The organism is Catenuloplanes indicus (assembly GCF_030813715.1).
Lineage (GTDB): Bacteria > Actinomycetota > Actinomycetes > Mycobacteriales > Micromonosporaceae > Catenuloplanes > Catenuloplanes indicus.
Map to the genome: position 1 here is coordinate 104,247 of NZ_JAUSUZ010000001.1, position 113,677 is coordinate 217,923.

Sequence of the window (113,677 nt, forward strand, 5' to 3'; positions counted from 1 at the left end):
CGACCGCGGTCCGGTTCGGCGGCGAGAGCCGCGACCGGCGGCTCGCCGCGATCCGGCTGGTCGGCGCGGACGCGGAGATGACCCGGCGGATCGCGGCCGGCGAGACGCTCACCGGCGCGCTGCTCGGCCTGCTCACCGGCACGATCGGGTACGCGGTGGTGGCGTGGGCCGGCGGTGGTGCGGTACCGGCCGGCATGAGCTACTACGCCGCCGACGCCCGCCCGCACCCCGCGCTCGCGATCCTCACCGTGTTGCTGGTGCCGTCCGCGGCCGTGCTGGTCACGCTCGTCACGCTGCGCCGCGTCGTGGTCGAGCCGCTCGGCGTGGTCCGGCACAGCGCCGACCGCCGGCGGCGGCTGTGGTGGCGGCTCATCCTCCCGGCCGTCGGCCTCGCACTGCTCTGGCCGATCCGCGACGGCATCGGCGACGACGACGTCGGCTTCGAGGTGCCGGTCTTCGCCGGCCTGGTCGCGCTGCTGCTCGGCGTCGCGCTGCTGCTGCCCTGGTGGGTCGAGGCGACCGTGCGCCGGCTCGGCGGCGGCAGCGTCGCCTGGGAACTCGCCGTCCGCCGCCTTCAGCTGGACAGCGGCACCGCGGTCCGCGCGGTCTCCGGCCTCGCGGTCTCCGTCGCCGGCGCGATCGCGCTGCAGGGCCTGATGCTCGCGTTCCAGGCGCAGAACACGCTCGACTTCGGCCGCAGCACCGCCGACTTCCAGGCCTCGGTCTGGCCCAGCGACCTCGACACCGACCGCTGGCTGCCCGCGCTGCGCGCCGCTCCCGGCGTCACCGCCGTCACCACCGAGACCACCGTGGCCGGCACCGACGTCACCAACGACGAGGTCGTCCGGCTCACCATCGGAGACTGCACCATGCTCCGGCAGTACGCCACCATCGAGACCTGCACGGACGGCGACACGTTCATCGCCGCCGGCGCACCCGCGGCGCCCGGCGCGGTCTACGCGCTCGACGGCGGCGACGCGCCGTGGACGCTGCCCGCCGACGCGGTCACGGTCACGCCGATCGGCAACGAGCTGCTCGGCATCGCGCCACAGGTGCTGGTCACCCCGGCCGTGCTCGCCGGGACGCGGTACGAGCCGTACCGGCTGGAGTACTACGCCGCACTCGAACCGGCCGCACCGGATGCGATCGAACACCTGCGCAACGCCGCCGCCACGGTCGACCCGGCCGCGCGGGTGAGCCTGATCAGCGACAGCGCGATCACCCCGATCCTGGCCGGCGTCCGCCAGGCCATGTTCGTGCTCGCCACCGCACTGCTGCTGCTGATCGGCGCCAGCATGGTCGTCAACATCGGCGAGCAGCTCACCGTACGCCGCCGGCCGCTGGCGATCCTGGTCGCGTTCGGCACCCGCCGCCGCACCCTGGCCGCGTCGATCCTGTACCAGGTCGCCGTCCCGGTCCTGCTCGGCATGACCCTGGCCGTGCTCACCGGCACCGGGCTCGGCGCGATCCTGCAGACCGCGGCCTCCGCCCCGATCAGTTTCGACTGGCCCGGCATTACGCTCACCACCGGCGCCGCCGTCCTCGTCATCCTCCTCACCACGACCGCCAGCCTCCCCGTCCTCTGGCGCCTCACCAAGCCGGACGGCTTACGCACCGAATAGCGGCGACCCCGGTCAGCGCTCACAGCCGAGCGGAGTCGCCACCCGCGTGGTGGGCCGCGATCACGCTCGCGGTCGCGGTCGGCGGCTCTGCCAGAACGCGCGGCATGGACGTTCGGGATCCGGAGCGTGCTGTTCGGATGATGGGCGAGGTCCTCGAACCGCTCTCCGATCGTGACCGGCCGGGCGCGGCACGGATTCCTGCCGCTGGACCTGGTGGTGGATGTCCGTGAGTTGCTCCTGCGGGCTGTCACGCGTCTCAACCGGGGTGTGGCGCCATAGTGGATGATCGGCGGCGTGACGGGGAGAGCGCGAACGTATCGGTGGAGTCAGCCGGTGGCGCTGTGGCTGATCGTCGCCGTGATCGAGTTCCGGCGGCCGGCGTATCACACCGATGAATGGCTTTTCGCCTGGCCGATCCGGGTGATCGAGGTGATCGCCTGGCTGGTGGCGGTGGTGGTGACGGTCGTGCTGCTGGTGCGGCGCAGGCGGCGGATCGCCGGTGGTGTCGCGGTGCTGGTGCTGGCACCGGCGGTGCTGCACTTCACCAGCTGGGCGCTGTGGCATCCGGAGTCCTACTACGCGACGCACCGCTACGCGTTCGCGGCCGCCGCGGAGGGCGTGCGCACCGGCGAGATCGGCTGGGTCGACGGGCCGGGTGAGCGGCTGCCGTTCCATCTGCGTGACCTCGCCATCGACGGCGAGGTCACGATGCTCGGGCGGCAGGTCCTGCTGCTTCGGCAGGCGCGGCGGCCGTACCCGGGCGTGCCGGAAGGGTTTCTGTTCCACGAGGGCCGGCCGGCGGCCGGGACCCGGTTCCTGATCGACGGCCACTACTACGACTTCCCGGCCACGCGCGCGCTGGGGGACGGCTGGTGGTATCTGCGGCCGTACGCGCTCGGTCCGCGGGCCGTGGCGTAAAACCCGGTGCGGGACCGCGCCGTACCGGCCTACCCTCGCGGAGGAAGCGACCCGCACGGAGAAGGAGATCGATCATGACGGCTACCGGTGGCATCCCCGGTCCCCTGTGTGATCTCTCTGCCGGAAAGGCACTTCGTGTTACGTCTCTTCGAGAACCCGACCGATCCCTTCACGCATGACGACCGGCCGCTCGCACGGAGCGTGCGCCGGTTCCTGATCGATGAACTGCGGCCGCTGCGACCGGTCGCCGCGGTCGCGGTGACCAGCACGATCCTGTGCGCGGTGCTGGAGGTGTGGCTGATCGCGTACGCCGGGCGGCTCGTCGATCTGCTCGCGGCCGGCCGCCCGGACACGTTCTGGGACGCGCGCGGCGCCGAACTCATCGCGGTCGCGGTGCTGACGCTGCTGGTCCGGCCGGCGCTGAACCTGGCCAGTGAGGCGCTGGACGACATCGCGTTCCGGGCCAACGCCCGGCCGCTGGCCCGCTGGCGGATGCACCGGCACGTGTCCCGGCAGTCGATCGGCTGGTTCCGCGGCGACTTCGCCGGGCGGATCGCCAGCTGGGTCCGCGACGGCGGCGACGCCGCCGCGACCGCGGCGTACTCGGTCATCCACACGCTGGTGTACGTGACCGCCTACGTCGCCGGGTCGGTGTGGGTGATGGCCGCGATCGACGTGCGGCTGCTGCTCCCGCTCGGCGCGTGGCTCTCGGCGTACGCGCTGCTCACGGTGGTGCTGGTGCCGCGCTACCGGCGGGCGTCGGAGCGGCTGCAGGAGGCGGAGTCGGCACTGACCGGGCTGCTCGTCGACGCGTACGCGAACGCGGACACGCTCGCGCTGCTCGGCGAGCCGGCGGCGCGCGTGGCGAACGACCGGGCGATCTTCCGCCGGGCGCGGCGGGCGCACCTGGACCTGCAGCGCGTCGAGGTGACGATCAACGGCACGATGATGGCGCTGGGCAGCGCGCTGCTGGTCGGGCTGGTCGGCTACGGGATCGCGCTGTGGCGTACCGGTGCGGCGCCCCTGGGTCTGGTCGCGGCCGCGCTCGCGCTCAGCTTCCGCATCACGTCGATGGCGGAATGGCTGCTGGACGCGGTGTCGTCGCTGTTCGGCGCCGTGGGCGCGCTCCGCCGTGCGCTGCGGACCGTCGCGCAGCCGCTGGCGGTGCGGGACAGACCGGGGGCCACCCCGCTGCGGGTACGTGGCGGAGCGATCACGTTCGCGCGGGTCAGCCATCACTACGGTCGCGGCGCCGGCGGGCTCGACCGGCTGGACCTGCACGTGCGGGCCGGGGAGCGGGTCGGGATCGTGGGCCGGTCCGGTGCGGGCAAGTCCACGCTGGCGGGTCTGCTGCTGCGGTTCCACGACGCCGAGCGCGGCACGATCACGATCGACGGCACCGACATCACCACGGTCACCCAGGAGAGCCTGCGCTCCCGGATCGCCATGGTCGCGCAGGAGGCCACGCTGCTGCACCGCTCGATCCGGGAGAACATCGCCGGTCCGGGCCCCGCCGATCCGGCCGCGGTGTGGAAGGCCGTGGAACGCGCGTCGGCCGGGTTCGTGGCGGACCTGCCCGGCGGGCTGGACGCGCTGGCCGGCGAGCGCGGCGTGAAACTGTCCGGCGGGCAGCGGCAGCGGATCGCGCTGGCCCGCGCGTTCTACCGGGACGCGCCGATCCTGGTGCTGGACGAGGCCACGTCCGCGCTCGACTCCGAGGCCGAGGCCGCGATCCACGACACGCTCGACGAGGTGCTGCACGGCCGTACCGTGATCGCCATCGCCCATCGGTTGTCCACGATCGCGCGGATGGACCGGATCGTGGTGCTGGACGCCGGCCGGATCGTCGAGGCGGGCACGCACGCGGACCTGCTGCGCCACGGCGGTCTCTACGCGCGGCTGTGGGCCCGGCAGTCCGACGGTTTCCTCGGCACCGACGACAATGGCGGGCGTGCGCGCGTCGAGGCTGATGAACCTGGTACTGCTGTTGCAGGCGCGGGGGACGCTGACCGCCGCCCAGATCGCCGCTGAGCTCGGCGTCTCCGAGCGGACCGTGTACCGGGACGTGACCGCGCTCAGCGGCGTGGGCGTCCCGGTCTACGCGGAGCAGGGCCGGGCCGGCGGCTACCGGCTGGTCGACGGCTACCGGACGCGGCTGACCGGGATGAGCCCGACCGAGGCCGAGGCGGTGTTCCTGCTCGGCCTGCCCGGCCCGGCCCGCGACCTCGGGCTCGGCGACCTGGTCACCGCCGCGCACCTGAAGGTCGTCGCCGCGCTGCCCGCGTCCGCCCGCGCGGTGCAGCGCTTCCACCTGGACGTGCCCGGCTGGTTCGGCGACCGGACGGTGCCGCCGGTGCTGGCCGACCTGGCCGCGGCGGTCTGGACCGACCGCGCGGTCGAGATCCGCTACCGTGGCGCCGCACGCCGGCTCCTCCCGTACGGTGTGATTCTGAAGGCCGGTGTCTGGTACCTGCTCGGCCGCGTCGGCGACGACCTGCGCGTCTACCGCGTCGACCGGATCGACGCGCTCGCCGTGACCGAGCAGGCGTTCACCCGGCCGCCGGACTTCGACCTGGCCGCCGCCTGGGCGGTGCGCGCGGACGCGTTCGTGCGCGGCATGCTCACCGGCACGATCGAGGTGCGCCTGCACCCGGACGGCGTCCGCGCGCTCCGCTGGGCGGTCGAACCGCAGGCAGTCGCGGGCATGCGGGTGACCGGCGTCGACGCGCACGGCTGGACCCGCGCGCACCTGCCGGTCGAGTCGGTCGACGTCGCCTACGACCAGATGCTGTGCCTCGGCCCGCTCGTCGAGGTCCTCGCCCCGGCCGTGCTCCGGGACCGGATGCGGGAGGCGGCGACGCTCACGGCCGCGCTCTACCGCTGAGCGCCAGCGCCTCGCCGAACGCGTCCGCGCCGTCCGTGACCGGCTGCGCCGCCGCGAAGATGCCCATCTCCCGGCCCCGCGCCGCGGACCCGGCCACGAACTCCCGCGTCACGTCCGCGACCGCCGGGTCGACCGCGTACGGCTGGCCGGTCGCCTGCGCCAGATCCCAGCCGTGGATCGCCAGGTCGCTGATCAGCATCGACACGGTCATCCGCGCGGGCATCGCCATTCCGCCCATCGCGATCGTCCCGTCCCACGCGGACGGCTGCGACCACGCCTCCAGCGCGGCCCGCCGGTCGTCGTCGAAGCCGTCACCGGGCCCGTCCGCGGTCATCAGGTCCCGGCCCCACAGCTCCGCCGGCACCGGCAGCCGCCGCCCGGCCAGGCTGAGCGCGGCCGCGACCTGCAGCAGGTGGTTGGTCAGCGCGCGTACGTCCCAGTCCGTGCACGGGGTCGGCATTCCCAGCTGCTCCGGCGCGACCCCGTGCACCACCGCGGCCGTACCCGCGAACGCCCTGCGCAACACCTCGTGAAGTTGCATATGTGCAGGCTAGACGCGAGCGGGACGCACGTTCGGCGAACGCCGGGAGCAGGGTCGTACGGCAGACTGCCCTCGTGTCCCACCACGTGCGGACGGCTGGCTCGCACCTCGGCGGGGATGCCGCGCTATGCGCCGATGGTGATGCCACCGTCCACGGGAATCACGGTGCCCGTCAGGTACGCGCTTGCCCGGCCGGCGAGGAACACGGCGATCCCCGCCATGTCATCGTCGCGGCCGATCCGGCCCAGCGGAGCCATTGCCGCGATCGCGTCGCCGCGCTGGTCGAGGATCTCGGCGGTCATCGAGGACCGGAACGGTCCCGGCGCCACCGCGTTCACGGTGACGTGCTGCGGTCCCAGTTCCCTGGCCAGGACCCTCGTGAGGTGGTGCAGTCCGGCCTTGCTGCTGGAGTAGGAGTAGTTGGGCCGGTGCGGAACGTGGATGGCCCCGATGCTGCCGATGTTGATGACCCGCGCCGGATCGTCGGCGGAGCCCGCCTTGCGCAGCGCCGGCAACAGCTCCTGGACCAGCCAGAACGGCGACTTCAGGTTCACGTCGACGACCGTGTCCCAGGCCTCGTCCGGGAACGTCTCCAGCGGCGCGTCCACCAGCGCGCCCGCGTTGTTGACCAGGATGTCGAGCCGCTCCGCGCCGGCCGCGACGAGACCGGCCAGCCGCCGGCACTCATCATGGCGCGACACGTCAGCGACGACGGCCCGCACCGCGCCGAACGCGGACAGGTGTTCCTGCGCCTGAGCGCACGCTTCGGCGTTGCGTGAGCTGATGATCACGCTCGCGCCGGCCTGCAGAAGGCCCCGCGCGATCATCATCCCGATGCCCTTGGTGCCACCGGTGACGAGCGCGCGCTTTCCGGTCAGATCGAAGAGTTCCATGAGGTGCCTTTCTCGTTGATGGGTCGTCACTGCCATCGCGGCAGACCCGCGTCGCGCGTGCGGCTGCGGGCGCCGTGGGATCGCCGTCCAGCGCGGCGATCCGGTTCATGTCCTCGGCATCGATCCGGAAGTCGAGGACGGCGATGTCCCCCCTGATGCGAGCGGGCGTGACGGATGTGGGCAGGGAAACGTTCCCCAGCCGGACGTGCCAGCGCAGGAGCGGGCCTGCCGTTAGCCGGCGTCGAGCGCGGTCCGTACCGCCTCGGCGGTTCTCGACGCGGGAATCCGGTAGACGCCGAGACCGGCGTGCGGGATGTCGTTGCCCATGCATCCACCGAAGCGTGTGTCGCGGTCGGGTGGGAGTCACGCCTCTTCCGGGTAACGCCAGTACCTCCCAGCGCCCCGCCGCGCGACCTACGCGGATCACGTGAGCGGGGCCGTACGCGGACCGCCAGCACTCGGCACCGGAGAACTCGTCGTAGCGGGTGACCGCCAGAGCCGCCGCAGCATCGGACAGACCGGCCCGGTCGGAGAGCACCAGCCGGGCGCGCGTCGACCGGTGTCGCATATCGGCAGCTGGGCGGGTGCCGTATCTGGATCTGTACGGGTGGCTCATACCTAGTGTGACCCCGGCTCGCGTGGCGGGACGACCAAGGACGGAGGGCCATGATGACGGATCACCGCGACGATCAGGACTTCTGGTACCCGGACAAGCTGACCGGGCGGCGGGTGCGGCTGCGGGCCAAACCCGGGGAGGCCGTGGTCACCGTGAACCGTGGTGACGGGCCGGACCGGCTGGTCGGTAACCCGGCCGTGCGGTCGCTCAGCCGCGGGGCGAACACGCGGCGCGGCTTCGCGGCCGTGCACGTCGCGCCCGGGCTGGCCGCGGCGGACCTGACCGGTGCGGACGGGATCACGGACTCGATTCCGGTGCTGGTGGACGAGGACGGCCTCGACCGGTACTTCCTGCCGGGCGAGCTCACGGTGCAGTTCCGCGACGGGATCAGTGACGCGGCCGCGGAGGAGGTGATCGCCGGCCTGGGCAGCCGGATCGTGGTCCGGCAGCGCACGCGGGGCTACTACACGCTCCGGGTGCCGGACGGGCAGGAGCTGTTCGCCACGATCCGCGCGTTCGCGGACCGGCCGGAGGTCGCGTTCGCGGAGCCGAGCGAGGCCGGTTTCGACGACGCGCTGCACATTCCGGCGGACGCCGACTTCGGGCTGCTGTGGGGGATGCGTAACACCGGGCAGACCGTCAACGGCGTGGCCGGCACGTCCGGCATCGACATCGGTGCGACCGTGGCGTGGGACGTGCTGCGCGGGGACCCGGACGTCATCGTCACCGTGATCGACACCGGTGCCGACCTGGATCACCCGGACCTGGCCGCAAACGTACTGGCGCGCGGTGCCGAGGACTGGGACTTCGCGGACGCGGCCGACCCGAGCCCGGACGACACCGACGTGCACGGCACGCACGTGGCCGGTACCGCCGCGGGCGTGGAGGACGCGGGCGGCGTGGTCGGCGTCGCGCCACGCTGCCGGATCATGCCGCTGCGGATCGACCTGACCGCCGGCATGAACCAGAACCGGGCCGACGCGATCAACTACGTGGTCGCGCAGGCCGGTGCGTTCCCGGACCGCCGCTACGTGATCAACTGCAGCTGGCGGACCAGCGGTGACCACGCCGGTGTGCGCACCGCGATCCAGAACGCGGCCGGGAGCAACGTGGTCGTGGTCTTCGCGGCCGGCAACGCGAACGCGAACACGGACGTCACGCCGCAGTACCCGGGCGTCTATCCCGAGGTGATCTCGGTGGCCGCGCTGGACCAGGACGGGGCCCGGGCCACGTTCTCGAACTTCGGGTCCACGGTGGACGTGGCCGCGCCCGGCGTCAACATCTGGTCCAGCATGCCGGACGACACGCACGGGTTCCTGGACGGTACGTCGATGGCCGCGCCGCACGTCGCCGGGCTGGCCGCGCTGGTCTGGTCCGCGGTGCCGGAGCTGTCCAGCGACGAGGTCCGCACGGTCGTCGAGGACACCTGCGACAGCGTCGACGCGCTCAACCCCGGCTTCGCCGGCCAGCTCGGCCGTGGCCGGATCAACGCCGGCCGTGCGGTCGGCCTGGCCCAGATCATGGCCGCGTACGCCGGTTCCCTTCCCGCAATGACCTGAATCCCTGGTGAGGTGTGATGAGCACGCTGGAGCAGATGCGTAAATCCCCGGCCGTGGCGGACTTCTGTGAGCCGCTGCCGCGTCTGATCGACGCGGGCACGGCCGACCTGTCCCGCGGCTTCCGCCGGCTCGGCGAGCTGGCCGGGACCGGGCAGAAGGAGCCGGTCACGCTGGGCTTCCACATCGAGGGCGACACCGCGCGGTACTGGCGGCTGCGGGTCGGCCCGGACGGGCCCAGGCTGACCGAGGAGCCGCCCGACGACGTGAAGGCCCCGCGGCCGGACGTCGAGGTGTTCACCGGCGAGCAGACCTGGCGGGAGATCGCCGAGGGCACGCTCGCCCCGATAACCGCGATCATCGCCGGCCGGATGCGTTTCCGCGGCGACGTGGCGGCGGCCCGCCGGGTCGTACGACTGCTTCGGCCCTGACATCGTGAAGGAGTGACCAGTGGCATCCCAGACCGGAAAAGTCGCCTGCATCCAGATCTTCTCCGACGACGTCGCGTGGACGCAGATCGTCGACCCGGGCGGGGTCGGTGAGGTCTTCGTCCTGTGGTCGGACATCACCAATCCCAGCCCGCCGCTGAACGACCGGATCACCCGCAGCAACTGGATCTCCCTGCTGCGGCAGGCGATGGCCGACGACCTCGACGTGACGGTCGTCGGCGACAACGCCACCTCGGCGCTGACCACCAGCGTCCAGCTCGGCACGTTCACGCTCTGAAGCGCCCGGCCGGTCAGCGGTAGCCCGTGACGTCCGCCGGCCGGCCGGGGTCCTGCACCTCGGTGAGGTAGCGCCACGCGTCCGGTCGGCTGCCGTCCAGGTCGGTGAAGCCGTACACCTGGGCGAGACCGCCGCTGGACAGCGACGCGCCGTTCCAGCGCGCGCGGTCCGGGTCGGCGGCGATCGCGGCGACGGCCCGGCCGGTGAACCGCGGCGTCTCGGAGATCGCGAAGTGCGGTTCCGTGGTGAGCGCGTCCCGCCACGTACCCTCGGTGACCTTGAAGTGGTCCAGCATGATCTCCGAGCGCATCCATCCCGGGGTGAGCGCCACCGCGGTCGCGCCGAGCGGGCCGAGCTCCTGCGACTGCGCGTACGCCATCCGCAGCACCGACGTCTTGGCCAGGTCGTAGAAGAACGACACGCGGTAGTGGTCCCGGTTGTAGTCCGTGGTGCCGTCGGTCATCTCCACCACCAGCCCGCCGGGGGAGCGCAGCAGCAGCGGCAGCGCGGCGTGGCTGGTGATGATGTGCGTGTCGATCGCGAGCCGGAGGATGCGCAGCCCGTCGTCCAGCGAGTGCTCCCACAGCCGGTCCGTCCAGCTGAACAGCAGCTCACCACCCCAGATGTCGTTGACCAGCAGGTCCAGCCGGCCCTGCTCGGCCTCGATCCGGGCGACGACCGCGCGCACCTGGTCCGGCACCAGGTGGTCGGCCCGGATCGCGATGCCGGTGCCGCCGGCCGCGGTGACCAGCTCCGCGGTCTCCTCGATGGTCTCCGGCCGGTCCATCTCCGAGCGGGCCGCGCGCGTGCTGCGGCCGGTCAGGTAGACCGTGGCGCCGGCCGCGCCCAGCTCGACCGCGATTCCGCGGCCGGCGCCCCGCGTCGCGCCGGCGACCAGCGCGACCTTTCCGTCAAGCGTGTGTCCCATGCGCTCACGGTCGCAGGAAAACCTGACAACCGATGTCAGCCGACCTCACCGCATCGCGGCGGCGAGGTCGGCGGCGATCCCGAAGGCCGGTGCCGCCCGCGCGGTCTGGCCGGGGTCCAGCGCGACGTGCTCGATGCGGGCCAGCAGCGCCGACGCGGTCTCCCGCTCATCGAGCGTCGCCGCCAGTTCGGCGCGGTACACCAGGCCTCCACGTGGGTGACCGGGTCGTCGTCGGCCTGCGGGCGGGCCAGCACGCTGTCGAGGATGCGGGCTGCCTGGCCGATGTCGCCCTTGGAGGCGGCCAGCACCACCGTGTTCGCCAGCGCTCTGCCGAGCCGGCCGGCCGGCTCGGGCGCCGGTGCCGTGGCGGTGTGCTCCGAAGACGCGGATCCAGTTGCCGCCCGGGTCGACGACGCTGAACCCGCCCGTCCCGCCGGCGTTCCTCCGCGCCCGGGGCCGGGTCATCCGTGGTGTGCCGGTCACCAGGACCCTGCCGTACGCGGCGCGCATGCCGGCCGCGAACGCCCGGTGCAGTTCCGCGATGTCCGGGTGAGCACGATGCAGGAGCCGTAGGACCGCTCCGGGTCGAACCCGGCGATCTCGAAGAACTGCAGCCGCAGGTCCTCGCGTTGCAGTCCCACGCACGGGTTGGGCCGGCTCCTTCCTAGGCGCTGCGCACGGCCGGACGCACATGGGAACAGCCGGTCATCGCCGGTGCCCGGCCGATCGGCCGATGCGAAGCACCGGGCGGGAGAAACCTAGAAGGACGACCAGAGCCAGCCGAGGTACGTGCGGAGCTCGGCCGGCGAGGCGAGCCAGCCGCGGGCGGTGTAGGTGATGATCCGGTGCACCTCGCCGGGCAGCAGCTCGTACGCGGTCGCGCCGGTCTCCGGCACCGGCGAGTCCGGTGACACCGCGACCGGCACCGGCCAGATCGGCACCCGCAGGCCGCGCCGGTCGAGTGCCTTCAGCACGGTCAGGTAGGCGCGCAGCAGGTGGTACGGCGATACGACCAGCCCGAAACTGCGGACGTGCAGCTCCGCGACCTGGGCGGCGATCCACCCGGCCTGCAGCGCCGTGTTCGGCGCCGGTTCGGCCTGCACGTGCACGCCGGCGGTCCGCCGCAGCCCGAGACCGCGCAGGTAGTCGAGGCTCAGCGGGTCGTACGTGGTCTCGGCCGGGTTGCCGTTGGCCACCAGCAGCAGACGCAGGTCCGGGCGGGTCTCCCAGAGCCGGATCGCGTGCGTGATCCGCCACTCCTCGCCCTGCCCGCTCGGCACGATCAGCGCGTCCGCGCGTTCCGCCTCCGCCTGCGGCAGGCTGAGCACCGCGGTCAGCGCGCGCATCACGTCCAGCATCGATCCGGCCGGGAACTCGCCGAGGTCGTCGTCCCGCACGATCCGGGGCGTGGTGGTGTTGCCGAGATGCACCTGTTCTCCTGATCTGTGCAAGCCATGCTCGCACAGGAGAACGGATGATCATGGGGGAGGTCACGTCACCGGCCGGTGCACCTGCGCCGGCGGCCCGGACGTCACCGTGCTCGCGTCGCGTCACGGTGGACCGGCGATGCCCGGTGCGGCACGTGCCGTTCGGCAGCGTCGCCCGGGAAAGTCGCGACGGCCGCCCGAGTCCGTGACGCATATCCTCTGCCCGGTGATGATCCTCGCGCTCGGTGCGCTCACCGTCAGTGCGCTCGACTGGCGGCTGCTCGTCGCCGTACCGGTCCTGTCCTACCTCGCCGGTTGCCGCCGGGCGCTCGGTGTTTCCGCGCTGGCCGGGCTCGGCGGCGTGCTCGTGCTCGGCACCGCGGTCCAGGCCGCGCGCGGCGCGGACGTCTACAGCTGGCTGGTGTGGATCGCCGGGGTGATCGTGTGCGGGCTGTTCCCGGCGCTGCTCGGCTCGTTCCGGCGGCTGCGGGCCGCGCTGGAACGCTCCGGCTGGGAGCAGGCCGCGCAGCTGGAACGCGAACAGCAGGCGGTCGCCGCGCAGGCGCGGCTGCGCGAGCGCGCGCGGATCGCGCAGGACATGCACGACTCGCTCGGCCACGAACTGGCCCTGATCGCGCTGCGCGCGGGTGCGTTCGAACTGGCCGCCACGCTGACACCGCAGCAGCGGACGGCCGCGTCGCAGCTGCGGGCCAGCGTGACGGACGCGGCCGAACGGCTCGCCGACATCGTCGGGCTGCTCCGCGACGACGCCGACGAGGTGCCGCTGCACCCGGCCGGCGAGCGCATCGAGGACCTGATCGCCCGCGCGGCCGCCGCCGGGATCCCGGTCACCCCGGACGTACCCGGGGAGCCCGGTTCCCCGGTTTTCCAGCGGGTGGCGCCGATGCAGTACCGGGCGGCGGCGCGAGTGGTGCAGGAAGGGCTGACCAACGCGGCCAAGCACGCGCCGGGTGCGCCGGTGACGGTGCGGCTCGCCGACGGCGGCGACGAGGTCACGGTGGTGGTCCGCAACGGCGCCGCGGCCACGGCGGCGCCGCCGGCGCGCGGCGGGCACGGGCTCACCGGGCTGCGGGAACGCGTCGGGCTCGCCGGTGGCGCGCTGCGGGCCGGGCCGCTGCCGGACGGCGGGTTCGAGGTGGAGGCGCGGCTGCCGGTGAGCGCCGGGGCGGCGCTGGAACCGTTTCCCGCGGAGCCCGCCGGGCTCCGGCAGGCCCGCCGCCGGGCCCGGCGCGGGCTGACGCTCGCGGTCGCGCTGCCGCTGGTGTCGATCGTGGTGCTGACCGGCGCGCTGATGGGCGTCTACGCCTACGACAGTCTCACCTCGCACCTGTCCCCGGACCGGTTCCGCGCCCTGCAGGCCGGCGCGGCCCGGGACGACGTCGCCGGCCTGATCCCGGCCCGGCAGGTGCCGGAACGCCGCGACGAGTCCGGGCCACCCCCGCCGCCCGGCAGCAGCTGCGAGTACTACCGGTCGGCCGCGGGCTTCGTGCCGGCGCCGTTCGACGTGTACCGTCTGTGCTTCCGCGACGGCCGGCTCGTGGCCAAGGACGCGTTCGCCCCGCCGACCTGAGAGGACCCTCCACCGCCGTGATCCGCGTGCTGCTGGCCGACGACGAGACGATGATCCGCGCGGGCGTCGCCGCGATCCTCGCCACCGAACCGTCGATCGAGGTGGTCGCCGAGGCCGGGAACGGGCGCGAGGCCGTCGACCTGGCCCGCCGGCACCGCCCGGACGTGGCGCTGCTGGACATCCGCATGCCGGTGCTGGACGGCCTGGACGCGGTCGCGGAGATCCGGCGCGCGGTCCCGTCCGTCGCGGTCATCATGCTGACCACGTTCTCCGAGGACGAGTACATCGCCCGGGCGCTGGACGCCGGTGCCGCCGGTTTCGTGCTCAAGACCGGCGACCCCCGCGAACTCGTCACCGGCGTGCGCGCGGTCGCGGACGGCGGCGCGTACCTGTCCCCGAAGGTCGCCCGGCGCGTCATCACCCGCTTCGACGGCAGCGACACCGGCGGCCACCTGACCCGCGGTGTGGCCGCCCGGGAGCGGCTGGCCGCGCTCACCGACCGGGAACGCGACGTGCTGCGGCTGCTCGGGTCCGGGCTGTCCAACGCGGAGATCGCCGCCGAGCTGCACCTGGTCGAGGGCACGGTGAAGACGCACGTCAGCGCGATCCTGTCGCGTCTGGGCCTGCGCAACCGGGTACAGGCCGCGCTGCTGGCCTATCAGGCCGGCCTGACCGGCTGACGCAGCACCGCGCGGGCGGCCTTGCCGGTGCCGGTGAACCCGGCGAGCCACCGTCGCAGCTCACCGTCCGGCACCGGGACCGCCACGTCCGCCAGCAGTTCGGTCGAACCGAACACCCCCCGCGCGGGTACGGTCGAGCGCCGGCAGCAGCGCGGCCAGGATCGCCGCGACGTCGGCGCCCCGGCCGGCCTCGGCGACCACGCGCAGCGACGACGCCCACCGGTGCAGCGGCGTCACCGGCGCCAGCCAGGCCGTCGCGGCGCCCAGGCCGGCGGCCGGGAGGCGGTGCGGGACCAGATCCATCAGGGCGTCCACTCCGGACACGTCGGGACCTGTGCGTCCAGGTGCGGGGGCGGCCGCGACCGCGGTGCGGAAGGCCGTGGCGCGCTCGTCGATCAGACGCAGAAGATCAGCGAAATCCATCGGAGCTGTCTACCATCGACCGTCCTTCGGGGCACGCGAGTTTCGCCGGCTGCCGTGGCGCACGCGGCGGCAGCACTCGCTCGAGGAAGGTCCGCACGCTGCGATGGCCGGTAAGCCTCGTCACCCTGGGCTCAGCACGCAGAACTCGTTGCCCTCCGGGTCGGCCAGCACCGCCCACGGCACGTCGCGCTGGCCGATGTCCGCCGGTGTCGCGCCGACCCGGATCAGCCGGGCCACCAGTTCCCGCTGATGGTCCAGGGAGGTGGTGGCCAGGTCGAGGTGCACGCGGTAGTCCACGGTCTCCGGGTCCGGCACCGTGACGACGTCGACGTAGAGCACCGCCGGGTCGGGGTAGGTGAACCCGGCCGGTTCGACGTTGGTCACGCCCGGGCCTTCGCTGGAGGTGTCCCAGCCGAGCGCGTCCGCCCAGAACCGGCCGAGGGCCGAGTCGTCCCGGGCCTTGATGTTCACCTGCACCAGACGCAGCGGCATGCCGCACACCCTAACGCTGCCACCCGGCCGCACTGGCCGCGTACACCGCCCGGCGCGCCCGGTTGAGATTCCCCAGCGGCCGGAACCGCGCCGGGCAGTTCCACGGGCTGAACGCCATCGCGTGCACCCGCTCGTCGTCGAGCGCCTCCGGCCCCGGCACGGTCAGCGTCGCCACCGGCGTCCACGGCGCGTCCCACTCCACCGCGCCGTCCTCGATCGGCGTCCGCTCCTCGGACACGAACCGCTGCACGCTCAGCGTGAACCGCACCGGCCCCCGCGCCAGCCGCGCCCGGAACTCCACCCCCAACCCGTCGAAGCCCGCCACGGGTACGGCGGGCGCCGGGTCGAGCGGACTCAGCCGGAACCGCACCGGCCCCGCGTCACCCCAGAGGACCGCGCCCCGGCTCCAGTACGACTCCAGCGCCAGGCTCTCGCTGCGCCGGCTGGCCCGCCGCAGATTCCCGGCGATCCGCAGCGTCTCCCGCACCCCGACCGCGGCCACCATCCGCGGCAGGGCCAGCGCGCGCGGCCCGGCCCCGATCTCCGCCACGGCCACGAACTGCTGCGCGTCCCGTACGTGCGACACCGGATAGCTGGTCATCAGCAGGTCGTGCACGCCACCGCCGGGCAGCGCGACCTTCAGCGCCGCGCCGCGCAGATCCGGTTCGGTGTCCGCCCGGGCCACCCCGGCGGCGTTGGACAGCCGTACCGTGGTGGCCAGCCGCGCCCCGGCGACGAACGCACCGGCGTGCCACGCCGCCGGCAGATCCGCGGCGAACGCCAGCTCGGCACCGGTCACCCCCACGACGGTCTTCGTGTGCAGCGTCCGGTGCGCCGCGGCCGAGCCCGCCGTCCGCGCATGCCTGGCCTGCACGTCGCGCATCCGCCGCGCGTACCCCTGGAACAGTCGCTCCTCGGCCTCGGCCGAGCCGCCGTCGTAGATCTCGCGCCACCCCTGGCTCTTCACCATAGTGGTCGATCATGCAGCGTGCAGCCGTACCGTGATCAGGCGGGGCGGTGATCAGAGGTCGTCGGGGAACGCCGGGCGGTTACGCCGCGGCGAAACGTGACGCACCATGCGAGGATCGCCGCGTGCAGGAGCTGAACTACGTCGAGGGCGACGCCACCGATCCCGTCGGCGACGGTCCGCGGATCATCGCGCATGTCTGTAACGACATCGGTGCCTGGGGCAGGGGAATCGTCCGGGTGATCTCCCGGCGCTGGCCGGAGCCGGAGCGGGAGTTCCGCCGGTGGCACGGCGAGCCGACGTTCCGCCTCGGCGCGGTGCAGCTGGTGCCGGTGGCCCCGGAGCTCTGGGTGGCCAACATGGTCGGCCAGCACGGCATCGCCACCCGTCGTGGCCTGCGTACGGAGTCCGGCTACGAGGCCGATGCCGGGCCGCCGGTCCGCTACGAGGCGATCCGGGAATGCCTGACCACGCTGGCGGCCCACGCCCGTACCGAGCACGCCTCGGTGCACATGCCACGCATCGGCTGCGGTCTGGCCGGCGGCACGTGGGCCGAGATCGAACCGCGTATCCGCGAGACGCTGTGCGCGCAGGACGTGCCCACGGTCGTCTACGACCTGAAGGCGTGAGGCCCGCCGCACCCTCGATCCCCGGAACGCATGCCGCTCGTCGTGGCCTGCCCGGACCGGGAGACGCGCGCCGCCCCGCGCCGTAGAGGAACGCAGAGGGTGGCGGGGCGGCGCGCTCCGGTCCTACGCGGCCGTCTCCGGCGCGCTGCTGCCGGTGTACTCGGGCAGGTCGGCGACGAGCTTGGTCAGCTCGGCGTCGTTGGCGTAGCGCCGCCGGTGCAGCTCGGCGATCCTGGCGCCCATCTCGGGGTCCGGGTCGTCGGTGATGTCGAACGAGTGGAACTTCTCCACCAGGGGAAGGCCGACCCGGTCGGTGTTGGAGTGTGCCGGGTGGGTCAGGTACTCCCAGTAGCCGTCCAGGTCCTCGATGACGAACACCGCGCCCCAGTCGAACTCGCCGCCGAAGTCCGGCCCGACCACGAACGACGTCACCGACGGGATCACCCGGCCCTGGTTGCGCAGGCTCTCCAGCGCGGTCTCCAGCTGCTCCGGCGGGACGCCTTCCTTGATCTTGATGCGGTTGCCGTGGTAGATCATCTTCTTCTCCTCGGTCATGCGGATCGGGTGGTTTCCCAGCGCCCGAGGTGGCGGGCGGTGAGGCTTGCCGCGGCGCCGCCGAGCAGGGCGACACCGGAGTACGTGAACGTCGCGGCGATGCCGAACCGGTCGACCGCGGGCTGCATGACCAGCGGTGACAGGAACTGGCCGAGGAAGATCGCCGTGACCAGGCCGCCGAGCACGCGTCCGCGCCGGGCCGGTGCGGCGGTCTCGGCGAGGCGCGTGTTGAGGTTCGGCACCACGAGGCCGACGCCGCCACCGCCGATGAGCACGCCCGCGGCGATCTGCGCCGGCGTGTGCGCGGTTCCGGCGACCGTCCAGCCGGCACCGAGCAGCGCGACACCGAGCGCGGTGATCGTGGCCGGTGCCCGGCGCCGCCGCAGCCGCGGGAAGGCCAGCGCGCCGGCGACACCGGTCAGCGTGCTGCCGGCGATCACCACGCCGGTCACGGCCGTGCCGGCGCCGATCGTGGTGAGCCAGAACGGCAGCTGCGTGGGGGGCCATGTAGAAGATGACCGTGGCGCCGGCCGCCAGGACGTACACCCCGATGATCTCCCGGCTCACGCCGGTCGCCGCGGTGGGGGGAGCCGTGCACCGCGCCGGTACGCCGGGCCGGCTCGCCCAGGAAGAGCGCGGCGGCCGGCAGGATCAGCGCGGCCGCGGCGTAGAGCGCCAGCGAGGCGATGAGCAGCGGCCGCCGTCCGACGCGGTCGGCGAGCAGCCCCGCGGCCGGCGCGGTCACCGCGATGGCCAGCGACGTCACGGTCAGGGTGAGGCGGACCAGGACCTCGGCCGCCTGGGTCCCGGCGTACGCGGCGGTCATGGCGGGCAGGCCGGGAGCGATGATCGCCGCCCCCATGATGGTCAGACTGGCCGAGGCCAGGACGGTGGCGCGCGCGGCGGTCGCCGGCGGCCGCGTCGAGATGGTCGTCATGGGTTCGTCCCCGCGGGCCGCACCGGCGCCTCAGGAGGCCGGGGCTTCGGCGGTCCGGCGCAGTAGCTCCAGCCAGGACACGATCGAGGCGTTCAGGGCCTGGCGCAGGTTGTCGGTGTCGGCGCGGACCGGGTTGCCGTCCCAGGACTCCGCGGTGCCGACGACGGTGGCGTCACCGTCGGCGGTGAAGGTCCACTCGTCAAGCCGACCGGTACCGCGACGCGCTCGCCGAGGTCGAGCACCTGCCCGGCGAGGACGCGTGGGAGCGGCGGATGCGCGAGGTGAGCTATCTGGCCCAGATCTGGTGGGTGCCGTTCCTGCTCGCCCGCAAGGACCGGATGAGCATGGCGCACGGCCTCGAGGTCCGGGTGCCGTTCGCCGACCATCGACTGCTGGAGTACCTCTACCACGTACCGTGGGCGATGAAGTTCTTCGACGGGAAGGAGAAGAGCCTGCTTCGTGCGGCCGTCGCGGACCTGCTGCCCGATTCGGTGCTGCAGCGGCGGAAGAGTCCTTATCCGTCCACTCAGGACGCGCGGTACGAGCGGATGCTGCGGGCACGCGCCGGCGAGATCCTCGCCGACCCGGCGGCGCCGAGCGCCGGGCTGCTCAACGTGCCGGCGTTGACGGAGCTGTTCCGGTCGCCGCTGGAGAGCAGCGGGTTCGGGCCACGGCGGCGCTGCGCCGAGCTGGTGGCCGGACTCGACGACTGGCTGCGCCGCTATCCGGTGCGGTTGCGGCTGCCCTGACCGGTGCGCCGCCTCACCCGCGGTCGGCGGAGATCTCCCGGGCCCAGGGCAGCAGCAGCCGTTCCAGGCCGGCGACCAGATAGAACAGGCCCGCGCTGAGCAGGGCGAGCAACACCAGGGCCACGAACGCCAGCGGCGTGTCGAACTGCGCGGACGCCTTGACGATGACGCTACCGAGACCGGAGTTCGGGTTGTTGGTCTCGGCCACGACGGCCCCGATCACCGCGAGCGGCACGGAGAGCTTGAGCCCGACGAAGATCTGCGGCAGTGCCCACGGCAACCGCACCTTGACGTACGCCTGCCAGCGTGACGCGGCCAGTGACTCGATGAGCTCGCCCAGCTCGGCCGGTGTCGAGGCGAGGCCGGACATGGTCGTCACCAGCATCGGGAAGAAACAGATCAGGACGACCAGCACGACCTTCGGCTCGATGTCGAATCCGAGCCACACCACCAGCAACGGGGCCAGCCCCACCTTCGGTACGGCGTTGAGCGCCACGAGTACCGGCATGACCGCACGCTCGACACCGCGGAACGCGGCCAGCAGCACGGCCACGGCGAACCCGCCCGACATGGCGATGCCGAAGCCGGTCAGCGTCACCTCGACGGTCTCCAGCGAACGCTCCAGCAGGTACTGCCCGCGCCCCGCCGCTCGCAGCGACTCGACGAGGTCCGGTGGCCCGGGCAGGAAGAGCGGACTGACCTCGAACAACACGGTAACCAGCCACCACAGGCCGACTGCCACGGCGATCCCGAGCAGCGGCAGCCCGATCGCTGGCACGCGCCACCGTGAACGGCCGCCGTTCACCCGTCACTCTCGGGAAGGAACCGGGTGTCGGCGACGTCGGCGGGGGTCAGCCCGGCAGGGATCAGGCCGAGTTCCTGCAACAGGGCGATGTTGCGCGCCATCCGGGCCTCGTCGAAGGTGCCCACCGCGACGCCGGCCGCCGGCAAGCTGTTCGGCTTGAGGATCGCCAGCTCCTGTGCCGCCTGGCCGGCGTCGGCCGTGTTGTCGATCCCGTGCAGGACCGTGCCGATCTCCTCCGGGTTGCTGACGCCGTACTTGACCCCCCGCATGATCGCCTGGTTGAACCGCCGGACCAGGTCCGGGTTCCGGTCGATGACGTCCCGGTGCGTCATGATCGTCATGCCGTACAGGTCGGCGATGAAGTCGCTGTACGGGAACATGACCACCGGGCGGCCGCCGGCCAGCTTCTCCAGGCCGGGCTTCGTCGGCAACTGCGTGGCCAGCGCCGCCACCCGGTTGCTCGCCAGCAGGTTCCCGCTGTTCTGCGTGGTCGCGTCGATCCAGGTGATGCTCTTCTCGTCGATGCCGGCCAGCCGGGCGAACGCCGGGAACAGTGCTCTCGGGGCCGCGCCGACCACCGCGCCCAACGTCTTGCCCCGCAGGTCGCGTGGTGAGGTGAAACCCATGTCCGCGAAGGCGGCCACCGCGTTGAGGGTGCGCTGGTGCACCACACCGACGATCCGTAGCGAGCGGTCCTCCGGCTTCGCGGCCTTGCCGGCCCGGATGATCGCGCCGGCGGCGTCGATCGAGGCGAACTGGGCCCGGCCGGCGAGCAGCTGGTTGTGGTTGTAGTCGCCGGCCTGGCCGTACTGGACGTCGACCTCGATCCCGGCGTCGGCGAAGTAGTTCTTGTGCACCGCGGCGTGGATGTACGCGTCCCGGCCGAGATTGCCGAAGGAGGTGAGGTACGTGACCCGGTCGAGCGTGCCGCCGCCGCTCCGGTCGTCGCGGGAACAGGCGGCGAGTGCCACGCCCGCGGCCGAAGCGGTCGCCGCGGCCATGAACGTCCTGCGCGAGAGCGTCATCGCAGCTTCCATCCCGTGTGAGGTGACGTGCAGGGCCGGTGAGCCGGCCGTGCGCCCGGGTCGGCAGCACCGTCCGGACGCCAGCGGACGGGGAACGACGATCACCTGGGAACCGAGCGACAGCACTTCCCCGGTGTGCTGGTCCGGCGGGCCGACGCTACAACGTCCACCGCCGCCGGAGGACATCGAAGCCGGTCTTTCACAGGTGGTGCGAGATGTCAGCCCGGCGACGCAACAGCCGCCCGGCGGCGTGCATGATGCCGATCCGCCGGCCCGTTCCCGGTGGTGGCTCAGGCCGGGCCGGTGCGGCCGCGCAGCCGCACCTCCCACAGGGTGGCGCACACCGCGTCGATGCCCTGCCGCAGGTGACGCCGGTACGTACTGAACGACATCCCGGCCCGCCGGGCCGCCGCCTCCTGGGTGGGCACGCCGGAGAAGTACGTGGCGGTCAGCGCCTCGTGGGCCTTGAGCAGCTTCGGGTCCCGGCCGGCCTCGTCGACCGCGTCCCGCAGCAGCGCGCGCAGCGCCGCCACCGGATCGGCCGCGTCCGCCACCGGCCGCGAGCGCAGCAGCTCGCTGAGGGCGAACGCGCGCGGCGAACGCCAGTTCTGCAAGGCCTCGCGCACCGACCGGGCGAAGCCGGCGCGGGTGACGGCCGGCTCCGCCGCCGGTACCTCGGTCTCGTCGAGGATGCGGTCGAGCCACATCTCGAACGGCACCTGCCGCCAGTCCGTGACGAACAGCCCGTACGTACGCTCGCCGACCCGTGGCCGTACACCGGCGTCGGTGAGCGCCCCGCGCAGCAGACGGCCCCACAGCTCGCAGTCGTGCAGCACGATCATTCCCTGGGCGAGGCCCCGGCTGCGCGCCGCGGTCGCCTGCACCCGGGAATGGTGCAGGTTCGTCACCGGCGACGGGACCTGGTACGCCTCCGGATGGATGATGAACCGGGTGATCGCGATGTGCTCGCCGGGCGCGGGCGGCACGGTGCCGGTGCAGTGCTCCCAGGCGGCCGCGACGACCGGGTCGATCGCGATGTCCTGAGGGTCCGGGGACGCGGGCAGCTCCAGGCGGGCGACGAAGGCCACGGCCTGACCGGTGCCGATCGACCGGTAGACGCTGAACCCCTCGGGCTGCCGGCCGGCCCAGTAGCGCACGAGCGCCGCGGACTCTGGTCCCTCCGTGACGGCGGCCATCCGTACGATGGTCTCCAGGTCCTCCGGCCGCAGCGGATCGTCCTCCACCTGGCCGGTGCGCGGCCACACGTACAGGTCGCGCACCTTCCTCAGGTCACGGAACAGGTAGAACAGCTGGCTCATGACGCCGAGCACCTGCCGTTCCGGCAGCTCCCGGATCTGGCGCAGGTACTCGGCCGACAGCGTGCGTTTCATGGCCTGGAACGCCTCCGGCGCCCGCCACCGCAGGTCCGCGACCACCGTCTCGCGGACCGCGTCGTGCGGGTAGCAGCCGTGCGGTGTGCTCTCCATGAACGGCAGGCCGCGCAGCCAGGCGAACAACGCGTGCGAGTCCAGCCCGGGCAGCGCGGCCTGCAACAGCCGCTCCGTGGTGTTGTACGCGTGCGCGGCGACCTCCAGCGCCCGCCGGTGCTCCGGCGACGGCACCTCCCCGATCAGGCCGGCGATCAACGTGCCCAGCGCCGGCGCCGACGGCGCCCACTCCTGAGCCGCACCCGGTCGCGCCGAATCGGCCGCCGCCGCCAGGGACAGCGCGAGCGGGTTCCCGCCGGCGAACCGCAGCACCGCCTCCGTGTTCTCCGGCCGGACGCCGTTGACCGCCAGCAGCCGCCTGGCCTGCTCCTCGGTCAACGGCCCCAGCTCGGCCGCGTGCAGCGCGCCCGCCCACCCCGGATCCGCGGTCCACTCGGTCGCCGGCGCCTGCCGGCCGGCCAGCAGCACCAGGGCGCCGTCGGCGATCCTGGGCAGGAAACGCTGCCACAGCCACGTCTCCAGCCACTGGCAGTGCTCGAACGAGTCGACCACCAGCACCGCGTCCGGCTGGTCGAGCAGCGCCTGCGCGGTCCGCTCGAACTCGGCCGGCGAGTTGCTGACGAACCGCCCGTCCAGCTCGACGATCAGCCGTCCGGCGTGCCGCGCCTCGTCGGCCAGATGCCGGACCGGACCGCGGAGTTCTTCCTCCCGGCCGGCGAGCGCGTCGACCGGGCGCTGGACGGCTATGACGACGACGCCCTGAGCCGGATGGAACGGCTGCTCGCCGACGTGGTCGAGGCCACGGCGGCGCGGAACTGCGGGCGGCCCAGCGGCCCGGCGCCGGCTGACTACCGGCTCTGCCGGGATCACCGCGGCGGTACGACGTCGGCTCATCGCGGCTGCAGCCCGTCGGCCGGCTCTCGGCTGCCGCCGACGACCTGGCCACCGCCATGGACCGCATCCGCGGGCCGGCCTTCGCCGATCACCCTGACCACGATCGAGTCGCCGGCCAGCGGCCCTGCCGCTCGGGCGTCAGACACGGGCGTCACGTCGTGACCGTGCAGGTCATCGCCGACGCAGCCGGCAGACTGCGCACCTGGACGCAGTTCGCAGGGCACCGCCGCCGGCGGCGGACGTGAAGCCGCGAACGGCCACGGTGACCCGCCGGCAGGTGTGACGCGGGCTCGCCTCGGGCCGGAGAGAGGCGTGGTGCTGCGCTGCCGCGGCGCCGGTGGCCGTTCAGCCGGGTGGGGTGTGGGTGCTGTAGACGGACACGTGGGTGTGCGCACCCGGGTCGAAGGGGTGGCCGGTGAGGTCACGGTAGCGGCCGGTGAGGGCGAGGCCGGCGGCTTCGGCGAGGAGGTCGAGTTCGGCGGGCAGGACGTAGCGCAGGCGGTTGGCGACGACGCGGGGTTGTCCGTCGGTGTGGGTGATGCGCAGGGTTTCGATGGTCTGGGCGGTGGTGTCGAGGCGGCCGACGGACATGGTGGGGCGTTCCGGGTCCCATTGGTCGACGTGGAGGGAGTGGCCGTGGTGCCAGCGGTCGGGGTCGGGGATGAATCCTTCGACGATGAGGCTGCCGCCGGGGGCCAGCCGGGCCGCGGCGGCGGTGATGCAGGCGCGCTGGTCGGTTTGGTCGGTGAGCAGGTACAGGGTGGAGAACGCGATGAGCACGCAGCCGAACGCGGCGGCGGTAGGTGGGTGGAGCATGTCGCCGAGGCGGGCGTCGACGCGGTCGGCGCCGGGCTTGGCCCGTAGCCGGTCGAGCATGGCGGGGGAGTTGTCGACGCCGACGACGCGCAGCCCTGCCGCGGCTAGGGGCAGGGCGAGGCGGCCGGTGCCGACGCCGAGTTCGAGTACGGACGCGGGCCGGGCGTGGCGGCGCAGGAACGTCACGACGGCGGGGATGTGGTCGCGGTCGTCGTAGAGGGTGTCGTAGTCGGTGGCCCAGGTCTGCCCGTAGGTGGCGCCCGGGAGAACGGCGGAACCGGTGGTGGTGGTGGTGGGTGAGGTCATCTCGTTGCTCGCCTTACTGCGGTCGCGGGGCGGCGGCGCATCACCGGGTGGCAGGGGCCGATCGGCGGTGCGCGGGGCCGCTGGGACGATGCCGGCGCGTGACGGAGGTGCGCCGGCCGGGCGTGGTCGAACGCCGCGTCCTATATGCGAAGCGAGATCAGTTCTGTACTCGTATGCCCCCGCCCGCCGGCCGTGAATGGGCCGGCGGGACGCCGTGCGGGTGCCGGGACGTGCTGGACGGCGGGTACGGGTAGGGCGACGGTGTCCGGCTGCGGCAGCGCGGCGTCCGGTGCCAGCTCGGCTACCGGGGCGCATTCGTGCGCCCCGGACGGATGCACTGAGCAGACGGCCTGATGAGGCGCGGCCGTGCCGGCGCCGGTGTGGCCGTGCCCGGTGACGGCCTGCGCGACGGTGTGGGTGGTTGTGCAGCAGGTGATCAGTGCGTGAGCCTGCCCGGCGAGCGCGCACAGCAGTAGCAGAATGAGGAGGCGTCCGGCGGCGGGTATCCGTGCGCGGTCGCGGGCGCGTGTCATCCCGTGCCGGGCCGGTGCCTTCGTCATGGTCGGCAGCGTAGCGACGTGCGGCCCGTGGGCGGCACCGACCGGTCGGACGGTTGTCAGCGTCCTTTCCGCTGGTCTTCGGCCTGCCCGGGACCGGGCGCCGGACCGCTGGCGGGCGTTTCGGTACCCGGCCGAGTCGCGGGGCCGGCTTGCTGCCCGGTTCTTGCGAGCGGATCAGTTGCGGCGGCTGCCGGCGCGGTGCGAGGCGTGCCGGCGGATGCGGGTGCCGGTGATGGGTGGAGGTGCCCGGCGCGGGCCAGGGCGGTGAGGCCGGCGGTGGTTCTGCCCGGGCGGTGAAGCGGACCGCGACGGCGGTGTCGGTGCCCGTGATGCAGCGGACGTCGATGGGCAGGCCGCGGCGGCCGGCCGGGCGCGCGTCAGGGCCGGGGTGCCAGGCGCACCCGGCGCAGCAGCTGGGCGTTGAGCGCGACCACGATCGTCGAGGCGCTCATCAGCACCCCCCCGACCGCCGGGCTCAGCGTGATCCCGGCCCAGGCCAGCACACCCGCGGCCAGCGGGATCGCCACGACGTTGTAACCGGCCGCCCACGCCAGGTTCTGGACCATCTTCCGGTACGAGGCCTGCGACAGGCGGATCACGCCGGTCACCGCGCGCGGGTCGGAGGAGGCCAGCACGACACCGGACGATTCGATCGCCACGTCGGTACCCGCGCCGATCGCCAGGCCGACATCGGCGCGCGTCAGCGCCGGCGCGTCGTTGACCCCGTCACCGACCATCGCCACCCGCAGCCCGCGCTCCTGCAGCCCGGCCACCGTCCGGTCCTTGTCGGCCGGCAGGACCTCGGCGAACACCTCGTCACCGGCGGTGAGGCCGAGGTCGGCCGCGACCGCCTCGGCGACCGGCCACGCATCACCGGTGATCATCACGATCTTGCCGATCCCGGCCTGGCGCAACTGCGCGATCGCCTCTCGCGCCTCCGGCCGCACCTCGTCCTCCAGTCCGAACGCGCCGATCACCGCGGGCGTCCCGGCGTCGTCGAGGCGCAGCAGGTGCAGCACCGCCGCACCGCGCTGCGACCACTGCCGCGCCGGTTCGCGCAGGTCGGCCGGCACCGTCGCGCCGAGCTCCCGCAGCAGGGCCGGCCCGCCGACGGCGTAGCCGTGACCGTCCACGACCGCCTGCACGCCACGCCCGGTCAGCGACCGGAACCCGGCCGCCTGCGCGCGCAGGCCACGCCGGCCGGCGGCCGTGGTCAGCGCCCGTGCCAGCGGGTGCTCGCTGTCGGCCTCGACCGCGCCCGCGATGTCCAGCACGTGCTCCTCGGTGAGTCCGGCCGCGGCGGCGACGCCGGTGACCGTGTGCGCGCCCTTGGTCAGAGTGCCGGTCTTGTCGAACAGCACCGCCTCGACCGTGCGCATCCGCTCCAGCGCGAGCCGGTCCTTGACCAGGATCCCGGCCCTGGCCGACACTGCCGTGGACAATGCGACCACCAGCGGGATCGCCAGCCCCAGCGCGTGCGGGCACGCGATCACCAGCACCGTCACCGTTCGCACCACCGCCTGGTCCAGGTCACCGAGCACCCACCACACCACGAAGGTCAGCACGGCCGCGGCGGTGGCGACGTAGAACAGCATCGCCGCGAACCGGTCCGCCAGCACCTGCGCCCGGCCGCGGGCCGACTGCGCCTGCGCGACGAGCCGGCCGATCCCGGCCAGCGCGGTCTGATCACCCACCGCCTCCACCCGGACCCGGATCGCCGAGTCGGTCGCGACCGTCCCGGCCACCACCCGCTCACCGGCGCCCCGCGACACCGGCCGGGACTCACCGGTGATCATCGACTCGTCCAGCGACGCCGCACCGGCCACGATCCGCCCGTCGGCCGGCACCCGCGCGCCCGAGCGCACCAGCACGGTGTCGCCGACCGCGAGCGCGGCGACCGGCACCCGCTCGGCACCACCGCCGGCGGTCAGCCGCTCGGCGTCGTCGGGCAGCAGCGCGGCCAGCGCGGCGAGCGCCCCCTGCGCCTGCCCGATCGCCTTCATCTCCTGCCAGTGCCCGAGCAGCATGATCGTCACCAGCGCCGCCAGCTCCCACCAGAAGTCCAGGCCGAACACCCCGAGACTGGTCGCCAGCGACGCCGCGTACGCCACGCTGATCGCCATCGCGATCAGCAGCATCATCCCCGGCGCCCGGTCCCTCACCTCGGCGACCGCACCGGCCAGGAACGGCCACCCGCCGTAGACGAACACCACGGTCCCCAGCACCGGGCCGGCCAACGACATACCGGGGAAATCGAGCGAGTAGCCGAACCAGTCCATGATCATATGGCTGGTCGCGACGATCGGGAGCGTCAGCACCAGACTGAGCCAGAACTTCCGCCGGAACGCCTCCGGATCGTGGCCGGCGTGCTCGTCGTGTCCACCGTGTCCCGCGCCGCCGTGCGCGGCCATGTCGTGACCGGCGTGCGAACCGGCCGGGTGGCCGTCGTGGTGGTGCGTGTCCGCGGCGTCCGCCGGCACGTGCGCGTGTGTGGTCACCGCGCTGTGCGCCGTGTGCCCGTCGTGGCTCTCGGCCGTCATGTCGGCCACCTCCAATGCGCTGAACGTATACCCCCGGGGGGTATCTGGCAAGTGTGGTGGTGGTCTCGCTGTCGCGCCGCTGTGCGGGGCTGCCGTCGGGCTCTGGCGGGGTGGCCGGCCGCGGCGGCGGTGTTTCGTGCGCTGCGGTCGTCGACCGCTCCGGAAATGAGCTGCAGCATGTTACTTCTCCGCAACACCCTGTAACACTTTGGCCATTGTCCGGCCGGGCCTGTGTCGTTAAAGTCCCACCCCTCGGCCTTACCGGGCGCAAGCGCAGCGACCGGATCTCCGAGTGGGGTCCCCGGCGGAAACCGGGACCGACAACTGAAGAAACACACCCCGACCCTGGAGGGGATCGCCATGGCAGACATCGTTCGTGCCGCCATCGTCCAGACCAACTGGACCGGCGACAAGGAAAGCATGATCAAGGCCCATGAGGAGTACGCCAGGCAGGCGGCAGCCCAGGGCGCCAAGGTCATCTGTTTCCAGGAGCTGTTCTACGGCCCGTACTTCTGCCAGGTGCAGGACGCCGAGTTCTACTCCTACGCGGAGGCGATCCCCGGCCCGACCACCGAGCGTTTCCAGGCCCTGGCCAAGGAACTCGGCATCGTCATGGTCCTGCCGATGTACGAGCAGGAGCAGCCCGGCGTCCTCTACAACACCGCCGCCGTGGTCGACGCCGACGGCAGTTACCTCGGTAAATACCGAAAGAACCACATTCCCCAGGTGAAGGGCTTCTGGGAGAAGTTCTACTTCCGTCCCGGAAACCTCGGTTACCCGGTCTTCGACACCGCGGTCGGCCGGATCGGCGTCTACATCTGTTACGACCGGCACTTCCCGGAGGGCTGGCGTGCGCTCGGCCTGGCCGGCGCGAAGATCGTCTTCAATCCGTCCGCCACGTCCCGCGGCCTCTCGTCGTACCTGTGGAAGCTGGAGCAACCGGCCAGTGCGGTGGCGAACGAGTACTTCATCGGCGCGATCAACCGCACCGGCATCGAGGAACTCGGCGACAACGACTTCTACGGCACGTCCTACTTCGTCGACCCGGAGGGCAGATTCGTCGGCGAGGTCGGCGACGCGCACCACCCCGAGCTGATCGTCCGCGACCTGGACCTCAGCCTGCTCGACACGGTCCGCGACCGCTGGCAGTTCTACCGAGACCGCCGCCCCGACTCCTACGACGGGCTGGTGCAGCCCTGATGGCGACGCTGATCACGGGCGGCACGGTCGTCTCACCGACCGGCACCCACCGCAACGACGTCCTGATCGACGGTGAGAAGATCGTCGCCCTGTTCGCGCCCGGCACCGGGCCGCAGGACGTGGCGGCCATCGACGCCACCGGCAAGTACGTCATCCCCGGCGGGGTGGACGCGCACACCCACATGGAGCTGCCGTTCGGCGGCACCCACGCGTCCGACACGTTCGACACCGGCACGCGGGCGGCGGCGTTCGGCGGCACCACCACGATCGTCGACTTCGCCGTGCAGCGCACCGGCGAGGTGGTGCAGGACGGGCTGGCCGCCTGGCACGCGAAGGCGGCGGGGGAGTGCCACGTCGACTACGCGTTCCACATGATCCTCGGCGGGGTCGACGACGACGCGCTCAAGGCGATGGACGTGCTCGTCGCCGACGAGGGCATCTCCAGCTTCAAGCTCTTCATGGCGTACCCGGGCGTCTTCTACAGCGACGACGGGCAGATCCTGCGCGCGATGCAGAAGGCGCGGGACAACGGCGCCATGATCATGATGCACGCGGAGAACGGCCCGGCCATCGACGTGCTGGTCCAGCAGGCCCTCGCGCGCGGCGAGACCGGCCCGATCCACCACGGCCTCACCCGGCCGGAGGCGCTCGAGGCCGAGGCCACCCACCGGGCGATCATGCTCGCGTCGGTGGCCGCCGACTGCCCGCTCTACATCGTGCACCTGTCGGCCAGCAAGGCGCTGGCGGCGGTCGCCGAGGCGCGCGACGCCGGGCGCAACGTCTTCGCCGAGACCTGTCCGCAGTACCTCTACCTGACGCTGGAGGACCAGCTCGGCGCGCCCGGCTTCGAGGGCGCCAAGTGGGTCTGCTCGACGCCGCTGCGCAGCAAGCACGAGAGTCACCGCACGGACCTGTGGCGGGGCCTGCGCACCAACGACCTGGCCATCGTCTCGACCGACCATTGCCCGTTCTGCTTCAAGGACCAGAAGGAGCTCGGGCGCGGCGACTTCTCCAGGATCCCGAACGGGATCGGCAGCGTCGAGCACCGCGTAGACCTGCTCTACCAGGGCGTCGCCGACGGCAAGCTGTCCCTGGAGCGCTGGGTGGAGACGATCGCGACCACGCCGGCCCGGATGTTCGGCCTCTACCCGCGCAAGGGCGTCATCGCGCCCGGCTCGGACGCCGACATCGTGCTCTACGACCCGGCCGGGCGCACCCGGATCAGCGTCGAGACGCACCACATGAACATGGACCACTCGGCGTGGGAGGGCTACGAGATCGCCGGCAAGGTCGACACGGTGATCTCCCGCGGCACGGTGATCGTCTCCGGCGGCACCTACCACGGCCGCAAGGGCCACGGCCGATACCTGCCCCGCGGCCTCTCGACCTATCTGGTCTGAGACCGGCCCGCCCGTACCCCAGGCGACCGTGGGCGGCGTGCCCGAGCCCAGCTGGAGCACGCCGGTCACGGTTCATCGCACCATACAGGAGTCTCCACCATGGACATCGGAGTCGTCTTTCAGTGTGATCCGCCCGCCCGCCAGGTCGTCGCGCTGGCCAAGCAGGCCGAGGCGGCCGGCTTCAGCCACGTGTGGACCTTCGACTCGCACCTGCTCTGGCAGGAACCCTACGTCATCCACTCGCAGATCCTCGCCGCCACCGGGAAGGTGATCGTCGGACCGATGGTCACCAACCCCGGCACCCGGGACTGGACCGTCACCGCGAGCACGTTCGCCACCCTCAACGAGATGTACGGCAACCGCACGATCTGCGGCATCGGCCGTGGCGACAGCGCGCTGCGCACCCTCGGCCTGAAGCCGAACACGCTCGCCGAGCTGCGCGAGTGCGTGAAGGTCATCCAGGACCTCGGCAACGGCCGGCACGCCACCTACCGCGGCAACGACGTGCACTTCCCCTGGGCCACCGGCGGCGCGCTGGAGGTCTGGGTCGCCGCCTACGGCCCGAAGGCGCTCGCGCTGACCGGCGAGGTCGCCGACGGCTACATCCTGCAGCTCGCCGACCCGGACATCGCCGCCTGGATGATCAAGAGCGTCCGCGACGCCGCCGAGAGGGCCGGCCGCGACCCGCTCGCCATCACGTTCTGCGTCGCCGCGCCGGCCTACGTCGGCGACGACCTCGCACACCAGCGGGACCAGACGCGCTGGTTCGGCGGCATGGTCGGCAACCACGTCGCCGACATCGTCGCCCGCTACGGCGAGTCCGGCGCGGTGCCGCAGGCGCTCACCGACTACATCAAGGAGCGCCAGGGGTACGACTACCGCGAGCACGGACGCGCGGGCAACAGCCACACCGCGTTCGTGCCGGACGAGATCGTCGACCGCTTCTGCGTGCTCGGCCCGGTCGAGGCGCACATCGAGAAGCTCAAGACGCTCCGCGAGCTCGGCGTCGACCAGTTCGCCCTGTACCTGCAGCACGACGACAAGGAGCACACCCTCGCCGCCTACGGCACCAGCGTCATCCCGGTCTTCGCTTCATGATCACTAAAGCCAGGCCCGCGCTGGCCGCGCTCGCCGGCGTCCTGGCCGGGGCGGCGCTGTGGGAGGGCTACAAAGCCGTCGGCAGCGAGCAGGGCACCGAGATCCTCGGCGTCCGGCTGCTGCCCCGGGCGAGCGACGCCGCGATGCCGCACATCGCCGACATCCTCGCCCGGTTCGGCAGCGCGGAGCTGACCGGTGGCGACCCGATCTGGCAGGTGGTGCTGGTCGCCTGCCTGTTCACCCTCCGCAACGTCGCGGTCGGGTTCCTGGCCGGCGGCGTGGTCGGCCTGCTGCTGGCGATCCTGATGCAGCGGTTCCGGGTCGCCGAGCGCGGCCTGCTGCCGTACGTGATCCTCTCCCAGACCGTCCCACTGATCGCCCTGGCCCCGGTCATCGCCGGGTGGGGCGGTCGGCTGTCGATCGGCGCCTACCCGTGGCAGCCGTGGATGAGCGTCTCGGTGATCGCCGCCTACCTGGCGTTCTTCCCGATCGCGGTGGGCGCGCTGCGCGGGCTGCAGAGCCCGGCGCCGATCGCCGAGGAGCTGATGAGGAGCTACGCGGCCGGCTGGTGGGCGACGCTGATCAAGCTGCGGCTGCCGGCCGGCACGCCCTATCTCTTCCCGGCGCTGCGCCTGGCCGGTGCGTCCGCCGTGGTCGGCGCGGTGGTCGGCGAGATCTCCACCGGCACCCGCGGCGGCATCGGCCGTCTGATCATCGAGTACTCCCGCGAGGCGACGAGCGACCCGGCCAAGGTCTACACCGCCATGATCGGCGCGGCCCTGCTGGGTCTCGTGGTCGCGGGCGTCGTCGCCCTCCTCGAGGTCCTCCTCGCCCGCCGTACCGCCCTGAGCCGCTGACCCGGCGTGCCGCGCGGCTGTTGCCGCGAGGTGAGCAGAGCGTCCCCCGACCGACCCGCCGCCTGGAGGCGTCGTCAGATGAGTGCCACCGACAGTCCCGCCGTCGAGCTCGCCGGCGTCCACAAGGTCTTCCACGCCGGGCGGCCCGGCGAGGTCACCGCGCTCACCGGCGTGGACCTGACGATCGCACGCGGCGAGTTCATCGCGCTCATCGGGCCGTCCGGCTGCGGCAAGTCGACCCTGCTGCGGCTGGTCGCCGACCTGATCACACCCAGCGGCGGTACGGTCACCGTGGCCGGCAAGCCCGCCGGCAAGGCCCGCCTCGACCAGGAGTACGGCATCGCGTTCCAGCAGGCCGGGCTCTTCGAGTGGCGGACCGTGCGGCGCAACGTCGAGCTGCCGCTGGAGCTGCGCGGCACGCCGAAGCGGGAACGCCGGGCCCGCGCCGAGGAGATGCTCGCGCTCGTCGGCCTGGCGGACTTCGCCCGGCACTACCCGGCCCAGCTCTCCGGCGGCATGCAGCAGCGGGTCGCGATCGCCCGCGCGCTGGCCGTCCACCCGCCGCTGCTGCTGATGGACGAGCCGTTCGGCGCGCTCGACGAGATGACCCGCGAGCGGCTGCAGGACGAGCTGCTGCGGATCTGCGCCGCGACCGGGACCAGCACGATCTTCGTCACCCACTCCGTCCCGGAGGCGGTCTACCTGGCCGACCGGGTGGTGGTGATGTCCGCCCGGCCCGGCCGGATCACCGACGTGGTGCCGATCGACCTGGGGGAGCGCGGCGAGGCCACCCGGCAGTCGCCCGGCTTCTTCGCCGGCATCACGACGGTGCGCGCGGCGCTGCGCGGCACACCGGTGGCGGTCGAGTCATGACCGGGCGGAGCGAGGTCATCGGATGGCTCGGCCGGGCGAGCGCAGCGGGGGAGGCGGCATGACCGTCACCGTGGATCCGGCCGTCGCGGCGGACCCCACCGCGCCCGTCGGCGGGAGAGCACGGCGCTCCCGGCGTACCGCCAAGGGGTTGATCGAAGCTCTTGGACCGCCGATCGTCGTGGCGGCCGCCGGGATCACCGCCTGGGAACTCACCGTCACGCTCGGCCGGGTGGCGCCCTACGTGCTGCCCGCGCCGTCCGCGATCGCCGAGCAGTTCCGGCTCAGCTTCGGCACGATCGTCACCACCGGCACCGCCAGCGGCACGAACGCGCTCGCCGGGCTGGTGCTCGGCACGGTCGTGGCGCTGCTCGCGGCGATGGCGGCCAGCCGGTTCCGCTTCCTCGGCGAGGTGTCCGTGCCGGTCGCGGCCGCGCTCAACGCGCTGCCGATCATCGCCCTCGCCCCGATCCTGAACAACATGTTCTCGGCCACCAGCAACATCCCGCGCCGGCTGGTGGTCGCGATCGTGGTGTTCTTCCCCGTCTTCATCACCACACTGCGCGGGCTGCGCGAGGTCGACCCCGTCCACCGGGACCTGATGGACTCCTACGCCGCGGGCGGCTGGACGTTTTCCCGGCTGGTCAGGCTGCCCGGCGCGCTGCCGTTCGTCTTCACCGGAATCCGCCAGGCGTCCTCCCTGGCGGTGATCGCGGCGGTGGTCAGCGAGTACTTCGGCGGTCTCCAGGACGGCCTGGGCTCGCGGATCACCTCGGCGGCGGCCAACACGGCGTACCCCCGGGCCTGGGCCTTCGTGGCCGGGGCGTGCGTGCTGGGACTGCTCTTCTATCTCATCGCCCTCGTGCTGGAGCGGCTGGCGACGCCGTGGCGCTCCCGTGGATCTTCGTGAACCCCCATTCGTTCGGAGGACAGGACCTTGTCTAAGACGATCTTCGGCCGGCGGCGTGCCGCCGGCCTGCTGATGAGCACCGTGCTCGCCGTCGCGCTGGCCGGCTGCGGGACCGCCGACGAGCAGACGGCCGGGCCGACCTCGTCCGGCGGCCTGACCACGGTCAAGCTGCAGTTGCAGTGGTTCGTGCAGGCGCAGTTCGCCGGCTTCCTGGCCGCGGCCGACCAGGGCTTCTACGCCGAGCAGGGGCTCGACGTGCAGATCCTGGAGGGTGGCGTGGACATCGTGCCGCAGACCGTGCTCGCCCAGGGGCAGGCCGACTACGCGGTCGCCTGGGTGCCGAAGGCGCTGGCCTCCCGGGAGCAGGGCGTCGGCATCACCGAGGTCGCCCAGATCTTCCAGCGGTCCGGCACCTATCAGGTCTCGTTCGCGAACAAGAACATCACGTCCCCGGCCGACCTGCGCGGCAAGAAGGTCGGCAACTGGGGCTTCGGCAACGAGTTCGAGCTGTTCGCCGCGATGACCAAGGCCGGGCTCGACCCGGGCAAGGACGTCACGCTGGTGCAGCAGCAGTTCGACATGCAGGCGCTGCTGACCGGGGACATCGACGCGGCCCAGGCGATGAGCTACAACGAGTACGCGCAGCTGCTGGAGGCCAAGGACCCGGCGACCGGTGAACTCTACAAGCCCGAGGCGTTCGCCGTGCTCGACTGGAACACGGTCGGCACCGCGATGCTGCAGGACGCGGTGTGGGCGAACACCGAGCGGCTGTCCGATCCGGCGTACCAGGAGACCACCGTCAAGTTCCTGGCCGGCACGCTCAAGGGCTGGGCGTTCTGCCGGGACAACCCGGAGAAGTGCCGCGACATCGTGGTCGCCAAGGGCTCGAAGCTCGGCGCCAGCCACCAGTTGTGGCAGATGAACGAGGTCAACAAGCTGATCTGGCCGTCGCCGAACGGTGCGGGCCTGCTCGACGAGGCCGCCTGGAACGCCACCGTCGACCTGTCGATGACCACGAAGAACCAGGACGGTCAGACCGTGCTCACCAAGAAGCCGGAAGGCACCGCGTACACCAACGAGTACGTGCAGAAGGCGATAGACCAGCTGACGGCGGCCGGCACCGACGTCGTCGGATCCGGCTTCACCCCGGCCACCGTCACCCTCACGGAGGGCGGCGCCTGACCGTACGCCTCGTCCCGTCCAGGTGCCCGGTGATCACCGGGCACCTGTTCTTCGGGGCGCCCGCCCGGTCAGGCCGCGGGACGTTCTACGCCCTCACCGAGCCGGACCGGCACCTCGCCGCCGGCCCTCCACCCGCTCCGGGGCTGGGTCAGTCGAGCGGAAGCTCCATCGTGTAGAAGCTCGGCTGCGCCTCCCGGTACTGCCCGCTCGTCGGCACCGCCGGGAAGGCGTCCGGGACCTGGCCCAGGCCGCGGAACTGGAACGGCCTCGTGGTCTGGCCCTTCGCCCGCAGGTTGACGGTGAAGTAGGCGATCGAGCCGTCGCCGTACAGCTCGGCGCCGAACGTGGCCTTGCGGGCCTCCGCGGTGTCGAACCGTTCCGGCACGATCGCGGCCAGGTCCACCGTGCCGGAGATCCGGCTCGGGGTCTGCTGTTGCGCGGTCAGGATCGCGGCCGCGACCTCGTCCGGCGTGACCGCCAGCTGGTCGGTGCCGGCCGTGATGCGTGCGGGACGATCCGCGTCCGTCCGTACCCATGTGCTGATCTGGCGGTCCTCCGGCACCGTGCCGGGCGGCAGCTGGCTCACGTCCAGCCGGGAGAACACGTCGGCGCCGACCCGGTAGGACTGGAACGCCATGGCCCGATCGTCGTCGGTGACCGTGATCGACAGTGTCGTGAACGTGGTGTCCGCGGCATGATCCCGCTGCACCCGCACGACGGCGCCCAGCTGCTCGTAGGTGATCGTGTACATCGGCGTACCGCTGGTCAGCGGCGCGAACGCGGCCATCACGACCGCCTTCGCGTCGGCCGTGGGCGACGGCGACGGAGCCACGCTCTCGGCGGCCTCGCCGGCGCACCCGGCGAGCGTGAACGACGCCGCGAGCACGGCGATGTATGTGCGCATGAGGATATTCACACCCGGGGGAGAGAGGAGAGGGGGAGGGCGCATCGGGCAGGAGCCCACGCAAGATCGTAACGGACCGGTGTCCAGTGGCCGTTGACCCACGGCGCGGTCTGTCGGCGCGCGATACCACCCCGGGCGAGGGCAGGGTGCTGGCCGTCGACGGCGCCCGGCGCATCCCGGCCGTGGCGGAGACGCGCGATCAGTCCTGTTCGCGCAGCAGCGTCCGGAGCAGCTCCTCCTCCTGCGGGTCCAGCCGGCTCACGAAGCGGCGCAGCACCGACGCGCGGTCGGGCCCGGCGGCCATCAGCCGGCTCATCCGGTCGGCGACCAGGCCGGCCGGGTCGGAGAGCGCGCCGTAGCGAAACGCCCGCCCGTCCCGTTCCCGGGTGACCGAGCCCTTCTCGTACAGCCGGGACAGGGTGGTGACGACCGTGCTGTAGGACAGGCTGCCGGCCGGGTCGAGCAGGTCACGGACCTCGCCGGGGGTCAGCGGGCCGGCCGCCTCGCCGAGGGCGGTGACGATCTCGGTCTCCAGCTGGCCGGGCCGCCGCCGCCCGCCCGAGGACGAGCCGGACGGCAGGGGCGCGGATGTGCTCACGGTGCGACTGTATCGATCTACCCTGAGTGTCGCGGTCCGGGATCAGGAGAACAGCGAGCGCCCCCAGAAGTCGTCGGCGGCGGGCAGACCGGGCGGGCAGGCGAAGATCGCGCTGGACACGTGCCGGATGTATTCGTTGAGCGCGTCCCGGCGGGCCAGCGCGGTCTGCACCGGGATGAACTGGCGGCGCGGGTCGCGCTGATAGGCGATGAAGAACAGGCCCGCGTCCAGGCGGCCGAGCCCGTCGGAGCCGTCCACGTAGTTGTAGCCGCGGCGCAGCAGCCGGGCACCGCCGTGCGCGCTGGGATGGGCGAGCCGCACGTGCGCGTCGGTGGCGATCACCGGCAGGCCGTCCGGGCCGGCGGCGGCCAGGTCGGGCTCGTCGAACTCGGCCGCGCCGGTCAGCGGTGCGCCGTCGCCCTTGGTGCGGCCGACGATCGCTTCCTGCTCGCGGAGGGACGTGCGGTCCCACGTTTCGATGATCATGCGGATCTTGCGGGTGACCAGGTAGGAACCGCCGGTCATCCAGTCCGGTCCGTCGCCTGCGTGGACCCACAGATGCTCGTCCAGCGCCGAGGCCTCCTCGGCCTTGAGGTTCGCGGTGCCGTCCTTGAAACCGAACAGGTTGCGCGGGGTCGGCTGCCCGGCCGAGGTCGACGACGTGCGCCCGAAGCCGAGCTGTGACCAGCGGACGCTGACCACGCCCATGCCGATCCGGGCGAGGTTGCGGATCGCGTGCACCGCGACCTGCGGGTCGTGGGCGCACGCCTGCACGCAGATGTCGCCGCCGGAGATCGCCGGGTCGAGCGCGTCCCCGGGGAACCGCGGCAGCTCGGCCAGCGCGTCCGGCCGCCGGTCCGCGATGCCGAACCGGTCCCGGCCGTCCGCGTCGCGGAACAGGCCGGGGCCGAAACCGATGGTCAGCGTCAGGCCGGAGGCGGGCAGGCCGATCGCCTCGCCGGTGTCGTCCGGCGGCGCCTCCGGGACGCCGCCGACCGCGCCGTGGGTGCCGGCGTCCCGCCCGGCGGTCATCCGGGCCGCCGCGGCCGTCCACGCCTCCAGCATCGACACCAGATCCTCGCGGGTACGGGTGATGACGTCGAACGCCACGAAATGCAGCCGATCCTGCGCGGGCGTGACGATCCCGGCCTGATGGGCGCCGTAGAAAGGCAGGGCTGCGCCGGGGTCCGTTGCCGGCTCGTCCCGTCGCCGCACCGTCACGGCGCCGGCGGCGGCGATGCCCGCGGCACCGGCGCCGGCCAGCCCGAGGATGTTGCGCCGTTTCACCACACGACCTTTCCGGGGGTACGGGTGCGGGCTACTTGCTCGCGACGAGCGCCGCGACCGTGCTGATCGGCTCCGCGAGCGCGTTGATGTCGTCGCTGAGCCGCTTGAGGTCCGCGTCGGTGAGCTCGGTGTGCAGCTTCCAGCCGTCGCCGGCCCGGTGGGCCTCGAGCGAGGCGACTACCGCGGCGAACCGGGTGTCGAGCATGGCGACCAGCGCCGGGTCCCTGGCCTCCAGGGCCGGGCGCAGCGCGGCGATCGCGGCCCTGGAGCCCTCGACGTTGGCGGCGAAATCCCACAGGTCGGTGTGCGAGTACCGGTCCTCCTCGCCGGTGATCTTGCCGGTGGCGACCTCGTCGAGCAGCTCCTTCGCGCCGTTGGCCAGCTGCAGCGGGGACAGCGTGGTGGTGTTCGCCAGGTCGACGATCCGGTGCACGTCCGCGACGAGCTTGTCCGCGGTCGGCCCGGACGCGCTGATGTCGCCGGTCTCCCAGAGGTCCTTTTCCAGCCGGTGGTACCCGGTGAACTCCTGGCCCGGCTCCAGGTCGTTCTCGCGGCCGTCGATGGCCGGATCGAGGTCGCCGAAGATCTCCGCGACCGGTTCGATGCGCTCCCAGTAGGTGCGGGCGACCGGGAACAGCGCCTTGGCACTCGCGACGTCGCCGGCCTTGACGGCGGCGGCGAATTCCGTGGTCTTCTCGATCAGCGCACCGGTCTGGCTCTTGACGTACCGCTGGTAGTCGGTGGTGGCCTGGGCGAGTTTCGCGTCGTCGGTCAGCGGTGCGGCCGAGCCGGTGGCGGTGAACGCGGCGCGGATGCCGCGGCCGGCCATGCCCGGCTTGCACGCGGTCTCGTAACTGCCGGCCGGCAGTTCGACGATGAGGTCGCGGGACAGGCCGGGCGCGATGTTCTCGACCTCGCCCATGATCCGGTCGCCGGCCGCGTACACGTAGAACTCGGTGACCTTGCTGCCCTTGTTGGCGACCGTGAAGGTGACGGTCCCGGCCGCTGTCTCGGCCGCGCCGACGTCGCAGGCGGTGTCGGTGGCGGCGACCGTGATCGTACCGTCGGAGGTTTGCCGGTCCTGGGTGTTCGCGCCGCAGGCGGCGAGCAGCAGCGTCGCGGACACGGCGGTCAGCAGGCGGGTGGTGCGCACGGAGTCTCCTAGGTCTGTTTCGAAGTGGGGGTCGCAGCGAGGCGTGTATCGAAGTGGGGCTCGCCGCAGTCCGGCCATCCACTTCGATACAGGGCTAGCTGGCGGTGACGGGGGCCGGCGTGCGGTGCGGCCGGAGGAAGAGCACGAGAACGGGAATGCCGTAGGCGAGCCAGGCGGCGGTCTCCAGCACGGTCGGCGTGGGCGTCAGGTTGACCATGCCGCGCAGCAGCTCGGCGTACCAGGAGTCGGGCGGGAGGACACCGCTGATGTCGAACGCGTACGTGTCGAGTCCGGGCAGCACACCGGCCTCCTGGAGGTCGTGCACGCCGTACTTGGCGATGCCGGCGGCGACCAGGACCAGCAGAGCGCCGGTCCAGGTGAAGAAGCGGGTCAGGTTGATGCGCATCGCGCTGGTGTAGAGCAGCCAGCCCAGCGCGACCGCGGTGAGCAGGCCGAGCGAGATCCCGATCAGCGGCTGCACGGTGCTCGCGGTGCCCTGTGCGGCCGCGTAGAACAGGATCGCGGTCTCCAGGCCCTCGCGGACCACGGACAGGAACGCGACCGCGACGACCGCGAACGGCCCGACCCGGATCGCTTCCTCGAGGCGCCCGCGCAGCTCACCGGCGATCCGGCGGGCCATCCGCCGCATCCAGAAGATCATCCAGGTGACGAAGACGACGGCGGTCAGTGACGCGATCGCCTCGAACAGTTCCTTGTCGCCGGATGCCAGCCGGGCCACGCCGGCCTGCAGCAGGGCCGCGAACCCGACCGCGAGCGCCGCGGCGGCCGCTACCCCCGCCCAGACGAGCCGGAGCAGGTGCGTGCGACCGGACTTGACCAGGAACGCGACCAGAATGGACACCACCAGGGTGATCTCCAGGCCTTCGCGCAGACCGATCAGGTAGATCGCGGTCATCGCCGCTCCTAAGGTAAGCCAAGCCTAACTACGGGCCAGGCCACCTTCTTCTATTGCTTTGTAGAAGTCAAGTCGTGTGTACCTCGCCACGTCCTATCGCGCCGCGCTGAGCAGCTCGGCGAGGTCCCACACGCACTCACCGGTCCAGATCACGGAGAACACCGCGATCGCGGCCAGCACGGCGACCAGGAGCCAGGAGCCGCGCCGGCGGGGCCCGAGCAGGCACGCGACACGGCGCGGCACCGCGCCGGCACGCCGCAGGTCGCGCGCCGCGGGAGCCATCCGCAGCCCCGCCTCACCGCGCCCGGCGGCGACCAGCGCGGCGGCCCCGATCGCGGTGGCCACCGTCCGCCGGTCGCGCAGCGCGCCGGCCGCGATCTCGTCCGCCGCGCGTTCCACCAGGTACTCCATCCGGCGCGCGGACAAGCGGAAGACCGGATGGAGCGCGACCGCGAAACGCACCGCGCCGGCGAGGTGATGATGGCGATGGGTGAGGTGCGCACGCTCGTGCGCGAGCAGTGCCGCGTACTGGCGGGCGTCGAGCGCGTCGCGCATGGCGGTGGTGATCACGATCCGGCCGGTGCCGATCGGCACCGCGAACGCGTCCGCCTCCGCGGCGTGGATCAGGACCACACCGTTGGCGTCCGCGTCGAGCCGCAGGTAGGGGCGGGCGGCCGCGAGGTCCTGCCGGTATCGCCGCACCGCGCGGGCCAGGGCCGTGACGGCGGCGGCGAGCAGCACCGCGGACAGTCCGGTGATCCACGGGACCCGCGCGGTGTCATGGCGGACCACGGCGTCGGACCAGCCGAGCGTACGGCCGGCAAGCGGCTGCTCAGCGAGCGCCTTGAGCGTGAACACCGCCAGGTTCGCCGTGGAGGCGGCGGCCGCGCCCGCGATCGACCAGGCGAGGAACGGCACGGCGACCTCGGGCCGCAAGCGGTCCGCGACGGACCGGACGGCGATGGCCAGCACCGCCGGGCAGACGACGACGGACAGGATGAAGTGGTCGAGCACCGTCGGCGTGCCTCCTCCGGGCAGTGGCTGAATGTTAGGCGACCCTAACATCACGGTTGCCGGGCGAGAGGCGACGCGGTTCCCGCCCGCAGCCGAGACGCGGGATGGGGACCCGCGCTCCCGGGGGCGGGATCATCACTGCCGGCTGCGGCGCTCGGCTGCCGGCAGGCCGGCGGGCGTGCCGTGCGGTCAGCGCGGTGCGTGCGGCGGGCAGCCGAGCCGGTGCGGGGCGAGTGCGAGGTCGTCGATCCAAACGTCGAAGCCGGCCGGGGTGGTGCCGGCCTGGTAGAGCTGCCAGCCGATCCTGACGGTGGTGACGGTGGGGAGCACGAACGGCACGTCGGCACCGCCGTGCTCCTGCCCGGAGGCGGACAGCGCCGGGGTGACCGGGTCGCCGAGCCAGACCTGCACCCGGTTGCCGTCCCGGTCCAGCAGCCACTCCACGCACTGCCAGCGGCCGGCCAGGGCCGGGGCGGACTCCTGCCAGTCGGTCCAGTCGCCAGTGGGGCCGCCGTCCGCGCCGATGCCCCACAGTGCCCGGCCGGCCGGGGGTACCCACTGGCCGCCGAGCGGCCGTACCACCTCGGCGCTGCCGGTCCCGGTCGCCTCGACCAGGGTGAAATGCGCCCAGTCCGGTGCGGTGGGGAAGGCGGCCACCCGCACGCGCATGCGGCCGTAGAGCTGGGTGCCGGGCACGGTGAGGTCGTTGACGGTCAGGAATGCGCGGCCGTTGTCCCGCGTGCGCACGTGCAGGACCTTGCCGTCGTGTGCCCGGCGCTCGACGGTGAGCGTGCCGTTGCGGGTGTCGATGCCCCACGCCATGCTGCTCGCGCCGCCGGCCGGGAGGCGCTCGAAGTCCTCGCAGAACAGCAGCTGCCGCTCGGGGGTGCAGGAGCCGCCTGCTCCGCCCGCGTCGGCCGAGGGGAGGAGGAGGGCGAGGGCGGCGAGGGCGGTGAGCGTTTTCACCCGGCCATTATATCGACGGATAGCGATCTATGGGGTGCGCCGGTGGCCGCCTGCCAGACGCGCGGCCACCCGGCGTGCCGCCTTCTCGCCCGCACGCTGACGGATCAGCCCTTCCTTGGCCGCACCGCGCACGGTGGCGACCACGGACCCACCGCTCCGCGCCAGGGTCACCGTCACGACCGCCGGGTTCATGTTCAGCAGGCCCGCACCGATCACGGCCTGCAACTCGCCGACCGGGCTGCCCAGCTCCGCCAGGGTCCGCGCGGCCAGGCCGGCCGCGGCCGGCAACGACTGCGGCAGCTCCACGGTCGTCTCGTAGATGTCGGCGCGCAGCCTGCGCGCTGCCGATGCGGCGCCGCGGACGCCGCCGGCCCGTCCGGCCGGGCCCGCCCCCGCGAACCCGCCGGCCGCGCCCAGCGCCGCGAGCCCGTCGACGAGCAGCCGGTTCTCATCCGGTGTCAGTTCCATGGTGTCCAGTAGATCAATCGCTCGCAACGGCCGGTGACCAGCCGAGACGGCGGGGCGCGTCCGGGCCGGCGCGACTCGCGCCCGGGGTGTGAAGCGATCTTGACAGGGTGGTTGCAGTCCATCGACACGCGTTGACCGTTTCCGGTGGTGCAGAAGCGTCGAAGCTCCTCGACCAGGAGGTCTTTCGATGAAGAGGCGCTCGCCGGCGCGGCACTGATCGGCGCCGCCCCGGCGACGTAGCCGGTCACGCACCGGCACGGGAGGTGATGCACCGAATCGTCGGCGAACAGTGCGAGGCGTTGCGCCGTAACGGATCGGCGGACCTGTCCGACCTGTCGTTCCGGGTCTCGGCCGGGGTCGCGGCGGAGGTGATCGGGCTGACCGAGGGGCGCGGCGACCTGACCCGCCGGATCCAGCGGTTCTTCGACGACATTCCGCACGGGACGGCGCGTGGTCTGCGCGGGATGCGCGAACAGTCCCGCGCGATCGGCGTCAACGTGGCCTTCTACCTCCGCGACATCCGGCCCAACGTGGCGGCCCGGCGACGGAGGCGACGCGATGACCTGATCTCCCACCTGATCGACGCCGGGCGCTCGACCATGGAGATCATGACCGAGATCGTGACGTACGCCGGCGCCGGCATGGTCACCACCCGTGAGTTCATCACGGTGGCGGCCTGGCACCTGTTCGAGGACGACGCGCTGCGGACCCGCTATCCGGCGGCCGGGGAGCCGGAGCGGCACGCGATCCTGCACGAGATCCTGCGCCTGGAGCCGGTCGTCGGAACGATCTCCCGGAGAACGACCGCGCCGATGGACCTGGCCGGACGTGCCGTCCCGGCCGGCACGCTGGTCGACGTCGAGGTGACGTCGGTCAACGCCGACCCGGCCGCCGCCGGCGAGCAGCCCGACACGGTTTGCCCGGGCCGGGACCTGGGCGCCGGCCTGTCGTTCGGCGACGGCGCCCACCGCTGCCCCGGTGCGCACCTGGCCATCCAGGAGAGCGACATCTTCCTCGCCCGGCTGTTCGCGATGCCGGGGGTGCGGATGACCCGCCGGCCCGAGGTGCGCATCCAGCCGATGGTCGCCGCGTACGAGCGGACCGGCCTGCGCGTCAGCGTCGACCCGGCCTGACCGTGATCCAGGCGTCACTCAGGTAGCCGTAACGACGTGGGTGACACCTGGATCGTCGCGCGGTCGGCAACCGCCGGGCTCCGGCAGCACTCTCCGGCCGGCTACCGGCGGAAACACGGTTACCGAACACCCCGGAACATCGTCTCGTCGAGGCCGGCCGAGGATCGAAGAGCCGTTCCGCGGCAGAGATCAGTGCTCCGGGCCGCGTGCCTCGGCGAACATGGCCATGAGGTCCGGCGATGCGTCAGGATCGCGAGCACCCCAGAAGCGGCGACTTGCTTGCAGTAGCTCACGTGAAACCTCACGCCGATACCGCCGGCGGCCGCCGACTGCGACGAAAGCTGCGGCGATCAACCGCTCGGCGTCAGCCGGCAGGCCGGCGTCGCCCATCGCGGGCAGTAGCAGGAGCAGGCGCTCCGCCGCGCTCCGGGTGGGATCGGGCTGATGCGCGACGGACACGAGGTCCCGCCACGAGTACGCCGGCCCTCGGAAGTGCCCCTCGAGCGCTGCCAGCGTGACCACCATGTCGGTGCCTGCCGGTTGCAGGAGATAGTCCCAGCCCGCGTCTGTCCCGACATTGCGAAAGACCACATGAAGGCGGTAGCCGGAGGCGAGCCGCAGGGTGATGAACGGCCAGCTGTCCGGGTGGTGCAGTTTCTCCGCGTAGGCCTCGACGTCAGCGGGATCGGCGTCGAACGCGACGGCCGCGGTTCTGGAGCCGCCCACGGAGAGCAGGAACGCCGGCCAGAACAGCTCGTCCGCCGGCCATGAACCGGCGTCGGTGGGCACGGAGTCATCGACCGGCGGCTGGAAGCCGCGCAGATAGCGCCGCAGAGACACCGCGGCAGTCTGCCAGACCGCCACCGGATCCTGTGCGCGGGATGTCCTGGCACCGGATGGCCGGCCGCCGCCGCCGTCACGGCGGCGACGGCGAGGCTCAGCCGGTTCCTCGTGCGGCGAGGTCGATCGTGCCGGTACGCGGGCCGAAGACCATGGTGGTCCGGGTGCCGGGCCGGTACGGCGCCCAGCCGGGATCGAGGTCGCTGACGAACCGCACCCAGGCCGCGTGCACCACGGCGGCCGCCTCCGGTGCCGTTCTCCCACCCATCAACAGCGCGCCGTCCGGTGTGTCCATCGTGTCGAACACGAACGGGATGTCCACGGCATGCGCCGCGCCCAGCAGTCCGCCCGCCGCCGCGGACCGGTGATCGAAGCGATACATCCAGGTGGGAGCGTCCGCGCCGCGGGCCTCCGCGAGCTGGACGGCCGGGCGTGTATACGCGTGTTCGGTCACGATCGCCGCGAGGACGTCGCCCGGTGAGACGCCCGGCTTCGCGCACGCGGCGGCGACCGTGGCCGCGTGCACGCCGAACCGGGCCGCGCCGGCGACTGCCGCGGCCTCGTCGAGATGCGTGATCGCGCCGGACGCGACCAGGGGCAGGCGGGCCTCCTCCGCTGTGGTGCCGGTCAGGAGCGCGACGCCCCGGCTCGCGCCGTCGGCGATCGCGTCCAGCGGATGGCGGGGCAGCACGGTGCCGTCCACGACCGGCGCGAACGGCAACCCGGTGACCGCGACGTGGCCCCACTCGGCCGGTGACCCGATCGCGGCCGCCACCCGTTCCGTGGCCGCCAGTACCCGGCCGGGCGGAACGGCGGCGATCGCCGCCCGCTCCGGAGCCACACCGAGTTCGGCTGCCAGCAGCCCGGCCACTCGCAGCCCGGTCCGCGCGTCCAGCGTGTGCCAGGCCGCGCCGCTCTGGGTGATCGCGCCGCGGAACAGACCCTCGGCCGTGGGCATCGCCAGCAGCGCGGCGATGCTCATCGCGCCGGCCGACTGGCCCGCGACGGTGACCTTGGCGGGGTCGCCGCCGAACGAGGCGATGTTGTCGCGCACCCATTCCAGCGCGGCGATCTGGTCGAGCAGGCCCACGTTGCTGCCGTCGTCGCCGGTGTGCAGGAAGCCCTCGGCCTGCAACCGGTAGTTGATCGTCACGCACACCACGCCGTCCCGCGCGAAGGCGGAGCCGCGACACCCCACCACCGACCCGGAGCCGCTGGTGAAGCTGCCGCCGTGGATCCAGACGAGCACGGGGAGGCCGTCCGCGGCCGGGTCGGGCGTCCAGACATTGAGGTTCAGGCAGTCGTCGCCGGGCACGGCCGGATCGGCGAAGAACTGCCGCAACGACGGTGGGAAATCGCTCTTCGGCGCGGTCGGCCCGTAAGCGGTGGCGTCGCGGACACCGTCCCACGGCTCGGCCGGCCGGGGCGGGCGCATCCGGTGCCCGCCGAACGGCGGTGCCGCGTACGGGATGCCGAGGTAGGCCGGCGTGCCGTGGTCGATCCGGCCACGGACAACGCCGCCCTTGACTCGCACGTCCGGTATTTCGGTGCTCACTGATCAGCCTCGAAGGGTACGGAACGCGCCACGGACCTCGGAGACCAGGACGTCCGGGTGCTCCCAGCCCGGGTAGTGGCCACCAGGGTCCATCTCGTTCCAGGCGATGATGTTCTTGTGGCGGTGTTCGGCCCAGCGCTTGGCCGTGGGGAACGGTTCGGCGGGGAAGAGCGTGAACGCGGTCGGCACGGTCACCGTCTGGGCGTTCTGCTCCTCGGCGGTCTGCGGCGTCCACCGCATCGCGGACTCCCAGTACCACCGGGCCGCTGCCGCGCCGGTCGCGGTGAACCAGTACAGGGCGATGTTGTCGATCTGTCGTTGCTGGGCTACGCCGTTGTCCTCGGCGAACAGGTCTAGGTGTTCGCCGAGCCACGCGGCGAGCCCGGCCGGCGAGTCGAGCAGGGAGTAGCCGAGGGTCTGCGGGCGCAGGCCCTGAAGCATGACGTGCACCATGCCACCGCGGACGAACTCCTCGCGTTTGGCGATCATGGCCTGCTCGGCCCCGTCGGCGGTGGCGATGTCGCCGGGCAGCGGCGACGCGTGCGGCATCGTCAGGTGCAGGCCCACGACCCGCTCCGGTGCGAGCCGGGCCAGCTCCGCGCTGACCGACGCACCCCAGTCCCCACCGTGTGCGCCGAACCGCTGGTGACCGAGGCCGGTCATTAGCCCGGCCCAGGCCCGGGCGGTACGCGCGGGGTTCCAGCCCTGCTTCCGCGGCCGTTGACTGAAACCGGAGCCGGGCAGTGCCGGAATCACCACGTGGAACACGGTCCGCCGCAGATCCGCCAGATCGTCATCCGCGGCGTGGACCGGACAAGGCTCTATTGTGGACAACTCTGCTCCCCCTACCTGACCGCGGCACCAGCCGATCACCCGTCCATGTGTAGCGTCGCCGCCGACGTTCAGCCAGGGATCGCGAATCCCCCTCGGCGCGGACGCCGGGCGACCCGGACCCGGCCGGCGGATGCGGCACCGGGGTCCGGGAGTCAGCGTCCGGGTCAGCCGACGAGCCGCCACCCTTCGGCGGCGGTCCGGTCGTGCCAGAACGATGCGTACGTGCCGCCCGCGCCGACCAGGTCGTCGTGCCGGCCGCGTTCGGTGATGACGCCGTCGCGGAGCACGAGGATCTGGTCGGCGGCCCGGACCGTCTCCAGCCGGTGCGCGATCACGAGCAGCGTCGTGCGCCGGGCCAGCGCGTGCACCGCGGTCTGCACCGCCGCCGCGGTCTCCGGGTCCAGGGCCGCGGTCGCCTCGTCCAGCACCACGATCGGCGCGTTCTTCAGCAGTGCGCGGGCGATCGACACCCGCTGCCGCTGCCCGCCGGACAGTGCCGTGCCGCCCTCACCGACCGGGTCGTCCAGCCGATCGAGCAGATCGCCGAGGCCGGCGGCGGCCGCGGCGGCCCGGACCTCCTCGTCGGTGGCGTCGGCCCGGCCGAGCCGGATGTTGCCGGCCAGCGTGCCGTCGAACAGATACACGTCCTGGAAGACGAACGCCACCCGGGACATCAGGTCCGCCGTGGCCATCTGACGCACGTCGACGCCACCGATGCGTATCGCGCCGGCGTCGACGTCCCAGAAGCGGGCCAGCAGCCGCGCCACGGTGGACTTGCCGGCGCCGGACGGTCCGACCAGTGCGGTCATCCCACGCTCCGGCAGCGTGAAGCTGACCCCGGCCAGCACCGGACGGCCGTCGTACCCGAAGTGGACGTCGTCGAGGACGACCTCGGCGGATCGTGGCGTTCGCGGCTGGTCCGGTGCCGGCAGGGTGGCGGCCGTGAGCACGTCGTCGAGCGTGCTGAGCCGGCCGTTGGCCAGGCGCAGTGCGGCACCGTACTCGGCGGCGGTACCCAGCGGTTCGGTCAGCCGCACGGTGAGCACCAGCACGGCCAGCAGCACCGGTACGTCCAGCGAGCCGCCCAGCACCAGGTTCGTGCCGGCCAGCAGGACGCCGCCGAGCAGCGCGCGGACCGCGAAGCCGAAGCCGGTCAGTGCGGGGATCACGTGGCGCAGCATCGCCCGGTCCGCGGCGGCCTGCGCGACGAGCGCGTCGTCGAGCAGCCGGTGCTCCCGGGCGGTGCGGCCGTACGCCCGCAGCACCGGCTGGGCCTGTGCGAACTCCACGAGGCGGGCCGCGACCTCGTCCGCACGGCGGTGCCGGTCCGCATCGGCACGTGCCACCGCTCGGTCGGCGGCCCGCAGGACCACGGCCAGCAGCGGGACCGTCACCGCGACCGCGGCGCCCAGTCGCGGCTCCACCACCAGCAGCGTCACCGCGACGACGGCCGGGGTGATCGCGGCGGTGACGACCGGTCGCAGCAGGTGGGCGGGCACGTTCATCAGCTGCGGCACGCTCTGCCCGGCGAGCCGGCTCAGCTGTCCGGTGCGGGCGGGGGAGAACCAGCCCAGCGGCAACTCGATGATCTTCTCACCGAGCCGGTGGTGCAGCGCCCGGGCCACGTCGCTGCCGAGCCGGAACGCACGGGTCTGCGCCGACCAGGTGAGTGCGCCGTACCCGGCGACCGCGGCGGCGAACGCGGCGAGCCAGGGCAGCGCGCCGGCCGGGCGCGAGCCGAGCACGGCGTACAGCAGTGGGACCAGCAGCGCGTACGCGAGCCCTTGCGCGGCCGCGGCGGCGGCGGTGAGCACCAGCAGACGGCGCAGTGGTGCGGCGTGGGCCGGGCCGAGCGCGGTGGCCAGGGCGCGGATCATGCGGTCTCCTCCAGTGCGGGCGTGAGCTGCTGGGCCCGCCACATGCGGGCGTACCGGCCGCCGGCGGCGAGCAGGCCGGCGTGCCGGCCCTGTTCGGTGATCCGGCCGGCGTCGAGCACCACGATCCGGTCGGCGTGGCGGATGCCGGCCAGCCGGTGCGCGATGACGAGCATGGTGCGGCCCGCGGTGAGCGCGGACAGCGCACGCTGGATCTCGGCCTCGGCGTGCGGGTCGGCGTACGCGGTGGCCTCGTCCAGGATCAGCACCGGGGGATCGGCCAGCAGTGCCCGGGCGATCGACAGGCGCTGGGCCTCACCGCCGGAGAGCACCAGCTCGGTGCCGACGATCGCCCGATAGCCGCCGGGGGCGGCGGCGATCCGGTCGTGGATCCGCGCGGTGCGGGCCGCGGCCTCGATCTGCGCGGCGGTGGCGCCCGGCCGGGCCAGCGCGATGTTCTCCGCCACCGAAGCCCGCAGCAGCACCACGTCCTGCAGCACGAACCCGACCGTGTGGTGCAGCACCGCCGGGTCGAGGTCGCGCACGTCCACCCCGCCGACGGTGATCCTCCCGGTGGTCACCTCGTGCAGGCCGGCGATCAGCCGGGCGACCGTGGACTTCCCGGCCCCGGACGGGCCGACCAGCGCGGTGACCGTGCCGGGCGGCAGTTCCAGATCAAGACCGGACAGCACCGGTACGCCGTCGGCGTAGCCGAACCCGACGTCGTGCAGCCGGATCGTGGTCCCGTCCGGTTCGGCCGTGCCGGGCGTGCGCACCGGTGTGCGCAGCACGTCCGCGACGGCGCCGGCGGCGCTCAGCCCGGTGCGCAGTGCCTGGGTCTGCCGGCCGATCGTGGCGACCGGTGCGGCCACCGCGGGTGCGAGCAGCACGAACGCGACCACCGCGCCGGGCGTGACCACACCGGCCGCGACGGCCGGTACCGCGGCGGCGAGCACGGTCAGCAGCACGGCCGGTGCCGTGACCACCAGCTGGGAGGCCGTGGTGACCGCGGTGGTGCCGGCCGCCCAGGTGGTGAAGAAGTCGCTGAACGCGTCCGCCGCCCGCCGGTACCGGTGGTGGGCCTCGCCGGCCCGGCCGAACGTCTTCAGCACGGCGATGCCGTCGACGAACTCGACCGCGGCGTTGTTGATCTCCGTCGCGGCGCGGCCGTACGCGGCCATCTGCGGGCCCGCGTTCGCCATCGCGCGCCGGAACAGCAGCGCACCGGCGACCGCCGGGAGCACGCAGAGCGCGGCCAGCACCGGGTCGACCGTGGCCAAGTGGACCAGTGCGGCCAGCGGCGTGACGACCACCGCGGTCACGTCGAGCACGGTGTGTGCGACCAGGTGGTGCAGGGCCGCGACGTCGTCGTGCACGGTCTTCTTCACCGCGCCGGAACCACGCCCGGCGTACCAGGACAGCGGCACGCGGCTGAGCCGGCTGGCCAGTTGCCGCCGCAGGCGCAGCTGCAGGCCGGTGTCCGCCAGGTGGGTGAGCGCGCCGGCGGCCGCGGCGCACAGCACGCTCAGTAGCGCCGCGCCCGCCCCGGCCAGCGCGATCGTGCAGACCGCGCCGGCGCCGGCCAGCAACCGGTCGCCGATCATCGCCATGGCGACGAGGACGCCGGTGGCCGAGACGCTGGACAGCGCCTGCAGTGCCACCGCGAGGATCAGCCGGCCGCGGACCGGCCGCAGCAGTGCGCGCGCGCTCACCGGGCCGCCGCGCAGTCCGGGCAGGTGCCGAGGAGCTCGACGCTGTGGTTGACCTGAGCGAAGCCGTGCTGCCGCGCGATCGCGGTGGTCCACTGCTCGATGGCGGGGCCCTCGACCTCCACGACGCGGGCGCAGTCGCGGCACATCAGGTGGTGATGGTGGCGCGGGCTGCAGTACCGGTAGACCTGTTCGCCGGTGGCGGTGCGGGTGGCGTCGACCGCGCCCTCCTCGGCGAGCGCCTGCATGGCGCGATACACCGTGGTGAGACCGATGGGGACGTCACGTCTGCGCAGCTCGGCGTGGATGCGCTGGGCGCCGAGGAACTCGCTGCTGTCCCGTAGCACCGCGCCTATCTCGGCCCGGTGCCGGATCTGCCGCCGTGACCGGGCGCCGTCGGTCGTCATCTGCTTTCTCCGCTTCCGAGGGGGGTGTCGTCGTTGCGAACGGAGACAGACTATAGGAGATGAAACCCATTTCCATTAGTGTGTACGGGTCGGCGGGCAGCCCGTCGCGATGCGGAGACAGGAGCTGATCGCAGGTGTCCATGACGGACGACTACCGCGAGTCCGCGGAGTTCCTGGACCTGATGAGCCAGCAGATGTGGCAGGCGCTGCGCGCGCCGGTGACCGCGGCGATGCGTGACGCCGACCCGGCCGCGGGCCCGATCGTCGACCTGGGCGCGGGCAGCGGTCTCGGCGTCCTGGCCGTCGCCGCTGCCGTACCCGGGGCGGAGATCATCGCGGTGGAGCCGTCATCCGGTCAGCGCGCCGCGCTGCTGGCGCGCGTGGCGGCGGACGCGGACCTGCGGGACCGGGTCACCGTGCTCGCCGCGACCGCGCAGGACGCCGCGCTGCCGTCCCGTGCCGCCGCCGTTCTCGCGCTCAACATGGCCGGCCATCTGGCGCCCGCCGAGCGGCACGCGCTCTGGGCCGCGACGGCCCGCACGCTGCCGCCCGGCGCTCCGCTGCTGACCAACGCGCAGCCGCCGGAGACGGCCACGGCGGTGCCGGAGACCGTCTTCGCCGAGATCCCGGTCGGGCGCCACCGGTACGAGGGTGCGGGGCGCGCGGAGCCGTCCGGCCCGGACCGGCTGGTGTGGCACATGCGGTACCGCGTCCGGGACGCGGACGGCGCGCTGCTGCGCGAGGTCGCCACGTCGTACCCCTGGCATGTGGTCTCCGCGGCCGCCCTGGCGGGGGAACTGCGCGCGGCCGGCTTCACCGCCGAGGCGGACACCGGCGGGCTGATCCACGCCGTCCGGACGCCGGCGGGCTGACCCGCGACCTGCCCGGCGGAGGCGGGACGTGCTCGGCGCTCGCCGTCCATGTCCGTATGCGCATACCGCACGTGTCCGGCGCTGCTGCCGCGGGTCCCCACGACCGGCGTGGGGACCCGCGCACGTCAGCGCACCAGCACGCCGATCTCCGGCGAGCCCGGCACGCCGGAGCCGCCGAGGTGCCGGGCGGTCATCCCGGACTCCGCGGCCAGGTCCTCCAGGCTGAGCGTCGTCCAGTCGTAGGCGTCCTCCACGGTGCGGACCACCTCATGGCCGGAGAACACCTTCCACGTGGTCCGCCACCGCATCAGCCTCGGCCCGGCGACCTCGGCCGACGTCCACCACTCGTACGTCTGCGCCCCGATCGTCTCGCGCAGCATGCGGATCGGCTCGATCCGCCGGGCCCGGTGCCCGCCCATCAGCTCCACCACCACCGGCGCACCGGCCGGCAGCCGCGGGCGCAGCAGGTCCCACAGCCGGGCCCGGTCACCGTCGCCGAGATGGCCGAGCACGCCGAACGCGACCACCGCGCTGATCCGGTCCGGCAGCACCAGATCCGGGGCCGCCCCGGCCACCACCGTGACCCGGCGGCGCAGGTCCGGCTCGCCGAGCACCCGGCTGGTCAGCACCGCGCGCATCGGGGTGGCCGGTTCCACCGCGACGATCTCGGCGGCCGGCAGCCGGCCGGCGATCAGCCGGGTCAGCTGCCCGGTGCCCGCGCCGATCTCCACCACCGGCCCGAGCGCGGGATCGACGCCGCGCAGCGCCGTGGTCAGTGGCCCGGCGCTGGTGCGCACGTGCCGGTCCGCGACCATCTCGTAGAACTCGCCGGACGTGCTGTAGAAGTCGGTAGCCATCGGAAGGTCTCCTACGGGGTGCTGGGCCACGCGGTCGCGGCGGCCGTCGGCAGGGCGAGCGCGGACATCAGCGCGGCCACCACCGCGCGGCGCTGCGGGAACAGGAAGAAGTGGTTGCCGGGGAACACCGTCACCTCGGCGGGCGTGCGGGCCACCGCGGACCAGCCGGCCGCGTCCGCCGCGTCGCACTCCGGGTCGGCGTCGCCGGTGAACACCGACACCGGGCAGTCCAGCGGCGGCGCGGGCCGGGCGGTGTAGGTCTCGGCGAGCCGGTAGTCGTTGCGCACGACGTCCAGCACGGCCCGGCGCAGGTACGGGTCGGCCAGCACCTCCGGCGGGGTGCCGCCCAGCCGGTGCAGTTCGGCGACCAGCGCCTCGTCGTCGCCGTGGTGCACGGTCCCGGGCCGGTGCGCGGTCGGCGCCTGGCGCGCGCAGGCGACCAGGCGGTCCGGCCCGGGAAGCCCTCGGCGACGCAGTTCCTGTGCTGTCTCGTACGCGACCGCGGCGCCCATGCTGTGCCCGAGGAGCACGAACGGGCCCGCGGTCAGTGGCAGCTCGGACATGAGCGTGTCGACAAGCCGCGGCATGTCGTCGATCAGCGGCTCGGAGAATCGGTTCTCCCGGCCCGGATACTGCACCGGGACAAGCGTGGCCTGCGCCGGGAAAAGCCCTCGCCACGACCGAAACGCGCTGGCGCTACCGCCGGCGTGCGGAAAGCAAAAAATGCGCACGATATCTGTCGTCTCCTTTTTGCGGGCAGCATTGAATTGCGCTCATGGGCGCTTTTCGAGGTGTGCGTTATTTGTTTATCAGGTGTAGATTGGGGCCTCCAGAAAGGAAACAGAATGAGTGACATGCGTGCCTTTCCGATACCCCGGTCCTGCCCTTTTTCGGCACCGCGGGAATATGCGGAGATGCCGGCCGAGAAGGTCCTGCTGCCCACCGGCCGCCCGGCCTGGGTGGTGACCGGCTACGAGGCCGTCCGGGCGCTGCTGGCCGACCGGCGGCTCAGCGCGGACGTGCGGCACGCGAACTTCCCCGCGCTCGCCGACGGCGAGCAGGAGGTCGGCGCGCGCACCCGCCCGTTCATCCGGATGGACCCGCCGGAGCACACCGCGTACCGGCGGATGCTGCTGCCCGAGATGACCGTGCGCAAGGCCCGCGCGATGCGCCGCCCGGTGCAGCGCATCGTCGACGAGCGCGTCGACGAGCTGCTGCGCCACGGCGGGCCGGTCGACCTGCTCACCCAGTTCGCGCACGCGGTCTCCAGCACCGTGATGTGCGAGATGATCGGTGTGCGCCGCGCCGACCCGTGGTTCCGCCGGATCACCGGCGCGCTCGGCTCGCAGCAGATCGGTGGCGGCGGCAGCGACGCCCGCACCGCCACCGAAGGCCTCGACGCGCTGTTCGACGTGTTCGACGGCCTGGTCACCGCGCGCGAGCGGGATCTCGGCGACGACCTGCTCAGCCGGCTGATCGCCGATCAGCTGCACACCGGCGCGGTGTCCCGCGACGACCTGCTCGCCACCGTGGCCATCACCGTCGTCGCCGGCCGCGAGACGACCACCAGCATGATCGGGCTGAGCGTGCTGGCGCTGCTCGACGACGACCGGCGGCTGTGGAAGCAGCTCGACGGCGACCCCGCGCTGCTGCCGGCCGCGGTCGAGGAACTGCTGCGCGCGCTGTCGGTCGGCGACAGCATCGCGCTGCGCACCGCCACCGCGGACATCGAGGTCGGCGACGTGGTCATCCCGGCCGGCGACGGCGTGATCCCGCTGCTGGCCGGCGCGAACCACGACCCGGCCGTCTTCGCCGACCCCGCGGTCATCGACTTCACCCGCGACCGGCGCACCCACGTGGCGTTCGGCTACGGGGTGCACCAGTGCGTCGGGCAGAACCTCGCCCGGGTCGAGCTGCAGGTGGCGCTGGGCACGCTGATCGACCGGATCCCCGGCATGCGGCTCGACGCCGAGATCTCCGCACTGTCGTTCAAGCACGACGCGATCGCCTACACCCCGGACCGGGTGCCGGTCACCTGGTGAGCGGGGCACGCAGCACCGCGGCGTAGGGCAGGCCGGGCAGCGGCTCGCACGTCAGCCCGGCCTCGTCCGCGACCTGCCGCACGCTCAGCGTGAACCAGTGGTAGCCGTCGCGGACCTCGCGGACGACCCGCTCGCCGTGGTGCACGCGCCACGTCGTGTCCAGCCGCATCCGGCCCGGCCCGGCCGGCTCGCCGGACATCCACCACTCGTACCGCTGGTCACCGAGATGCCGGGTCACCAGCCGGGTCGGCGGCATCTGCACCGGCTCGGTCAGGCCCATCAGCTCCACCACGATCGGCGCGCCCGGCGGCAGCCGCTCGGCCAGCCCGGTCAGCAGCGCGTGGCGGGCCGAGGCATCCAGATGCCCCAGCACGCCGCAGAGCACGGCCGCGCTCAGCCGGTCCGGCAGCTCCAGGTCCTCCGCGACCGCCGCGACCACCGACACCCGGTCCCGCAGCGCGGGCACGGCGTCGATGCGGCTGGTCAGGATCGCCCGCATGGCCGGCTCCGGCTCGGCAGCGATCACGGCCGCGTCCGGGAACGCGGCCGCGACCGCCTCGGTGATCAGCCCGGTCCCGGCGCCGATCTCCAGGATCGGGCCGTGGCCGGTGTCGATCCCGGCCAGTGCCGCGACCACGGCCGGACCGCTGCGTTCTGCGTGCTCCCGCGCGGCGAGGTCGAAGAACTCGGCGGCCGGGCCGTATCCGGAGACCTGCGACGGCGAGGGCGCGGGTCCGGACGCCAGCGGCGGCAGGTGCGTCCCGGCCGCTCCCCGCGGATCGTCATCGGCCGCCGGCGGCACGACCTCTCCCAGTTCCGCCGCGGCCAGTGGCACCGGGGCCGGCGGGCTGATCAGCTCCGGCGGGCCGAGCACTTCCATCAGCTCCCGCCACCAGCCGGCCATCGCCAGATCCGGCTGCCCGCCGCGCAGCGGGTCGCCACCCGCCTCGATCGCGCCGGCCAGCTCGCTCAGCGCCACCCCGATGGCCCGCGGCCACAGATCATCGAAGGCGTCCCGGTACGTCGGCTGCGTCGCCGCCCCGAGCACCGACGTGGTCGGCAGGTCCAGCGACGGCCCCGCGCCGGTGGTCAGCAGCCGCCGGTCGGCGTCGCGCGGCGCGTGCAGCCGCGGGCTCCACAGCACCGGACCGTGCGTGTCGGCGAGCGTGAGCACGCCGCCGTCCGTGCCGAGCGCGATCCGGTGCCAGAACAGCGCGTGGTTGTCCCGGTCGCCCGGGTCGATCTGGTTCTGCACCCGCAGCGTCAGCGGCACCCCGGCCAGCTCGCCGTGCAGCGACCGCAGCGGCGCCGAGTCCGACGGCACGGACAGCCGCCGCGGCCGGGCACCGCCGAGTGCCCGGATCAGGATGTCGGCCAGCGGCTGCAGCACGTGCACCGACGTGGCCACGTCCGCGAACAGCAGCGTGCGCCGCTCCCGCAGCCGGGCGGCCGCGTCCAGGAACTGCCGCACCGGCGCCAGATGCCGGTAGTGGGTGTTCACCCGGTACTGCACGCCCGCCTTCCGCGCGGCCCGCAGGCAGGCCGCGATCTCGTCCGGGTGCACCGGATGCTCCTGCAGCACGTGCACGCCGCGCGCCAGCAGCGCCAGCGCCAGCTCCGTGCCGTGGCCGCCACTGACCGCGCCGCCGACCACGACGCACGCGGCGTCCACATCGGACGGCAGCTCGGCGGCGGACGTGTACGACGTCACCCCGGCCGCCGCCGCGTGCGCGCGGGAGTAATCGCTGCCGGTCGACAGCACCCCGGCGAGCGTGCAACCGGGGTGCGCCGCGACCGCCCGGGTGTAGAACCGGCCGAAGTTCGTGCCGCACACCACGACCCGCAGCGGGCGGCTCACAGCACGCCCTCCTCGACGTCGTCGCCGTCCGCGGCCGGCGCGGCGACGCGAGCCGCCCCCGACCGGTTCACCTCGGCCACCGTCCACTCCGGATCGAGCACCTCACCGGCGAAGTGCAGTCCAGGCCGGACCGAGCCGGACCGGATCGCGCGGACCGCGAGCACGCCGACGAACGCGGTCAGCCGGTAGCTGGACGCGGTACTGACCACCGCGGTCCGGCCGTCGAGCGCGAACACCATCCGGTAGTACGGCTCCCGCCCGGCCAGGTCGACCTCGGCCGCCGTGATCAGGCGTGCCGCCGCGTCCGCCGGGGCCAGCCCCGGCAGCCGGGTGAACAGCGCCCGGACCCGCGGGCCCGGATGCACGTTCCAGTTCTCCAGCTCGGCCAGCCCGAGCGCCGCGGCCAGCCGCTCGTTCTCCGCGGTCAGGATCGGCTGCAGCGTCGCCCGGTCCGGGAAGTACGGCACCGCTGCGTCCTCGGCGACCCGCAGCGCCCGCGGCACCCGGCGCCCGTGCCGCCACGCGGCCAGCGGCGCACCGAACGGCTCGCCGTGCGCGCCGCCCACGGACAGCGACAGCATGAAGTCGGCCGCGACCGTCTCCGTGCACCGCTCCAGCCCACCGGCGTGGCAGACCAGCCGGCCACCGCCCGGTCCCGGCCCGGCCAGCCAGCGTGGCACCAGCGCGGACAGGCCGGGCAGCGTCCCGGCGGACAGCACCACGGTCGCGTCACCGGTCACGACACCGGCCAGCTTCTCGTGCACCGGGTCGTCACCGCCGACGTCCACGTAGTGCGCACCGGCCGCGAGCGCGGCCAGTGCCATCGTCTCCTGCAGCGCGTACGTCGGCCCGGCGCAGTTGAGCACCACGTCGAGCCCGGCGCAGAACGCGGCCAGCGAGCCCGCGTCCGTGACGTCGACCGCGACCACCTCGCCGTCGTCCGCCGACAGCCGCTCCGGGCGGCGGGCGCCGAGCCGCAGCGGGCCGCAGCCGCCGTCACGCAGCGCCGCCACCGCGAACCGGCCCACCGCACCGGACGCCCCGAGCACGCCGATCATGCCCGGTCCAGCCCGTCGACCAGCTCCACCAGGTGCCCGAACACGGTACGCACGTGCGCGCCGGTCATGCAGGTGAAGTGCTGGCCGGGGATGTCCCGGCTGCCCAGGTCGCCCAGGCACAGCCGGGCCCAGTGGTCGGTGATCGTCTCCGCGCTGCCCGGGAACGGGTACGCGCCGTTGTGCCGCAGGAACGTGATGTCCCCGGCGTACGGCTCCGTGGTGTGCCGGCTGAGCGCGAAGATGCTCTGCTGGTACGTCCGCAGCGTGCGCAGCATCCCCTCCGGCTCGTAGGAACCGGCCAGGTCCGGCGGCAGCGCCTCGCACATCCGCGCCACCCGGCGCATCCGCGGCACGTTCTCCAGTGCCGCGAACGCCGCGGCCACGTCCGCGAACTCGCCGTCGAGGTCCGCCAGGGAACCGTTGGCGATCGCGTCCGGCGAGGCGGCCAGCACCGCACCCGCGGCCGCACCGACCCGCTGCTCGTCCGCCGGGAACCCGATCTTCTCCAGATCCATGCCCATCATCAGCGCGAACGAGTATTCCGACAGCAGATCGTCGTCGATCCGGAACGTCGGGCTGTGGCTGGAGATCACGGTCAGGCTGCGCACCGTCGCGCCGGCCTCGGCCAGCCCGCGGGCGACCTCGGTGGCGATGATCCCGCCGACGCAGTAGCCGACCACGTCGAACTCCCGGGCACCGGTGTCCAGCAGCGCGGTCGCGTACCGGGCGGCGAGCCGGTCGATCAGCCCGTCCGGGTCGGCGTTGAGGAACTCGTCCAGCTCCGGGATCTCCAGCCCGACCAGGCCGTTGCGGCCGCCGGACCGCCGGATCTCGGTGATCAGCGGCCGGTACGGCAGCAGCGTCCCGGTGCCGGCGTGCACCAGCACGGTCACCGGCCCGGACAGCTCGTCGATCAGCCGCACCACCGGGGAGACCGTGGCCGCGGCCGCCGCGCCGGCATCCGCCTGGGACCGCAGGTAGGCGGCGAGCCCGGCCACGGTCGGCGTGCGCAGCAGGTGGCGCAGCACCAGCTCCCACTCCAGGTCCCACTCGCCGGGCAGCCCGTCCAGGCCGTCGCGCAGCCGGCCGACCAGCCGGGCGACCAGCAGCGAGTCGCCGCCGAGCGCGAACAGGTCGTCGTTGCGGCCGACCCGCTCGACGCCGAGCAGCTCCGCCCAGAGCGCGGCCAGCCGCGTCTCCAACTCGTCGGCCGGGGCCTCGTCCGCGCCGGTCTCGGCGGCCGGGGTCAGCCAGGAGGCCAGCGTGGCGCGGTCGAGTTTGCCGTTCGCGGTGTGCGGCAGCGCGTCGACGACCTGCCAGGCGGCCGGCACCATGTACTCCGGCAGCCGCTCGGCGGCGAACCCGGCCACGTCGGCGAGCACCACCGGCTCCCGGTCGGCCTTGAACCGCACCAGGAACAGCGACTGTCCGCCGAGCCCGGTGTGCGCGACCACCTCGCCGCCGGCCGCCTCCAGCGCGGCCGTCCACTGCGCGGGGGACAGGAACGACTGCTCCCGGCCGGCGCGGGCGTCGGTGAACGGGCCGGCGTGCTCGGCCAGGAACTCCGTCGAGATGCGCACCGAGGCCGCGTCGTCGTCGGTGTTCTCCAGCAGCAGCAGCCAGCCGCCGGGCGCGGCCAGCTCCCGTACCCTGGTCAGGGTTTGATCTATGTCGGTGTTGTTGTTCAGCACGCCGGCGCTGACGATGACGTCGGCCGTGTTCGGCGGCACGCCCTGCGCGCGCAGGTCCCGGTCCAGGTCGAGGACGGCGGACCGGGCGTCGCCGAGCCGGTCCCGGGCCGCGGCCAGCCGCAGCGGGGAGTCGTCGGTGCAGAGATAGTCGACGTCGAGCCCGGCCAGCGCGGGCCGCAGCGCGCCGCTGCGGGTGCCGATCTCCACGATCCGCAGCGTCCCGTCGTGCCCGGCGGCGAGCGCGCGGACCGTCTCCGCGATCGCGTCGTGCAGCGGCCGGGTGACCGCGTTGCCGGCGTAGGCGGCGTCCAGCGCCTCCGGCGTCAGCAGCGCGGTCACCTCGATCTCCCCGCGCAGCAGGGGCACCAGCCGGTCCGCGCACTCGCGGACCGCCGCGAACAGCTCCGGGCCCCACCCGCACTCGTCCTGCAGCACGGCCGCGCGGTCCCACGCGGCCGTGACCTCCGCCTCGGCCGGAACGGCCGGCAGCGCCCGCGCCGCCCACCGGCGCACCAGCCGGTGGTGCCGGTCGGCGACGCCCAGCCGCGCGCACGCGTCGCCCGCGGACCGGCCGTCCAGCACCCGGGTGATCGACAGCAGCGCGGCCGCGTCGAAGGCTTCGAGGAACGCCGTCACCCGCGGATCCGCGGTCACCGGCGGCAGCGTCACCTGCGGGGCGGGCGGGGTGCGGCGGGCCGGTTCGACGAACGCGACCAGGCGGCGCAGCGCCGCTTTCGCGGTCGCCCCGGACTCGCCCTCCACCACGACCGCGCTCGCGCCGACGCCCGGCGCCGCGTCCAGCACGGCCTGGATCTCGCCCAGCTCGATCCGGTAGCCGCGGATCTTGACCTGGGCGTCCTCCCGGCCGAGGAACTCGATCACCCCGTCCGGCCGGTACCGGCCCAGGTCACCGGTGCGGTACAGCCGCCGGCCGTCCGGGTGGACGATGAACCGCGCGGCGGTGCGCTCGGCGTCGCCGAGGTAGCCGTCGGCCAGACCGGTGCCGCCGATGTAGAGCTCACCGGTCACGTGGTCCGGGCACGGGCGCAGCGCCGCGTCGAGCACGTCGAACGTCTGGTTGGCCAGCGGCGTGCCGTACGGGATGCTCGCCCACGCCGGGTCCACCGCCCCGATCGGGTAGTGGATCGACCAGATCGCCGCCTCCGTCGCACCGCCGAGCGAGTGCAGCTCCAGCTGCGGGAGCAGGCCGCGGATCTGGTCCGGCAGCGACAGCGGGATCCAGTCGCCGGACAGCATGGCCAGCCGCAGCGACGGCAGCCGCTCACCGGTGGTGTGCAGGTAGTCGGACAGCATCTGCAGCTGCCCCGGCACCGAGTTCCACAGCGTCACGTGCTCGGCCGCGATCGTCTCCGCCCACGCGGCCGGGTCGCCGCGCCGCGCCGGGTCCGGCAGCACCACCGTGCCGCCCGCGCCGAGCAGGCCGAAGACGTCCCAGACGGACAGGTCGAAGCCGAGCTGCGCCAGTGCCAGCACCCGGTCGTCCGGGCCGGCCGCGAACCGGGCGTTGATGTCCGCGATCGTGTTCAGCGCGGCCCGGTGGCTGATCATCACGCCCTTCGGCTCACCGGTCGAGCCGGACGTGTAGATCACGTAGGCCAGGTCGGCCGGGTCCGTGCCCGGCTTCGGCACGTCCGCCCCGGACACCGGCAGCAGGTCCACCGCGATGCTGTCGATCTCCTCCGGCCGGTCCAGCCACGACTGGGTCAGCACCACCCGGACGTCCGCGTCGCGCAGGATCGCCCGGCGGCGCAGCACCGGCGCGGTCAAATCGACCGGCAGGTACGCCGCACCGGCCAGCAGCACGCCGAGCACCCCGGCGACCTGCTCCCAGCCCTTCTCCATGGTCACCGCGACCAGCTCACCGGCCCGCACCTCGCGCGCGGTCAGCTCCCGGGCGACCACCGCGGCCCGGTCCAGCAGGTCCCGGTAGGTCAGCGACTGCCCGCCCGCCCGGACCGCGACCGCGTCCGGGGTGCGGGCGGCCGTGGCCAGCACCGCGTCGGTGAGCAGCCCGTCCGGTACGGTCACCTCGGTCGCGTTGACCCGCGCGCGGATCCGCCGGGTCGGCTCGGGCAGCGCGATCGCGGCCGGGGCGTCCCAGGCGTCGTCACCGGCGAGCGCGCCGGCCAGCGCGGTGAACGCGGCGAACATGTCGTCCGCGGTGCTGCCGGGCAGCACGCCGTCGCGGACGTCCCAGCTCAGTGACAGGCCACCGGCGCGTTCCATCACCTGGCAGTCGATCCACACCTGCGGGGTCTGGCTGACCGCGTGCCGGACCTCCGCGCGCGGGGCGCGGGCCGAGGCGGAGCCGAGCGTGCTGGTGAACACCACCGGCATCAGCACGGTGTCGGCCTCGCTGCGGCGGGTCAGCTCGGCCAGCACGTCACTGCCGCTGAACAGCGGGTGCGCGAGGTCCTCCAGCAGCGTCCCGGCGAGGTCGCGGGCCCGGCCGGCGAACGGGCGCGGCGCGGTCAGGTCGACCTCCAGCAACTCCACCGCGGTGAAGTCGCCGACCAGGTGCGCCACGTCCGGGTGCAGCGGCAGCCGGTCGAAGACCGGCACGTTGAGCGTGAACCGCGGGCTGCGGCTCCACCGGCCGACCACCTCGGCGTACGCGGTCAGCAGCGCGGCGGTCGCGGTGACGCCGCGGGCGGCCGCGTGCCGCTGGATCGCCGCCCACGTCTCCGCGGGCAGCACGGCGGAAAGGTGCCGGAAACCGCCGGCCGCGTACGGGTCGCCGGTGACCGGCAGGTCCGGGGCCGGCGGCAGCGTGTCGATGCGGTCCATCCAGTAGTCGCGGTCCCGGCCGGCCGGCTGCCCGCGCCGGGCGAGCACGTAGTCGCGGAACGTCGCCGACAGCTCCGGCAGGTCCCGGCCGTGGTAGAGGTCCTCGACCTCGGCCAGCACCCGCTGCAGGCTGGCGTAGTCGACGACCAGCAGGTCCACCGACAGGTGCAGCAGCAGCCCGGCTTCGGTGACGCTGATCCGCACCTCGTGCAGCGGCCACCGGTCGGTGACCGGCACCCGCGCGCTCATCTCGGCACGGATGCGCTCCACGTCGTCGTGGACCACCGGGATCTCCGGCGCCGGCGGGTCCGCGAGCACCTGCTGGTAGCCGTCCGGGTGCACGATCGCGCGCAGCATGTCGTGCCGCCGGACGACCGCGTGCCAGGCCCCGGCCAGCCGCCGCGGGTCGGTGCCGGCCTCGAACGCCAGCTCCACGTAGGTGTGGCAGGCGACCCCGCCGTACGGGTACGCCCCACCGCGGCCGACCAGGTAGGCGGCCTGGATGTCGGTCAGCGGGAACGGCTCGTGCCGGGCCGCGTGGTCCGGCGTCAGCGTGGTCCGGGCGCGCAGTGCGGCCAGGACCTCTTCCTTGTGCGCGCGCAGCAGGGCCTTGCGCTCGTCGGTCAGCGCGCCCGCGGCCGCGCGGAACCGCAGCTGCCCGTTCTCCTCCCAGAGCCGGATGCCGTGTGCGTCGAGGTCGGCGATGAGGTCGATAACGTTCACAGGGTTCCGGTCTCCATGGTGTCGGTGCGGGTGGTGGCGAGGTGCGCGGCCAGGTCGGCGATGGTCGGCGCGGTCAGGAACGTGCGGACGGACAGGTCGGTGCCGAACGACTCGCTCACCGCGGCGACCAGGCGCAGCGCGAGCAGGCTGTCGCCGCCGGCGGTGAAGAAGTTCGCGGTCCGGTCGACGGCCGGGGTGCCCAGCTGCGACTCCCACAGCCGGGCCAGCTCGGTCTCGACCGGGCCGGCCGGCGGCCGGGCCACCGCCGGCTCCTGGGCGGTCAGGGCGGCGAGGCCGGCGCGATCGACCTTGCCGTTCGCGGTCAGCGGCAGCGCGTCCAGCGGCACGATCCGGTGCGGGATCGCGTGCGCGGGCAGCCGGTCGGCCAGGTGCGCGGGCAGGTCGCCGACCGGGCCGCGGGCGACGACGAACGCGTGCAGCCGCCGGGTGCCGCGGCCGCCCGGGGCGAGCACGACCGCGTCGGTGACGCCGGGGTGGGCGCGCAGCGCGGCCTCGATCTCGCCGAGCTCGACCCGATGCCCGCCGATCTTCACCTGGTGGTCGGCGCGGCCGAGGAACTCCAGCGTGCCGTCGGCCCAGTAGCGGCCGAGGTCGCCGGTGCGGTACCAGCGGACCCCGTCGCCGCCGGTGACGAACCGGGCCGCGGTGCGCTCGGCGTCGCCGTGGTAGCCGGCCGCCACGCCCGCGCCGCCGATCCACAACTCGCCCGGGACCAGGTCGGGGGCGTCCAGACCGGCCGGGTCGACGACCCGGAACCGCTGGTTGGTCAGCGGCACGCCGTACGGGATCGACGTCCAGTGCGGTGGCACCTCGCCGACGTCCCAGGCGTTCGACCAGATCGACGCCTCGGTGGCGCCGCCGAGCGCGGTGAACCGGCAGTCCGGCGCGAGCGCGCGGACCCGGCCGGGCAGGTCCAGGCCGACCCAGTCGCCGGAGACCAGGACCGCGCGCAGCCGGGCCAGGCCGCGCGCGCCCGCCGGGTCGTTCTCGGCCGCGGTGAGCAGCATGTCCAGCAGCACCGGCGCGGAGTTCCACAGCGTGGCCGGATGCCGGTCGAGCAGCTCCAGCCAGGCCGTCGGGTCGCGCCGGTCGGCGTCGCCGGGCAGCACCAGCGCGCCACCGGCGCCGAGCAGCCCGAACACGTCGTAGACGGACAGGTCGAAGTCCAGCGCGGAGACCGCGAGGACCCGGTCGTCCGGCCCGACCCGCCAGCGGTCGTTGACGTCGGCGACGGTGTTCAGTGCCGCCGCGTGGGTGATCGCCACCGCCTTCGGCTCGCCGGTCGATCCGGACGTGAAGATCAGGTAGGCGAGGTCGCCGGGGGAGCGGTCGACCGGGGCGGGCAGCGGTGGGTGGTCGCGGGCGGTCTTGACGTCGATGTCGCCGCCGATCACCGCGCGCAGCCCGGCGACCGTGTGCATCCGCTCCCGGCGTACCGCGGGCTGGTCGACGCCGATCGGCACGTAGACGCCACCGGCCGCGAGCACGCCGAGCACGGCCGCGACCTGGTCGGCGCCCTTCGGCAGGCTCACCCCGACCGGGTCGCCGGGCCGTACACCGTGCGCGGCCAGCGTGCCCGCGATCCGCAGGGCCGTGCCGGCCAGCTCGCCGCGGCTCATCCGGCCGTCCTGCCACAGCAGCGCGTCCGCTGCGGGTTCGGCCGCGGCGAGCGCGAAGAACCGGTCGTGCAGCAGACCGCCGGGCAGCGGTGCGGCGGTGTCGTTGACCGTCGCGCGGACCGCGGCCTGCCGGGCGGGCAGCACCGGCGCGGGCGGGCGTGCCCAGTCGGTGCCGTCGAGCCGTTCGACCATGGTGGTGTAGGCGGTGAACATGTCGTCGAGCACGCCGGGGGCGAACAGGTCCTCCACCGCGTCCCAGGTGATGCGCAGCCGGCCGCCGGACTCGGTGACCTGGTTGTCCAGCAGCACCTGCGGTGACTGGGACACGCCCCACACCTGGGTGCCGAACGCGGGTGCGGTGACCGCCTCGCCGACGCCGATCGCGCTGGTGAACACGACCGGGATGGACGCGTGCGGGCCGCCGGTGCGCCGGGCCAGCTCGCGCAGCAGCCAGCCGGCCGGCACGTCCCGGTGGTCCAGGTCCTCGCCCATCGTCCGGTGCAGCCGGCCGGCCAGGTCCAGGAACGACTCCCCGGCGGTACGGCGGTGCCCGATCATCGCGAGCGTGGTGAAGTCGCCGAGCACCCGGTCGACGTGCGGGTGCAGCGGCAGCCGGTTGAACAGCGTGAGCGTGACCGACACCGCGTCCTGGCCGCTCCACGCGCGCAGGATCTCCGCGTAGCAGGCCAGCAGCACCGCCGACGGCGTCAGCCCGTGAGCGCGCGCGGTGGCCTGGATCCGCTGCCACCGGTCCGGGTCGAGTTCGTGCTGACGTCGGGTGAACCGGTGCCCGGACACGGTGGCCGGGTCGCCGGTCAGCGGCAGGGCCGGCGCGGGCGGCATCGCGTCCAGCCGCCGGGTCCAGTGCTCCCGGGCCGCGCCCGCCCCGCCGGACGCGGCCGGCGCGGTGGCGAGCACGTAGTCGCGGAAGGTCGCCTCGACCGGGGGCAGCGCGGCGTCCGGGTCGGTGTAGAGCGCGTCCAGCTCCCGGTACAGCAGCATGATCGACAGGGCGTCGAAGATGAGGTAGTCCAGGCCGACGCCGATCCGGGTGCGTACCGTGCCGTCCGGGTCGGGGTAGCGCACGGCGCGGACCTCGAACAGCGGCCACCGGTCGACCGGCAGCCTGCGGTGGGACAGCTCGGTGCGCATCCGCTGCAGCGCGTCCGCGCCCTCGGCGACCGGGACGGTGAACGGCGGCACGGTGGGCAGCACCCGCTGCCGGGCGTCGCCGTCGAAGACCGCGCGCAGCATGTCGTGCCGGTCGACGAGGATCCGCCAGGCCCGCTCCAGCCGGGCCAGGTCCACGTCCGCGCCGTCGAACTCGCTGTAGTGCCAGGTGCCGACGCCGCCGAGCGGGAGCCGGTCGTCGCGGCCGATCAGGTAGGCGGCCTGGACGTCGGTGACCCCGAACGGCTCGTGCCGGTGCGCCGGGTCCGCGACCAGCCCGCCGCCGGCCGTCCCGGTGCCGGCCGTCAGCGTCGCGGCGAAGTCGCGCAGCGCCGGCCCGGCGAACAGCGCGGCGACACCGGCACCGGCCAGGCCCCGCTCGCGCAGCCGGCTGATCATGCGGGTGGCCAGCAGGGAGTCGCCGCCGAGGGCGAAGAACGAGTCGTCGCGGCCGATGGCGGTCACGCCCAGCAGCTCGGCCCACACCTCGGCCACCTGCCGCTCGGCGCCGTCCCGGGGCGGCTCGCCGGGCGCCGGGGCGGTGGCCGCGGCGGCGAACGCGGCGGCGACGGCCCGGCGGTCGAGCTTGCCGTTCGCGGTCAGCGGCATCGTCTCCGCGACGATCAGGTGCTCCGGGACCATGTAGACGGCGAGCCGGCCGGCCAGCCAGTGCCGCAGCTCGGCGGCGTCCAGCGGCGTGCCTCCGGTCGCGGCGTAGAGGCCGAGCTGCCGGGTCGCGCCGGTGACGACGGTGGCGACCGCGTGGATGACGGCCGGGTGGGCGTCCGCGGCGGCCTCGACCTCGCCCAGTTCGATGCGGTGCCCGCGGATCTTCACCTGGTGGTCGGCGCGGCCGAGGAACTCCAGCGTGCCGTCGGTGTGGTAGCGGGCCCGGTCGCCGGTGCGGTACCAGCGGCGGCCGCCGTACTCGACGAACTTCTCCGCGGTGCGGGCCGGGTCGCCGCGGTAGCCGTGCGCCACCCCGGCGCCGCTGACCCACAGCTCGCCCGGGACGAAGTCCGGCCGGTCCCGGCCGCGCTCGTCGGCGATGCGGACCCGCATGTTGCGCAGCGGCACGCCGTACGGCACCGACCGCCACGCCGGGTCGACGTCGCCGACCTCGTACACCGTGCTGTGGATCGCGGCCTCGGTCATCCCGCCCAGCGCCGCGAACCGGGCGCCGGGCACCAGCGCGCGCAGCCGGGCCGGCTGGTCCAGCCCGACCCAGTCGCCGCCCAGCATGACCAGGCGCAGGCTGGCCGGCAGCCCGTCCCCGGCGGCGGCGGACAGCAGCATGTCCAGCAGCGCGGGCACACAGCTGACCACCGTGACCCGGTGCCGGCGGATCAGCTCGGCCCAGCGGTACGCGTCCCGGCGGGCGGGCTCGTCGACGACCACGACCGACCCGCCGGTGCGCAGCAGCGCGAACATGTCGTACGCGGAGAGGTCGAAGTCCAGCGCGGACAGCGCGATCGTCCGGTCGTCGGCACCGACGCCGAAGACCTCCGCGACCGCGTCGAGCGTGTTGACGACCGCGCGGTGCGGCACCTCCACACCCTTCGGCTCGCCGGTGGAGCCGGAGGTGAAGATGACGTAGGCGACCGCTTCCGGGTCCACCGGCACGACCTCGGCCGGCGGCAGGGCGCCGGCGTCGGCGATGTCGAGCACCGGCACCTCGGCCCCGTCCGGCCGGTGCGCGGCGTCGCTGAGCACCGCGGCCACTCCGGCGAGCGTGTGCAGGCGGCGCTGCCGAGCCGGTGGCGCGTCCACGCCGATCGGCACGTAGGCCGCACCGGCCGCCAGCACGCCGAGCACCGCGACGACCTGCGCCGCGCCCTTCGGCAGCGTGATCGCGACCGAGTCACCGGGGCGCACGCCGTGCCGGTGCAGCAGCGTGGCGACCCGCCGGGCCGCGTCCGCGAGCGCGCCGTAGGTCGTCTCGCCGTCGCCGCGCAGCGCGATCCGGTCCGGTTCCCGCGCCGCCCACGCGAAGAACTTCTCGGGCAGGGTCTCCGCGGGTACGTCGTCGCCGGTGTCGTTGATCCGGGCGCGGGCGGCGAGCTGGCCGTCCGGGACGAGCCGGCCGACCGGCCGCTCCCACGCGGACTCGTCGCTCAGCAGCGCGCCGATCAGGCCGCGGTAGGCGTCGAACGCGGCCTCGGCCGTGCCCGGCGCGAACGCGTCGGCGCGCACGTCCCAGTTCAGCAGCAGCCCGCCGTCGAGCTCGGTGACCTGCGCGTCCAGCCAGACCTGCGGGCCCTGCGAGATGATCCACACGGGCCGGCCGAACGCGGCCTGCACCGCCTCGGGGTAGATCTCGCCGAGGCCGAGCGCGCTGGTGTAGACGACCGGTGCCAGCACCGGCGTGCCGTCGCCGAGGCGGGACAGGTCGCGCAGCACCTCCACGCCGGGGTACGACCCGCGTGCGATCGCCTGGTGCAGCGTGCCCTGCACGCCCCGGGCCTGCTCGGCGAACGGCAGCGGCCGGGACAGGTCCACGTCCAGCAGCACCGAGCTGCTGAAGTCGCCGACGAGCCGGTCGGCGCCGGGCACGTCGAGGTCGCGGTCGAACAGCGGCAGGTTGAGCAGGAACCGCTGCTGTGCGCTCCAGCCCGCCAGGACCTCGGCGAACGCGGTGGCCAGCACCGCGGCCGGGGTCAGCGAGTGCCGGCGGGCCAGCGTCGCCAGCCGGTCCCGGTCGGCGGGGGAGAGCGTGTGGTGCAGCCGGGTGGTGCGGTGGAAGCGGCCGTCGGCGTGCAGCGCGTCGACGACGGCCGGCAGCTCGGGTGCGCGGCTGAGGTCCGGCAGCCGCTGCTGCCACCAGTCGCGGGCGGCGGCGCGCTCGTCCGCCCGGCGCGCGGTGCGCTGGGCGAGATAGCCGGCGAAGCTGCCGGTGATCGGCGGCAGCGCGGTCTCCGGCGCGGTGTAGTAGTGCCGCAGGTCGTCCATGAGCAGGCGCAGGCTGGCCGCGTCCGCGGCGATCATGTCCAGGTCGACGTGCAGGCGGGTGGCGCCGCCGGGCAGCAGCGACAGCGCGACCAGGAACACCTCGCCGCGTTCGACGTCCATCCGCCGGTGGGTGCCGGTGTCGCGCAGCTCGTCCAGCCGGGCGCGGAGCGCGTCGCCGTCGAGCGCGCGCAGGTCGTGGACGGTCAGCGGGTCGACGTCGTCGACGGCCGGGCGGATGCGCTGCGTGCCGTCGTCGAGGATGGTGGTGCGCAGCATGTCGTGCCGGCGGCGCAGCAGGGTGACGGCCGTGGCGAGCCGGCCGGGGTCGACGCCGTGCCCGTCGAACTCCACGTAGAAGTGGGCGCCGACGCCGCCGAGCGGCTGCCCGTCCTGGCGGCCGATCCAGTAGGCGTGCTGCATCAGTCCCAGCGGGAACGGCGCGTCGCCGGGCGTCGCGGTGTCCGGCCCGGCCGGTTCGGCCGTGGTGGCCGCCGCCGACCGCAGCGCCTCTTCCCAGGCAGCCAGCGTCGGCGTCTCGGCGAGCACGTCGAAGCCGACGTCCAGGCCGTGCCGGCGCCAGGCGGCGGCGAGCCGGATCAGGCGCAGCGAGTCCAGGCCGAGGTCGAAGAGGTCGTCGTCGGGGCCGATCTCGTCCTCGGGGATCTCCAGCGCCTCGGCGGTCAGCGCGCGGATCTGTGCGGCGGTCGGTGATGCGGTACGGGGATGCGGTGCCTCGGGCACGGTCCGGTTCACCCTTTTTCGTCGGAGCAGCAGGGCGGAAGCCTATTTGTAAATGAACATCATGTTCAACTAGCGTCACTGTAAACGTCGTAACGGTTGTTACGCCACCCCCGGGGTGATCATTGAGGAGGTTCACTGTGGACGGTGCGGACTGGCCCGGCTGGCCGGTGGAGGACGCCCGGCGGTACCGCGCGGCGGGCTGGTGGCGCGGTGAGACCTTCGGTGAGCTGCTGTCCGGCTGGGCGGCCCGGTTCGCCGGCCGCACCGCGCTGGTCGACGGCGACACCCGCCTCACCTACGCCGACCTCGACCGCGCCGCGCACCGGCTCGCCCGCGCACTGCACGCGCGCGGACTGCGCCGCGGTGACCGCGTGGTGGTGCACCTGCCCAACCGCGCGGAGTTCGTCACGCTGTGGTTCGCGCTCCAGCGGCTCGGCGCCGTGCCGGTGCATGCGATGCCCGGCCACCGCCGGTCCGAGGTCGGCCACCTGGTCGAGCGGTCCGGCGCGGTCGCCTACGTCGGGCCGGACCGGCACGCCCGCTTCGACCACCGGCCGCTCGCCGCCGAGCTGCGTGCGGCGTACCCCGGCCTGGATCTTGTCATCATCGACGGCGACGTGACCGGCTGGGACGGCTTCCATCGGCTCGCCGACCTGCTGGCCGCCGACGCCGCGCCGATCGCGGAGCCGGACCCGCCGGCCGCCGGCGACCTGGCGTTGCTGTTGCTGTCCGGCGGCACCACCGGCACGCCGAAGCTCATCCCGCGCACCCACGACGACTACGCCTGCAACGCCCGGCTGTCCGCGGAGATCTGCGAGCTGGGGCCGGACTCGGTGTACCTGGCGGTGCTGCCGATGCCGTTCAACTTCACCATGGCCTGCCCGGGCGTGCTCGGCGTGCTGCAGGCCGGCGGCACGGTCGTGGTGGCCCGCGACCCGAGCCCGGCCACCGCGTTCCGGCTGATCGCGCGGGAGCGGGTGACGATCGCCGCGCTCAACCCGCCGCTGGTGCCGCTGTGGCTGCAGGAGAACGCCGAGACCGCACCGGACCTGTCCAGCCTGCGGCTGCTCCAGGTGGGCGCGGCCCGGCTCGCCGACGACGTGGCCCGGCGGATCGAGCCGGAACTGGGGGCCCGGCTGCAGCAGGTGTTCGGCATGGCGGAGGGTCTGATCAATCTGACCCGGCCGGAGGACGGCCCGGACACCGTCTGCACCACCCAGGGGCGGCCGATCTGCCCGGACGACGAGGTGCGCGTGGTCGGCGAGTCCGGCGCGGACGTGCCGGACGGCGAGGTGGGGGAGCTGCTGACCCGCGGGCCGTACACGATCCGCGGCTACTACCGGGCCGGTGCGGTCAACCGGGAGGGGTTCACCGCGGACGGCTTCTACCGCACCGGCGACCAGGTACGCCGGCTGCCGTCCGGGCACCTGGTGGTGGTGGGCCGGATCAAGGACCAGATCAACCGCGGCGGCGAGAAGATCGACGCGACCGAGGTGGAGGGGCACCTGGCCGCCTATCCCGGTGTGCTCGCCGCCGCGCTGGTCGGCGTGCCGGACGCCGACTTCGGGGAGAAGCCGGTCGCGTTCCTGGTGTGCGACGGGACGCCACCGGCCGCCCGCGCGGTCGGCGCCTTCCTGCGCGAGCGCGGCGTGGCCGGCTACAAGCACCCGGACCGGGTGATCGCGGTGGAGTCGATGCCGCTGACCGCGGTCGGGAAGATCGACAAGAAGGCGCTGACCGCCACGCTCACGTCCTAGCCACGACCACCACGCCGGTACGCCGCACGCCGAACCCGGCCGCCGCCAGCTCCCGGCACAGCTCCGCGGTGGTCAGCCGCCAGGAGACGTGCCGGGAGACGACCCGCTGCACCACGGTGTCCCCGTCGCGGACCTCCGTGGTGATCGTCCAGCGCACCGTTCCCGGCTCGCCGGGCTCGGCCTCGCCGGTGTTGCGGTACTCGCGGCGGCCGACCCGCACGACGGTCTGCGGCTCGCCGCCCGGCACGCCCAGGTTGACCACCAGCGGCGCGCCGGGCGCGAGCCGCTGCGCCGCCGTGCGCCACAGGTCCCGCCGGTGTCGCGGGCTCAGCTCGCTCACCGCGTTGGCCAGCAGCACGGCCGACAGCCGGGGAGGCAGCACCGCACCGGCGGCCGTGTCCGCCAGCACGGTGACCCGGCGGGACAGGTCCACGTCGCCGCCGACGCGGGTGAACAGCGCGGTGCGCAGCGACGCGGACGGCTCCACCGCGATCACCTCCAGGTGCGGGTGCAGCCGGGCCAGCAGCGCGGTGCCGCGGCCGGAGCCCGCGCCGATGTCGGCGGCCGGGCCGTGCCGCGGGTCGAGGCCGCGCAGCGCCGTGCTGAGCAGCGGTGCGAGCACGCTCCACATCGGAGCCGTGAGCAGATCGTAGTGCTCGGCTTGCGCGTCGTAGGCGGTGTGGTCCACTATCCCTCCGGAGCCTTGTTGAACATGACAATAGTTTTCATCTAGGCTGTCGACCGTACCGGCACCGGCCACACCCGTGCGAGGAGGACCGATGCGGGTCACCGCGAACACCGACGTCTGCGTGGGCGCGGGCCAGTGCGTGCACGCCGCGCCCGCCGTCTTCGACCAGTCCGATGACGGGCTGGTCGTCCTGCGCATCCGGGAGATCACCGACGAGCACGCGGACGCGGTCCGTGACGCCGTCGAGTGGTGCCCGTCCGGCGCCATCGCGCTGCCGGCTCACCGAGGAGAACACCTGTGACATCACATATCCGCCGACGGTCGCTGCTGCGCGGCGGCGCGTGGACCGCGGCCGCACTGGCCGCCTCGCCCGCGCTGCTGGCCGCCTGCGGCAACGACACGGAGCCGTCCGCAACCGGCCCGTCCGGCCCGCCGAAGGCCGGTGGCACGCTGCGCGCCGCGTTCGTCGGAGCCGGCGCGTCCGAGACGCTGAGCTACTTCCACGGCGGCACGAACCTCGACTTCGTCCGCGCCCGGGCCATGCACGCGACGCTGGGCAACCTCGACCCGTCCGCACCGGACGGCGTGCGCTACGAGGTGCTCGACGGCATCGACGTCAGCCCCGACCTGACCAGCTACACGCTGCGCATCCGGCCCGGCCTGACGTTCAGTGACGGCTCACCGCTGACCGCCCGGGACGTGCTCTACTCGCTGATCACGCCGTTCCAGGACGCCAAGTCCCTCGCGGTCTACAAGACGCCGGGCCGCAACTTCGACCTCGCCAAGGCCGAGGTCAAGGACCCGCTCACGCTGATCCTGCCCACGCTGCGGCCGATCGCGGACGGGCGGCTGGTGCTCTGCCAGGGCAACTACCTGGTGCTCAAGGAGGGCAGCCGGTTCGAGCAGGCCGCGCCCACCTCCGGGCCGTTCCGGCTGACCACGTTCGAGGCCGGGCAGGGTGCGGCGCTGGTCCGCAACGACGCGTTCACGCTGCACGAGGTGCTGCTCGACGGCCTGGAGCTGCGCAACATCGCCGACAGCGACGCCCGCGCCGCCGCGCTCACCGGCGGCCAGATCGACTTCGCCGGTGACCTCGCCCCGATCACCGCGCGCAACCTCGACGGCAGCGGCACGGTCACCGTCACCCGCAGCGAGGCGCCCTACGTCTCCGGCCTGTTCTTCCGGCTCAACATGACGCAGAAGCCGTTCGACGACCCGCGCGTGCGGACCGCGTTCAAGCTCGCCGCGAACCGGCAGGCCATGCTGGACACCGCTCTGCACGGGCAGGGCCTGATCGGCAACGACCTGCTCTCACCCGGCTTCCCCGGCTACGCCGAGGACATCGCGCAGCGACCGTACGACCCGGAGGCCGCCCGCGCACTGCTGGCCGAGGCCGGCGCGCAGAACCTCGAGGTCACGCTCACCACCGGCCCGGAGACGCCCGGCATGGTCGAGGTCGCCACGCTCTACGTGGAGAACCTCACCCAGATCGGCGTCAAGGCCACGCTGCGCGAACTGCCCGCCGGTCAGCTCTTCGCGGACTTCCCCGCCTACGTCAAACTGCCGTTCGCGGCCAGCTTCTCCGTGCCGGTTCCGCCGATGCCGCTGTACCAGTCCTCCTACGGCGGGAAGAACCCGTCCGCGCTCGGCTGGAACCGCCCCGATGTCGACGCCGAGGTGACCAAGGCCCGCGCCGCCGCCGACCCGGCCGCGGCAGCGACGGCCGCGGCCACGGCGCAGCGCGCGATGTGGACCGACGGCAACACCGTCGCACCGGTCTTCAAGCCGTTCATCACGGCCGCGGTCCCCGGTGTGCGCGGCGTGGCCGACGACCTGTTCGCGCAGTTCCCCGGCTTCAGCAGGGCATCGCTGCGGTGAACTGGGGCCGGTTCCTGATCCTGCGCCTCGGCGCCGGCGCGCTCGCGCTCGCCGCGGTGTCGGCGCTCGTCTTCGCCGCGACCGACGTGCTGCCCGGCGACGCGGCCGGCGTCCTCGGCGGCGCGGACGCCACCGACGCCGAACGGGCCGCACTCCGCGCCGAGCTGGGACTGGACCGGCCCGCCCACGTGCGCTACCTGGACTGGGCCGGGTCGCTGCTGCGCGGCGACCTCGGCACCGCGCTGGTCGGCGGGCGGCCGGTGAGCGACCTGCTCGCCGACCGCCTGCCGCACAGCGCGCTGATCGCCGGGCTGTCCCTGGCCGTCGTGGCGCCGCTGTCGATCGCCTGCGGCCTGGCGGCGGGCCTGCGCCAGGGCCGGGCCCGCGACCGGGTCATCTCCGGCGCGACGCTGCTCGGCGTCGCGCTGCCCGAGTTCGTCGTCGCCAGCCTGCTCATCACCGTGTTCGCCACCTGGCTGGGGCTGCTGCCGCGGGTGTCGCTGATCCCGATCGGCGGCGGGCCGCTGGACACGCCGGAAATCCTGGTGCTGCCGGTGCTGAGCACGGTCGCGGTCGGGCTGGCCGGCGCCACCCGGCTGATCCGCGCGTCCGCCGCGGAGGTCGCCGCGAGCCCGTTCGTCGAGGCCGCCCGGCTGCGCGGCGTCACCGGTGTGCGGCTCGCGGTCCGGCACGTGCTGCCGAACGCGATCGGGCCCGCGGTGCAGTCGCTCGCGCTGGTCACCGCGGCGCTGACCGGCGGCGCCGTGGTCATCGAGACGATCTTCAACTACCCGGGGCTCGGCTACGAGCTGCAGCGCGCGGTCGCGAACCGGGACATCCCGGTCGTGCAGGGGCTGACCGTGGTGCTGGCCGGCATCGCGCTGCTGGTGCTGCTCACCGCCGACATCGTCACCCGGCTCGCCGACCCGCGGCAGGGACGGCACGGATGATCCGTACCGTCGCGAAGGTCCTCGCCGCGGCCGTGCTCACGCTGGCCGTGCTCGGGCCGGCCGTCTCGCCCGGATCGGCCACCGCACAGGCGGGCGTGCCGTTCGCCGCGCCCGGCGCCGGGCACCCGCTCGGCACCGACGCGCTCGGCCGGGACGTGCTCACCCGGGTGCTCGACGGCGGCTGGATCGTGGTCGCGCTCGCCGCGGGCGCGACCGTGCTGGCGACGGTGCTCGGCGTGCTCGTCGGCGTGACCGCCGGACTCGCCCCGGGACGCAGGGCCGGGCTGCTCATCCGGGTCACCGACGTGGTCGCGATCGTACCGGCGATTCTGATCATGCTGGTCTTCGCCGCCGGATTTCCCGGCAGTGACCTCGCGGTGCTGGCCGCGGTGGCGCTGACCACCACGCCGTTCTCCGCGCGGGTGGTCAGCGCGGCCACCCGTACCGTCGCGTCCAGCGCATTCGTCGAGGTCGCGCGCGGGCGCGGCGACAGTGGGCCGCGGGTGCTGTGGCACGACATCCTGCCCAACATCGCCGGTACGGTGCTCACCGACGCCGGGATCCGGTTCGTCGCGGCCGTGCACCTCACCGCGACCGCGGGCTTCCTCGGCCTGGGCCGCGGCGCGCCCGCCCCGAACTGGGGGCGGATGGTGCAGGAGAACCTGTCCGGGCTGGCGCTGACCCCGCTGCCGGTGCTGGTCCCGGCGCTGCTCGTCGCGGTCCTCGCGGTGTCGGTGAACCTGCTGGCCGACGACGTGCGGGCGCGCCGATGATCGTCGAGATGACCGGGCTGACCATCGGGCCGGACCACGGCGACCCGGTCGTCGACGGCGCCGGCCTTACCATCGGGGCCGGTGAGGTGGTCGGGCTGCTCGGCGCGTCCGGGGCCGGCAAGACCACGCTGGCGCTCAGCCTGCTCGGGCACCTGCGGCCCGGGCTGCGTGTCCGGTCCGGGACCGTGCGGGTCGGCGGCGTCGACCCGTTCGGGCCGGGCGGGCGGGCACTGCGCGGCACCGTGGTGTCTTTCCTCGGCCAGGATCCGGCCGCCGCGCTCAACCCGGCCCGGCGGATCGGTGCGCAGCTCGCCGAGGCCGCCGGGCGCGACCGGGTGACCGAGCTGCTGGCCGCGATGGACCTGCCCACCGAGCGGGCGTTCCGCCGGCGGCGGCCGTGGGAGATCTCCGGCGGGCAGGCACAGCGGGTGGCGCTGGCCATCGCGGTCGCGGCGGATCCGCGGCTGCTGATCCTGGACGAGCCGACCAGCGGGCTCGACCGGCCGCTCGCCCGGGACCTGCGCGACCGGCTCGCCGTGCACCTGCGCGAGCGAGGTTGCGCGGCCCTGCTCATCACGCACGACACCGCGCTGGCCGAGGCGCTCGCCGACCGCATCGTTCACCTGGGGCCCCGGCCCACCGTCACGGGTACGCCGCCCCGGCGCGCGGCGACGGCGGAGACCTCCGAAGCCGGCGTGTCGCTACAGGTCCGTGACCTGCGGGCCGGCTACGGGCGGCGGACCGTGGTCGACGGCGTGTCCTTCGACGTGGCGCCCGGCGGCTGCACCGCGCTGACCGGGCCGTCCGGCGTGGGCAAGAGCACGATCGCCCGATGCGTGGCCGGCCTGACCGCCCGAACCGGCGGCCGCATCACGCTGGACGGCGCCGACCTCGCCCCGGCCGCGGCGCACCGCACACTCGCTCAGCGCCGGGCGGTGCAGTTCGTCGGCCAGGACTCCGTCGGCGCGCTCAACCCGCGCGAGACCGCGCTGCGGGCGTTGCGCCGCCCGCTGCACGCGATTTCACCCTCCGATGTGGACGACCGGGCGCACGAGCTGATCCGGCGCGTCCGGCTGCCGGAATCCGCGGCACATCGACGGCCGGGCGCGCTCTCCGGCGGCGAACGCCAGCGACTCAACCTTGCCCGCGCGCTCGCGGCCGTACCCCGGGTGCTGGTCTGTGACGAGATCACCTCGGCACTCGACCGGCACACCGCACACGCGGTGCTGGACCTGCTCGCCGAACTGAGCGAGCGGGACGGCCTCGGCGTGCTGCTGATCAGCCACGACCCGGAAACGATCACCCGCGCCGCCCAGCGCGTGGTGCGAATACCCGACCCTGAGGAGCATCGCACGTGACCACGCAGGTCCGCCGTACCGTCCCGTTCTCCGGCGACCCGATCGCCACCGCGGCCGCGCTCGCGGCCGGTGCCCGCGACCAGCACGTCGTCTACGAACAGCCGGGCGAGGTCTGGTTCGCCGAGGGGGCGCAGGCCAGCGTCGTCGTCTCCGGCGGCACCGCCGCACTGCGCCTCGGCCACGGCCGCCGGCAGGACTTCGCCGCCGGCCCGGCGCTGTTCGACGGCGTCCGGTCGGCACTCGGCGCGCTCCCGGCCACCGACTGGCGCGTCTTCGGCTGGGTGTCGTTCGAGCACGTCCACCGGCCCACCGAGGACACCACCGCGCACCTGATCGTGCCGCGGCGGCAGATCCGGTTCGCGGGCGACACCGCGGTGCTGACCGCCGTCGACGACGCGGAGATGAACCGGCTGCACGACCGGCTGGAACGCGCGATCACCGACGCCGCCGCGCCGCCGTCCGGGGACCGCGTCACGGTGAGCCCGGACGGCGACGAGGCCGAGCTGTACCGCAAGGCCGTCGCGGAGGCGATCGACACCATCCGCAGCGGCGCGCTGGACAAGGTGATCCTGTCCCGCATCGTCCCGGTCCCCGGCGAGATCGACCTGCCCGCGACGTATCTGGCCGGGCGGCGCGGCAACGACCCGGCCCGCTCGTTCCTGCTCGACCTGGGCGGCTGGGCGGCCGCCGGATTCAGCCCGGAGATCGTCGCCCGGGTCACCGCGCACGGGACCGTGGTCACCCAGCCGCTGGCCGGCACCCGCGCGCTGGCCGGCGACCCGCGGCTCGACCTGGCCCGGCGCGGCGAACTGTACCGGGACACCAAGGAGGTCTTCGAGCACGCGATCTCCGTGCATCTGGCCGCCACCGAGATGGCCACCGTCTGCGCGCCCGGCACCGTACACGTGCAGGACTTCATGTCGGTCAAGGAACGCGGCAGCGTTCAGCATCTGGCCTCCGAGGTCAGCGGCCGGCTCGCGGACGGCGCCACCGCGTGGGACACGCTGTCCGTGCTGTTCCCGGCGATCACCGCGTCCGGCGTGCCGAAACGCGCCGCCTGCGACCTGATCCGCCAGACCGAGCCGAACCGCGGCCTGTACAGCGGCGCCGTGCTCACCGCCGCCGCGGACGGCACGCTCGACGCGGCCCTGGTACTGCGCAGCGTGTTCCGGCACGCGGGCCGCACCTGGCTGCGGGCCGGCGCCGGCGTGGTCGCGAAGTCGGACCCGGCCCGCGAACTGGAGGAGACCCGCGAGAAGCTGCTCAGCGTGTCCCGGTTCCTCGTCCCGGCCCGATGACCATGCACGCCGCCGGAGCGCGCGGGCTGCATGGCGAGGACATCATCGGGCCGCCCCGGGCCGGGGTGAGCCGTTCCGGGATCACCGGGCATTCCCAGGGCCGGCGCAGGACTCGCGCTGAGCGGACGCGGACCTTGTGGGCCGGAACCGCGTAGAGGGTGCCGGTGCAGGCGACCAGGCAGTCCTTGCCGACGTGCCGTGGATGCCGGTCAGCGCGGTGACGCGACCGGGAGGTCGAGCAGGTTCCTGCGGGCCAGACGCGGGAACCTGCTGGCGTTCGCCCCGGACTTTCCGCCGGGCGCAGCGTGGCCCGGTCGTGGGTGGCCGTCACGCTGCTGGTGCCGGGCGCGGGCTGACGTGCCCGGCACCGCGTGAGGCCGCGAGCCCGGATCGAGCGGATCTCACCTGCGGGGCCATCGGGTGAAGGCGATCAGGTGCCGCTCGGACGCGGCCAGCAGGTGGGTGTAGACCTGCCGGGCATCCGGCGCGGTCAGCCCGTTGAGCGCGGCCGTCAGTGCGGCGATGTCGTCCCGCTCAGCCTGCCGGGCGACGGCGAGCGCCGCGGACCTGCGCTCGGCGCCGCGCGCGAGCAGATCGTCGTACCTCGCCTGGACGGCGGGATCGGTGAACGTACCGGCCGGCCGTCCTGCGGTCGGGTCGGTCACGCGGTACCGGCTCAGCAGCGTGCGCATCGCGTCCAGGTGACGGCTCTCGGCCGCGGCGACGTGGTCGAACACGACCGCGTCGTAGCGGGCGGCGAAGGCGGCGTACAGGTCATGGGCGAGCTTCTCCTCCTGCGCCAGCGAGGCCAGCGTGACCCGCTGCGCGTCGGTGAGGCTGCCCTGGGCGGCGGTGACGGTCCGCCCTGCGCAGGCACCCCGACCGTGGCCCTGCCCCATCCCCGGCCCGCCCATCAGCCAAGGGCCGGGGCGGTCCGTGACGGCCGGGCTCGCCGGGCCGGGGCCGCCGAACGGGCCTCCACCGGCCAGCGTCGGAGCGGCGACCGCGAGCCCTTCCAGGCCCAGAACTCCGGCGGCGACGAGCGTCGCCGCACGGCGGGTGATGGTGTTCATGACTCCTCCCTCATGCATCCCACGACGAGGCTCCCGAGCGGGGACCGCGTGCGGCCGGTGTACAGGCCGCACGGAGAAAGCGGCTGCCGGCCCGGCATGGCTGCGCGGACGCCCGCCCGCGGACGGTGCAGCGGTGCCGTCAGTGGACGATGAATACCGGGCAGTGCGCCCGGTGGATGAGCGCCTGACTGACCGAGCCGAGCAGCAGCCCGCCGAGGCCGCCGATCCCGCGCGAGCCGACCACCATCGCGGCGGCATGCGCGGACTCCCGCACGAACCGGTCCCGCGCGCCGCTGTCGATCTCGAGCAGGTGCGTGATGACACCGTTGCGGGCGGCCTCCGCCTCCAGGCGGGACCTGCGCAGTTGGGCGTCGGCGCGGCTCATCCAGACCGGTAGCGACCACAGCACCGTCAACTCACAGGCGCGCAGCGTCGCCTCCTCGAGCGCGAACCGCACCGCGCGTTCCGACCACGGCGATCCGTCGAAACCCGTCACGAGCGGCCGGGCCGCCCACGACGCACTCAGCGGTATACCGGGCATGCGTACCACCAGGACGGTGCCGCGGTGCCGGGCGGCGACGTCATTACTGGTGGCACCGGCCAGCAGGCCGGCGGCACGGGTGTGCCCGGCGCCTACGACCAGCAGGTCGCCGGGGGCGGTCTCACCCAGCAGGCAGGAGACCGGCGAGCCGACGACGAGCCGGGACGTCACCGGTACGGTGTCCGTTCCGCTGTGTACGCGGTCGCACATCCGCTCCAGCAGCGCGGCGCCGTGGTCTCGGGCCACGGAGCGGCCGTGAGCGGTGGCCGCCCGCGGCTGTGCGTGCACGATGTGCAGCTCCCAGCCGCGAAGCGCGGCCTCGATCGCGGCATGGTCGACCGCGATCGAGGCCGCTGCCGTGGTGTCCGCGCCGACGACGACCGCGTGGCGTTCGGCTGGCGCGGAGCGGCGTGGCCGGGACGGCCGGGACGGCCGGGCGGACGTATCCAGATAGCGGTTGACCGTGCCGAGGTAACCCGTGCCGAGCACGTCACGCGTGGTCATGTCGGCCTCCTCACCGTTTCGGCCTCACGTCCAGGACAGCGCGGCGGCGTACCACCGCACAGGGTCTTCCGGCCCGGAACCGCGGTGTGTGGCACGGCCGGATCGCCGCCGGGGAACGGGCCGTTCGGCCCTCCCCGCCGGTGGCGGCGTACGTCCGAATGGGGCTATCAGGTATCCGTACCGGAAGGGACGTGAGCACCATGACAGCGATGGCTGAGCGACCGGCCACCGGCGGAACCGGGAGGCCGGTCGCCGCACCGGCGACGGTGACCGGGACCACCCCGTCGGCAGCGGCACGGTACGTCTTCGGTGGTATCCGGCTCGCGCTGGGCTGGATCTTCCTCTGGGCGTTCCTCGACAAGACGTTCGGGCTCGGGCACGAGACCGAGTCCGCGAACGCCTGGGTCAACGGCGGCAGCCCCACCAAGGGGTTCCTGTCGTTCGGCGCGACCGGCCCGTTCCAGGGTTTCTACCAGGACATCGCGGGCGCGGCATGGGCCGACTGGCTGTTCATGATCGGCCTGGCCGGTATCGCGGTGGCGTTGCTGCTGGGTATCGGCCTGCGGATCGCGGCGGTGACCGGTGGTCTGCTGTACGTGCTGATGTGGACCGTCGTGCTGCCGCCGGAGAACAACATCTTCATGGACGACCATCTGATCAACGCCGCGCTGCTGGCCGGCCTGGCGCTGATCGCCGCCGGCGACACGCTGGGTCTCGGGCGGTGGTGGGCCTCGCTGCCGGTCGTGAAGCAGAACCCGTGGCTGAAGTGACCGTGCCGGCCGGCCGTGACGCACGGCCGGCCGGAGCCGCCGCCCGGTGCGAGAACGCACCGGGCGGACGGGATGACCGGGGTACGCGTACTGCTGGGATGCGATGGCTGTGGACCGGGCGGCACCGGGTAGTTCATCGCGTCGATCGAGCTGGAGGGCGCCTGCGAGACCGAGCGGCTGACGGACGTAGGCGTCACGCTCGCCCTGGCGGCCGGGACCAACGGCCCTGTATCGCGTCGCCGCGGGCCGGACGATGGGGATGCGGACCCATCCGACCCCCGGGAGGTGCGAGATGTCCGGATCAACCATGCCGATGGTGCCGCCCGTCGAGGACGGCGCCCCACCGGGCGCCCCGAAACGCCGGCGTGCCCGCCGGGCGGTGCTCGTCGCCGCGCTCCTCGTGATCGTCCTGCTGGCACCGATCGCCGTGCTCCTGTTCGTCCGCGGCGGCGGGATGCCGCGCGGAGGACCCGTCGCGGTGCCGTCCGCCGCTCCGCACGTCACTCCCACGGGCACCGGCAGCCCGGCCGCCGCGACGTCCGTACCGGACACCCGCACACCCACCCGGGTGCCGCCGCCGGACGGCCGGATCGCGGCCGGCGTGCTGAAGAACGCACTGCTGTACGTGCCGCCGTGGCCGGCCGACAACGTGGCCGGCCCGTCCGGGCCGGTGCAGTTCCGCAACGGCCTGTTCACCGTCCCGGACCGGGCCGTCGACGAGGGAACGGCGTGGGGCAAGCAGATCGTCATCGGTGCGGTGACCTACGGTGACGTGGACCGAGACGGCGCCGACGAGACGATCGCCGAACTCGAATGCATGATTCAGGGCAGCAGTCAGCAGGTCGTCGCGTTCGGCCGGGACCGTGCCGGGGCGGTCGTCACGCTCGGCCAGGTCCTGGCGACCACCGGCCAGGTCCGCAGCATCGCCGCCGGCAGCATCCGGGTGATCGCGAACGGTGACGTCGCGGCGCGGGTCGGCGACATCCAGAACTGCTGCGGTGGCACGGTGCCGGTGACGTGGCAGGACCGCACCTACCGGTGGGACGGGCACCGTTTCCACCGGTCCGGCGGGACGGCGGCCATTCCGCTCAACCCGTACGTCACGGAGACCACCGTCACCGCGGGTGAGCTGACCCTGGGGCCGACCGTCGCCGGTTACCGCACCGGGACGCTCGCCGTCACGGTGACCCACCGGTGGGGCACACCCCCGGCCTCGGTACGGCTGCGGTTCGCCACCACCGGAGGCATCGAGCCCACCGGACCGGACTGGCCGTCCATCACGGACGAGCCGGTCGGCGGCTACCTGGTCACCGTGCCGGCGCCGGCACCGCTGACGGCGCAGACCCGGCAGTACGCGTTTCGCCAGCCCGCCTCCGTGACCGGCGGCCAGATGACCGTCGCCATGATGGCCTCCTGGTCCGCCGCGGGCCGCTCACTCGCCGAGGCCGTTCCGGGCAGCGGAGCGACGGTCGCGGTGCACGTCACCGGCTGAGCACGACGGACGGCCCCGCACGGTGCCGGGTCCGCCGGACCTGACCGTGCGGGGCCGGACGGTGTGCTCAGCCGTCCCGCCGGGGCCGGTTCAGCCGGCCGGGACGTTCCACCGCACGATGTGCTGCGTGAAGTCGGTGAGCACCGTGCTGCCGAGCACGCGACCGTGGATGTCCAGGCTCACTGACGTGCTCCAGGTGATCTGGTCGCCCGGGAGGGTGTAGACCCGGGTGTCGCCCCGCCGCCAGCGGAACGGATTCGTGATCGCCGCCCAGTCCCCGTCGATGCGTTCCAGGACGCCGGCGACGTCGCCGCGCTCGTTCACCGCCGTCGCCCGGCCCGCGCGGCCGGGCGCGGGGAAGATCACCGTGCCGTCCCGCCACAGCGCCGGACTGTGATTGGCCTGACCGGCGATGTCGCCGCGCTCGCTGAGCGCGTACACCAGGCCGCTGGTGATCTCGAGCCCGTCGGTGAGCCCGGTCAGCACGCCGTTCTGCCATCGGACCGGCCTCATGAAGCCGCTGTAGCCGATGACCGTGCCGCGGTCGTTGATCGCCACGCCGTGGGTGGGCGCGCCGTCGATACTGCCCAGGTCGGTGATGCGATCATGGGCCCAGATGACGGCGCGTTGCGTACCGTCCGACTCGTCGTACAGATCGACCAGCACCTGACCGCGGTTGTTGACGTCCACCGCACGCCCTGCCGTCATCCCCTGCCAGCCCGGGAAGTCGACGATCACGCCGTTCCGGAGGATCGCGGGATGCTCCACCTGGGAGTCGCCGATCGACCGGTGCCCGGCGACCACGCCGTGGTCGTTGAGCGCCTGACCGACCATCGGCGTGCCGGCCCGGTCCTGCAGCACGGTCAGCCGTCCGTCGTGCCAGAGGTGGCCGCCGGTCACCACGTCACCGCGCTCGTTCATGTCCACCGGGTCGTAGATCCTGCCCTGGAAGGGGAACTCGACCGGATCGTGGTGGCGGTGGTCGAGCACGAGGTACTTCTGGGCATCCCCGGACCAGATCAGCGCGTCACCGCGGCCGTTCGTCGCGATCACCGCGCCGGGCCCGAGATCGGTCAGTTCCGGCCGGGCCCCGGCCGTCGCCGGTGCGGCGGCCGCAGGCCAGGTGAGCACACCCGCGATCAGCGCGGCCGGCCATGATTTTCCCCTGTGCATGGCATTCCTCCCTCGTACGCGGTGTGGGCGGCCGGAGACCGGCCGATCCGGCTGCGCGCCGGAACAGCGAACGGCGTTCCGAGGTGCTCCGTACGGACCCGTTACCTGGTCGTCGCCGGTCTTCTCGACTCGTGACCGTTCAGATCCAGCACACCGCGGTCGATGCCGGCGGCACAGGGCCGTTCGGCCCGATCGGCGCACCGCCACCGCCTCGAAGCCCGGATCTCTGCCCCGCCGGGATCCGCGCCGGTTCAGGCCCGCCGGAGCGTGTCGCTCGGCGCCTGTCCGTACCGACGGCGACGATGCCGGCCGGTGTCTGTGCGCTGTGTACGGCGGCGAGCGGCCGCAGGAACGCGGTTGTCCCGATCCGGACGGTGTCGCCCAGGTCGGCCTGGACCCGCACGACACGCACGGTGCCGGTCGACAGAGCCGCGAAGAGCGCCCGGCCGCGGCCGGGCACGCCGCCGTCGAGCAGGTCGGTGAGCATCGGCGCGACGTCGTCCAGCCGCAGCCGGCTCTGGTCACCGGTGCCGATGCTGCCGAGCTGCCGGCGGAGCCCGGTCAGCAGGTGCGGCAGCCTCACCTGCCAGGGCGCGGGAACGGTCGTCGCCGCGTGCGGATCCGCGGTGACGTACACCGACAGGAGGCCGCCGGGGTCGTGCATCCGGGCGAGGTCCCGCAGTCGCTCCATGTGGATCACGGACATGGGTTCACTCCGCTGGGTACAGCCGCCGGGCTACACCGCCGGCCGGCGCGGCAGTGCCGCGCCGGCCGGCGGACGGCCGGCGGTGCCGGCGGTGCCGGGGATCTCGGCGAGTCTCGCGAACGCTACGTCCATGAGCACGCGGATCACGGCCTCGTGCCCGTCACCGGTCTCCCAGCCGATGTCGGAGAGCGTCATCACGACAGTGCCGTGCCGGGCGACCAGCAGGTAGCTGGTCTGCACGATCGGCTCACCCACGAAGCCCCCGGCCGGCCGGGCCTGCGCGACGAGTATCGAGTCGTCGCCGGCGACGCCCCGGTCCAGGACCGTCCAGCGTGTGCCGTGCGAGCACCGGTGAAAGGCCGGGCAGCGGGTGAGCGCGTTGCGCAGCGCCCGGGTGTACCGGGCCGCGTCCTGGCCGTGGTAGACGGCCACCTGTTCGAGCACCACCGTCGGCTCGTCCTGGCGGCAGAAGACGCCGCCGACCGTACGTGCCGTGACCGGTGCACCGGGATAACGGACCAGGCCCGGGCAGGGTATAGGTGGACGTAGATCAGTTCGGACTCCGGCGGGTACCTCGGTCACCTCGGCACCGCCCAGGTCATCCGCGTGCAGCAGCGCCGCGTCGGGGATGGCCGCGACCGCCGCACCGGCCGAGGACGTCGCGGCAGACCCGGATTCGATGATCGACTGCATTGTCTCCTCCACTCCGCGAGGCCCGATGATGACAACGTCACCGTGCGCTCCCGCGGTGCCGGGGGACAGGGCCGAAGGTCACGGACGGCCGGACAGCCGCCGCACGTCTCGCGAACGGGACCAACGGCCCTGTCCCCGGTTCGGGCGCCGGGGACAGACTCAAGCGGGAACCCGGCGATGGGAGGGGACATGTTCGCGCAGGTGGGAGACCGCCTCATCATCCGTGGTACACGGGTGGGCGACGTGAAACGGGTCGGTGTCATCACGGCGGTGCGCAAGCCCGACGGTGCGCCGCCCTACGAGGTGCGGTGGACGGACGACGACCACGTCGGAGTGGTCTTCCCCGGCCCGGACGCGGTGATCGAGGCCGCGCCCCGCCGGTGAGCCTAGGCGAGGAATCGTTCCCGCAGCCGGGCCATCGAGCGGGCCAGAAGGCGGGAGACCTGCATCTGGGAGAGCCCGACCTCCGCCGCGATCCGATGCTGCGGCAACTCCGACACGAAACGCAGCGCCACGATGCGCCGCTCGCGTGCGGGCAGCTCGGCCAGGCAGGCGCGCAGGGCGCACCGGGTCTCGACCCCGTCGATCCCCGGGTCCGCGGCGCCGACCATCTCTCGCAGCGGTACGCCCCGGTCGCCGTCCAGCGAGCCGACCCACTGGACACTCGCCTCCAGGCGGGCCGTGCGGGCCCGCGCGAGGTCGACGCCGAGGTCTGCCGTCAGCTCGTCGAGGCCGACCGTCCGCTGTTCCCGCTGCGCCAGTTGCTCGCCGGCGGACGCCAGCCGCGCCCACAGTTCCTGCGATCGGCGCGGTATGCGTATCCGGCACACGGTGTCCCGGAAGTGCCGCTTGAGAGCCCCGGTGATGGTCGGGGTCGCGTACCCGGCGAACGGCACGCCCAGGCCGGGGTCGAAGCGGTCCACCGAGAGGATCAGCGCCACGGCGGCGACCTGGCGGAGGTCCTCGAGCGGCTCACCGCGCCCGGCGTAGCGGCAGGCCAGGCGTTCGGCCAGCGGCAGCCAGTCCTCGATCACCCGCGCCCGCAGCTCGATGCGGAGAGCGTCGCCGGACGGCATCCCGGCGAGCCGGCGCAGCCGGTCGTCGGGGGACTCCGCGCCGGACGCGGTAAGGGCGGGTGATGGAGCGGCCATATGCGTCTCCCGGTGAGGTACTGTGCCGTCACCTGATGCGATGCCTTCGTCGCTCTGACGATTACGACCCGGCTCCCGTGCGCGCCAGGGCCGATCGGCCCTACCGGTTGCGTCGCGGGCCGGTTCCGGTCCTCAGCGGACCGGAACCCGGGCGCGGGCCAGCCGGGTGTCCCGCATGCGCGCCAGGGACACACCCAGGCCGTAGGTGACGAAATGCCCGGCCGGCCGGATCTCCAGGACCGCGCAGCCCGCCCGGCGCTCCGGCGGCGCGAGCGCGGCCAGCCGGGGGAGACGTTCCAGGACGGTGCCGGGATGCACGGTGGCGGTCGCCGCGAAGCTGACGGTCGCCGGCGGGATCGGCACCAGCAACGCCAGGAGCCCGCCGCGCCGGATCGGCACGGTGACCGCGACCCGGCCGTCACCGGCGATGTGCCGGGCCTTCCAGCTGTCCCGGGCGACGACCGCGTACAGCCGGTCGCCGTCGGTCCGGTACAGCACGCCGCTGGACCGCGGTGCGCCCGCGGGGCTCACGTGGCTGAGTACGGCGAAGGACGCGTGCTCGATCGCCCTCCACACCGCCCGGTCGTCGATCATGGGACACCTCCGCCTTCACCGTTTCTCACGATCACCGACCCCGCCCGGTCCCGGCGGAGCCGAAGGTCCCGGTGGCGATCATCCGCAGCCGGGCGCGCGGGGCCGGCTCACCGACCGGTAACCGCACCAGAATCCCACCGGAATGGTTGCCGGCCGCGGGCCCGGCGGCGTTCCCCGGCCGCAGGGGCACCGCGACCGAGGTGCGCAACCGGACCCCGGTCATCGGCTCCTGCCGCGCGCGCCCGGCCGGAACACGCGATCGTCCAGCGGGCCGGTGAGGACGCCACCGAGGCCGATCATCAGTGGCGAGCCGAACAGCGGATCGTGTGTCGGCTCGGTCCGGTGACCTCGCAGACGGTGACGTCGTGGCCTTCATCGCTCGACCACCAGCCGCCGGGCGTACAGCAGCCGTGCCCACCACGGGCGGTCCGCCGAGGCCGTGCGGGGTGCGGGGGCGGGCAGGCCACGCAGGCTGATCCAGCCACCGGGGCCCATGCTCACGGTACGGATGGCCGGGCCGGGCGGACGACGGGTGGCGGCGGCTGCCGCGGCACCGGCGACCGCGACCGCGGTCACCGCCAGCACCAGCCGGCCGGTGTCGAGCACCGGAACGAAGCGGGCACCGTCGCCGGTGACCACGAACGCGCCGACCGGCCGGCCACGGTGTGACACCGGCACGACGGAGACGCCACCCGGCCCTGTGACGGACGCCGGCCGTGGCCGGTCCGGCGATGGCGACTGGTCTGTCATGGCAACCTCCATGGTGCCGGTACTCGTCCTCGACGATGCGGCACGCCGGCCGCGCTCGGGAGGGGCGAACGTCCCGTAGACCGGTGCCGGCCGGCGGTGCCCGGCGTGCACGGCGGGGACGACGCTGACGGTGGGTACCGGACAAGGAGGCGCCATGTCGATCAACACGGTGGAGGTCGGCCACGTCCATGCCGACGTCTATGAGATCCGGGTGCGTGACCATGTGTTCGCGGTGGACCAGCCGGCCGACGCGGGCGGCTCGGACCAGGCGCCGACGCCGGTCGAGTTGTTCGTCGCGTCGCTCGCCTCGTGCGTGGCGTTCTACGCCGGCCGCTATCTGGGACGGCACGGTTTCGACCGGACCGGTCTACGGGTCCGGGCGACCTACCACCTCGCCGCCGACCGGCCGGCCCGGGTCGCCGAGATCCGGATCACGATCCGGCCTCCGGATGGTTTCCCGGCCGAGCGGGTCGCCGCGCTGTCCGCGGTGGCGGGCCACTGCACCGTCCACAACACGCTCACCGTACCGCCTGATGTCTCGATCTCCGTGGGGTAGCGGCGCGGCCGGTGACCGGGTCACCGGCCGCGCCGGGGGATGCGGAAGCATCCGTTCAGCCGACCGGCTGCGTCGCCACGATCATCTCGGCGAGGGTGCGCCCCCACCGGCGGGCTCGCTCCGGCTCGCCGTCGCGCAGCGGCCCGGTGCTGCCGGTGACGACGAAGTCCTCGGCGGGCAGCAGGATCCGGCAGCCGAGGCGGCGCAGGCGTTTCTGCGCCGACCGCGCCGCCGACCCGGTCGGCCACGGCGTGCCGATCCGGGTGTCGAACGCGGCGGCCGGCGTCCCCGCCAGCGAGGTGTACTGCGCGAGCCACTCCCGGACGCCGGTCTCGGCCGGGCCGGTCGCGCCCTGCTCCGCGGCGGAGCGGCGGGTGGCGGCGCGGCTGAGACCGAACGCGTGGGTGGGGCCGCCGACGACCAGGGCGCAGTAGCCCTGGCCGTCGGCCCGGGGTTGCGTCGCGACGTTCCGCGGTTCCGCCTCCAGCAGCTCGGACATGCCCTCGGCGACGGCACGGGCGATCAGCTCGGTGTTGCCGAACATCGACTCGTAGACGACGAGGGCGCGCAGGGCCGCCATCTCAGGCGGCCCGGTCGATCGGTATCACCACGACCGGGCACGGTGCGCGGCGGATGCAGCCGTCGCTGACCGAGCCGAGGACGCGGTGCCGCAGCGCGGAATGGCCGTGGCTGCCGAGCACCAGCAGGCTCGCCTTCTCGGCCGCGATGGTCAGCGCGTTGACCGGGCTGTTCTCCGCGGCCTCCGCGGTCACGGTCACCGGGTCGTGCGCCTGCCGCAGCACGGCGTCGATCTCGTCGCGCAGCAGTGTCTCCGCGCGATGCCGTTGCGCGGCCGGGGACGTCTCGGTCAGCGGTCCGGAGTCGATACCGTCCCAGGTCCACGCGGTCACCGCCCGGACCGTACCGCCGATTCTGGCCGCCTCGGCGATCGCCCACTCCAGTGCGCGACGCCCGCCCGGCGAGCCGTCCACGCCGACCACGATCAGGTTCTCCATCTGTCTCACCCCTTCGCCGGTACGCATGACAGGTTCCGCCTTCAGTAGGCGATCGTCGATGGCCGCCCGGCAGAGGCCTTGGTCCCGGGAAACGGCCCATGGTTCCCGGTGCCGGACGGTCGGGACCAAAGTCCCTGACGTGGACCGGTGCGGCGCGGTCTGCTGGGTGTGCAAGCACCGTGAGGAGGTGGCACATGTCAACCCTGACCCCCCTCGACCTGCTCAGATGGTCCTGGTCGCCGTTCCCCGGACCGGGCATCCGGATCGAGGAGCACCTGGACGGCGACCGGTTCGTCGTCCGGGCCGAGTTGCCCGGTGTCGACCCCGGCAAGGACGTCGAGGTCACGCTGTCCGGCGAGGTGTTGAAAATCAAGGTCGAGCGCAAGGAGTCGTTCACCGGCAAGGCGCACTCCGAGTTCCACTACGGCTCGTTCTACCGGACCGTCCCGGTTCCGCCGGGACTGCGGCCGGACACCGTGGATGCGAGTTACCAGGCCGGCATCCTGACGATCAGCGCCCTGATCGCGGAGAACCAGACCGCCGGCAAACCGATCCCGATCAAGGCAGAGTCATGACGGTCGAGACCGTGATCCGGGAACTGCACGACAGTGCGGGAGCGGATCGCGTCTTCGGTGCGCCGGTCGTCCGGGACGGCGTCACGGTTCTGCCGGTCGCGAGGATCAGCGGTGCGACGGCACACGGCACCGCCGCCGCGGCGATCTCCGCCCCCGGCGAACCGGAGAGCCCGGGGTCCGGTGCCGGTAGCGGGCTGTCCGCCAAGCCGGCCGGCGTGTACGTCATCCGGGACGGCGCCGTCTGCTGGCGGCCGGCCTACGACATCAACCGGATCATCCTCGGCGGACAGATCGTGGCGGTGACCGCGCTGCTGACGATCCGTACGCTCATCCGGGCCCGGGCCGCGCGCGGCTGAGCGCGGCACCACAGCCGGCCGGCGGGGCGAGCCACCGGCCGGCTGCGGCGGCACGACGACGATCAGTCCCGCGGAACCCGCCGGACCGGCGCGGTGCCGAGGTCTCCGGTCCGGGCCGGGCACGGTCCGATCGGGGAGCGCAGCACGGTACGGCGCCCGGCTATGGGCCGAAAGACCTGTGCCGTACGGGCCGGATGCTCTGTGCGGCGGCCTGGACGCGTCGCCTACTGGCACGATGGAAACGGTGTTGTTCGCCGTCGCCGGGCTGCTGACGGCCGCCGGTGCCGCCGCACGGGCGGCCGGTGCCGGTCCGCTCGCGGACGTGGCCTGGACCGTCGCTGCGGTGCTCGGCCTGGCGTATTCGACCGTGACGCTGGCCCGTGCGGTGCGCCGCCGGGAACCGAGCGTGGACGTGATCGCGTGGCTGGCGCTGGCCGGTGCGCCGGCCGTCGGGGAGACGTTCGCCGGTGCGGTCATCGCGATGATGCTGGCCGGTGGGGCGCTGCTCGAGGCGCGGGCGGCTGCGCGCGCCCGGCGGGAGCTGAGCGCGCTCGCGGCCCGGGCACCACGGACCGCACGGCGCCGGACCGCGGCCGGCAGCACCGAGATCCTCGCCGGGGAGGTGGTGGCCGGGGACCGCCTGGTCGTCGCGACCGGCGAGATCGTGCCGGTGGACGGCCGGCTGTGCGGCCCGGCGACGCTGGACGAGTCCGCGCTGACCGGTGAGCCGATGCCGGTGTCCCGCCGCATCGGTACGGACGTGCGCAGCGGTGTCGTGAACGCCGGCCCCGCCGTGGAGATGATCGCGACCGCGACCGCGGAGTCCTCGACGTACGCCGGGGTGGTGCGCCTGGTCGAGCGCGCCCGGGCGGCGAGCGCACCGGCCGCGCGGGCCGCCGACCGGCTGGCCGTGGTGTTCGTGCCGGTGACGCTGCTGCTGGCCGGGGCCGCGTGGGCGGTGAGCGGTGACCCGGCCCGGGTGGTGGCGGTGCTGGTGGTGGCCACGCCGTGCCCGCTGCTGCTGGCCGTGCCCATCGCGATCATGTCGGGTCTGTCCCGCGCGGCCCGCACCGGCGTGATCGTCAAAGGTGGAGCGGTGCTGGAACGGCTGGCCTCCGGCCGCACGCTGCTGTTCGACAAGACCGGCACGCTGACCGCCGGCCGGCCCGTGCTGACCGCGGTGACGGCCGCGCCCGGCGGCGACGGTGCCGAGGTACTGCGCCTGGCCGCGTCCGTGGACGCGGTGTCCGCGCACGTGCTGGCCGCCGCGATCGTGACCGCGGCCGCCGACCGCGGTCTGCGGACCGAAGACCCGGCGGGGGTACGCGAGGAGCCCGGCCACGGCGTCGAGGGGCTCGTGGCCGGCCGCCGGGTACGCCTCGGCCGGCTCGCCTGGGCCGTCCCCGGCGAACCACCGGCCTGGCTGCGGTCGGCCCGCCGCCGTGCCGCGCTGGACGGCTCGCTGGCGGTGTTCGTGAGCGTGGACGGCGTACCCGCCGGGGTGCTGCTCCTCGAGGACCGGATCCGGCCGCAGGCGCCCCGCATGCTGCGCACGGTGCGGCAGGCCGGCGTGGACCGGATCGTGCTGGTCACCGGCGACCGCGCGGACACCGCGGAGGCGGTCGGCCGGATCGTCGGCGTCGACGCGGTGCACGCCGACTGCGACCCGGCCGGGAAGGTGGCGGTCGTCGCGCGGGAACGCCGTACCGGCCCGGTGGTGATGGTCGGTGACGGGATCAACGACGCTCCGGCGCTCGCGGCCGCGGACGTCGGTGTCGCACTCGCCGCCCGTGGCGCGACCGCGTCGGCCGAGACCGCCGATGTGGTACTGACCGTGGACCGGATCGACGTGCTGGCCGATGCGATCCTGATCGCCCGCCGGTGCCGGACCGTCGCGCTGACCGCCGCGCTGGCCGGCATGGGCGCGGCCGCGGTCGCGATGCTGGCCGCCGCGGCCGGTTGGCTGCCGCCGGCTGCGGGCGCGCTGCTGCAGGAGCTGATCGACGTGGCCGCGATCGGGATCGCGCTGACCGCGCTGTCACCCGGGCGCGCGCACCCGGCCCGGATCGCACCGGCCGAGTCCGCGGTCGCCCGGCGGCTGCATGCCGAGCATCGCGCGGTGCGCGGCCTGATCGAACGGGTCCGGTCGGTCGCCGATGCGCTGACCGGCCCGCCGTACGACATCGCGCCGGTCCGGGACCTGTGCACGCTGCTCAAGGCCGAACTGCTGCCGCACGAACGCGCGGAGGAGGCGCAGCTGCTGCCGATCGTGGCCCGTGCGCTCGGCCCCGAGGCGGTCGGCGCGCTGAGCCGTACCCACGCCGAGATCGAGCACCAGGTGCACCGCCTCGACCGCTGTCTGGCGGACCTGACCGCCGGTGCGGAGCCGGAGGACGTGGTCGACCTGCGCCGCCTGCTCTACGGCCTGTACGCCGTTCTGCGCCTGCACGACGACCAGGAGGAGGAGGGCGCGTTCAGCCTCGTCCCCGCCGATGACGGCCGGGCGGCGCAGAGCCGTCCGGCCCGGGGTCCAGGGCCGTCGGGCACTGGTCCGGCACCCGCCGCGAATCGACGCTGATAACTGGAGGTGGACGGGATGACGGATATCGGCGGTACGACGGAGATCGTGGCCGCGGTGGACGGCTCCGAGCACGGGCAGGCGGCCGTGCGCTGGGCGGCGCGCGCGGCACGCCGGCACGGGGTGCGGCTGCGTATCGTGCACGCCTACGACTGGAACTGGGCGGGCGCCCGATTCGGCGGCGCCGCGCAGCTGCGCGCCCCGGCGGTCGCCGAGGCCGAGCGGATCATGCGCGCCGCGCGGCAGACCGCGGACGCGGTCGCACCCGGCGTCCCGGTGTCCCTGGACGCGGTCGCCGGTTCGGCGAGGAGTCCGCGATGCGCATCGTCGTCGGGCACCGGGGCAGTGGCGGGTTCGACCGGCTCGTGCTCGGCTCGGTGGGCCGGCAGGTCGCGATGCACTCGCACCGCCCCGTCGTGGTGGTGCGCGGTGACACCGAGCGCGCCGGCGGCCCGGTCGTCGTCGGCGCGGACGGCTCACCGGCCGGCACGCACGCGGTCGAGGAGGCGTTCGCCGAGGCCGCCGCCCGGCACGCGCCACTGGTCGCGATCCGCGCCTACCCGGTGCCGGTCCCCCCGTGGGGGGCGAACGTGTCACCGCTGGTCTACGACCCGCAGCGGCTGGAGGCGGCCGAACGCGCCGCTCTGCACGAGGGCCTGGCACCCTACCGGGACAAGTACCCGCAGGTGACCGTGGAAGCGATCGTCGCGCAGGACGACGTGGCGAAGGTACTGGTGGGTGTCTCGCACACCGCGCGGCTGGTCGTCGTGGGGCACCGCGGGCACGGCACCCTGGCCGGTGCGCTCCTCGGCTCGGTCGCGCTGAAGCTCCTGCACCACGCCGAATGCCCGGTCCTGATCGCCCGGCCGTGATCACGATGGCCCGCGATCCCGCGCCCATGACCGGTGAACGTCTCGACCAGGTCCTGCTGCTCGCCGTGGTGCAGGCCGCGCAGGCGCCGTCCGCGGGCAACACGCAACCGTGGCGATGGCGCATCCGCGGTCCGGAACTGGAACTGCGTGCCGACGCCGCACGCGCCCCGGCACCGGATCCGGACAGCCGGCTGCTGATGTTCGGTTGCGGCGCCGCGCTGCACCACGTGCGGGTCGCGATCGCGGCCGCCGGATGGGACGTGCGGGTGGCCCGCCTGCCCGAGCCGGACGAGCCACTGCTGCTGGCCCGGCTACGGCTGACCACCGCACACGCGCCCGACCCGCGCGCGGGCGCGCTGCTCGATGCGGTCCGGCGCCGCCGCACCGACCGGCGGCCGTACGCGGTGGGCCGGCTGCCGGACCGGATCCTGCACCGGCTGAGCCGTACCGTCCGGGCCGAGGGCTGCCGGCTGCGGCCGCTGACCGGTGCCGACGTGCCGGCCGCCGTCCGCACCGCGCACGGCATCGGCGGTGCCGTGCTCCTCCTGCACGGCCTGGGCGACGACCGGGCGCACTGGCTGCGCGGCGGCGAGGCACTGTCGGCACTGCTGCTGGCGGCCACGGCCGAGGACCTGGCGACCGCGACCCTCAGCGACACCGTTCCCGCGCTCGGCCGCCTGCTGGACGCCAGGGAATACCCGTACCTGCTGGTCCGCGCCGGCCACCCGCTCGGCGACGGCGACCCACCGGCCACCCCCCGCCGCCCGCTCGCGGAGATCTTCGACATCGCCCCGCCGTGACCGAGGCGGCGGCGGATCCCCGCACGCGTGTGCGGCTCGCGCGTCCGGTTCCCGATGACCGGCCCGGCAGGCCGGCGTGCGACGTGACCGCCCCTCTCCGTGAGCGGGTCTGTCGGCCCTGACCCGGGGCGTGGGCCGCGCCCGGGTGATCGTCGCGGGACGGCGAATGCCAGGCGTTCCGCGGGCTGGCCGACGCGGCCCGCGCGATGGGGGGACACGCCGTGAGCGTTCCAGCCGCGGCTGCTGCAGACGGCGGTGGAACTGCTGCGCTTCGTCGACCAGATGACCGCGACCGGCCGGCCCGGCGACGGCCGGTGCACGCCGCCGGCGGAGGCCGGGCCGGCCACGCTCGGCTCAGCGAACCGCGGCTGCTCGGCAAGGAGAGCCACACCGGCTGACCGCCGGGTACCGGCCCGCCGGTGCACGCCCACCGGCGGGCCGGTCGGCCACCAGGGTCAGGCGGACGTCCCGGTCAGTTCCGACAGTTCACGCAGCAGCACCCGGGCGGCGCCGCGCCGCCCGGCTTCGCGTCCCAGCGCGTCCGGCGGCACCACCAGCAGTGGACAGCGGGTGTGCCGCGCGCAGTAGCCGGCGACCGACGGCCGCCACGGCAGGTGCCGCCCGCGGCCGACCAGCAGCAGATCGTCGTCACGGACGGCGTAGGCGACCAGCGCCGGTCCCGGCCGGCCGAACGGGACGACATGCCGCACGGTCACACCGGCCGGTTCACCACCGGCGATGTCCGCGAACGCGTTCGCGATGTCCCGCTCGGCACGCTGCCGGGCGCGATCGATCTTCGGCGCCATGATCTCGCCGTACGTCACCTCGACCTCCCACGCACGGACCGCGTGCAGCGGCACGCCCAGTTCACGTGCGCACTGCACACCGGTCCGCAGCGCACGCAGGCCGGCGATCGAACGATGCACGCCCACGATCACCCGCACGACGCCTCCTCCGCTGCTGCGTACATGACGAGGGCGGTCCGGTTCAGTGCACGACGAAGACCGGGCAGCGGGCCTGGTGGATCAGTGCCTGACTGACCGATCCGAGTAGCAGGCCGGTGAGCCCGCCGGTGCCGCGTGCGCCGACGACGATCGCGGCCGCGCGTTCCGATTCCAGCATGAAGCGGGGACGGGGGTCCCCGGCGACGCGGGACACCCGGGTCCGTACGCCGGCCCGGTTCGTCGCCGTGCTCAGGCGTGCTGCCCGCGTGCGGGCGTCGGCCGGGCCCATCCAGGCCGGCAGCGACCACAGCACGGTCAGGTCGCTGCCGCGCCAGCGGGCTTCCTCGACGGCGAACCGGACCGCGCGGTCCGCCCAGGGCGAGCCGTCGTATCCGGCCACGACCGGTCGCGTGTCCCGGGACGTGCCCGGCGGTGGGCCGGGTGTGCGGGCCACCAGCACCGGGCCGCGGTGGCGGGCGGCCACCTGGTCGCTGGTCGCACCGGTCAGCAGGCCGATGACCGGCGTGTGCCCGGCGCCCACGACCAGCAGGTCCTCCGGGGACGCCCGGTCGAGCAGGCAGCTCATCGGCGGGCCGGTGACGAGCCGGGAGGCGACGGATCCGGTTCGGGTGCGTGCGCGCTCGGTGAGCCGGCGCAGCAGCGCGGTGCCGTGTTCGCGGTCCGCCGGCGACACGTCGCGGGGCTGGGCGTGCACGATCGACAGCGGCCAGCCGCGCAGCTCGGCCTCGATCGTGGCGTGGTCGACGGCCGTCTCGGACGCGGGCGTGCCGTCCACACCCACGACCACGGTGTGCCGCACGACCGGCACCGCGCGCGGCGCGGGGGGACGGATCACCGTAGCCAGGAATCGGCTGATCGTTCCGGGGTCCCGTGTGTCCTGGATGGTCATGCCGGCCTCCTCGCCTCGCCGGGACGGGCTCACCTCCAGCGAAGCGCGGCCTGCGCCACCGGCACAGGGCCGTTCGGCCCGAAGCCGTTCGGCCGCGGCGAACCCGGTGGGCCCGCCGGGCGCGGCCGTCCGGCCCTGTGCGGACCGCGCCGGCGCACGTCCAATGAGGTCATCAGGTGTGTGGCCCGGAGGGAGAGACGCCATGTCCGCGACGAAGCGCTGGACCGTGGAGATCCTCATCGGCGAGACGAACCGGAAGACCTACGCGGAGGCCCAGCTCTACGACGAGAACAGCAACCAGCTCGTCGGCCACGGTTCCGCCGTCGTCCATCCGGACGAGCCGCGCGTGCCCGAGGTCGGCGACGAGATCGCCGTCGCCCGGGCCCTGACCGACCTCGGCAACCGGCTGCTCGTCACGGCCGCCGGTGACCTCGAGGACGTCCTCGGTACTCGCGTGGACCTGGAGCGATAGCCATGAGCCCGGTGCTCACCACGCTGCGTGCCCTGTCCCCGGAGTCGCTCGCGGCCTGCCTGACGGCCGCGGTCGCGGCACCCTCGGTCCACAACACCCAGCCGTGGCTGTTCCGTGCGCGCGGTCCGGAGATCGATGTCATGGCGGACCTGCGCCGCCGGCTACGGGTGATCGATCCGGACGGACGTCAGCTGGCGGTCAGTGTCGGCGCCGCCGCCCTCAACCTGCGGGTGGCGATGCGCGCCGGCGGCCGGCTGCCGGTGCAGCGCCTGCTGCCGGACTCCGTGCACCCGGAGACGCTCGTCACCGTCTTTCCCGGCCCGTTCTCGCCACCCGGCGCCGGGATCCGGGAGCTGGCCGCGGCGATCGGCCGGCGACACACCAGCCGGGCGCCGCTGTGCACGTCCGCGATCCCGTGGCAGGTCCAGCAGGATCTGATCGCGGCCGCCGCTGCGGAGGGCGCCCGGCTGACCGGCTGTGCGCCGGTCGCCCGGGACGGCCTGCTGGCGCTGACCCGGGCGGCGGAGGAGACGCTGCACCGCGACCCCGCCTACCGCGACGAGATCGCGGCCTGGACCGGCGGGCCGGCCTCGCGCACCGACGGTGTGCCGGTTGCCGCGTTCGCGCCGCGGGACGCGACCGCTCGGCTGCCGTTGCGCGACTTCGGACTCGGGCATCCGCAGCCGCGACGGCCGGACGGTGCGCGGTTCGAGCGGTTCCCGGCGCTGATGGTGCTGTCCACCGCCGGCGACAGCCGCTACGACTGGGTCCGGGCCGGCCAGGCGCTGCAGCGCGTGCTGCTGACCGCGACGGTGCACGGGCTGGCGGTCACGCCGATGAACCAGGCCCTGGACGTACCCGCGCTGCGGCACCTGACCGGCGGCGACGGCGCCGGGCGGCACGCGCAGGCTATCCTGCGTCTCGGCTACGGCACACCGGGCCCGGTCACACCACGCCGCGGCGTCGACGAGGTCCTGGTGTAGGTGCCGCCGGTGCACCGCCGGGGCGGCCGCGCGTGGTGCCGGCGCGGGCGAGGAGCCCGGACCGCAGGCGGGTGCCCCGCCGGGAACGGCACGGCGGGGCACCCGCATGCGGGATCGCGACGAGCCGGGCGCCGTCACGCCGCGATGATCGGGAACGCGGATCGGGCGGCCGTGTCGTCGAAGCCGGGGTGCAGTTCGTCGGTCACCGACACCACGCCCGCGACCTGGCGGGTCAGGCGGACCGCGATCTCGGCGGAGGAGACGCGGTCCATCGCGCCCGCCAGCGTCACCGCGCCGTCGTGCACGGTCGCGGTCACCGTGCCGGGCTCCAGCAGCAGCACCCGGCCGAGGACGTCCCGCTCGATCTCGGCGAGGATCTCCGCGTCGGCGCGCAGGTGCACCTTGAGCAGGTCGGATCGGGTGACGATGCCGAGAATGCGGCCCATCTCGTCGACCACGGGGAGCCGTTTGACCCGGTTCTCCGCCATTCGGCGCGCGGCCGTGACGATCGGCGTGCCCGGCAGCGCGGTGTGGGCGGGCGCGGTCATCAGGTCACTCGCGGTGCTCGCGCCCGCCTTCGCGCGGCTGCGCCGGTGCCGCGGGCTCTCGAACAGGCGCGGTTGCGGATCCTGGTCGGAGAACTCGACCTGGTGCAGCAGGTCGGTCTCGGAGACCACGCCGAGCACGCGCCCGACCTCGTCGACGACGGGGACGGCGCTCACCCGCCGGCGCATCAGAACATCAACGATCACACGGTACGGGGTGTCGGCGGTCACCGTCACGACGTCCTTCGTCATCACGTCGCCGACCTGCCACTGTGTCATGTCGACCACCTCCGGTACGCCGACCGTAGGCCCGCCGGTGGCGGTGGGACAGGGCCGGTCGGCCGTCCGGACCGGGTCGCTGGTCCCGGACGGGCGTGGACGGCGCGTCGTCCTCCGCGCCGGCCGGTACCCGGCGGTGGGACCTTCGGCCCTGCCCCGGGCGTGCCCCGCGGCGGACGGTCGAATCGACGGACACCACTCGGTGTGCGCAGGGAGGCCATGATGAGCCGCACCGACTACCTCACGCTCGGCTTCGACGACTCACCCGGCGCGCGTACGGCGCTGCGCTGGGCGCTGGACGAGGCCGGCCGCACCGGCGCGGTGCTGCGTCTGGCGTTCGTGCTGGACGCCCCCGCCGTGCCGGCGCTGATGCCGTACCCGATCGGCTGGCCCGACCAGGCCGCCATGGACGTCGCGGTGGCCGTCCTGGACGGCGTGGCCGAGGCCGCGGCGCGCTCGCACCCCGGCGTGGCGATCACCCGGGCGGTGCTCAAGGGCGCGCCGGCGCGCGTGCTGGAGGACCTGTCCCGCACGTCCCGGCTGCTGGTACTGGGCAGCCACGGACACGGTGGCTTCACCGGCATGCTGCTCGGCTCGACCGGCGTCTCCGTGTCCGCGCACGCGCACTGCCCGGTCGTCGTGGTGCGCCGGGAGGCCGATCCGCGCGGCCAGGTCGCCGTCGGGCTGGACGGCTCGCCGGCGAGCCGGTCCGCGCTGCGGTTCGCGGTGCGGGCCGCGGTGTCGCGCGGTGTGCCGCTGCACGCCATCCGGGTCTGGGCGCCACCGGCACCGCTGTGGCAACCGCCCGGCTTCGACCCGGACGCGGTGCTGGCGGCCGAGCTGGCCGCGCTCGGCAAGGACCTCGCCGCGTACCCGGAACCGCAGATCACGGCCGAGGTGGTCGCCGGTCACCCGGCCGGTGTGCTCGTCAGCGCCGCTCGCCACGCCCAGCTCGTCGTGGTGGGCAGCCGCGGGCACGGCGGCTTCACCGGCATGCTGCTCGGCTCGGTCAGCCAGCACCTGCTGCACCACGCGCCCTGCCCGGTGGCGGTGGTGCGCGAACCAGCACCGTCCACACCTGACGTCGACCACTGAGACCCGGAGGTGCCTGCCATGTCGACGTACGTGCACGATTTCCTCGACGGCAACCGCGACGCCGCGGACCTGCTCGGCGGCAAGGGCGCCAACCTGGCGGAGATGACCCGCCTCGGCCTGCCGGTCCCGCCCGGCTTCACCATCACCACCGATGCCTGCCGCGTCTATCTGAAGACCGGTGCCGCGCCGGTGGAACTCATGCGCGAGGTGGAGGACCACCTGCGCGGGGTGGAGGCGCGGATGGACCGGCGGCTGGGTGACCCGGGCCATCCGTTGCTGCTGTCCGTCCGGTCCGGCGGCCGTTTCTCCATGCCCGGGATGATGGACACGGTGCTCGACATCGGGCTGAACGACCGTACCGTCGAAGGGCTGGCCACGATCTCCGGCGACGCCCGGTTCGCGTGGGACTCGTACCGGCGGCTGATCCAGATGTTCGGGCACACCGTCTTCGACATCCCCGGTGCCGCGTTCGACGAGGTCTTCACGGCCGCCGGCGCGGAGGACCTGGACGCGGACGCGCTGCGCGGCGTGGTCGCCGCCTACAAGGAGATCTTCCATCGGCACACCGGACGGGAGTTCCCGCAGGCACCGCACGAACAGGTGCACCTGGCCGTGCTCGCGGTGTTCCGGTCGTGGAACTCCGAGCGGGCGCGGGTCTACCGCCGCCAGGAGCACATCCCGGACGATCTGGGGACCGCGGTGAACGTGATGGCGATGGTCTTCGGCAACCGCGGTCCGGACTCCGGCACCGGCGTGGCGTTCACCCGCGACCCGGCGACCGGCCGCCGCGGCGCGTACGGCGACTACCTGCCGAACGCGCAGGGCGAGGACGTCGTCGCCGGGGTGCGCAACACCGTACCGCTGGAGGCTCTGAAAGATCTTCAGCCCGCCTGTTACGAGCAGCTTGCCGCCAACATGGACGCGCTCGAGGAACACTACCGGGACCTGTGCGACATCGAGTTCACGATCGAGCGCGGCCGGTTGTGGATGCTGCAGACCCGGGTCGGCAAGCGCACACCCGAGGCCGCGTTCGTGATCGCCGCGCAACTCTGCGACGAAGGGCTCATCGACCTCGACGAGGCGCTGCGCCGCGTCTCCGGCGCGCAGCTGGCCCACCTGATGTTCCCCGCGTTCGACCCGGCCGCCACGCCGGAACCGCTGGCCACCGGCGTTGCCGCGTCCCCGGGCGCGGCCGTCGGCGCGATCGTCTTCGACTCCGCGGCGGCTGCCGCCGCGACGGAACCGGTGATCCTGGTACGCCGGGAGACGAACCCGGACGACCTGCCCGGCATGATCGCCGCCGTCGGCGTCCTCACCGGCCGGGGCGGCAAGACCTCGCACGCGGCCGTGGTCGCCCGCGGGATGGGCCGGCCCTGCGTGTGCGGCGCCGAGGACCTGGACATCGATCCGGACGCCGGCACGCTGACCGCGCACGGCACGGTCCTGCATACCGGCGACGTGATATCCATCGACGGTACGACCGGGGAGATCTACCCGGGGCGGGTGCCGGTCCGGCCGTCCGCGCTGATGCGCCACCTCGGCGAGGCCACCGGGGAGAGTGACGACCCGGTCATCGCCGCGGTCGACCGGTTGCTCGCCCACGCCGACCGGGTCGCCCGGCTGGGCGTGCATGCGAACGCGGACACGCCCGAGGACGCGGCGCTGGCCCGCCGGCTGCGCGCCACCGGCGTCGGGCTGTGCCGCACCGAGCACATGTTCCTCGGGGAGCGCCGCCCGCTGATCGAGCGGCTGATCCTGGCCGGTGACGACGACGCCGAGAGGGAGGCCGCGCTGGCGGCACTGCTGCCGCTGCAGCGCGCCGACTTCGCCGGGATCCTCGCCGCGATGGACGGGCTCCCGGTCACCATCCGGCTGCTCGACCCGCCGCTGCACGAGTTCCTGCCCGCGCTCGACGAGCTCAGCGCCCGGGTGGCGCGCGCCGAGGCGCTCGGGACCGACCCCGGCCGGGACGCGCTGCTGCTGGCCGCGGTGCGCCGGCTGCACGAGCAGAACCCGATGCTCGGGCTGCGCGGCGTCCGGCTCGGCCTGGTCGTGCCCGGCCTGTACGCCATGCAGGTCGAGGCGATCGCCCGCGCCGCCGCGGCCTGCCGCCGGGCCGGCGGCGACCCACGACCGGAGATCATGGTGCCGCTCGTCGGTGACGTGCGCGAACTCGCCGCCGTACGCCGCGAGGCGGAGGCGGTGATCGCCCGGGTCGAGGGCGCACCGGCGATCCTGCTCGGCACGATGATCGAGGTGCCGCGCGCGGCGCTGCTGGCCGGTGAGATCGCGGAGCAGGCCCGGTTCTTCTCGTTCGGCACCAACGACCTGACCCAGATGGGCTGGGGTTTCTCCCGCGACGACGTGGAGGGCGCGTTCTTCGGCCGCTACCTCGAACTGGGCGTCTTCACGACGTCACCGTTCGAGACGATCGACGAGCGCGGCATCGGCCGGCTGATCCGGATCGCGGTCGACGAGGGCCGCCGTAGCCGGCCGGACCTGGTCGTCGGCGTGTGCGGCGAACACGGGGGAGACCCGGCCTCGGTGCGCTTCTTCCACGACGCCGGCCTGGACCACGTGTCCTGCTCGCCGTACCGGGTGCCGATCGCGCGTCTCGAGGCCGGCCGGGCCGTGGTGCTCGGCGTGGCCGCGGGATCGGACAGCCGGTGAGGCACACGCCGGTGCGGGACCGGTGCCACGCTCCCGCACCGGCGTGGCTCGCGATTGATCTTCGCAGGTCACCGCCGTGCAGCCGGGACTTCAGCCCCGGCCGGCACCGTCGCCGGACGCCGAACCTGACTGTGCGGCGACCGGCGGCCGGACCCGGCCTGCCGAGTGCGCCGACCGTGGATAGTGAGGTGCTGTCATGACCACCAGGACCATCGTCGTCGGGTACGACGGCTCACCCGGTGCCGACGCGGCCCGGATCTGGGCGCTGGACGAGGCCGAACGGTCCGGTGCGGCCGTCCGGCTCTGCTTCGCCCGTGAACGGGCCGGTCTGATGCCCGCGGCCCCGTTCGTGCCCGGCACGGCCGTACCGCCGGAGACGGAGATGGAGCACGCCGCCGCGGTGATGCTCGACGAAGCCCTGCGGGAGGCGGCCAAGACCCACCCCGCGGTGTGCGTCAGCACGGCGGTGCGCCACTTCGGCGCCGGTGCCGCGCTGGTGGACGAGTCCCGGCAGGCCGAACTGCTGGTGATCGGTGCGCACGGCCACAGCAGGTTCACCCACCTCGTCCTGGGATCGGTGTCCATCCAGGTGTCCGCGCACGCGCACTGCCCGGTGGTCGTCGTGCGGGACGTCGTCGAACACGCGGCGGCGACCGCACCGGTCGTCGCGGGCGTGGACGAGTCCGCGTGCGCACCGGCCGTGCTGGACTTCGCGTGCATCGCGGCCGAGGCGCGACGTGTCCCGCTGCGCGTCGTGCGGGCCTGCACCCCCGCGCACGCTACCTGGCTGCCCGCCTCGGACCTCGGCGAGCCCACGGAGGAGGACCGGAACCGGCTCGACGACGCGCTTCGCGGGCACCGGCAGCGGTACCCGCAGGTGGCGGTGACCGCCACGATCCGGACCGGCAGTCCCGCGCGGGCACTGCTGGAGGCGGGCCGCTCCGCGCAGCTGATCGTGGTCGGCTCCCGGGGGCGCGGCGGGCTGAGCGGGGCGCTGCTCGGCTCCGTCAGCCAGCAGGTGCTGCACCACGCACCCTGCACCGTGGCCGTGGTCCGATAACCGGGACCATCGGCCCTGTTCGATGAAAGGTGTCCGGCGCACGCTGGCGGTGACGAACGGACGAGGTGAGGGCCATGACGCACTCCTTCCTGATCACCGTCGGCGTGGCCGGGGCCGAGGGTGGCCGGCACGCACCGGGCCGGGCGGCCGGGCCGCGATGAACACCACATCGCTGGCGCCACCCCGGCTGCTGTTGCACACGCCGCTGCTGCGCAGGCTGGTCGACGGCCGCGTGTGCGAGCTGACGTTCACCGGCCGCACCGGCATGCCGGTGCGCTACGTCAGCACCGGGACGGAGGTCCTGGTGAACGCGCGCGAGGCGGCCCGTGACCCGTGGTGGACCGCGTTCCGGTGCCCGGCCCCGGTGCACGTCTGGCTGGCCGGGGAGCGGCGGTACGGCCACGGCCGGGCCGTCTGCCACGGGCAGCCCGGCTGGGAACAGGCGCGGCTCGTCTACCAGCGGCGCTTCCCGCAACCGCCGGTCGCCGGCACCGACATCTTCGTCGTCATCACGCTGAACCACGCATCGAGTAGGAGGACGAACGATGGCACCGATGGAGATCGTCGTCGGGACCGACGGCTCGGCCGGAGGCGACCGCGCGGTACGCTGGGCCGCTCGTGAGGCCCGGCTGTCCGGACACCCCCTGCGGATCCTGACCACGGTGGACTGGAACTGGACCAGCGGCCGCTTCACCGGCGGGATCAGTCAACGCCAGCTGGCCGAGGAGGCCGCGGCGACGGTCCTGGCCGACGCGCGCCTCTCCGCCCGCGGTGTCGCGCCGGATGTCGTCACACGCTGCGAAGCGGCGGTCGGCGGTCCGGCGTCGGTGCTCATCACGGCCGCGCGGCAGGCCGTCATGCTGGTGGTCGGCAGCCGGGGCCGCGGCGGGTTCGCCAGCCTGCTGCTCGGCTCCGTCGGCCAGCAGGCGGCCATGCACGCGCCGTGCCCGGTCACGGTCGTCCGTGGCAACGCCGACATGCGCGCCGGGCCGGTCACGGTGGGCGTGGACCACGGGCCGGCCGTGGCGGACACACTGGCGACCGCGTTCGGACTGGCGGCCGAGCGGCACGCGGCGCTGTGCGTCATTCACGCGTACCTCGAGCCCGGCACGATGCGCGGCACGACCGTACCCCCGTTGATCTTCGATCCGGAGCGCATCCGGCGCGACGCGCTCGCCGCGCTGGAGCGGGAGATCACGCCGTGGCGGGAGAAGTTCCCCGGCGTCCCGGTCGAGGCGCGCGTGGTCGCCGGCGACGTCCGGCCCGTGCTGACCGAGGCGTCCGCCACCGCGCAGCTGCTGGTCGTCGGCGGCCGGCCCGGTGTGGCCGGTGCGGTGCTCGGTTCGGTGACGCTGCGCCTGCTGCACCACGCCGACTGCCCGGTCGTCGTGGCCCACGCACAGGGGTTCGAGACCGCCCGGGGCTCCTAGGTCCTGTATCGACGTGGATGGCCGGGCTGCGGCGAGGCCCCGGCGCCGTCTGGCCGCACGTCGCAAAAGCCCACATAAAACACCGGTACGAGGGCTTCCGCGCCGCGCACCCGGACGACACCTGGACCACGCCCTCGGCTCGCCGCGATCCACCGAACACGCGCCGGCGCGGAGACCACCGCTGTCCGCCGGCGAGCACGGTGTGCGGCCGCGGGGTGTGGCGCAGGCGGTTTCGGTGGTGACGCGCGAATCGGGGGCACAGCCGTCGCCGGCGACCGTCGCTCCCGGCGCTCGATCAGGAGTGCAGGTCGCGTCGGGTGTAGGCGACTGCCCCACCGATGGCCAGACCGGCCGCGATGGCCGTCATCGTGAGCGTGGCAGTCCATGCGGGGCCGGTCAGTGGTACCGGCGCCAGATGCGCGAACGGCGACAGATTCCTTGTCCACCCGGGTGCGCCGGTGGCTTCGGCGAGGATCAGGAGCAGGAAACCGCCGGTGGCCGGCAGCGTCCCGGCGAGCACGGTCACCCGGGGTGCCGCGCCGGCGGAGAGCACGGCGGCACCGAGGCTGAGCGCGACGACCGGCAGCGTGTTGACGGTGCCGGCCAGCGCCGCGGGCAGCGTCAGCCCGCCGCCGGCCACGGCCACACCGGCCCAGGTCGCCAGCGCCGCGACGGTGAGCAGGATCAGCGCGCCGCCCGCGGCCGCGGCGGTCTCGGCCGTGAGCAGGCGGGTTCGGGTGAGCGGTGCGGCGGCGAGTGAGGTGAGGTGCCGGCCGGTCTCGGCGGCGGCGAACGCGCCCATCCGGGCCGCGGTGAACGCGCCGGCCGGGAGCGCGAGCAGGGCGAAGATGCTGGCGGTGAACCCTTCCACGGTGTGCATGCCGGCGAAGCCGGCCTGCGCCGCGGCGTCGGCGAAGACGGTGTTGCCGGTCAGGAACTCGGTGACCGAGCGTGCGGTCAGGCCGATGAGCAGGAAGTAGGCGCCGATCCCGGCGGCCCAGGCCAGGACCGGCCCGATCGCGCGGCGCACCGCGAACGCGACCGGGCCGCCCAGCAGCCACCGCCTCGGGGCGCGTCCGCCCGCCGGGGCGGTCAGGCCGCCGCCGATGTCCCGCCGGCCGGCCGCGGCCAGCGCGGTCGCGGCGATTCCCACAGTGGCGGCGGTCAGGAGCAGCAGCGGCAGCGGGTCGTCGCGGCCGTACGGGGAGCTGAGGGCGAGCAGCCCGAACGGCGACAGCCAGTGCAGCCAGCCGAGCGCGGCGAGCCCGTCGCCGATCATGCGCAGCAGCAGGCCGGCGCCGAGCACGGCGACGGTCGTGCCGCTGGCCGGGGCCCGGGACGGGAAGACCTGCGCGGCCAGCGCGGCGACCGCGATCGCGAACAGTCCGGCGGCGGTGATCCCGGCGCCGTGGACGATCGCTCCGGCGGGATCCGGTCCGGCGGTCCACAGCGCGGCCGTGACCGCGATGCCGGCCGCTACCGGTACGACCGCGATCACGGCGAGGTGCCGCAGCAGTGCGGCGCGTGGCGTGGACCGGCCGGCCAGCAGCAGGCTCCAGCGGCCGGCGTCCTCCTCGCCGCGCAGGACGCGGGTGGTGGTGAGCGCGGCCCAGACGGTGACGATGACGGCCAGGACGGTGCCGATGCGCCAGACGGTGAAGCCGCCGGCGTGGTCTAGCGCGATCGGGGTGCCGAACAGGGTACGGATCGCCGGGTTCGCCGCGATCCGCGTCAGCCCGGCGGCCGCGGCCGGATCGGCGGTCAGCCCGTCGTAGGTGGCCGTGACCAGGGCCGGCATGCCGGCGGCGAGCAGGAGCACGATGGCGCCGCCGCGGCGGATCTGGCGTGCGGCGAGCCCGGTGATCGCCGCGCCCGGCCGGGCCGGGAGAGTGAGCGCCGGGGCGGTCATCGTCCGTTCTCCGTGCCGTAGTAGTCGAGGAACATCTCCTCGAGGCTGGGTTCGCGGACGGCGAGCGCGGTCACGTCGGCGGCGGCGAGCACCCTCAGTGCGGGCGCGGGTGGACCGGTGAGCGCGAACCGCAGCCGGCCCTCGCCCGTGGTCTGCACGCCGTCGACGCCGGGGATCATGCTCAGATCGGGTGCGCTGCCGGTGTAGTTGATTGTCACTTCGGACCGGTGCAGACCTCGGAGGTCGCTGATCGTGGAGACGTCGGCGAGCCGGCCGGCGCGCAGGATCCCCACTCGGTCGCAGACCGCCTCGACCTCGGCGAGCTGGTGCGAGCTGAGAAAGACGCTCTGCCCGCGCTCACGCGACTCGACGACCGCGGCCCGGAACTGCTGCTCCATCAGCGGGTCAAGGCCGCTGGTCGGTTCGTCCAGCACGAGCAGCGGGGCGCGGGTGGCGAACGCGGCGATCAGCGCGATCTTCTGCCGGTTGCCGGTGGAGTAGGTGCGCGCCGGCCGGGACGGGTCCAGGTCGAACCGGTCGACCAGGGCGTCGCGGTAGGCGATGTCGGTGCCCGGGCCGGTGGCGGCGAGCAGGTGCAGGATCTCCGCGCCGGTCAGCTGCGGCCACAGTGCCACGTCGGCCGGCACGTACGCCAGGTGCCGGTGCGCGCGGGCGACGTCGGCCGCGTCGACGCCGGCGATCAGTGCCCGCCCGGCGGTCGGGCGGGCCAGGCCGAGGATCATGCGGATCGTGGTGGATTTCCCGGCGCCGTTCGGGCCGAGGAAGCCGAAGACCTCACCGGCGGCGACGTCCAGGGTCAGGTCGTCGACGGCGGTCAGCCGGCCGTATCGTTTGGTGAGGTGGATGGTGCGCAGCACGGACTCGTCCATCGGAGGAGGCCCTTCCGGTCGCAAGCGGATCATGACCGCCGACCAGACTTCCCGGCACACCTGTCGCTCACGGTACTCCCGCCCGCACCCGCCGGGAAGTGTCAGGTGCGAGACTCGCCCTGGTACACGTCCGGCACGCCGTCCGCGTCGGCGTCGCGTTCCTCGATCTCGTGCAGCCGCCGGTAGTGCCGGTTGCGCAGGCGCAGCACCACGGTCGCGAGCAGCGCGGACAGGAACGAGCCGGCCAGGATGCCGATCCGGGCGTGCTCGTCCTTCTCGCTGCCGGCCCCGAACGCGAGTTCGCCGATCAGCAGCGACACGGTGAAGCCGATCCCGGCCAGCAGCGACAGGCCGAGCACGTCCCACCAGCCGAGCTGGTCGCCGAGCGTGGAGCGGGTGAACCGCTGCACCAGCCAGGTCGCGCCGAGCACGCCGATCGCCTTGCCGGCCACCAGGCCGGCGATGATGCCGATCGTGACCGGGTCGGCCATGGTCGCGCCGAGTCCGCCCGCGCCGGCGACGGAGACGCCGGCGGCGAAGAACGCGAAGACCGGCACCGCCACGCCGGCGGAGAGCGGCCGCCAGCGGTGCTCGAAGTGCTCGGCCAGGCCCGGTCCGTCGCCGCCGGCCCGGCGGATGACCGGGACGAGGAAGCCGAGCAGGACGCCGGCGACGGTGGCGTGGACGCCGGAGGCGTGCACCAGCGCCCACGCGGCGGCGGCCAGCGGCAGCAGCAGCCACCAGGAGCGGACCCGGCGCTGCACCAGGAACCCGAACAACCCCAGCGGGACGAGCGCGGCCGCCAGCGGCAGCAGCTGCAGCGAGCTGGTGTAGAACACCGCGATGATCAGGATGGCGAGCAGGTCGTCGACGACCGCCAGGGTGAGCAGGAACGTGCGCAGCGCGGCCGGCAGGTGCGAACCGACCACGGCGAGCACGGCGAGCGCGAACGCGATGTCGGTCGCGGTCGGCACCGCCCAGCCGGACAGCGCGCCACCCTCGGCGGTCGCGTTGACCGCGGTGTAGATGATCGCGGGCACCGCCATGCCGCCGATCGCGGCCGCGATCGGCATCACCGCCCGGCGCGGGTCGCGCAGGTCACCGGCGACGAACTCGCGTTTGAGCTCCAGCCCGGCGACGAAGAAGAAGATCGCCAGCAGCCCGTCCGCCGCCCACTGCGCCAGCGTGAGATCCAGGTGCAGCGCGTGCGGGCCGACCGTTATCTCGCTCAGCGTGCGGTAGGCGTCGTTCCACGGTGAGTTGGCCCAGATCAGCGCCAGCACGGCAGCACCGAGCAGCAGCGCGCCGCCGACGGTCTCCGCGCGCAGGATCTCGGCGATCCGCCGGGCCTCGGGCCAGCTGCGGCGGCCGAACAGGTGACGGGCAGGACGTGGCCGCAGATCGGACATGAGACTCCTTCAGGAAGGCACGGCGAATCCATCGCCGACCAGCCTTCCCGGCACACCTGGACCCAACCTACCGTGCGCGGCCGGCCGGTGCAGAGGCCACAGGTCACCGGCGGACGCCCGCGACGCGCTCCAAGGCGTCGGCGGCGTCCGCGGCACCGTTCTCCGCGCGGATCCGCTCGCCGAGCCGCCGCGCCGCCTCCGCCATCCGCGGATCGCGGGCGGCCTGCCGGATCGCGGCGCCGAGCGCGGCCGCGTCCAGGCGGGTCTGCGGCACCGGTGGCGGGGCGACGCCGAGCCGGTGCATGCGCCGGCCCCAGAACGGCTGGTCGGCCACGAACGGGCAGATCACCTGCGGCACACCGGCACGCGCGGCGGCCGCGGTGGTCCCGGCGCCGCCGTGGTGGACGATCACCGCGCACCGCGGGAACACCACCTCGTGCGGCACATCACCGGCGACGAACGCATGCCGGTCGGAGACGAACCGTTGCAGACCACCCCAGCCGCCGGCCACGACCCCCGGCAGACCAGTCAGGTCGAGGGCCTCCAGCACGGTACGGGTGACGGCGGCCGGGGCCGGGCCGGCCATGCTGCCGAACCCGACGAACACCGGCGCCGGCCGGCCGTCCAGCAGCGCCCGCACCTGCGGTTCGAGCGTCCCGCCGGCGGTGGTGGTGGCCGGTGGCGTGAACCAGTAGCCGGTGACCTGCGCCGTAGCGGGCCAGTCCGCCGGGCGCGGCAGGACCGCCGGGCTGACCGCGTGCAGCACCGGCGCCGGCCCGCCGTCCGGGCGCCGCGCCGGATCGTGCCGGCCACGCCGGCGCGGCAGCCCGAGGCCGGAACGCCACCGGTCGACGGTGCGGCCGAACATCAGCGCCGGCGCCTGCATCCCGGCGTAGGTGGCCCGGTTCAGCCGGCCCGGCAGCCGGTCGGAGACGTCCTGGCCCGGCCACGGGAACTCCCGGGTCGGCACGTACATCGGCAACGGCAGCCCCAGCACGGCGGGCACGCCGAGCTTCTCGGCCACGTGCTGCCCGGCGATCACCTGACCGTTGTGCACGATCACGTCCGCGCCGGCACCTTCGCCGGTCGAGGCGGCCTGCCAGCAGTCGTCGAGAACCCGGCCGAACATCGCCGGCATCCGCCGCATGAGCGCCGCCTTCCCCCGGATCCCGCCCTTGGCGACGTCCTCGACGCCCGAACCGTCGTCTAGCACCCGCAACGGCCCGTCGTCGAGCACAGCGAAGGGCACGGCGTGGACGGCGGCCAGTGCGGCGAATCGCGCAGGTGCCGCGACGAGCGCTTCGTGACCGCGGTGCCGCAGGTGGTGGGCAAGGGCGACGAACGGCTGCACGTCGCCGCGGGTGCCCAGCGTCAGCATCAGAACCTTCATGGGTGAGCCCTTCGCCGCACGCAAAATGTCGCGCCGACCAGACTTCCCGGCTCACCGGCCGCCAGCGTACGCCCACGACCGCCTGTCGCGCAGCATGGCGGCGCTGACCCAGCACAGTCCGCACGCCGTCGACGGCAGCCGCGATCCGAGGACGCGGCCCGGCAACAGGCCGGCAGCATGGCGCGCACGGCGAGGTGGGGCCGACATGCGCGCAGAGACACGGCGGCGCCCACCGGTGACTCCCGGTGGGCCGCCGTCGCGCCGCTACCGGCGGGTGGCGCCCGCGGCCTCCGGCCGTAGCTGCGGACGCAGGCGCAGCGCGGTCGGGAACGCGGTGAACGCGAGCTTCTCGCCGACCTTCCCGCCGTCCGGAGCCATCCGGAAGTCGCGGCAGGCCAGCCCGACGACCAGGGTGGCCTCCAGCAGCGCGAGGTTGTGGCCGGGGCAGAAACGTGGACCGGCGCCGAACGGGAAGAACGGCTGGGCCGTCATGGTGCCGAACCAGCGCTTCGGGCGGAACTCGTCCGGGTCCGGGACCGCGCGGGCGCCGTGCGAGAGCAGCAGCAGGATCGACTGCCCAGCGGGCAGGCTGAGGTCGTAGCCGGTGCCGTGCAGCACGGTGTGGCGGGTGGGCCGGAACCCCATGACGGGTACGACCGGCCGCAGTCGCAGCGACTCCTGGATCGCCGCGTCGGTGTGGCGCAGCCCGCGCAGCGCCGCCGGATCGGCGGGCGGGCCGAACTCGCGGAGCACGGTGGCCGCCTCGGCGCGTACCCGTTCCTGGGTGTCCGGGTCCTCGGCCAGGTGGTGCAGCGTCCAGGCGATCAGGGACGAGGTGGTGTCCTGGCCGGCCAGCATCATGGTCAGCACGTTGCCGACCAGCTCCTCGTGGGTGAACTCCCGCTCATCGTCGAGCGGTGCGACGAGGGCCTCCAGGAAGGTGGCCGGTGCCGCGCCGGTCGCCATCCGCGCGCGGGCCTGCGCATGACGTTCCCGCACCAGCGCGCCGACCTCGCGGATCGTGGCCTCGCGGCGCCGGTCGCGGGGGAGCGTGACGAACCGGTGCAACGGCACCGGCGCGTACAGCCGCCGCCCCACCTCGGGGAACAACTCCGCCAGCCGGCTGTGCAGGCCGTCACCGGCGGTGCCGAGGGAGTTGAGATCGTGGCCGATGGCCAGCGCGGTGGACACGTCGAGGGTGAACCGCCGCACGTCGTCCAGCACGTCCACCGGCGCACCGGCCTGGGCGGCGGCGGTCCATCGGGCGTGCAGCCGCGCCGCGGACCGGGCGACGGCGGTGAAGTAATCCCGGAGGTAGGCCCCGCTCAGACTCCGCGCGGCCATCTTCCGCAACCGCCGCCAGGTCGCCCCTTCGGCGCCGAACACGCCGTCGACGCCGAGGCTTTCGAGGACCGGCCCGACCCGGGTACGGGTGAAGCCGTCCGGCCGGTCGCGCAGCACCGCCTCGACGATCGGTCCGTCGCCGCTGACCACGATCGGCATCTTCCCGAATCGCAGCAGGTAGGTCGGGCCGTACTCGTGCGCCCACCGGTCGTAGACGCGGTGGCCGGCACGGTCGGTGCGCATCTGCACCAGATTCCCGACCATCGGCAGCGGCCGGGGGCCGGTCAGGTCGTCGACGGTACGAACGGGGTTCACGAACACTCCTCCAGCGGTGCCTGTGGTACCGCCCCACTGCACACGCCCAGCATCAACGACGGGTGGACAACGGCTCGCCGCGCCGCCTCAGCCGGAACGGGCGACGCGGATCAGATGCCCGAGAATCACGGATCCTGCACTCCGGCGGTGCGCGGAGGTGGACTGAGCGTACGGGCCACGGTCTGGGCCTTCACCGGGCCTGCGACGGACCGAGGGGGGACAACCTGGCCCCCGCCGTCGACGATGACCCGCCCGAAGATGGATCATGCCCCGCCCGGTACGGGCGGGGCCCGCCGATACTGCCGGAGGGGCCTGCTTCGATGGATTCGCTACTCATGGACAAGTCGCTGATCAGCGACGCCGTCACCACCGCCGCGATAGCGTCGGACGACCGGGACTGGGCCCGGTTCCGCTCTCTTCTCGCCGACCGGGTCCACTTCGACGCCTCCCGGCACGTGGGAGGACCGCCCACCGAACTGGCGGCCGAGGATTTCCTCGCCGGACCCGCCGCGGTCCTCAGCGGTTTCGACGGCACGCAGCACGCCCTCTCCAACATGCTCGTCACGGTGGACGGCGACGAGGCACAGTGCCGCGCCGACATGGTCGCCTACCACTACATCACCGAGGACGACGGCACGCTCTCGCACGTGACGATGCGCGGCCGGTGGGAGCTCGGTCTCCGGCGCGTCACCGGGCGATGGCTCATCACCCGATGGGCCGTGATCCCCACCGCGCCACTCGACGGCGACGCCGGCCTGTACGAGCGGGCCGGCGCCCGAGGCGCCTCCGCGGCCTGATTACCCGGCCGCTCAGTTCTCCTTCCGTCCCGCGCCGCCCGAGTCCGCGACGGATCCACACGCGTCGCGTGCGGCGCGCGGCGGCAGCCCGAGACCAGGCCGGGCGGCGCATCAGCCGGTTCGCCGGGCCTGGTCTCGCCGCGGTCACCACCAGGCTGAGCCTGCCCGTCGCCTCCGCGCCGGTCGAGGGCAACGTCAACCGGATCGAGACGACCAAGCGGCAGTCGTACGGCCGCGTCGGGTGATCGTTCAGCCTATCTTCCTAGGAAGCGGTACGCGGTGTGCCGGACGGGGGCCGCACCACCGGCGGCCGGCGTGAACGGCCGTGGCCGAAACGGCATTCGATGGTCGGCTCACCCGGAGAGGGCAGCGCTATGGCGAAATCCGCGCAGGTCGCGAGCCATTCGGCTAATGTGAGTGAGCGCTCACCCGATTGGAGGCGGCATGACGATCGTGACCGCGGCGGGCTTGACCCGCCGTTTCGGCAAGCTGACAGCGGTCAAACCGCTCACGTTCGACCTGCCGGCCGGAAAGGTGATCGGCTTGGTGGGCCCGAACGGCTCCGGCAAGTCGACGCTGATCCGAATGCTGCTGGGCCTGATCAGGCCCAGTGGGGGAGATGCCATGGTGCGGGGCGAATCGATCGGTTCACCCCAGCGGTATCTCGGTCGTGTCGGAGCACTGGTCGAGAACCCCGCCTTCGTTCCTGGCCTGTCCGCGCGAGCCAACCTGGAATCACTGGCCCGCCTGCGTGGGTTACCGAGTGCGCGCGTCGACGCCGTGCTGCACACGGTGGGTCTGGCCGGCCGTGATCGCGAGCCGGTCAAGCGCTACTCGCTCGGCATGAAACAGCGGCTCGGCATCGCGGCGGCGCTGCTGCCGGATCCGGCGCTGCTGATCCTGGACGAGCCGACCAACGGACTCGACCCCTCCGGCATCGTCGAGATTCGCTCGCTGCTGGCTCAGCTCGGCACGGCCGGGCGTACGGTGGTGGTCTCCTCGCATCTGCTCAGCGAGATCGAAGCGATTTGCGAGCATCTCGTGGTCATCAGGTTCGGGGAGTTGCTGTACAGCGGCCCGATCGCCGGCTTGCTGACTTCCGGCAGCCAACACGTCGACCTGCGCGCGGAACACGATGCCGACACCGAGCGACTGGCCACCGCCCTGCGCACGCAGGGCTGGGAGGTGTTCACCAGCACGGCCGGCGGTGTACGGGTGTCG

The 113,677-nt window shown here is 73.8% G+C and carries 104 protein-coding genes and 2 pseudogenes (2 of these 106 only partly in view); 48 read left to right on the plus strand and 58 right to left on the minus strand.

Annotated features, from left to right (window positions below; genetic code table 11):
- The 4 genes from J2S42_RS00745 to J2S42_RS00760 form a co-directional block, all read left to right on the plus strand.
- A protein-coding gene (locus J2S42_RS00745) for an FtsX-like permease family protein (protein ID WP_307234147.1) crosses the window boundary here: on the plus strand, positions 1-1,622 show its 3' portion. 640 nt of this gene lie to the left of the window's left edge; 1,622 of the gene's 2,262 nt are visible here — the last part of the coding sequence; its start codon lies off the left edge, out of view; its stop codon occupies positions 1,620-1,622.
- Between the two features lie 333 nt (positions 1,623-1,955).
- Complete coding sequence (locus tag J2S42_RS00750) at positions 1,956-2,540, plus strand: hypothetical protein (RefSeq protein ID WP_307234148.1); 585 nt, start codon at positions 1,956-1,958, stop codon at positions 2,538-2,540.
- Positions 2,541-2,675: 135 nt separating this feature from the next.
- Positions 2,676-4,571: an ABC transporter ATP-binding protein gene (locus J2S42_RS00755; protein WP_307234150.1), complete on the plus strand. Its 1,896-nt coding sequence runs from the start codon at positions 2,676-2,678 to the stop codon at positions 4,569-4,571.
- Complete coding sequence (locus J2S42_RS00760; protein ID WP_459903617.1) at positions 4,492-5,424, plus strand: helix-turn-helix transcriptional regulator; 933 nt, start codon at positions 4,492-4,494, stop codon at positions 5,422-5,424. The genes J2S42_RS00755 and J2S42_RS00760 overlap by 80 nt, the downstream gene beginning before the upstream one ends.
- Here the strand turns inward: J2S42_RS00760 and J2S42_RS00765 are convergent.
- Entirely contained in the window at positions 5,402-5,965 is a 564-nt protein-coding gene (locus J2S42_RS00765; protein WP_307234154.1) for a TIGR03086 family metal-binding protein, read from the minus strand. The genes J2S42_RS00760 and J2S42_RS00765 overlap by 23 nt on opposite strands.
- 125 nt (positions 5,966-6,090) lie before the next feature.
- Positions 6,091-6,858 (minus strand): SDR family oxidoreductase, encoded by a 768-nt coding sequence (locus tag J2S42_RS00770; RefSeq protein WP_307234156.1) that lies wholly within the window; start codon positions 6,856-6,858, stop codon positions 6,091-6,093.
- 666 nt (positions 6,859-7,524) lie between these two features.
- Here J2S42_RS00770 and J2S42_RS00775 point away from each other — a divergent pair.
- Genes J2S42_RS00775 through J2S42_RS00785 form a run of 3 tightly spaced genes read left to right on the plus strand, consistent with a single transcriptional unit; the run spans position 7,525 to position 9,756 of the window.
- The gene (locus J2S42_RS00775; RefSeq protein ID WP_307234158.1) at positions 7,525-9,033 is read left to right on the plus strand and encodes a S8 family serine peptidase; all 1,509 of its coding nucleotides are present in this window, start codon (positions 7,525-7,527) and stop codon (positions 9,031-9,033) included.
- Positions 9,034-9,050: 17 nt separating this feature from the next.
- On the plus strand, positions 9,051-9,461 hold the full coding sequence (locus J2S42_RS00780) for an SCP2 sterol-binding domain-containing protein (protein WP_307234160.1): 411 nt from the start codon (positions 9,051-9,053) through the stop codon (positions 9,459-9,461).
- 19 nt (positions 9,462-9,480) lie between these two features.
- Complete coding sequence (locus J2S42_RS00785) at positions 9,481-9,756, plus strand: hypothetical protein (protein ID WP_307234162.1); 276 nt, start codon at positions 9,481-9,483, stop codon at positions 9,754-9,756.
- Positions 9,757-9,769: 13 nt separating this feature from the next.
- On the opposite strand, the gene J2S42_RS00790 is transcribed toward J2S42_RS00785, so the two are convergent.
- The 4 genes and pseudogenes from J2S42_RS00790 to J2S42_RS00805 form a co-directional block, all read right to left on the minus strand.
- Positions 9,770-10,684: an SDR family oxidoreductase gene (locus tag J2S42_RS00790; protein ID WP_307234163.1), complete on the minus strand. Its 915-nt coding sequence runs from the start codon at positions 10,682-10,684 to the stop codon at positions 9,770-9,772.
- 45 nt (positions 10,685-10,729) lie between these two features.
- Positions 10,730-10,885 (minus strand): hypothetical protein, encoded by a 156-nt coding sequence (locus J2S42_RS00795; protein WP_307234165.1) that lies wholly within the window; start codon positions 10,883-10,885, stop codon positions 10,730-10,732.
- A 56-nt stretch (positions 10,886-10,941) separates the two neighbouring features.
- Positions 10,942-11,325, minus strand: a pseudogene (locus tag J2S42_RS42160) (DUF8817 family protein); the annotation flags it as partial.
- A 117-nt stretch (positions 11,326-11,442) separates the two neighbouring features.
- Positions 11,443-12,114, minus strand: coding sequence for a YdcF family protein (locus tag J2S42_RS00805; protein ID WP_370879133.1), 672 nt, complete (start codon positions 12,112-12,114; stop codon positions 11,443-11,445).
- A 226-nt stretch (positions 12,115-12,340) separates the two neighbouring features.
- Between J2S42_RS00805 and J2S42_RS00810 the strand changes: the two genes are divergently transcribed.
- Both J2S42_RS00810 and J2S42_RS00815 read left to right on the plus strand, forming a co-directional pair.
- Complete coding sequence (locus J2S42_RS00810; protein WP_307248575.1) at positions 12,341-13,702, plus strand: sensor histidine kinase; 1,362 nt, start codon at positions 12,341-12,343, stop codon at positions 13,700-13,702.
- Between the two features lie 17 nt (positions 13,703-13,719).
- Entirely contained in the window at positions 13,720-14,382 is a 663-nt protein-coding gene (locus tag J2S42_RS00815; protein ID WP_307234168.1) for a response regulator, read from the plus strand.
- Between the two features lie 60 nt (positions 14,383-14,442).
- Here J2S42_RS00815 and J2S42_RS00820 read toward each other — a convergent pair whose 3' ends face one another.
- From J2S42_RS00820 to J2S42_RS00830, 3 genes are all read right to left on the minus strand, one after another.
- Positions 14,443-14,805 carry a hypothetical protein gene (locus tag J2S42_RS00820; RefSeq protein WP_307234170.1) on the minus strand — a complete coding sequence of 121 codons (363 nt, stop codon included), beginning with the start codon at positions 14,803-14,805 and terminating at the stop codon, positions 14,443-14,445.
- A 120-nt stretch (positions 14,806-14,925) separates the two neighbouring features.
- A complete protein-coding gene (locus tag J2S42_RS00825; RefSeq protein ID WP_307234172.1) occupies positions 14,926-15,297 on the minus strand; it encodes a VOC family protein in 372 nt (123 codons plus the stop codon).
- Positions 15,298-15,307: 10 nt separating this feature from the next.
- Entirely contained in the window at positions 15,308-16,267 is a 960-nt protein-coding gene (locus tag J2S42_RS00830) for a catalase family protein (protein ID WP_307234174.1), read from the minus strand.
- A gap of 122 nt (positions 16,268-16,389) precedes the next feature.
- Here J2S42_RS00830 and J2S42_RS00835 point away from each other — a divergent pair, with 122 nt between their 5' ends.
- Positions 16,390-16,893, plus strand: a complete 504-nt coding sequence (locus J2S42_RS00835) for a macro domain-containing protein (RefSeq protein ID WP_307234176.1) — start codon at positions 16,390-16,392, stop codon at positions 16,891-16,893.
- A 123-nt stretch (positions 16,894-17,016) separates the two neighbouring features.
- Here J2S42_RS00835 and J2S42_RS00840 read toward each other — a convergent pair whose 3' ends face one another.
- The 3 genes from J2S42_RS00840 to J2S42_RS00850 are packed head-to-tail and all read right to left on the minus strand — an operon-like array spanning position 17,017 to position 18,385.
- Positions 17,017-17,448 carry a Dabb family protein gene (locus J2S42_RS00840; protein ID WP_307234177.1) on the minus strand — a complete coding sequence of 144 codons (432 nt, stop codon included), beginning with the start codon at positions 17,446-17,448 and terminating at the stop codon, positions 17,017-17,019.
- Positions 17,445-17,900: an MFS transporter gene (locus J2S42_RS00845; protein ID WP_307234179.1), complete on the minus strand. Its 456-nt coding sequence runs from the start codon at positions 17,898-17,900 to the stop codon at positions 17,445-17,447. Before J2S42_RS00845 ends, J2S42_RS00840 begins: the two co-directional genes overlap by 4 nt.
- Positions 17,897-18,385 (minus strand): MFS transporter, encoded by a 489-nt coding sequence (locus J2S42_RS00850; RefSeq protein WP_307234181.1) that lies wholly within the window; start codon positions 18,383-18,385, stop codon positions 17,897-17,899. The genes J2S42_RS00845 and J2S42_RS00850 overlap by 4 nt, the downstream gene beginning before the upstream one ends.
- A 242-nt stretch (positions 18,386-18,627) precedes the next feature.
- Here J2S42_RS00850 and J2S42_RS00855 point away from each other — a divergent pair, with 242 nt between their 5' ends.
- A complete protein-coding gene (locus J2S42_RS00855) occupies positions 18,628-19,134 on the plus strand; it encodes an asparagine synthase-related protein (protein WP_370879363.1) in 507 nt (168 codons plus the stop codon).
- A 13-nt stretch (positions 19,135-19,147) separates the two neighbouring features.
- On the opposite strand, the gene J2S42_RS00860 is transcribed toward J2S42_RS00855, so the two are convergent.
- The 6 genes from J2S42_RS00860 to J2S42_RS00885 all read right to left on the minus strand — a co-directional run bounded on the left by J2S42_RS00860 (position 19,148) and on the right by J2S42_RS00885 (position 27,399).
- Positions 19,148-19,912 (minus strand): ABC transporter permease, encoded by a 765-nt coding sequence (locus tag J2S42_RS00860; RefSeq protein ID WP_307234183.1) that lies wholly within the window; start codon positions 19,910-19,912, stop codon positions 19,148-19,150.
- A 23-nt stretch (positions 19,913-19,935) separates the two neighbouring features.
- Positions 19,936-20,964 carry an ABC transporter substrate-binding protein gene (locus J2S42_RS00865; protein ID WP_307234185.1) on the minus strand — a complete coding sequence of 343 codons (1,029 nt, stop codon included), beginning with the start codon at positions 20,962-20,964 and terminating at the stop codon, positions 19,936-19,938.
- 290 nt (positions 20,965-21,254) lie between these two features.
- Entirely contained in the window at positions 21,255-23,306 is a 2,052-nt protein-coding gene (locus J2S42_RS00870) for an ATP-binding protein (protein ID WP_307234186.1), read from the minus strand.
- Positions 23,303-23,452: a hypothetical protein gene (locus J2S42_RS41835; RefSeq protein ID WP_370879134.1), complete on the minus strand. Its 150-nt coding sequence runs from the start codon at positions 23,450-23,452 to the stop codon at positions 23,303-23,305. Before J2S42_RS41835 ends, J2S42_RS00870 begins: the two co-directional genes overlap by 4 nt.
- Positions 23,453-23,651: 199 nt before the next feature.
- Complete coding sequence (locus tag J2S42_RS00880) at positions 23,652-24,428, minus strand: class I SAM-dependent methyltransferase (RefSeq protein WP_307234188.1); 777 nt, start codon at positions 24,426-24,428, stop codon at positions 23,652-23,654.
- Between the two features lie 937 nt (positions 24,429-25,365).
- A complete protein-coding gene (locus J2S42_RS00885) occupies positions 25,366-27,399 on the minus strand; it encodes a heavy metal translocating P-type ATPase (protein ID WP_307248577.1) in 2,034 nt (677 codons plus the stop codon).
- Between the two features lie 489 nt (positions 27,400-27,888).
- Between J2S42_RS00885 and J2S42_RS00890 the strand changes: the two genes are divergently transcribed.
- The 7 genes from J2S42_RS00890 (at position 27,889) to J2S42_RS00920 (ending at position 35,045) form a co-directional block, all read left to right on the plus strand.
- Positions 27,889-28,728 carry a nitrilase-related carbon-nitrogen hydrolase gene (locus J2S42_RS00890; RefSeq protein ID WP_307234190.1) on the plus strand — a complete coding sequence of 280 codons (840 nt, stop codon included), beginning with the start codon at positions 27,889-27,891 and terminating at the stop codon, positions 28,726-28,728.
- Positions 28,728-30,128, plus strand: coding sequence for a dihydropyrimidinase (hydA, locus tag J2S42_RS00895; protein ID WP_307234192.1), 1,401 nt, complete (start codon positions 28,728-28,730; stop codon positions 30,126-30,128). Before J2S42_RS00890 ends, hydA begins: the two co-directional genes overlap by 1 nt.
- 99 nt (positions 30,129-30,227) lie before the next feature.
- Entirely contained in the window at positions 30,228-31,226 is a 999-nt protein-coding gene (locus J2S42_RS00900) for a TIGR03842 family LLM class F420-dependent oxidoreductase (protein WP_307234194.1), read from the plus strand.
- Positions 31,223-32,083 (plus strand): ABC transporter permease, encoded by an 861-nt coding sequence (locus J2S42_RS00905; RefSeq protein WP_307234196.1) that lies wholly within the window; start codon positions 31,223-31,225, stop codon positions 32,081-32,083. Before J2S42_RS00900 ends, J2S42_RS00905 begins: the two co-directional genes overlap by 4 nt.
- Positions 32,084-32,161: 78 nt before the next feature.
- Positions 32,162-32,956 (plus strand): ABC transporter ATP-binding protein, encoded by a 795-nt coding sequence (locus J2S42_RS00910; RefSeq protein ID WP_307234198.1) that lies wholly within the window; start codon positions 32,162-32,164, stop codon positions 32,954-32,956.
- A 58-nt stretch (positions 32,957-33,014) separates the two neighbouring features.
- Entirely contained in the window at positions 33,015-33,863 is an 849-nt protein-coding gene (locus tag J2S42_RS00915; RefSeq protein ID WP_307234200.1) for an ABC transporter permease, read from the plus strand.
- 27 nt (positions 33,864-33,890) lie between these two features.
- Entirely contained in the window at positions 33,891-35,045 is a 1,155-nt protein-coding gene (locus J2S42_RS00920) for an ABC transporter substrate-binding protein (protein WP_307234202.1), read from the plus strand.
- Between the two features lie 148 nt (positions 35,046-35,193).
- Here J2S42_RS00920 and J2S42_RS00925 read toward each other — a convergent pair whose 3' ends face one another.
- From J2S42_RS00925 to J2S42_RS00965, 9 genes are all read right to left on the minus strand, one after another.
- Positions 35,194-35,949 (minus strand): putative periplasmic lipoprotein, encoded by a 756-nt coding sequence (locus J2S42_RS00925; RefSeq protein WP_307234203.1) that lies wholly within the window; start codon positions 35,947-35,949, stop codon positions 35,194-35,196.
- A gap of 199 nt (positions 35,950-36,148) precedes the next feature.
- Positions 36,149-36,547 (minus strand): BlaI/MecI/CopY family transcriptional regulator, encoded by a 399-nt coding sequence (locus tag J2S42_RS00930; RefSeq protein WP_307234205.1) that lies wholly within the window; start codon positions 36,545-36,547, stop codon positions 36,149-36,151.
- A gap of 42 nt (positions 36,548-36,589) precedes the next feature.
- A complete protein-coding gene (gene efeB, locus J2S42_RS00935) occupies positions 36,590-37,834 on the minus strand; it encodes an iron uptake transporter deferrochelatase/peroxidase subunit (protein ID WP_307234207.1) in 1,245 nt (414 codons plus the stop codon).
- Between the two features lie 31 nt (positions 37,835-37,865).
- Entirely contained in the window at positions 37,866-38,987 is a 1,122-nt protein-coding gene (gene efeO / locus J2S42_RS00940; protein ID WP_307234209.1) for an iron uptake system protein EfeO, read from the minus strand.
- A 94-nt stretch (positions 38,988-39,081) separates the two neighbouring features.
- Positions 39,082-39,903 (minus strand): iron uptake transporter permease EfeU, encoded by an 822-nt coding sequence (efeU, locus tag J2S42_RS00945; protein ID WP_307234211.1) that lies wholly within the window; start codon positions 39,901-39,903, stop codon positions 39,082-39,084.
- Between the two features lie 93 nt (positions 39,904-39,996).
- Positions 39,997-40,917, minus strand: a complete 921-nt coding sequence (locus J2S42_RS00950) for a M48 family metalloprotease (RefSeq protein WP_307234213.1) — start codon at positions 40,915-40,917, stop codon at positions 39,997-39,999.
- Between the two features lie 189 nt (positions 40,918-41,106).
- On the minus strand, positions 41,107-41,883 hold the full coding sequence (locus J2S42_RS00955) for a hypothetical protein (protein WP_307234215.1): 777 nt from the start codon (positions 41,881-41,883) through the stop codon (positions 41,107-41,109).
- A 27-nt stretch (positions 41,884-41,910) separates the two neighbouring features.
- On the minus strand, positions 41,911-42,351 hold the full coding sequence (locus J2S42_RS00960) for a hypothetical protein (RefSeq protein ID WP_307234217.1): 441 nt from the start codon (positions 42,349-42,351) through the stop codon (positions 41,911-41,913).
- Positions 42,342-42,599 carry a hypothetical protein gene (locus J2S42_RS00965; protein ID WP_307234218.1) on the minus strand — a complete coding sequence of 86 codons (258 nt, stop codon included), beginning with the start codon at positions 42,597-42,599 and terminating at the stop codon, positions 42,342-42,344. Before J2S42_RS00965 ends, J2S42_RS00960 begins: the two co-directional genes overlap by 10 nt.
- A gap of 18 nt (positions 42,600-42,617) precedes the next feature.
- Here J2S42_RS00965 and J2S42_RS00970 point away from each other — a divergent pair, with 18 nt between their 5' ends.
- Positions 42,618-43,484 (plus strand): cytochrome P450, encoded by an 867-nt coding sequence (locus tag J2S42_RS00970; protein ID WP_307234220.1) that lies wholly within the window; start codon positions 42,618-42,620, stop codon positions 43,482-43,484.
- Positions 43,485-43,673: 189 nt separating this feature from the next.
- Here the strand turns inward: J2S42_RS00970 and J2S42_RS00975 are convergent, their stop codons facing one another.
- The 6 genes from J2S42_RS00975 to J2S42_RS01000 form a co-directional block, all read right to left on the minus strand.
- Positions 43,674-44,348 (minus strand): hypothetical protein, encoded by a 675-nt coding sequence (locus J2S42_RS00975; RefSeq protein WP_307234222.1) that lies wholly within the window; start codon positions 44,346-44,348, stop codon positions 43,674-43,676.
- Between the two features lie 73 nt (positions 44,349-44,421).
- Positions 44,422-45,879, minus strand: a complete 1,458-nt coding sequence (locus tag J2S42_RS00980; RefSeq protein ID WP_307234224.1) for a carboxylesterase/lipase family protein — start codon at positions 45,877-45,879, stop codon at positions 44,422-44,424.
- 3 nt (positions 45,880-45,882) lie between these two features.
- Positions 45,883-46,896 carry an alpha/beta fold hydrolase gene (locus J2S42_RS00985; protein ID WP_307234226.1) on the minus strand — a complete coding sequence of 338 codons (1,014 nt, stop codon included), beginning with the start codon at positions 46,894-46,896 and terminating at the stop codon, positions 45,883-45,885.
- Positions 46,878-48,590, minus strand: coding sequence for an ABC transporter ATP-binding protein (locus tag J2S42_RS00990; RefSeq protein ID WP_307234228.1), 1,713 nt, complete (start codon positions 48,588-48,590; stop codon positions 46,878-46,880). The genes J2S42_RS00985 and J2S42_RS00990 overlap by 19 nt, the downstream gene beginning before the upstream one ends.
- A complete protein-coding gene (locus tag J2S42_RS00995) occupies positions 48,587-50,299 on the minus strand; it encodes an ABC transporter ATP-binding protein (RefSeq protein WP_307234229.1) in 1,713 nt (570 codons plus the stop codon). Before J2S42_RS00995 ends, J2S42_RS00990 begins: the two co-directional genes overlap by 4 nt.
- A complete protein-coding gene (locus J2S42_RS01000) occupies positions 50,296-50,703 on the minus strand; it encodes a Fur family transcriptional regulator (RefSeq protein WP_307234231.1) in 408 nt (135 codons plus the stop codon). The genes J2S42_RS00995 and J2S42_RS01000 overlap by 4 nt, the downstream gene beginning before the upstream one ends.
- 140 nt (positions 50,704-50,843) lie before the next feature.
- On the opposite strand from J2S42_RS01000, the gene J2S42_RS01005 reads away from it, so the two are divergent.
- Complete coding sequence (locus J2S42_RS01005) at positions 50,844-51,575, plus strand: methyltransferase domain-containing protein (RefSeq protein ID WP_307234232.1); 732 nt, start codon at positions 50,844-50,846, stop codon at positions 51,573-51,575.
- Between the two features lie 125 nt (positions 51,576-51,700).
- Here J2S42_RS01005 and J2S42_RS01010 read toward each other — a convergent pair whose 3' ends face one another.
- Both J2S42_RS01010 and J2S42_RS01015 read right to left on the minus strand, forming a co-directional pair.
- A complete protein-coding gene (locus tag J2S42_RS01010) occupies positions 51,701-52,432 on the minus strand; it encodes a class I SAM-dependent methyltransferase (protein ID WP_307234234.1) in 732 nt (243 codons plus the stop codon).
- A gap of 11 nt (positions 52,433-52,443) precedes the next feature.
- Positions 52,444-53,163 (minus strand): thioesterase II family protein, encoded by a 720-nt coding sequence (locus J2S42_RS01015; protein ID WP_307234236.1) that lies wholly within the window; start codon positions 53,161-53,163, stop codon positions 52,444-52,446.
- A 183-nt stretch (positions 53,164-53,346) separates the two neighbouring features.
- Between J2S42_RS01015 and J2S42_RS01020 the strand changes: the two genes are divergently transcribed.
- Positions 53,347-54,474: a cytochrome P450 gene (locus J2S42_RS01020; protein WP_307234238.1), complete on the plus strand. Its 1,128-nt coding sequence runs from the start codon at positions 53,347-53,349 to the stop codon at positions 54,472-54,474.
- Here the strand turns inward: J2S42_RS01020 and J2S42_RS01025 are convergent.
- From J2S42_RS01025 to J2S42_RS01040, 4 genes are read right to left on the minus strand one after another with little or no spacing between them, the layout of a single operon-like run.
- The gene (locus tag J2S42_RS01025) at positions 54,464-56,332 is read right to left on the minus strand and encodes a Gfo/Idh/MocA family oxidoreductase (protein WP_307234240.1); all 1,869 of its coding nucleotides are present in this window, start codon (positions 56,330-56,332) and stop codon (positions 54,464-54,466) included. The genes J2S42_RS01020 and J2S42_RS01025 overlap by 11 nt on opposite strands.
- Positions 56,329-57,390: an NAD(P)H-binding protein gene (locus tag J2S42_RS01030; protein ID WP_307234242.1), complete on the minus strand. Its 1,062-nt coding sequence runs from the start codon at positions 57,388-57,390 to the stop codon at positions 56,329-56,331. Before J2S42_RS01030 ends, J2S42_RS01025 begins: the two co-directional genes overlap by 4 nt.
- Positions 57,387-62,612, minus strand: a complete 5,226-nt coding sequence (locus J2S42_RS01035) for a non-ribosomal peptide synthetase (protein ID WP_307234244.1) — start codon at positions 62,610-62,612, stop codon at positions 57,387-57,389. The genes J2S42_RS01030 and J2S42_RS01035 overlap by 4 nt, the downstream gene beginning before the upstream one ends.
- The gene (locus J2S42_RS01040; RefSeq protein ID WP_307234246.1) at positions 62,609-69,112 is read right to left on the minus strand and encodes a non-ribosomal peptide synthetase; all 6,504 of its coding nucleotides are present in this window, start codon (positions 69,110-69,112) and stop codon (positions 62,609-62,611) included. Before J2S42_RS01040 ends, J2S42_RS01035 begins: the two co-directional genes overlap by 4 nt.
- Before the next feature lie 137 nt (positions 69,113-69,249).
- On the opposite strand from J2S42_RS01040, the gene J2S42_RS01045 reads away from it, so the two are divergent.
- A complete protein-coding gene (locus J2S42_RS01045) occupies positions 69,250-70,869 on the plus strand; it encodes a (2,3-dihydroxybenzoyl)adenylate synthase (protein ID WP_307234249.1) in 1,620 nt (539 codons plus the stop codon).
- Here the strand turns inward: J2S42_RS01045 and J2S42_RS01050 are convergent.
- Positions 70,859-71,557, minus strand: coding sequence for a class I SAM-dependent methyltransferase (locus J2S42_RS01050; protein ID WP_307234251.1), 699 nt, complete (start codon positions 71,555-71,557; stop codon positions 70,859-70,861). The two genes, J2S42_RS01045 and J2S42_RS01050, sit on opposite strands and share 11 nt — an antisense overlap.
- 91 nt (positions 71,558-71,648) lie before the next feature.
- Here J2S42_RS01050 and J2S42_RS01055 point away from each other — a divergent pair, with 91 nt between their 5' ends.
- The 6 genes from J2S42_RS01055 to J2S42_RS01080 are packed head-to-tail and all read left to right on the plus strand — an operon-like array spanning position 71,649 to position 77,814.
- Positions 71,649-71,858 carry a ferredoxin gene (locus J2S42_RS01055; protein ID WP_307234253.1) on the plus strand — a complete coding sequence of 70 codons (210 nt, stop codon included), beginning with the start codon at positions 71,649-71,651 and terminating at the stop codon, positions 71,856-71,858.
- Complete coding sequence (locus J2S42_RS01060; RefSeq protein ID WP_307234255.1) at positions 71,855-73,435, plus strand: ABC transporter substrate-binding protein; 1,581 nt, start codon at positions 71,855-71,857, stop codon at positions 73,433-73,435. The genes J2S42_RS01055 and J2S42_RS01060 overlap by 4 nt, the downstream gene beginning before the upstream one ends.
- Positions 73,432-74,385, plus strand: a complete 954-nt coding sequence (locus tag J2S42_RS01065) for an ABC transporter permease (protein WP_307234257.1) — start codon at positions 73,432-73,434, stop codon at positions 74,383-74,385. The genes J2S42_RS01060 and J2S42_RS01065 overlap by 4 nt, the downstream gene beginning before the upstream one ends.
- Entirely contained in the window at positions 74,382-75,158 is a 777-nt protein-coding gene (locus J2S42_RS01070; RefSeq protein WP_307234259.1) for an ABC transporter permease, read from the plus strand. The genes J2S42_RS01065 and J2S42_RS01070 overlap by 4 nt, the downstream gene beginning before the upstream one ends.
- 8 nt (positions 75,159-75,166) lie before the next feature.
- Positions 75,167-76,516, plus strand: a complete 1,350-nt coding sequence (locus J2S42_RS01075) for an ABC transporter ATP-binding protein (protein WP_307234261.1) — start codon at positions 75,167-75,169, stop codon at positions 76,514-76,516.
- Positions 76,513-77,814, plus strand: a complete 1,302-nt coding sequence (locus J2S42_RS01080; RefSeq protein ID WP_307234263.1) for a salicylate synthase — start codon at positions 76,513-76,515, stop codon at positions 77,812-77,814. The genes J2S42_RS01075 and J2S42_RS01080 overlap by 4 nt, the downstream gene beginning before the upstream one ends.
- A gap of 401 nt (positions 77,815-78,215) precedes the next feature.
- On the opposite strand, the gene J2S42_RS01085 is transcribed toward J2S42_RS01080, so the two are convergent.
- Together J2S42_RS01085 and J2S42_RS01090 are read right to left on the minus strand one after the other, a co-directional pair.
- A complete protein-coding gene (locus J2S42_RS01085; protein ID WP_307234265.1) occupies positions 78,216-78,887 on the minus strand; it encodes a ferritin-like domain-containing protein in 672 nt (223 codons plus the stop codon).
- Between the two features lie 139 nt (positions 78,888-79,026).
- Complete coding sequence (locus tag J2S42_RS01090) at positions 79,027-79,932, minus strand: universal stress protein (protein WP_307234267.1); 906 nt, start codon at positions 79,930-79,932, stop codon at positions 79,027-79,029.
- Between the two features lie 200 nt (positions 79,933-80,132).
- On the opposite strand from J2S42_RS01090, the gene J2S42_RS01095 reads away from it, so the two are divergent.
- On the plus strand, positions 80,133-80,702 hold the full coding sequence (locus J2S42_RS01095; protein ID WP_307248579.1) for a hypothetical protein: 570 nt from the start codon (positions 80,133-80,135) through the stop codon (positions 80,700-80,702).
- A gap of 292 nt (positions 80,703-80,994) precedes the next feature.
- Positions 80,995-82,194 carry a hypothetical protein gene (locus tag J2S42_RS01100; protein ID WP_307234269.1) on the plus strand — a complete coding sequence of 400 codons (1,200 nt, stop codon included), beginning with the start codon at positions 80,995-80,997 and terminating at the stop codon, positions 82,192-82,194.
- Between the two features lie 90 nt (positions 82,195-82,284).
- On the opposite strand, the gene J2S42_RS01105 is transcribed toward J2S42_RS01100, so the two are convergent.
- From J2S42_RS01105 to J2S42_RS01115, 3 genes are all read right to left on the minus strand, one after another.
- Complete coding sequence (locus tag J2S42_RS01105) at positions 82,285-83,367, minus strand: hypothetical protein (RefSeq protein ID WP_307234271.1); 1,083 nt, start codon at positions 83,365-83,367, stop codon at positions 82,285-82,287.
- A gap of 139 nt (positions 83,368-83,506) precedes the next feature.
- Positions 83,507-84,073 (minus strand): hypothetical protein, encoded by a 567-nt coding sequence (locus J2S42_RS01110; protein WP_307234273.1) that lies wholly within the window; start codon positions 84,071-84,073, stop codon positions 83,507-83,509.
- A gap of 30 nt (positions 84,074-84,103) precedes the next feature.
- Entirely contained in the window at positions 84,104-84,766 is a 663-nt protein-coding gene (locus J2S42_RS01115; RefSeq protein ID WP_307234275.1) for a hypothetical protein, read from the minus strand.
- Positions 84,767-84,955: 189 nt separating this feature from the next.
- On the opposite strand from J2S42_RS01115, the gene J2S42_RS01120 reads away from it, so the two are divergent.
- Positions 84,956-85,150, plus strand: coding sequence for a DUF1918 domain-containing protein (locus J2S42_RS01120; protein ID WP_307234276.1), 195 nt, complete (start codon positions 84,956-84,958; stop codon positions 85,148-85,150).
- Positions 85,151-85,152: 2 nt separating this feature from the next.
- Here J2S42_RS01120 and J2S42_RS01125 read toward each other — a convergent pair whose 3' ends face one another.
- The 3 genes from J2S42_RS01125 to J2S42_RS01135 all read right to left on the minus strand — a co-directional run bounded on the left by J2S42_RS01125 (position 85,153) and on the right by J2S42_RS01135 (position 87,261).
- Entirely contained in the window at positions 85,153-85,917 is a 765-nt protein-coding gene (locus J2S42_RS01125) for a sigma-70 family RNA polymerase sigma factor (protein WP_307234278.1), read from the minus strand.
- A gap of 132 nt (positions 85,918-86,049) precedes the next feature.
- Positions 86,050-86,511: a pyridoxamine 5'-phosphate oxidase family protein gene (locus J2S42_RS01130; RefSeq protein WP_307234281.1), complete on the minus strand. Its 462-nt coding sequence runs from the start codon at positions 86,509-86,511 to the stop codon at positions 86,050-86,052.
- Positions 86,512-86,883: 372 nt separating this feature from the next.
- Positions 86,884-87,261 carry a hypothetical protein gene (locus tag J2S42_RS01135; protein WP_307234283.1) on the minus strand — a complete coding sequence of 126 codons (378 nt, stop codon included), beginning with the start codon at positions 87,259-87,261 and terminating at the stop codon, positions 86,884-86,886.
- 154 nt (positions 87,262-87,415) lie between these two features.
- On the opposite strand from J2S42_RS01135, the gene J2S42_RS01140 reads away from it, so the two are divergent.
- Entirely contained in the window at positions 87,416-87,817 is a 402-nt protein-coding gene (locus J2S42_RS01140; RefSeq protein ID WP_307234285.1) for an OsmC family protein, read from the plus strand.
- A gap of 55 nt (positions 87,818-87,872) precedes the next feature.
- Here J2S42_RS01140 and J2S42_RS01145 read toward each other — a convergent pair whose 3' ends face one another.
- On the minus strand, positions 87,873-88,397 hold the full coding sequence (locus tag J2S42_RS01145; RefSeq protein WP_307234287.1) for a flavodoxin family protein: 525 nt from the start codon (positions 88,395-88,397) through the stop codon (positions 87,873-87,875).
- A gap of 1 nt (position 88,398) precedes the next feature.
- The gene (locus J2S42_RS01150; protein ID WP_307234289.1) at positions 88,399-88,833 is read right to left on the minus strand and encodes a universal stress protein; all 435 of its coding nucleotides are present in this window, start codon (positions 88,831-88,833) and stop codon (positions 88,399-88,401) included.
- A gap of 194 nt (positions 88,834-89,027) precedes the next feature.
- Between J2S42_RS01150 and J2S42_RS01155 the strand changes: the two genes are divergently transcribed.
- The 6 genes and pseudogenes from J2S42_RS01155 (at position 89,028) to J2S42_RS01175 (ending at position 94,014) form a co-directional block, all read left to right on the plus strand.
- Positions 89,028-89,408: an Hsp20/alpha crystallin family protein gene (locus tag J2S42_RS01155; RefSeq protein WP_307234291.1), complete on the plus strand. Its 381-nt coding sequence runs from the start codon at positions 89,028-89,030 to the stop codon at positions 89,406-89,408.
- Positions 89,405-89,764: a spore germination protein GerW family protein gene (locus tag J2S42_RS01160; RefSeq protein WP_307234293.1), complete on the plus strand. Its 360-nt coding sequence runs from the start codon at positions 89,405-89,407 to the stop codon at positions 89,762-89,764. The genes J2S42_RS01155 and J2S42_RS01160 overlap by 4 nt, the downstream gene beginning before the upstream one ends.
- Positions 89,765-90,008: 244 nt before the next feature.
- Positions 90,009-92,342, plus strand: a complete 2,334-nt coding sequence (locus J2S42_RS01165) for a heavy metal translocating P-type ATPase (protein ID WP_307234295.1) — start codon at positions 90,009-90,011, stop codon at positions 92,340-92,342.
- 18 nt (positions 92,343-92,360) lie between these two features.
- Positions 92,361-92,639 (plus strand): annotated as a pseudogene (locus tag J2S42_RS41845) (universal stress protein); the annotation flags it as partial.
- A gap of 20 nt (positions 92,640-92,659) precedes the next feature.
- A complete protein-coding gene (locus J2S42_RS01170; RefSeq protein WP_307234297.1) occupies positions 92,660-93,214 on the plus strand; it encodes a universal stress protein in 555 nt (184 codons plus the stop codon).
- 26 nt (positions 93,215-93,240) lie between these two features.
- Entirely contained in the window at positions 93,241-94,014 is a 774-nt protein-coding gene (locus J2S42_RS01175; RefSeq protein WP_307234299.1) for a nitroreductase family protein, read from the plus strand.
- A 455-nt stretch (positions 94,015-94,469) separates the two neighbouring features.
- Here J2S42_RS01175 and J2S42_RS01180 read toward each other — a convergent pair whose 3' ends face one another.
- The gene (locus J2S42_RS01180; protein ID WP_307234301.1) at positions 94,470-94,958 is read right to left on the minus strand and encodes a universal stress protein; all 489 of its coding nucleotides are present in this window, start codon (positions 94,956-94,958) and stop codon (positions 94,470-94,472) included.
- Between the two features lie 43 nt (positions 94,959-95,001).
- A complete protein-coding gene (locus J2S42_RS01185) occupies positions 95,002-95,868 on the minus strand; it encodes a universal stress protein (protein ID WP_307234303.1) in 867 nt (288 codons plus the stop codon).
- Positions 95,869-96,070: 202 nt separating this feature from the next.
- On the opposite strand from J2S42_RS01185, the gene J2S42_RS01190 reads away from it, so the two are divergent.
- Both J2S42_RS01190 and J2S42_RS01195 read left to right on the plus strand, forming a co-directional pair.
- Entirely contained in the window at positions 96,071-96,340 is a 270-nt protein-coding gene (locus tag J2S42_RS01190; protein WP_307234305.1) for a DUF1876 domain-containing protein, read from the plus strand.
- A 2-nt stretch (positions 96,341-96,342) separates the two neighbouring features.
- On the plus strand, positions 96,343-97,323 hold the full coding sequence (locus J2S42_RS01195; RefSeq protein ID WP_307234307.1) for an Acg family FMN-binding oxidoreductase: 981 nt from the start codon (positions 96,343-96,345) through the stop codon (positions 97,321-97,323).
- A 134-nt stretch (positions 97,324-97,457) separates the two neighbouring features.
- Here J2S42_RS01195 and J2S42_RS01200 read toward each other — a convergent pair whose 3' ends face one another.
- Complete coding sequence (locus tag J2S42_RS01200) at positions 97,458-98,147, minus strand: CBS domain-containing protein (RefSeq protein ID WP_307234309.1); 690 nt, start codon at positions 98,145-98,147, stop codon at positions 97,458-97,460.
- 222 nt (positions 98,148-98,369) lie between these two features.
- Here J2S42_RS01200 and J2S42_RS01205 point away from each other — a divergent pair, with 222 nt between their 5' ends.
- The 5 genes from J2S42_RS01205 (at position 98,370) to J2S42_RS01225 (ending at position 104,402) form a co-directional block, all read left to right on the plus strand.
- Positions 98,370-99,242: a universal stress protein gene (locus tag J2S42_RS01205; protein ID WP_307234311.1), complete on the plus strand. Its 873-nt coding sequence runs from the start codon at positions 98,370-98,372 to the stop codon at positions 99,240-99,242.
- An 18-nt stretch (positions 99,243-99,260) separates the two neighbouring features.
- Positions 99,261-101,912: a pyruvate, phosphate dikinase gene (ppdK, locus tag J2S42_RS01210; protein WP_307234313.1), complete on the plus strand. Its 2,652-nt coding sequence runs from the start codon at positions 99,261-99,263 to the stop codon at positions 101,910-101,912.
- Between the two features lie 196 nt (positions 101,913-102,108).
- Positions 102,109-102,972, plus strand: coding sequence for a universal stress protein (locus J2S42_RS01215; protein WP_307234315.1), 864 nt, complete (start codon positions 102,109-102,111; stop codon positions 102,970-102,972).
- A gap of 157 nt (positions 102,973-103,129) precedes the next feature.
- Complete coding sequence (locus J2S42_RS01220; protein ID WP_307234316.1) at positions 103,130-103,594, plus strand: hypothetical protein; 465 nt, start codon at positions 103,130-103,132, stop codon at positions 103,592-103,594.
- The gene (locus tag J2S42_RS01225; protein ID WP_307234318.1) at positions 103,527-104,402 is read left to right on the plus strand and encodes a universal stress protein; all 876 of its coding nucleotides are present in this window, start codon (positions 103,527-103,529) and stop codon (positions 104,400-104,402) included. Before J2S42_RS01220 ends, J2S42_RS01225 begins: the two co-directional genes overlap by 68 nt.
- Before the next feature lie 295 nt (positions 104,403-104,697).
- Here J2S42_RS01225 and J2S42_RS01230 read toward each other — a convergent pair whose 3' ends face one another.
- The 5 genes from J2S42_RS01230 to J2S42_RS01250 form a co-directional block, all read right to left on the minus strand.
- Entirely contained in the window at positions 104,698-106,311 is a 1,614-nt protein-coding gene (locus J2S42_RS01230) for an efflux permease Rv1217c-related protein (RefSeq protein ID WP_307234320.1), read from the minus strand.
- Positions 106,308-107,201 carry an ABC transporter ATP-binding protein gene (locus tag J2S42_RS01235; protein WP_307234322.1) on the minus strand — a complete coding sequence of 298 codons (894 nt, stop codon included), beginning with the start codon at positions 107,199-107,201 and terminating at the stop codon, positions 106,308-106,310. Before J2S42_RS01235 ends, J2S42_RS01230 begins: the two co-directional genes overlap by 4 nt.
- 101 nt (positions 107,202-107,302) lie before the next feature.
- The gene (gene nhaA / locus J2S42_RS01240) at positions 107,303-108,610 is read right to left on the minus strand and encodes a Na+/H+ antiporter NhaA (protein WP_307234324.1); all 1,308 of its coding nucleotides are present in this window, start codon (positions 108,608-108,610) and stop codon (positions 107,303-107,305) included.
- A 103-nt stretch (positions 108,611-108,713) separates the two neighbouring features.
- Positions 108,714-110,000, minus strand: a complete 1,287-nt coding sequence (locus J2S42_RS01245; protein WP_307234325.1) for a glycosyltransferase — start codon at positions 109,998-110,000, stop codon at positions 108,714-108,716.
- Positions 110,001-110,264: 264 nt separating this feature from the next.
- Entirely contained in the window at positions 110,265-111,659 is a 1,395-nt protein-coding gene (locus J2S42_RS01250) for a cytochrome P450 (RefSeq protein ID WP_307234326.1), read from the minus strand.
- Positions 111,660-111,979: 320 nt separating this feature from the next.
- On the opposite strand from J2S42_RS01250, the gene J2S42_RS01255 reads away from it, so the two are divergent.
- The 3 genes from J2S42_RS01255 to J2S42_RS01265 all read left to right on the plus strand — a co-directional run.
- Positions 111,980-112,456, plus strand: coding sequence for a nuclear transport factor 2 family protein (locus J2S42_RS01255; protein ID WP_307234329.1), 477 nt, complete (start codon positions 111,980-111,982; stop codon positions 112,454-112,456).
- 68 nt (positions 112,457-112,524) lie between these two features.
- On the plus strand, positions 112,525-112,701 hold the full coding sequence (locus J2S42_RS01260; RefSeq protein WP_307234331.1) for a hypothetical protein: 177 nt from the start codon (positions 112,525-112,527) through the stop codon (positions 112,699-112,701).
- Between the two features lie 199 nt (positions 112,702-112,900).
- On the plus strand, positions 112,901-113,677 hold the 5' portion of the coding sequence (locus tag J2S42_RS01265) for an ABC transporter ATP-binding protein (protein ID WP_307234333.1). The gene runs 177 nt beyond the window's last position; only the first 777 of its 954 coding nucleotides appear in the window; it begins with the start codon at positions 112,901-112,903; its stop codon lies off the right edge, out of view.

Excerpts from the sequence above, each read along its gene's own strand:
- J2S42_RS00825 (WP_307234172.1), bottom strand. The coding sequence starts at position 15,297 with ATGCCGCTGCGTCTGGTGCAGGTGAACATCAAGGCCCGGGACGACTCG.
- J2S42_RS00840 (WP_307234177.1), bottom strand. The coding sequence starts at position 17,448 with ATGACCGAGGAGAAGAAGATGATCTACCACGGCAACCGCATCAAGATC.
- J2S42_RS01070 (WP_307234259.1), top strand. The coding sequence starts at position 74,382 with ATGATCCGTACCGTCGCGAAGGTCCTCGCCGCGGCCGTGCTCACGCTG.
- J2S42_RS01230 (WP_307234320.1), bottom strand. The coding sequence starts at position 106,311 with ATGACCGCCCCGGCGCTCACTCTCCCGGCCCGGCCGGGCGCGGCGATC.
- J2S42_RS01235 (WP_307234322.1), bottom strand. The coding sequence starts at position 107,201 with ATGGACGAGTCCGTGCTGCGCACCATCCACCTCACCAAACGATACGGC.
- J2S42_RS01145 (WP_307234287.1), bottom strand. The coding sequence starts at position 88,397 with ATGGCGGCCCTGCGCGCCCTCGTCGTCTACGAGTCGATGTTCGGCAAC.
- J2S42_RS01155 (WP_307234291.1), top strand. The coding sequence starts at position 89,028 with ATGTCAACCCTGACCCCCCTCGACCTGCTCAGATGGTCCTGGTCGCCG.
- J2S42_RS00775 (WP_307234158.1), top strand. The coding sequence starts at position 7,525 with ATGATGACGGATCACCGCGACGATCAGGACTTCTGGTACCCGGACAAG.
- J2S42_RS00850 (WP_307234181.1), bottom strand. The coding sequence starts at position 18,385 with ATGACGACCATCTCGACGCGGCCGCCGGCGACCGCCGCGCGCGCCACC.
- J2S42_RS01030 (WP_307234242.1), bottom strand. The coding sequence starts at position 57,390 with ATGATCGGCGTGCTCGGGGCGTCCGGTGCGGTGGGCCGGTTCGCGGTG.
- J2S42_RS00790 (WP_307234163.1), bottom strand. The coding sequence starts at position 10,684 with ATGGGACACACGCTTGACGGAAAGGTCGCGCTGGTCGCCGGCGCGACG.
- J2S42_RS01005 (WP_307234232.1), top strand. The coding sequence starts at position 50,844 with ATGACGGACGACTACCGCGAGTCCGCGGAGTTCCTGGACCTGATGAGC.
- J2S42_RS00810 (WP_307248575.1), top strand. The coding sequence starts at position 12,341 with ATGATCCTCGCGCTCGGTGCGCTCACCGTCAGTGCGCTCGACTGGCGG.
- J2S42_RS01120 (WP_307234276.1), top strand. The coding sequence starts at position 84,956 with ATGTTCGCGCAGGTGGGAGACCGCCTCATCATCCGTGGTACACGGGTG.
- J2S42_RS00880 (WP_307234188.1), bottom strand. The coding sequence starts at position 24,428 with ATGACCTCACCCACCACCACCACCACCGGTTCCGCCGTTCTCCCGGGC.
- J2S42_RS01190 (WP_307234305.1), top strand. The coding sequence starts at position 96,071 with ATGTCCGCGACGAAGCGCTGGACCGTGGAGATCCTCATCGGCGAGACG.
- J2S42_RS01125 (WP_307234278.1), bottom strand. The coding sequence starts at position 85,917 with ATGGCCGCTCCATCACCCGCCCTTACCGCGTCCGGCGCGGAGTCCCCC.
- J2S42_RS00910 (WP_307234198.1), top strand. The coding sequence starts at position 32,162 with ATGAGTGCCACCGACAGTCCCGCCGTCGAGCTCGCCGGCGTCCACAAG.
- J2S42_RS00830 (WP_307234174.1), bottom strand. The coding sequence starts at position 16,267 with ATGGTGAAGAGCCAGGGGTGGCGCGAGATCTACGACGGCGGCTCGGCC.
- J2S42_RS01215 (WP_307234315.1), top strand. The coding sequence starts at position 102,109 with ATGACCACCAGGACCATCGTCGTCGGGTACGACGGCTCACCCGGTGCC.
- J2S42_RS01195 (WP_307234307.1), top strand. The coding sequence starts at position 96,343 with ATGAGCCCGGTGCTCACCACGCTGCGTGCCCTGTCCCCGGAGTCGCTC.
- J2S42_RS00770 (WP_307234156.1), bottom strand. The coding sequence starts at position 6,858 with ATGGAACTCTTCGATCTGACCGGAAAGCGCGCGCTCGTCACCGGTGGC.
- J2S42_RS01100 (WP_307234269.1), top strand. The coding sequence starts at position 80,995 with ATGTCCGGATCAACCATGCCGATGGTGCCGCCCGTCGAGGACGGCGCC.
- J2S42_RS00870 (WP_307234186.1), bottom strand. The coding sequence starts at position 23,306 with ATGAGCCGACGTCGTACCGCCGCGGTGATCCCGGCAGAGCCGGTAGTC.
- J2S42_RS01105 (WP_307234271.1), bottom strand. The coding sequence starts at position 83,367 with ATGCACAGGGGAAAATCATGGCCGGCCGCGCTGATCGCGGGTGTGCTC.
- J2S42_RS00885 (WP_307248577.1), bottom strand. The coding sequence starts at position 27,399 with ATGGCCGCGCACGGCGGCGCGGGACACGGTGGACACGACGAGCACGCC.
- ppdK (WP_307234313.1), top strand. The coding sequence starts at position 99,261 with ATGTCGACGTACGTGCACGATTTCCTCGACGGCAACCGCGACGCCGCG.
- J2S42_RS01085 (WP_307234265.1), bottom strand. The coding sequence starts at position 78,887 with ATGAACACCATCACCCGCCGTGCGGCGACGCTCGTCGCCGCCGGAGTT.
- J2S42_RS01255 (WP_307234329.1), top strand. The coding sequence starts at position 111,980 with ATGGATTCGCTACTCATGGACAAGTCGCTGATCAGCGACGCCGTCACC.
- J2S42_RS01150 (WP_307234289.1), bottom strand. The coding sequence starts at position 88,833 with ATGGAGAACCTGATCGTGGTCGGCGTGGACGGCTCGCCGGGCGGGCGT.
- J2S42_RS00780 (WP_307234160.1), top strand. The coding sequence starts at position 9,051 with ATGAGCACGCTGGAGCAGATGCGTAAATCCCCGGCCGTGGCGGACTTC.
- J2S42_RS01090 (WP_307234267.1), bottom strand. The coding sequence starts at position 79,932 with ATGACCACGCGTGACGTGCTCGGCACGGGTTACCTCGGCACGGTCAAC.
- J2S42_RS00970 (WP_307234220.1), top strand. The coding sequence starts at position 42,618 with ATGCACCGAATCGTCGGCGAACAGTGCGAGGCGTTGCGCCGTAACGGA.
- J2S42_RS01140 (WP_307234285.1), top strand. The coding sequence starts at position 87,416 with ATGTCGATCAACACGGTGGAGGTCGGCCACGTCCATGCCGACGTCTAT.
- J2S42_RS00915 (WP_307234200.1), top strand. The coding sequence starts at position 33,015 with ATGACCGTCACCGTGGATCCGGCCGTCGCGGCGGACCCCACCGCGCCC.
- J2S42_RS00990 (WP_307234228.1), bottom strand. The coding sequence starts at position 48,590 with ATGATCCGCGCCCTGGCCACCGCGCTCGGCCCGGCCCACGCCGCACCA.
- efeU (WP_307234211.1), bottom strand. The coding sequence starts at position 39,903 with ATGACCGCGATCTACCTGATCGGTCTGCGCGAAGGCCTGGAGATCACC.
- J2S42_RS01010 (WP_307234234.1), bottom strand. The coding sequence starts at position 52,432 with ATGGCTACCGACTTCTACAGCACGTCCGGCGAGTTCTACGAGATGGTC.
- J2S42_RS00765 (WP_307234154.1), bottom strand. The coding sequence starts at position 5,965 with ATGCAACTTCACGAGGTGTTGCGCAGGGCGTTCGCGGGTACGGCCGCG.
- J2S42_RS00960 (WP_307234217.1), bottom strand. The coding sequence starts at position 42,351 with ATGGAACTGACACCGGATGAGAACCGGCTGCTCGTCGACGGGCTCGCG.
- J2S42_RS01175 (WP_307234299.1), top strand. The coding sequence starts at position 93,241 with ATGACCGGTGAACGTCTCGACCAGGTCCTGCTGCTCGCCGTGGTGCAG.
- nhaA (WP_307234324.1), bottom strand. The coding sequence starts at position 108,610 with ATGTCCGATCTGCGGCCACGTCCTGCCCGTCACCTGTTCGGCCGCCGC.
- J2S42_RS00890 (WP_307234190.1), top strand. The coding sequence starts at position 27,889 with ATGGCAGACATCGTTCGTGCCGCCATCGTCCAGACCAACTGGACCGGC.
- J2S42_RS01160 (WP_307234293.1), top strand. The coding sequence starts at position 89,405 with ATGACGGTCGAGACCGTGATCCGGGAACTGCACGACAGTGCGGGAGCG.
- J2S42_RS00905 (WP_307234196.1), top strand. The coding sequence starts at position 31,223 with ATGATCACTAAAGCCAGGCCCGCGCTGGCCGCGCTCGCCGGCGTCCTG.
- J2S42_RS01225 (WP_307234318.1), top strand. The coding sequence starts at position 103,527 with ATGGAGATCGTCGTCGGGACCGACGGCTCGGCCGGAGGCGACCGCGCG.
- J2S42_RS01205 (WP_307234311.1), top strand. The coding sequence starts at position 98,370 with ATGAGCCGCACCGACTACCTCACGCTCGGCTTCGACGACTCACCCGGC.
- J2S42_RS01020 (WP_307234238.1), top strand. The coding sequence starts at position 53,347 with ATGCCGGCCGAGAAGGTCCTGCTGCCCACCGGCCGCCCGGCCTGGGTG.
- J2S42_RS01055 (WP_307234253.1), top strand. The coding sequence starts at position 71,649 with ATGCGGGTCACCGCGAACACCGACGTCTGCGTGGGCGCGGGCCAGTGC.
- J2S42_RS01185 (WP_307234303.1), bottom strand. The coding sequence starts at position 95,868 with ATGACCATCCAGGACACACGGGACCCCGGAACGATCAGCCGATTCCTG.
- J2S42_RS00925 (WP_307234203.1), bottom strand. The coding sequence starts at position 35,949 with ATGCGCACATACATCGCCGTGCTCGCGGCGTCGTTCACGCTCGCCGGG.
- J2S42_RS00900 (WP_307234194.1), top strand. The coding sequence starts at position 30,228 with ATGGACATCGGAGTCGTCTTTCAGTGTGATCCGCCCGCCCGCCAGGTC.
- J2S42_RS01075 (WP_307234261.1), top strand. The coding sequence starts at position 75,167 with ATGACCGGGCTGACCATCGGGCCGGACCACGGCGACCCGGTCGTCGAC.
- J2S42_RS01170 (WP_307234297.1), top strand. The coding sequence starts at position 92,660 with ATGCGCATCGTCGTCGGGCACCGGGGCAGTGGCGGGTTCGACCGGCTC.
- hydA (WP_307234192.1), top strand. The coding sequence starts at position 28,728 with ATGGCGACGCTGATCACGGGCGGCACGGTCGTCTCACCGACCGGCACC.
- J2S42_RS01095 (WP_307248579.1), top strand. The coding sequence starts at position 80,133 with ATGACAGCGATGGCTGAGCGACCGGCCACCGGCGGAACCGGGAGGCCG.
- J2S42_RS01245 (WP_307234325.1), bottom strand. The coding sequence starts at position 110,000 with ATGAAGGTTCTGATGCTGACGCTGGGCACCCGCGGCGACGTGCAGCCG.
- J2S42_RS01000 (WP_307234231.1), bottom strand. The coding sequence starts at position 50,703 with ATGACGACCGACGGCGCCCGGTCACGGCGGCAGATCCGGCACCGGGCC.
- J2S42_RS01135 (WP_307234283.1), bottom strand. The coding sequence starts at position 87,261 with ATGACAGACCAGTCGCCATCGCCGGACCGGCCACGGCCGGCGTCCGTC.
- J2S42_RS00820 (WP_307234170.1), bottom strand. The coding sequence starts at position 14,805 with ATGGATTTCGCTGATCTTCTGCGTCTGATCGACGAGCGCGCCACGGCC.
- J2S42_RS01130 (WP_307234281.1), bottom strand. The coding sequence starts at position 86,511 with ATGATCGACGACCGGGCGGTGTGGAGGGCGATCGAGCACGCGTCCTTC.
- J2S42_RS01115 (WP_307234275.1), bottom strand. The coding sequence starts at position 84,766 with ATGCAGTCGATCATCGAATCCGGGTCTGCCGCGACGTCCTCGGCCGGT.
- J2S42_RS00865 (WP_307234185.1), bottom strand. The coding sequence starts at position 20,964 with ATGACGCTCTCGCGCAGGACGTTCATGGCCGCGGCGACCGCTTCGGCC.
- J2S42_RS01200 (WP_307234309.1), bottom strand. The coding sequence starts at position 98,147 with ATGACACAGTGGCAGGTCGGCGACGTGATGACGAAGGACGTCGTGACG.
- J2S42_RS01110 (WP_307234273.1), bottom strand. The coding sequence starts at position 84,073 with ATGTCCGTGATCCACATGGAGCGACTGCGGGACCTCGCCCGGATGCAC.
- J2S42_RS01220 (WP_307234316.1), top strand. The coding sequence starts at position 103,130 with ATGAACACCACATCGCTGGCGCCACCCCGGCTGCTGTTGCACACGCCG.